This is a genomic window from Pseudomonas sp. H3_A02, assembly GCF_054671965.1.
The window spans coordinates 5,173,701-5,289,043 of sequence record NZ_CP162807.1; the positions used below are offsets into that span (position 1 = coordinate 5,173,701).

The 115,343-nt window shown below is 57.6% G+C and carries 87 protein-coding genes and 12 pseudogenes (2 of these 99 cut by a window edge); 42 read left to right on the top strand and 57 right to left on the bottom strand.

Going from position 1 to position 115,343, the window contains the following annotated elements; all coding sequences use genetic code 11:
• On the top strand, positions 1 to 209 hold the 3' portion of the coding sequence (locus AB4N80_RS22715; RefSeq protein ID WP_354336701.1) for an AraC family transcriptional regulator. It extends 619 nt beyond the left edge of the window; the window shows 209 of its 828 coding nt (coding positions 620-828); its start codon lies off the left edge, out of view; it ends in the stop codon at positions 207 to 209.
• A 246-nt stretch (positions 210 to 455) separates the two neighbouring features.
• Here AB4N80_RS22715 and AB4N80_RS22720 read toward each other — a convergent pair whose 3' ends face one another.
• The 6 genes from AB4N80_RS22720 to AB4N80_RS22745 form a co-directional block, all read right to left on the bottom strand.
• Positions 456 to 1,796, bottom strand: coding sequence for an MFS transporter (locus AB4N80_RS22720; RefSeq protein ID WP_122568260.1), 1,341 nt, complete (start codon positions 1,794 to 1,796; stop codon positions 456 to 458).
• 69 nt (positions 1,797 to 1,865) lie between these two features.
• Positions 1,866 to 3,188 carry an MFS transporter gene (locus tag AB4N80_RS22725; protein ID WP_122568259.1) on the bottom strand — a complete coding sequence of 441 codons (1,323 nt, stop codon included), beginning with the start codon at positions 3,186 to 3,188 and terminating at the stop codon, positions 1,866 to 1,868.
• Between the two features lie 82 nt (positions 3,189 to 3,270).
• Positions 3,271 to 4,149, bottom strand: coding sequence for an SMP-30/gluconolactonase/LRE family protein (locus tag AB4N80_RS22730; RefSeq protein WP_122568258.1), 879 nt, complete (start codon positions 4,147 to 4,149; stop codon positions 3,271 to 3,273).
• 56 nt (positions 4,150 to 4,205) lie between these two features.
• Positions 4,206 to 5,138 (bottom strand): beta-keto acid cleavage family enzyme, encoded by a 933-nt coding sequence (locus AB4N80_RS22735; protein ID WP_305492127.1) that lies wholly within the window; start codon positions 5,136 to 5,138, stop codon positions 4,206 to 4,208.
• A 94-nt stretch (positions 5,139 to 5,232) separates the two neighbouring features.
• Positions 5,233 to 6,021 carry an SDR family oxidoreductase gene (locus AB4N80_RS22740; protein ID WP_305470551.1) on the bottom strand — a complete coding sequence of 263 codons (789 nt, stop codon included), beginning with the start codon at positions 6,019 to 6,021 and terminating at the stop codon, positions 5,233 to 5,235.
• On the bottom strand, positions 6,018 to 6,743 hold the full coding sequence (locus AB4N80_RS22745; protein ID WP_122568255.1) for a GntR family transcriptional regulator: 726 nt from the start codon (positions 6,741 to 6,743) through the stop codon (positions 6,018 to 6,020). Before AB4N80_RS22745 ends, AB4N80_RS22740 begins: the two co-directional genes overlap by 4 nt.
• 256 nt (positions 6,744 to 6,999) lie before the next feature.
• Here AB4N80_RS22745 and AB4N80_RS22750 point away from each other — a divergent pair, with 256 nt between their 5' ends.
• Positions 7,000 to 7,518: a hypothetical protein gene (locus tag AB4N80_RS22750; protein WP_122568254.1), complete on the top strand. Its 519-nt coding sequence runs from the start codon at positions 7,000 to 7,002 to the stop codon at positions 7,516 to 7,518.
• Positions 7,519 to 7,699: 181 nt separating this feature from the next.
• On the opposite strand, the gene AB4N80_RS22755 is transcribed toward AB4N80_RS22750, so the two are convergent.
• Both AB4N80_RS22755 and AB4N80_RS22760 read right to left on the bottom strand, forming a co-directional pair.
• Positions 7,700 to 9,418, bottom strand: coding sequence for a RopAA-2 (locus AB4N80_RS22755; RefSeq protein WP_240998512.1), 1,719 nt, complete (start codon positions 9,416 to 9,418; stop codon positions 7,700 to 7,702).
• 298 nt (positions 9,419 to 9,716) lie between these two features.
• Complete coding sequence (locus AB4N80_RS22760) at positions 9,717 to 10,610, bottom strand: LysR family transcriptional regulator (protein ID WP_122568253.1); 894 nt, start codon at positions 10,608 to 10,610, stop codon at positions 9,717 to 9,719.
• A gap of 121 nt (positions 10,611 to 10,731) precedes the next feature.
• Between AB4N80_RS22760 and AB4N80_RS22765 the strand changes: the two genes are divergently transcribed.
• Positions 10,732 to 11,172 (top strand): GFA family protein, encoded by a 441-nt coding sequence (locus AB4N80_RS22765; RefSeq protein ID WP_122568418.1) that lies wholly within the window; start codon positions 10,732 to 10,734, stop codon positions 11,170 to 11,172.
• 185 nt (positions 11,173 to 11,357) lie between these two features.
• Here AB4N80_RS22765 and AB4N80_RS22770 read toward each other — a convergent pair whose 3' ends face one another.
• Entirely contained in the window at positions 11,358 to 12,119 is a 762-nt protein-coding gene (locus AB4N80_RS22770; protein ID WP_460078933.1) for an SDR family oxidoreductase, read from the bottom strand.
• 66 nt (positions 12,120 to 12,185) lie between these two features.
• Entirely contained in the window at positions 12,186 to 13,055 is an 870-nt protein-coding gene (locus tag AB4N80_RS22775) for an SDR family oxidoreductase (RefSeq protein ID WP_460078936.1), read from the bottom strand.
• A gap of 189 nt (positions 13,056 to 13,244) precedes the next feature.
• On the opposite strand from AB4N80_RS22775, the gene AB4N80_RS22780 reads away from it, so the two are divergent.
• Positions 13,245 to 14,138 (top strand): LysR family transcriptional regulator, encoded by an 894-nt coding sequence (locus tag AB4N80_RS22780; RefSeq protein ID WP_460078938.1) that lies wholly within the window; start codon positions 13,245 to 13,247, stop codon positions 14,136 to 14,138.
• A 46-nt stretch (positions 14,139 to 14,184) separates the two neighbouring features.
• Here AB4N80_RS22780 and AB4N80_RS22785 read toward each other — a convergent pair whose 3' ends face one another.
• Together AB4N80_RS22785 and AB4N80_RS22790 are read right to left on the bottom strand one after the other, a co-directional pair.
• Positions 14,185 to 14,268: a helix-turn-helix domain-containing protein gene (locus AB4N80_RS22785; protein ID WP_460083145.1), complete on the bottom strand. Its 84-nt coding sequence runs from the start codon at positions 14,266 to 14,268 to the stop codon at positions 14,185 to 14,187.
• A 151-nt stretch (positions 14,269 to 14,419) separates the two neighbouring features.
• Positions 14,420 to 14,872: a MarR family winged helix-turn-helix transcriptional regulator gene (locus tag AB4N80_RS22790; RefSeq protein ID WP_122568248.1), complete on the bottom strand. Its 453-nt coding sequence runs from the start codon at positions 14,870 to 14,872 to the stop codon at positions 14,420 to 14,422.
• A gap of 62 nt (positions 14,873 to 14,934) precedes the next feature.
• Between AB4N80_RS22790 and AB4N80_RS22795 the strand changes: the two genes are divergently transcribed.
• From AB4N80_RS22795 to AB4N80_RS22805, 3 genes are all read left to right on the top strand, one after another.
• Positions 14,935 to 15,495 (top strand): PaaI family thioesterase, encoded by a 561-nt coding sequence (locus AB4N80_RS22795; RefSeq protein WP_122568247.1) that lies wholly within the window; start codon positions 14,935 to 14,937, stop codon positions 15,493 to 15,495.
• 68 nt (positions 15,496 to 15,563) lie between these two features.
• Positions 15,564 to 16,568, top strand: a complete 1,005-nt coding sequence (locus tag AB4N80_RS22800) for an aldo/keto reductase (RefSeq protein WP_122568246.1) — start codon at positions 15,564 to 15,566, stop codon at positions 16,566 to 16,568.
• 208 nt (positions 16,569 to 16,776) lie between these two features.
• Entirely contained in the window at positions 16,777 to 17,106 is a 330-nt protein-coding gene (locus tag AB4N80_RS22805; RefSeq protein WP_163006826.1) for a hypothetical protein, read from the top strand.
• A gap of 84 nt (positions 17,107 to 17,190) precedes the next feature.
• Here AB4N80_RS22805 and AB4N80_RS22810 read toward each other — a convergent pair whose 3' ends face one another.
• A complete protein-coding gene (locus AB4N80_RS22810) occupies positions 17,191 to 19,197 on the bottom strand; it encodes a M10 family metallopeptidase C-terminal domain-containing protein (protein WP_305492117.1) in 2,007 nt (668 codons plus the stop codon).
• A 260-nt stretch (positions 19,198 to 19,457) separates the two neighbouring features.
• Here AB4N80_RS22810 and AB4N80_RS22815 point away from each other — a divergent pair.
• Positions 19,458 to 19,778: pseudogene (locus AB4N80_RS22815) on the top strand (aliphatic sulfonate ABC transporter substrate-binding protein); the annotation flags it as partial.
• Positions 19,779 to 19,799: 21 nt separating this feature from the next.
• Here AB4N80_RS22815 and AB4N80_RS22820 read toward each other — a convergent pair.
• The 5 genes and pseudogenes from AB4N80_RS22820 to AB4N80_RS22840 form a co-directional block, all read right to left on the bottom strand.
• A pseudogene (locus tag AB4N80_RS22820) lies at positions 19,800 to 19,918 on the bottom strand (AraC family transcriptional regulator N-terminal domain-containing protein); the annotation flags it as partial.
• A 99-nt stretch (positions 19,919 to 20,017) separates the two neighbouring features.
• Positions 20,018 to 21,237 (bottom strand): annotated as a pseudogene (locus AB4N80_RS22825) (ABC transporter permease subunit).
• Positions 21,238 to 21,286: 49 nt separating this feature from the next.
• Positions 21,287 to 22,084 carry a transporter substrate-binding domain-containing protein gene (locus tag AB4N80_RS22830; RefSeq protein ID WP_460078942.1) on the bottom strand — a complete coding sequence of 266 codons (798 nt, stop codon included), beginning with the start codon at positions 22,082 to 22,084 and terminating at the stop codon, positions 21,287 to 21,289.
• 23 nt (positions 22,085 to 22,107) lie between these two features.
• Complete coding sequence (locus AB4N80_RS22835) at positions 22,108 to 23,157, bottom strand: 2-oxoglutarate and iron-dependent oxygenase domain-containing protein (RefSeq protein ID WP_122568241.1); 1,050 nt, start codon at positions 23,155 to 23,157, stop codon at positions 22,108 to 22,110.
• The gene (locus AB4N80_RS22840; RefSeq protein WP_460078945.1) at positions 23,150 to 24,007 is read right to left on the bottom strand and encodes a sugar phosphate isomerase/epimerase family protein; all 858 of its coding nucleotides are present in this window, start codon (positions 24,005 to 24,007) and stop codon (positions 23,150 to 23,152) included. Before AB4N80_RS22840 ends, AB4N80_RS22835 begins: the two co-directional genes overlap by 8 nt.
• Positions 24,008 to 24,434: 427 nt before the next feature.
• Here AB4N80_RS22840 and AB4N80_RS22845 point away from each other — a divergent pair, with 427 nt between their 5' ends.
• Together AB4N80_RS22845 and AB4N80_RS22850 are read left to right on the top strand one after the other, a co-directional pair.
• On the top strand, positions 24,435 to 25,187 hold the full coding sequence (locus AB4N80_RS22845) for a hypothetical protein (RefSeq protein ID WP_460078948.1): 753 nt from the start codon (positions 24,435 to 24,437) through the stop codon (positions 25,185 to 25,187).
• A 29-nt stretch (positions 25,188 to 25,216) separates the two neighbouring features.
• Positions 25,217 to 26,908 (top strand): thiamine pyrophosphate-binding protein, encoded by a 1,692-nt coding sequence (locus AB4N80_RS22850; RefSeq protein ID WP_460078953.1) that lies wholly within the window; start codon positions 25,217 to 25,219, stop codon positions 26,906 to 26,908.
• Here AB4N80_RS22850 and AB4N80_RS22855 read toward each other — a convergent pair.
• The 4 genes from AB4N80_RS22855 to AB4N80_RS22870 are packed head-to-tail and all read right to left on the bottom strand — an operon-like array spanning position 26,891 to position 30,455.
• A complete protein-coding gene (locus AB4N80_RS22855; protein ID WP_460078956.1) occupies positions 26,891 to 27,757 on the bottom strand; it encodes a sugar phosphate isomerase/epimerase family protein in 867 nt (288 codons plus the stop codon). The two genes, AB4N80_RS22850 and AB4N80_RS22855, sit on opposite strands and share 18 nt — an antisense overlap.
• On the bottom strand, positions 27,750 to 29,000 hold the full coding sequence (locus tag AB4N80_RS22860; RefSeq protein ID WP_460078958.1) for an NAD(P)/FAD-dependent oxidoreductase: 1,251 nt from the start codon (positions 28,998 to 29,000) through the stop codon (positions 27,750 to 27,752). Before AB4N80_RS22860 ends, AB4N80_RS22855 begins: the two co-directional genes overlap by 8 nt.
• Before the next feature lie 9 nt (positions 29,001 to 29,009).
• Positions 29,010 to 29,330, bottom strand: coding sequence for a MocE family 2Fe-2S type ferredoxin (locus AB4N80_RS22865; protein ID WP_076384093.1), 321 nt, complete (start codon positions 29,328 to 29,330; stop codon positions 29,010 to 29,012).
• A gap of 36 nt (positions 29,331 to 29,366) precedes the next feature.
• Positions 29,367 to 30,455, bottom strand: a complete 1,089-nt coding sequence (locus AB4N80_RS22870; protein WP_460078961.1) for a fatty acid desaturase family protein — start codon at positions 30,453 to 30,455, stop codon at positions 29,367 to 29,369.
• Positions 30,456 to 30,617: 162 nt separating this feature from the next.
• Between AB4N80_RS22870 and AB4N80_RS22875 the strand changes: the two genes are divergently transcribed.
• Positions 30,618 to 31,667, top strand: a complete 1,050-nt coding sequence (locus AB4N80_RS22875; protein WP_460078963.1) for a LacI family DNA-binding transcriptional regulator — start codon at positions 30,618 to 30,620, stop codon at positions 31,665 to 31,667.
• Between the two features lie 998 nt (positions 31,668 to 32,665).
• Here AB4N80_RS22875 and norW read toward each other — a convergent pair.
• Positions 32,666 to 33,799: an NADH:flavorubredoxin reductase NorW gene (norW, locus tag AB4N80_RS22880; protein WP_025214355.1), complete on the bottom strand. Its 1,134-nt coding sequence runs from the start codon at positions 33,797 to 33,799 to the stop codon at positions 32,666 to 32,668.
• Complete coding sequence (norV, locus tag AB4N80_RS22885) at positions 33,796 to 35,238, bottom strand: anaerobic nitric oxide reductase flavorubredoxin (RefSeq protein ID WP_025214356.1); 1,443 nt, start codon at positions 35,236 to 35,238, stop codon at positions 33,796 to 33,798. Before norV ends, norW begins: the two co-directional genes overlap by 4 nt.
• A 158-nt stretch (positions 35,239 to 35,396) precedes the next feature.
• Here norV and norR point away from each other — a divergent pair, with 158 nt between their 5' ends.
• Positions 35,397 to 36,920, top strand: a complete 1,524-nt coding sequence (gene norR, locus AB4N80_RS22890; protein WP_014338859.1) for a nitric oxide reductase transcriptional regulator NorR — start codon at positions 35,397 to 35,399, stop codon at positions 36,918 to 36,920.
• A gap of 766 nt (positions 36,921 to 37,686) precedes the next feature.
• Complete coding sequence (locus AB4N80_RS22895; RefSeq protein WP_025214358.1) at positions 37,687 to 38,001, top strand: c-type cytochrome; 315 nt, start codon at positions 37,687 to 37,689, stop codon at positions 37,999 to 38,001.
• Positions 38,002 to 38,070: 69 nt separating this feature from the next.
• Here the strand turns inward: AB4N80_RS22895 and AB4N80_RS22900 are convergent, their stop codons facing one another.
• From AB4N80_RS22900 to nosR, 6 genes are all read right to left on the bottom strand, one after another.
• Positions 38,071 to 38,583, bottom strand: a complete 513-nt coding sequence (locus AB4N80_RS22900; protein ID WP_095962680.1) for a nitrous oxide reductase accessory protein NosL — start codon at positions 38,581 to 38,583, stop codon at positions 38,071 to 38,073.
• A gap of 23 nt (positions 38,584 to 38,606) precedes the next feature.
• Positions 38,607 to 39,437, bottom strand: a complete 831-nt coding sequence (locus AB4N80_RS22905; protein ID WP_095962681.1) for an ABC transporter permease — start codon at positions 39,435 to 39,437, stop codon at positions 38,607 to 38,609.
• Positions 39,434 to 40,357 carry an ABC transporter ATP-binding protein gene (locus AB4N80_RS22910; RefSeq protein ID WP_095962682.1) on the bottom strand — a complete coding sequence of 308 codons (924 nt, stop codon included), beginning with the start codon at positions 40,355 to 40,357 and terminating at the stop codon, positions 39,434 to 39,436. The genes AB4N80_RS22905 and AB4N80_RS22910 overlap by 4 nt, the downstream gene beginning before the upstream one ends.
• Positions 40,354 to 41,646, bottom strand: coding sequence for a nitrous oxide reductase family maturation protein NosD (locus AB4N80_RS22915; RefSeq protein WP_095962683.1), 1,293 nt, complete (start codon positions 41,644 to 41,646; stop codon positions 40,354 to 40,356). Before AB4N80_RS22915 ends, AB4N80_RS22910 begins: the two co-directional genes overlap by 4 nt.
• A gap of 29 nt (positions 41,647 to 41,675) precedes the next feature.
• On the bottom strand, positions 41,676 to 43,613 hold the full coding sequence (gene nosZ / locus AB4N80_RS22920; RefSeq protein ID WP_095962684.1) for a TAT-dependent nitrous-oxide reductase: 1,938 nt from the start codon (positions 43,611 to 43,613) through the stop codon (positions 41,676 to 41,678).
• Positions 43,614 to 43,690: 77 nt separating this feature from the next.
• Positions 43,691 to 45,880 carry a transcriptional regulator NosR gene (gene nosR / locus AB4N80_RS22925; RefSeq protein WP_354336450.1) on the bottom strand — a complete coding sequence of 730 codons (2,190 nt, stop codon included), beginning with the start codon at positions 45,878 to 45,880 and terminating at the stop codon, positions 43,691 to 43,693.
• 1,083 nt (positions 45,881 to 46,963) lie between these two features.
• On the opposite strand from nosR, the gene AB4N80_RS22930 reads away from it, so the two are divergent.
• The 5 genes from AB4N80_RS22930 to AB4N80_RS22950 all read left to right on the top strand — a co-directional run bounded on the left by AB4N80_RS22930 (position 46,964) and on the right by AB4N80_RS22950 (position 53,075).
• Positions 46,964 to 47,314: a hypothetical protein gene (locus tag AB4N80_RS22930; protein ID WP_034114485.1), complete on the top strand. Its 351-nt coding sequence runs from the start codon at positions 46,964 to 46,966 to the stop codon at positions 47,312 to 47,314.
• A 668-nt stretch (positions 47,315 to 47,982) separates the two neighbouring features.
• Complete coding sequence (locus AB4N80_RS22935) at positions 47,983 to 48,840, top strand: c-type cytochrome (protein WP_025214367.1); 858 nt, start codon at positions 47,983 to 47,985, stop codon at positions 48,838 to 48,840.
• Positions 48,841 to 48,855: 15 nt separating this feature from the next.
• Entirely contained in the window at positions 48,856 to 50,223 is a 1,368-nt protein-coding gene (locus AB4N80_RS22940) for a cbb3-type cytochrome c oxidase subunit I (protein ID WP_013692871.1), read from the top strand.
• 14 nt (positions 50,224 to 50,237) lie between these two features.
• Positions 50,238 to 51,053, top strand: coding sequence for a CbbQ/NirQ/NorQ/GpvN family protein (locus tag AB4N80_RS22945; protein ID WP_095962686.1), 816 nt, complete (start codon positions 50,238 to 50,240; stop codon positions 51,051 to 51,053).
• A complete protein-coding gene (locus tag AB4N80_RS22950; protein WP_460096073.1) occupies positions 51,054 to 53,075 on the top strand; it encodes a nitric oxide reductase activation protein NorD in 2,022 nt (673 codons plus the stop codon).
• Positions 53,076 to 53,541: 466 nt separating this feature from the next.
• Here AB4N80_RS22950 and AB4N80_RS22955 read toward each other — a convergent pair whose 3' ends face one another.
• The 3 genes and pseudogenes from AB4N80_RS22955 to AB4N80_RS22965 form a co-directional block, all read right to left on the bottom strand.
• Positions 53,542 to 53,898, bottom strand: coding sequence for a hypothetical protein (locus tag AB4N80_RS22955; RefSeq protein ID WP_025214371.1), 357 nt, complete (start codon positions 53,896 to 53,898; stop codon positions 53,542 to 53,544).
• A gap of 37 nt (positions 53,899 to 53,935) precedes the next feature.
• Positions 53,936 to 54,294 (bottom strand): annotated as a pseudogene (locus tag AB4N80_RS22960) (nitric oxide reductase activation protein NorD); the annotation flags it as partial.
• A gap of 2 nt (positions 54,295 to 54,296) precedes the next feature.
• A pseudogene (locus AB4N80_RS22965) lies at positions 54,297 to 54,585 on the bottom strand (DUF421 domain-containing protein); the annotation flags it as partial.
• Positions 54,586 to 54,599: 14 nt separating this feature from the next.
• Between AB4N80_RS22965 and AB4N80_RS22970 the strand changes: the two are divergent.
• The 8 genes and pseudogenes from AB4N80_RS22970 to AB4N80_RS23005 all read left to right on the top strand — a co-directional run.
• Positions 54,600 to 54,719, top strand: a pseudogene (locus AB4N80_RS22970) (type II toxin-antitoxin system RelE/ParE family toxin); the annotation flags it as partial.
• A 183-nt stretch (positions 54,720 to 54,902) separates the two neighbouring features.
• Positions 54,903 to 55,658, top strand: a pseudogene (locus tag AB4N80_RS22975) (nitrate- and nitrite sensing domain-containing protein); the annotation flags it as partial.
• 336 nt (positions 55,659 to 55,994) lie between these two features.
• A pseudogene (locus tag AB4N80_RS22980) lies at positions 55,995 to 56,567 on the top strand (methyl-accepting chemotaxis protein); the annotation flags it as partial.
• Positions 56,568 to 56,817: 250 nt separating this feature from the next.
• Positions 56,818 to 56,985: a periplasmic nitrate reductase, NapE protein gene (gene napE / locus AB4N80_RS22985; RefSeq protein WP_025214373.1), complete on the top strand. Its 168-nt coding sequence runs from the start codon at positions 56,818 to 56,820 to the stop codon at positions 56,983 to 56,985.
• 36 nt (positions 56,986 to 57,021) lie between these two features.
• Entirely contained in the window at positions 57,022 to 57,282 is a 261-nt protein-coding gene (locus AB4N80_RS22990; RefSeq protein ID WP_025214374.1) for a chaperone NapD, read from the top strand.
• Positions 57,279 to 59,783, top strand: coding sequence for a nitrate reductase catalytic subunit NapA (napA, locus tag AB4N80_RS22995; RefSeq protein WP_095962604.1), 2,505 nt, complete (start codon positions 57,279 to 57,281; stop codon positions 59,781 to 59,783). The genes AB4N80_RS22990 and napA overlap by 4 nt, the downstream gene beginning before the upstream one ends.
• An 11-nt stretch (positions 59,784 to 59,794) precedes the next feature.
• Positions 59,795 to 60,280, top strand: a complete 486-nt coding sequence (locus AB4N80_RS23000) for a nitrate reductase cytochrome c-type subunit (protein WP_013692862.1) — start codon at positions 59,795 to 59,797, stop codon at positions 60,278 to 60,280.
• 9 nt (positions 60,281 to 60,289) lie between these two features.
• Positions 60,290 to 60,886, top strand: a complete 597-nt coding sequence (locus AB4N80_RS23005) for a cytochrome c3 family protein (protein WP_013692861.1) — start codon at positions 60,290 to 60,292, stop codon at positions 60,884 to 60,886.
• A 58-nt stretch (positions 60,887 to 60,944) separates the two neighbouring features.
• Here AB4N80_RS23005 and AB4N80_RS23010 read toward each other — a convergent pair.
• Positions 60,945 to 61,115, bottom strand: a pseudogene (locus tag AB4N80_RS23010) (transposase); the annotation flags it as partial.
• Positions 61,116 to 61,961: 846 nt separating this feature from the next.
• On the opposite strand from AB4N80_RS23010, the gene AB4N80_RS23015 reads away from it, so the two are divergent.
• Entirely contained in the window at positions 61,962 to 62,174 is a 213-nt protein-coding gene (locus AB4N80_RS23015; protein ID WP_095962603.1) for a hypothetical protein, read from the top strand.
• Positions 62,175 to 62,305: 131 nt separating this feature from the next.
• Here AB4N80_RS23015 and AB4N80_RS23020 read toward each other — a convergent pair whose 3' ends face one another.
• From AB4N80_RS23020 to AB4N80_RS23070, 11 genes and pseudogenes are all read right to left on the bottom strand, one after another.
• Positions 62,306 to 62,554 carry a hypothetical protein gene (locus AB4N80_RS23020; RefSeq protein WP_095962602.1) on the bottom strand — a complete coding sequence of 83 codons (249 nt, stop codon included), beginning with the start codon at positions 62,552 to 62,554 and terminating at the stop codon, positions 62,306 to 62,308.
• 225 nt (positions 62,555 to 62,779) lie between these two features.
• On the bottom strand, positions 62,780 to 63,496 hold the full coding sequence (locus AB4N80_RS23025) for an RES family NAD+ phosphorylase (protein ID WP_460078973.1): 717 nt from the start codon (positions 63,494 to 63,496) through the stop codon (positions 62,780 to 62,782).
• Complete coding sequence (locus tag AB4N80_RS23030) at positions 63,489 to 64,160, bottom strand: hypothetical protein (RefSeq protein WP_095973912.1); 672 nt, start codon at positions 64,158 to 64,160, stop codon at positions 63,489 to 63,491. The genes AB4N80_RS23025 and AB4N80_RS23030 overlap by 8 nt, the downstream gene beginning before the upstream one ends.
• Positions 64,161 to 64,475: 315 nt before the next feature.
• Positions 64,476 to 64,763: pseudogene (locus AB4N80_RS23035) on the bottom strand (Arm DNA-binding domain-containing protein); the annotation flags it as partial.
• A 525-nt stretch (positions 64,764 to 65,288) separates the two neighbouring features.
• Positions 65,289 to 72,665 (bottom strand): S8 family serine peptidase, encoded by a 7,377-nt coding sequence (locus tag AB4N80_RS23040; protein WP_309475921.1) that lies wholly within the window; start codon positions 72,663 to 72,665, stop codon positions 65,289 to 65,291.
• Positions 72,666 to 72,678: 13 nt separating this feature from the next.
• Positions 72,679 to 73,359 carry a hypothetical protein gene (locus AB4N80_RS23045; protein WP_258637275.1) on the bottom strand — a complete coding sequence of 227 codons (681 nt, stop codon included), beginning with the start codon at positions 73,357 to 73,359 and terminating at the stop codon, positions 72,679 to 72,681.
• A gap of 46 nt (positions 73,360 to 73,405) precedes the next feature.
• Positions 73,406 to 73,792, bottom strand: a complete 387-nt coding sequence (locus AB4N80_RS23050; RefSeq protein ID WP_258637273.1) for a hypothetical protein — start codon at positions 73,790 to 73,792, stop codon at positions 73,406 to 73,408.
• A gap of 26 nt (positions 73,793 to 73,818) precedes the next feature.
• Entirely contained in the window at positions 73,819 to 75,243 is a 1,425-nt protein-coding gene (locus AB4N80_RS23055) for an HlyD family type I secretion periplasmic adaptor subunit (protein ID WP_258637271.1), read from the bottom strand.
• A 5-nt stretch (positions 75,244 to 75,248) separates the two neighbouring features.
• Positions 75,249 to 77,393: a type I secretion system permease/ATPase gene (locus AB4N80_RS23060; RefSeq protein WP_434563067.1), complete on the bottom strand. Its 2,145-nt coding sequence runs from the start codon at positions 77,391 to 77,393 to the stop codon at positions 75,249 to 75,251.
• A gap of 54 nt (positions 77,394 to 77,447) precedes the next feature.
• Complete coding sequence (locus AB4N80_RS23065) at positions 77,448 to 78,866, bottom strand: TolC family outer membrane protein (RefSeq protein WP_258637268.1); 1,419 nt, start codon at positions 78,864 to 78,866, stop codon at positions 77,448 to 77,450.
• Positions 78,867 to 79,533: 667 nt separating this feature from the next.
• Positions 79,534 to 79,794, bottom strand: coding sequence for a hypothetical protein (locus AB4N80_RS23070; protein WP_258637267.1), 261 nt, complete (start codon positions 79,792 to 79,794; stop codon positions 79,534 to 79,536).
• 50 nt (positions 79,795 to 79,844) lie between these two features.
• Here AB4N80_RS23070 and AB4N80_RS23075 point away from each other — a divergent pair, with 50 nt between their 5' ends.
• A complete protein-coding gene (locus tag AB4N80_RS23075) occupies positions 79,845 to 83,075 on the top strand; it encodes an AAA domain-containing protein (protein WP_258637264.1) in 3,231 nt (1,076 codons plus the stop codon).
• A gap of 145 nt (positions 83,076 to 83,220) precedes the next feature.
• On the opposite strand, the pseudogene AB4N80_RS23080 reads toward AB4N80_RS23075, so the two are convergent.
• Positions 83,221 to 83,487: pseudogene (locus tag AB4N80_RS23080) on the bottom strand (Arm DNA-binding domain-containing protein); the annotation flags it as partial.
• 756 nt (positions 83,488 to 84,243) lie between these two features.
• On the opposite strand from AB4N80_RS23080, the gene AB4N80_RS23085 reads away from it, so the two are divergent.
• Positions 84,244 to 85,521 carry a DUF5623 domain-containing protein gene (locus AB4N80_RS23085; protein WP_460078983.1) on the top strand — a complete coding sequence of 426 codons (1,278 nt, stop codon included), beginning with the start codon at positions 84,244 to 84,246 and terminating at the stop codon, positions 85,519 to 85,521.
• A 341-nt stretch (positions 85,522 to 85,862) separates the two neighbouring features.
• On the opposite strand, the gene AB4N80_RS23090 is transcribed toward AB4N80_RS23085, so the two are convergent.
• Both AB4N80_RS23090 and AB4N80_RS23095 read right to left on the bottom strand, forming a co-directional pair.
• The gene (locus tag AB4N80_RS23090; protein WP_460078985.1) at positions 85,863 to 86,570 is read right to left on the bottom strand and encodes an RES family NAD+ phosphorylase; all 708 of its coding nucleotides are present in this window, start codon (positions 86,568 to 86,570) and stop codon (positions 85,863 to 85,865) included.
• On the bottom strand, positions 86,563 to 87,234 hold the full coding sequence (locus AB4N80_RS23095) for a hypothetical protein (protein WP_460078988.1): 672 nt from the start codon (positions 87,232 to 87,234) through the stop codon (positions 86,563 to 86,565). The genes AB4N80_RS23090 and AB4N80_RS23095 overlap by 8 nt, the downstream gene beginning before the upstream one ends.
• Before the next feature lie 173 nt (positions 87,235 to 87,407).
• Between AB4N80_RS23095 and AB4N80_RS23100 the strand changes: the two genes are divergently transcribed.
• Genes AB4N80_RS23100 through AB4N80_RS23115 form a run of 4 tightly spaced genes read left to right on the top strand, consistent with a single transcriptional unit; the run spans position 87,408 to position 97,565 of the window.
• Entirely contained in the window at positions 87,408 to 89,240 is a 1,833-nt protein-coding gene (locus tag AB4N80_RS23100) for an AAA family ATPase (RefSeq protein WP_460078990.1), read from the top strand.
• 2 nt (positions 89,241 to 89,242) lie between these two features.
• Positions 89,243 to 89,887 carry a 4Fe-4S single cluster domain-containing protein gene (locus AB4N80_RS23105; protein WP_460078993.1) on the top strand — a complete coding sequence of 215 codons (645 nt, stop codon included), beginning with the start codon at positions 89,243 to 89,245 and terminating at the stop codon, positions 89,885 to 89,887.
• Between the two features lie 14 nt (positions 89,888 to 89,901).
• A complete protein-coding gene (locus tag AB4N80_RS23110; protein ID WP_460078995.1) occupies positions 89,902 to 96,210 on the top strand; it encodes an AAA domain-containing protein in 6,309 nt (2,102 codons plus the stop codon).
• A complete protein-coding gene (locus AB4N80_RS23115) occupies positions 96,207 to 97,565 on the top strand; it encodes a coiled-coil domain-containing protein (RefSeq protein WP_258632729.1) in 1,359 nt (452 codons plus the stop codon). The genes AB4N80_RS23110 and AB4N80_RS23115 overlap by 4 nt, the downstream gene beginning before the upstream one ends.
• A 138-nt stretch (positions 97,566 to 97,703) precedes the next feature.
• Here AB4N80_RS23115 and AB4N80_RS23120 read toward each other — a convergent pair whose 3' ends face one another.
• The 5 genes from AB4N80_RS23120 to AB4N80_RS23140 form a co-directional block, all read right to left on the bottom strand.
• Positions 97,704 to 98,777: a polyamine ABC transporter substrate-binding protein gene (locus tag AB4N80_RS23120; RefSeq protein ID WP_109755298.1), complete on the bottom strand. Its 1,074-nt coding sequence runs from the start codon at positions 98,775 to 98,777 to the stop codon at positions 97,704 to 97,706.
• A 44-nt stretch (positions 98,778 to 98,821) separates the two neighbouring features.
• Positions 98,822 to 99,163 carry a cupin domain-containing protein gene (locus tag AB4N80_RS23125; RefSeq protein ID WP_460078998.1) on the bottom strand — a complete coding sequence of 114 codons (342 nt, stop codon included), beginning with the start codon at positions 99,161 to 99,163 and terminating at the stop codon, positions 98,822 to 98,824.
• A complete protein-coding gene (locus AB4N80_RS23130) occupies positions 99,160 to 100,584 on the bottom strand; it encodes an NAD(P)/FAD-dependent oxidoreductase (protein ID WP_460079000.1) in 1,425 nt (474 codons plus the stop codon). The genes AB4N80_RS23125 and AB4N80_RS23130 overlap by 4 nt, the downstream gene beginning before the upstream one ends.
• A gap of 57 nt (positions 100,585 to 100,641) precedes the next feature.
• Positions 100,642 to 101,442, bottom strand: coding sequence for a helix-turn-helix domain-containing protein (locus tag AB4N80_RS23135; protein ID WP_043042109.1), 801 nt, complete (start codon positions 101,440 to 101,442; stop codon positions 100,642 to 100,644).
• A 104-nt stretch (positions 101,443 to 101,546) separates the two neighbouring features.
• Complete coding sequence (locus AB4N80_RS23140; protein WP_460079004.1) at positions 101,547 to 102,440, bottom strand: DMT family transporter; 894 nt, start codon at positions 102,438 to 102,440, stop codon at positions 101,547 to 101,549.
• 192 nt (positions 102,441 to 102,632) lie between these two features.
• Here AB4N80_RS23140 and AB4N80_RS23145 point away from each other — a divergent pair, with 192 nt between their 5' ends.
• From AB4N80_RS23145 to AB4N80_RS23165, 5 genes are all read left to right on the top strand, one after another.
• On the top strand, positions 102,633 to 103,250 hold the full coding sequence (locus AB4N80_RS23145; RefSeq protein WP_258632721.1) for a TetR/AcrR family transcriptional regulator: 618 nt from the start codon (positions 102,633 to 102,635) through the stop codon (positions 103,248 to 103,250).
• Positions 103,251 to 103,435: 185 nt separating this feature from the next.
• On the top strand, positions 103,436 to 104,743 hold the full coding sequence (soxC, locus tag AB4N80_RS23150) for a sulfite dehydrogenase (RefSeq protein WP_258632719.1): 1,308 nt from the start codon (positions 103,436 to 103,438) through the stop codon (positions 104,741 to 104,743).
• Positions 104,730 to 105,305, top strand: coding sequence for a c-type cytochrome (locus AB4N80_RS23155; protein ID WP_052239506.1), 576 nt, complete (start codon positions 104,730 to 104,732; stop codon positions 105,303 to 105,305). The genes soxC and AB4N80_RS23155 overlap by 14 nt, the downstream gene beginning before the upstream one ends.
• 61 nt (positions 105,306 to 105,366) lie before the next feature.
• Entirely contained in the window at positions 105,367 to 105,756 is a 390-nt protein-coding gene (locus AB4N80_RS23160; protein ID WP_258632716.1) for a DUF2946 family protein, read from the top strand.
• A 72-nt stretch (positions 105,757 to 105,828) separates the two neighbouring features.
• On the top strand, positions 105,829 to 107,979 hold the full coding sequence (locus AB4N80_RS23165; RefSeq protein ID WP_258632714.1) for a TonB-dependent receptor: 2,151 nt from the start codon (positions 105,829 to 105,831) through the stop codon (positions 107,977 to 107,979).
• A gap of 210 nt (positions 107,980 to 108,189) precedes the next feature.
• On the opposite strand, the gene AB4N80_RS23170 is transcribed toward AB4N80_RS23165, so the two are convergent.
• From AB4N80_RS23170 to AB4N80_RS23185, 4 genes and pseudogenes are all read right to left on the bottom strand, one after another.
• Positions 108,190 to 109,044: a methyl-accepting chemotaxis protein gene (locus AB4N80_RS23170; protein ID WP_394351186.1), complete on the bottom strand. Its 855-nt coding sequence runs from the start codon at positions 109,042 to 109,044 to the stop codon at positions 108,190 to 108,192.
• Positions 109,045 to 109,101: 57 nt separating this feature from the next.
• Positions 109,102 to 110,175 (bottom strand): annotated as a pseudogene (locus tag AB4N80_RS23175) (cache domain-containing protein); the annotation flags it as partial.
• A gap of 139 nt (positions 110,176 to 110,314) precedes the next feature.
• Positions 110,315 to 111,550, bottom strand: a complete 1,236-nt coding sequence (locus tag AB4N80_RS23180; protein ID WP_258632710.1) for an NAD(P)/FAD-dependent oxidoreductase — start codon at positions 111,548 to 111,550, stop codon at positions 110,315 to 110,317.
• 12 nt (positions 111,551 to 111,562) lie between these two features.
• Complete coding sequence (locus tag AB4N80_RS23185) at positions 111,563 to 111,910, bottom strand: RidA family protein (protein WP_025214425.1); 348 nt, start codon at positions 111,908 to 111,910, stop codon at positions 111,563 to 111,565.
• 458 nt (positions 111,911 to 112,368) lie between these two features.
• Between AB4N80_RS23185 and AB4N80_RS23190 the strand changes: the two genes are divergently transcribed.
• The 4 genes from AB4N80_RS23190 to AB4N80_RS23205 form a co-directional block, all read left to right on the top strand.
• Complete coding sequence (locus AB4N80_RS23190; protein ID WP_095962583.1) at positions 112,369 to 112,575, top strand: hypothetical protein; 207 nt, start codon at positions 112,369 to 112,371, stop codon at positions 112,573 to 112,575.
• Positions 112,572 to 113,708, top strand: coding sequence for an aminotransferase class I/II-fold pyridoxal phosphate-dependent enzyme (locus tag AB4N80_RS23195; protein WP_258632707.1), 1,137 nt, complete (start codon positions 112,572 to 112,574; stop codon positions 113,706 to 113,708). The genes AB4N80_RS23190 and AB4N80_RS23195 overlap by 4 nt, the downstream gene beginning before the upstream one ends.
• Positions 113,708 to 114,445, top strand: coding sequence for a histidine utilization repressor (hutC, locus tag AB4N80_RS23200; protein ID WP_039011359.1), 738 nt, complete (start codon positions 113,708 to 113,710; stop codon positions 114,443 to 114,445). Before AB4N80_RS23195 ends, hutC begins: the two co-directional genes overlap by 1 nt.
• A gap of 368 nt (positions 114,446 to 114,813) precedes the next feature.
• Positions 114,814 to 115,343: the 5' portion of a transporter substrate-binding domain-containing protein gene (locus tag AB4N80_RS23205; protein WP_043042098.1), read on the top strand. It continues 253 nt past the right edge of the window; 530 of the gene's 783 nt are visible here — the first part of the coding sequence; the start codon lies at positions 114,814 to 114,816; its stop codon lies beyond the right edge, outside the window.

The following is a 115,343-nucleotide window of genomic DNA, read 5'->3' on the forward strand; positions in this document are numbered from 1 at the left end:
CCTTCTGCAGGATCATCCGCTGCCAGACAGCCCTCGACACCCTGAATACCCAACACGAAGTGTCGTTCTCGGAACTGGCTCTGGACCTGGGCTTTTCCGATCAATCGCACTTCCTGCGCGACTTCAAGAAACTGATCAGTACAACCCCTTGCGAGTACCAGCGCAAAATGCTGCAGAACGCCTATAACGACCGCATCAGCATCGCCTGAGCCCTGGCCCTGCTCGCCGGCAAAATAAGCGGCCCCATAGCGTCTGCCCTATTGAAACTTGAGGGTTCGCGTTTCAACAAGGTGCCAAGGCAGCCGCCCAATCCTCATTTTTAGCGCTCGTAATGCTCGAGCCCACATTGAAGCCCTGCCGCCGCTCAGTGCGTCATCCACTCACGCCGGCATGCCTGCGGCGCCTGGGTGCCAGCACCACTCCGAGCGACTGACAATATGTCAGTCAGAGAACGCTCATACAGGCTGCCGCCGGCCTTGCAGCCTTTGCTTATCGGCCTTGCGCTCATGGCCCTGACGTAAGCGCAATGCCGCTATTGCCGCAACCACCAGGATGATTGCCACGATTTTCATTCCATCCATCGCGTTGCCGGTACTTTGCTCGATCAACCCCATCACGGAGGGCCCGAAAAAACCGCCCAGCAGACCGCAAGAGTTGACGAACCCAAGGCCGCCGGCGAGCGCCGCACCTTTTAGCCGCGAAGCCGGGTAAAGAAAAATGATCGACTGCACGACGAAGAACATCACCGCCGAAAGACAGAAACCCAGCAGGCTGATCACCGGTCCCGCCAGCGAGGCGATTCCCAGGCCAGCAGCCATGGTCAGCAATCCCATGACCAATATCTGTCGAGAGCGTTGCGGTGTAGTGGCGAATCGAGGCAGCGCTATTGCCCCCGCCGCTGCCGCCAACCAAGGCAAGGAAGTCAGCAATCCGATCTGCAAGGTGCTGAGGTCACCGTATTTGCCAATGATACCGGGCAGGAAAAAAATCACCGTATAGACCGTGATCTGATGGCAGAAGTAGACAAGGATCGCCAACAGGATTTGCGGAGTCAGACATTGTTTGAACGAGTGGCCACCGCGACCGGCGCCCTCCTCCGCTTCAGCTGCCAGCCCCCGCTCGATCTGCTCGGCTTCAGCGGCGCTCAGCCACGGGGCCTTGTTCGGGCGGTCTGGTAATTTTTTCCATACAACCATGGCGAAAAACACGGCTGGCAGCCCCTCCAGCATGAACATCCACTGCCAGCCGCGCCAGCCCAAGACGCCGTCCAACTGCATGAGCGCAGCCCCCAACGGGCCGCCAATGATGTTGGCAAAGCACACACCCAGCAGAAAATAACCGGTAGCACGGGCTCGCTGTTCCCGGCCAAACCAATACGTCAGGTACAGCATGACACCGGGGAACAGGCCCGCTTCGGCGATGCCTAGCAACAAACGCAGGACGTAGAACGACGTTTCACCTTGAACAAAGGCCATCGCTGCAGAGATCAAGCCCCAGGTCACCATGATTCGTGCAATCCAGAATCGAGCGCCGACCTTGTGCATGATCAAATTGCTAGGCACCTCCGAAAGTGCATAAGTGAGAAAGAACAATCCCGCTCCCAGTCCATACGCGGCAGCAGAAATACCCAGATCGACATCCAGTTGATGTTTGGCCAACGCAATATTGGTGCGGTCGAGGAAGCTCAATACGTAGGCGGCGATCAGCAGCGGCATCAATTTGACGAACATCAGTTTGTTTAATGTTGCTGAATCTCGGGGCAGAACAGATGTTTCGATGATTCTTGTGGTTGTCATCGCACAAAACCTCTTGGCCTTTACAGCCTCTGAAAATCCCGACGGTGCTGACCGCCGGGAGCAAAACGATCAGCGATCCAGCTGGGCGACCAGTACTTCTGGCCGATGAGAAAACAACTGCAGGAACGCCCCACCCAGTGCACAGCCCGCCATCACGAAAAAGCACACGGTGTAGCCGTTGAGGCTGGTCCAGCCACCGCCCATGCTGATCAGCGTCCCCATCAATACCGGTGCGATGCCGCCACCGATGAACATCGCCGTGGTGATGATGCCGTTTGCGGTCGATGTCGCAGAAGGCTGCGCGGAATCAGAGGCAACTGCGTAGTAGATCGGCCAGACCGCGTTGGCGACCAGACCGAACAGCAATTGCACGACGATGATGATCAGTGTCGTGTTGGCGAAGTAGAACGCACCGACACTGACGGCCATCCACAGTCCGCAGATGATCAATGTCACCCGGCGACCGATAATGTCCGACAGCGACGGCCAGACCAGTTGCCCAAGGATGCCGGTCAGCGTGAACACCACGCTCATTCCTGCCGACTCGGCCAGCGACAAGTGAAGTATGTTGTACAGGTACGCAGGCAGGACAATGTTGACGCCCATGTACACCACTTGCGTCAGCATGGTGTTGCCGGCGGTAAGGGCAATATTGCGGTTACTGAGCGTCGCCTTGAACGTTTTCCAGGCCTGGCCTTTGACGTTGGTCGAGGGCGTGCTGTCCGGCGGGGTCATGCCTTTGGCGGCGATGTCCACGTACAGCTGGGTGATACGTTCGGCGGTTGAGTAGCGCGACCAGAAAATCATCAATGGCAGCGCTACCACGAAGGCGAAGAAGAACACGTAGCGCCAGTTTTCTTCACCGAACGTGGTGATCACGAAGCTGGCGACAATACCACTGAGCATCGCGCCGATGGGGTAACCGGTATGGTGAGCGCCCAGAGCAAAACCGCGGCGTTCCACCGGCCACCATTCTGCGGTGTTACTGACGCCTACTGGTTCGCCCCAACCGGCTCCCAGGTTCACACCCACCCGCAAAGCGACGAAGCTGGCCAGGCTTCCACTGAGCGCCTTGAAGCCGGAAAAAAACGAAAGCGCGGTGTAGCCCAGGACCAGCGGCACCTGGAAGCGCGCCCGTTTCCAACCGCCGCCATAACGGTCACTCCAGATCGAACCTGGAATATCCAGGACCGCCAGGGCTAGCATGACGATAGTGGCCAGCGTGCCCCACTCGTCCGCCGATAAGTCGAAGTGCTTGGAGATTGTTGGCCCCAGGCGCAGCACAATCTCGCGGTCATAGGCGTTGAGAATCCAGATCAACCAGCACACCAGTAACGATACCCAGGAGAAACGATGGATCTTGCCCAGCGATGCTTTTTTATTATTTTGCATGGGAGAATCTCCAGGCGTGCCGCGCACGCCCTGTGAAGAGAGTTCAGTTGTCCTTAACGGTCAGGTCCGGTTTGGTGGCCGATCAGCTGGCAAAGCGTTTTTCGGCGATGCCCTTCACACCCAGCCCGGTGATGGCGAACAAAGCACCGCGTTGCTGGCCGTCTTCGGGAAAGCGCGGAAGCGGCGGCTTGGCCATTGAGGTGACAAACAGCGTGTCCAGATTCGGCCCACCGAAGGTCAGGCTGGTGACCTTCTTCACGGGCATATCGATGATGCGATCCACCTGCCCGTCTGGGGTATAGCGCACCAGTTTTCCGGCGTATACCAACGCCTGCCACAGGCAGCCTTCGGCATCCACAGTGCAGCCATCCGCCGCGCCGCCGGCGGATGTGTCGACCTTGGCGAAGGTCCGACGGTTGGCGACTTTCCCTGTCGCATTGTCGTAGTCATACGCCCAGAGTTCACCAGACCAGGTGTCGGCGAAATAGAACGTTTCGCCGTTCGGGCTCCAGCATGGACCGTTGGACACGATGATGCCTTCGTCCAATGTATGCAGGCTCAGGTCCGGGTCGAGGCGATAGAGTTTGGCACTGGCCTCGTCCTCCTGAGTATCCATCGAGCCGACAATGAATCGGCCCTGACGGTCGACTTTGCCGTCATTGAGTCGATTATTCGGTCGGCCTGGCTCCGGGTCGATGATCAATTCAAGATCGCCAGTCGGCAAGTCGAGGCTATAAAGCCCGTTTTGCAAGGCGACGATCGCCGCGTCGCCGTTCTTGCGCAGGGCCATGGAACCGATTTTCTGCCCGACATCCCAGGCCCGCAGCTCGCGCCCATCCTCGGTGCAACGCAGAACCCGACCGTCGAAACTGTCGATCCAATACAGACGCTGCTGTTCGACATCCCAGACTGGACCTTCGCCCAGCGTAGTCTTCACATCGACGACGATTTCGATACGCATGTTTCACCTCTATCTTGTTGTTATTGAGATGGACGTCCGGCAACTGAAAACAGGGGTTAAAAATCGACCTGGTTCTTGCCCTTTAGGTTGAGCATTTCCCGGGCCTCATCCGGGGTCGCCACTCGTCCCCCTAACGCCTCGATCACCGTGCGAATGCGCTTGACCTGATCGGCGTTGGACGCCGCCAGTTTGCCCGGCCCATCCCACAGCGAATCTTCAAGCCCGACGCGTACATGACTGCCCATCGACAGGCCCATCGTGCCCAGGGGAATCTGATTGCGACCGGCGCCCAGTATCGACCACTGGTACCCATCGCCGAACAAGCGGTCAGCCGTGCGGCGCATATGCGCCAGATCTTCAGGGTGACCACCAATGCCACCTCGTAGGCCAAACACCGACTGAATGAAAATCGGCGCTTTAAGCAACCCTCGCTCCAGGAAGTGCGCAGCGGTATACAGGTGGCCGATGTCGTAGCATTCAATTTCAAAGCGGGTGCGGTTTTCAGCACAGGTGTTGAGGATATGAGCAATGTCGCGGAAGGTATTACGGAAAATCCGATCGTCGCTCTCCGCAAGGTACGGCCGCTCCCAGTCATGCTTGAACTCGGTGAAGCGATCGAGCATTTCGTACAATCCGAAGTTCATCGAACCCATGTTCAGCGAAGCCAGCTCGGGCTTGAGTTGCGCCACAGGCTGCAAACGCTCCTCCACACCCATGGTTGGCGCACCGCCTGTGGTGATGTTGATCACCACATCACTCTTGGCCTTGATTTGCGGCAGAAACTGGCGGAACAAATCCACATCTTGACTGGGCCTGCCGTCATGAGGATCGCGAGCGTGCAAGTGAACAATCGATGCACCCGCTTCAGCGGCACCGATAGCTGCGTCGGCAATTTCCTGCGGCGTGATTGGCAAATGCGGCGACATCGAAGGTGTATGGATGGCGCCAGTGACGGCGCAGGTGATGATCACCGGACGTTTTTTAGACATGAGTCTTCTCCATTCTTGTTCTTGACGAGAAAGTGGTCAGGGTTGCCCGGCTCCGAATAATGTCCGGCCGTTGTTGCAGCTGAGGTCGAGACGCTTAGAGGTACTCGACGTTGCCATCAACACTGATGGCCTGGCCGGTCACATTGCGTGCGGCGGGTGAGCATAGGAACAACGCCATGGCCGCGACGTCTTCGGCGGTGACCATGCGTTTGAGCGAGATCTTTTTCAGGTATTCCTCGCGCATCTGGGCTTCAGGCACATTCATCTGTTCGGCGCGGGCACGAATCACACCGGCCATGCGCGGACCTTCGACGATACCGGGCAGCAAAGCGTTGACGCGGATATCGCTTTCGCCCAACTCGGATGCCAGGGACTTCATCAGACCGACAATGGCCCACTTGGTCGCCGCGTACGGCGTGCGCCAGGCGTAACCCAAGCGGCCAGCCACTGAAGCGATGTGGATCAAGTGCGCATTGGGTGACGCCTTGAGCAGCGGCACGGCGTGATGAGCAAAGCGGTATTGCCCGGTGAGGTTGATGTCGACGGTGCGCTGCCACTCTTCGTCGGTGATAGCGTCGATGCCCGCTGTAGGACCTGCGATCCCGGCATTGTTGATCAGTACATCAAGACCGCCGAACTGTTCGCGTTGAACCTTGAACACCGCTTCGATCTGCGCCGGGTCACCCACGTCCGCACGGGTGGCGACACTGCTCGGATACCGGTCGCGAAATGCTGCGAGGGCGGCTTCACTGACATCACACACGTGCACCTTGGCACCTGCTTCCATGTAAGCCGCCGCCAGCACTTCGCCAATCCCGGCTGCGCCACCAGAGATCAGCACCCGCAGGCCGGTATAGGGAATCAATCGATTGAGAACGCTCATGCCTTTTTTACTCCAGCAGAGACAGACGACCTTGAACGGCCGTTCTTGACGATCAGGCGCGCCAAGGAGTCAGCGGCCTGCATGATGTCGTCGGTGACCGCCGCTCGGGCCGCAGCCCCATCACGCGCGGCAAGAGCCTCGACGATGCGGTTGTGCGCTTCCATTGAGCGCTGAAGGTGCGCCTTATCGGGTGCAACAAGCGCAAAGCAGGGGCCCATGTGCAGCCAAAAATTTTCCACGGCTGCGATGGTCATTTCAGCTTTCGCAACCGCGTAGATGCGCCGGTGAAAGGCAAAGTTGGTCCACAGATAACGGGGCACATCGACGCTGTCGGCGGCTTGCTGCATTTGATCGCACAGATGACTGATCTCTTTAAGATCGGAGTCCTTGAGAAGAAGGACCGCTTTCTCGGCCAGCAGACCTTCGAGTGCAACTCGGGCATCGCGAATCTCTCGCAGCCGTTCGGGAGTCATCATGCGGACACGCAGACGTGAGGTTTCGGTGACTTCGAAGGCGTTCTCTGCGCTGAGACGATTGAGCGCTTCACGCACCGGCATCGGGCTGGAACCCAGCGCCTCGGCAAGACCGCGGATAGTCAGCTTCTGGCCCGGCTGGAAGCGACCGCTCATCAACGCTTCCCGAATCTGGCGGTAAATCTGATCCTGCAGGGTATCGCGAGAAACCTGACGCATGGTGGGCAGGAGGGTCGGACGATCTGTCATGAGTAGCGCTCACATTTGGCGTTCTTATAGGCCAAATATGTGATCACAAATAACATATGTCAAATTGTTTTTTGCCCTGAACTCGGTGTCAGGGACCCGCGATGACCGGGTCGCGAAAGCGTTTTTACACACTCGCATCAAGTCCAGACCCTGAATGCTGGTTGATACATCATCGAATACATTATTATCAGCCCGCTGTTCGACAGTCCCAAGCCCCGGAATGGTCAGGGCACCCAATGGCATCAGGGAGAGATGGATGTACCTCAATCAAAAGTCCAGCCGCTGTATCTTGCTGGCCGGCGTCTTGGTAATTAGCGGTTGCACTTCGTTTTTGCAGGGTAAGCAGTATGTCGTTCCCGGCCCCGATGAACCCTCCGCAACGGTTCGCCTCAAGGCTGGAAATGGTGCGAGACTGGATGCCATGACGTTCAGTGACAATGGATGCTATGCGGGTTACACCATCCTGCCCTCTAACGGCGACTACATCGAATCTCGGGTCGCCGTGAATAAGGAGCTGATCCTGACCTATGGGCAGGTCGCAGGAAGCAGCGTCTGTCAAATACCGTTCTCCTTCACGCCACAGAACGGCGCCACCTATACCTTGATCCAAGGCTCCTGGAGCAAGCCCAAGGCAGGCATTCTTCCAATCTTCAACCGCGACGAATATTTCTGTGGCGTAGGCGTCGTCAAGAAAGTCGGCGACCAGGAGAGCATCGAACCCATTCAACAGCTTCAAATCAAGACTGGGTTCGCATGCCTGAAGTTCGTTAAATAGGGACACCGCACGGCATCCGCTGCGAGGTGGTTGAACCATTTCGAGCGGATGCCGTTCTCCCCGTACAACGACAGTAGCCTTTTTTAAATGGACTTCTCCCATTCAAGACAGGCGCTCCGGGCTTCCAAATCTTGGATTTTCTACTGCTCGGGCGTCAGGGTTCTGCTCTGTGGAGTTGCTGCTACACGATATCGCCATCATCCTGGGCAGGCGGACGCGCGGGCGCTGAGGACGATGCTTGACCCTGCGTAACTGCGAGCGGCTGCATGGGCATGCTCTGACCAGGAGCGGCTTGGCCTTGAGAGGTGGCCGCGGGGCGTTGCCTCAAAGCTCCAATGCTTTTGTCCCAGGCCGATTGAGAGGTGCTGCCAATGGCACCAGCAACACTAATGATTCCATCCCCTGCCGCTTGAGCTGCACTTTTTGTGTGGTGGGTCGCTGAAACAGCTGTCTCTTTGGCAAATCTGGCGCCGGTGAGCGATGTCTTGAGTGCAAGCTCACCGCCCTTGACCGCCACCCTGCCAGCGGCATCTGCGCTCCCTTCTACTGCTTTTGGTACATGGGCATCGACAGCAGCGATGGCTTTTTTCGGCACTGACCCACCGAGTGAGGCGCCAGCTGCCCACAGCCCGAAAGCCAGGGTACCCAATACGTTCTTTACACCCTCCGAGGCGGCGGTAGCCGCCATTTTTCCCAGTTCCTTAGACTTGGCCAAGTTGGCTGTGGCGGTTGTAGCCGCGCCCATTGCAGAAAAACCGCCAATCAGGAGGCCATTTCCTACAACACTGACCGGGTCCAGTATCTCTTTCAAGGCGTCGCCGCTGATGACTGCATTCAGAGCCGTAGCCGCGCCTTCACCAAGCCGCGCGGAAACCATCTTAACCAGGGCAGTGGCATCGAGATCCTTCAAGGTCTCGAAGTCATCCAGCCATTCGGTATCTTGATCAATAGGCTTATGAGCCTGCCCTTGCGGTACAGCATCCCGACGACCATAGAGCATCGCAGGGTCAGCTAAATGGTTAGTGCGATCGCGGCTTACATTGTAATGCTCAATTGCTATACCCACGATGATAGCCGTGACTGGTCGTAGGGCGGGTTGCAGGATTGCATCCAGGTTCTCTTTGCCAGCAGCCGTCATGGCAAGCGTTGATGCGTACATTGCAGTATTACGCACGGCAAACCCGGTGAGCCACTTATTGGCTTCGTCGAAAGCATTACGCAATGGACCTTTGTCCAACGCCAGCAGCTTTTGCGCTACTGATGCTTGAAGCGCCGGGTGCAGTGTATCGCTCTCGGGTTTAAGGTAATAACCAGGCTTAAAGCCCGCGATCATCTTGTTACCGGCAGCATCCGCCATACCGGCATACAAGCATGACATGGCGTTCTCTATAGCCGCTTGGCGTACTGTATTGCCCTGCTTGCCCGCGACCTGGAGGATGGACGGTTTGAAATTACCGGCCTCGGTAAGTGCCGCAAAGGGCGTGCCCCCCAGCCCTGACTTTATTGACGCAAACAATCTGTCGGCTCTGGCTGCGTTTTTTTCCGCCTTCTCCATGTCATGGACGTTATAGCCCCCTGCCTCTAACCGTTGAGCACGATCATCGCGAATGGCCTTCAGCTCCGCATTGCGGGCGCTTGAAGCAGGGGCAGCGGGTTGATCGGAGCCAGCTTCTGTTTCAAGGTGAGCCTCGAAATGGTTTTGAAGCCGGGTGCTCATCGCTAACCCGATAGAGCCGAGGTTAGGCGAGTGAGAGGTCTGTTGCGTTACTTCCTGCTGTATCTCATCAGGTACACGAGTCAGCTCGCGGCTTGCACGTACATTAGGCGTATCCATGGCGTTATCACTCTTAGTGATCGGCAGATAGAAGAATGCAAATGACTCTGGCAGGAGCGGAGACATCCTTACACCTGAGTGGCCGTGGCGGGAGAAGCGTTCCAAAGGATGTAATAAAAATGAACACTACGCGGCTACTTGATAACACGCGCACTCGCCGTGCGTACCAAAATGACCTCGGTCCGGCACGCGCTGTTCGGCGCGGCGGATGACCTCATTCCTTGACGCCTCGGATCCGGCTTAGCCGCTGGCTTGCTAGGCACTTGCTAAGTACGCAAGTTCGCAAACCGCGTGGACTGTAAGTAAGCGGTATGTTCACTCAGCATTAGTTACAAGCGACGAAATGCGTGATGCAACTATCCAACTAGGCATCGGCCAAGAACTCTGAAAGCGATTGCGAAAGTGCGTCAAATACCAGCGAGACACGTCGCACCCGTTTAAGGTCGAGATGCATCGCGATCCAGACGTCCACCGGGAAGTCCACCTGCTCTGGCAGTACGCGCACCAGGTCATGACGGCGCGCCAGTTGGCGTGAGCACACGCCGATGCCCAGTCCTGCGCGCAACGCTGCGAACTGGGCCAGGTGATCGTCGCTGCGAAACACCGCGTGTTCCCCTGTACAGGCAAAACCCTGTTGTGCCAGGAACGCCTGCTCCGCCAGGTTGCGGTCCGGACCGATGACCGGGTATTCGCTCAATTCATGTGCGCATCGAGGCCAGCCACGGTGCTCGATCAACCCCGGCGTCGCATACAGGCCCACGCGCAAATCGCCCACATGCCGAGTGACAACGGAGGCCTCGGCCGGGCGACGAATGCGTACGGCCACATCTGCCTCCTGCAATGCCAGGTCTTCCAGGCGGTTCGACACGCTCAGTTCGAGCGCCAACTGGGGCTGGGCGGCGCGAATCTCGCGCAGCATTGCAGGGAGTACTTCCACGCCCAGCAACTGATTGCTGGTGACCCTCACTGTGCCGCCAGGCACATTGGCCTGCGCGGACGCGGCACGAGCGAACGCTTCGGCGGCCAATGCCATCGTTTGTGCATGGCCAATCAACTCTCGGGCGGTGTCCGTGGGCATCAATCCCGCTGGCGAACGCACGAACAGACTCGTTCCCACGCTGCCCTCCAGTGCGTCGATACGTCGCCTGGCGGTGGCTTGGGCAATGCCCAGCGCTCGTGCTGCAGCGGACAGGCTTCCGGTTCGAAGAACAGCCAGGAAAACCCGCTGGGTTTCCCATTGAAGTTGCGGGAGGCTCATACATTTCCTACGAGTGGGTAGAAAGGTTTGATCAATTTTAATCAGGCAGAATCTTGTGCATGCTTTACCCGTATTGATGCGCGGCATCAACATTCAGTCGCTTAAACACGAGACATTACTCATGAAACTTGCCGGTGGTTGCCGTTGCGGCGCCGTATCCTATCGTTCCATCAGCGACGTGCAGGTCGCCATCTATGCGTGTCATTGCCAGTTTTGCCAGATCTGGAGCGGCAGCAGCTTCGCGCTGCATGCGATGCTGCCCAAGGACGCTTTTATCTTGGAGGGGGCGACTGTCGAATATAGCTATCAGGACCAAAGGCAAGTCGCGCATCACCATCTCTGCGCGACCTGTCATACGCGCATCTACAACACCACTTCGGCAGCGCCTGGACTTTGGATTCTTCGCGCCGGCACGCTCGACGACCGCGCCTCCTTGAGCCCTATCGCGCACATTTGGGTCAAGCACAAACAGCCATGGCTGAGTTTGCCCGCCACTATCGCAACCTGGCAGGAAAGCCCCACGCCCGAGGCATTCGCGGCAGCGTTGAGCGCTGGCGATTGAGGAATGATCAGTGGCTGGATCAGTTCAAGATTCAACTGCGCGACTGAACCTCAACCCTGTCACGTGTGAAGCAATAAACCCTTCGTAGCTTTTTCCACGGCCGTTGCCAGGTTTTCAGGTCATTGCGCACGATGGTCGCGACTTTGGTGTCGAACATTAGCGGCTCCGTGGTGTTATTTTCTCAATCATGTGTAAGCGGCTGATGACTGCTCATTGATCAACTCAACGGCGTCTGCGCCGGCTGCGATGCGCATCGGTGAAGTCGGATCAACGGCTGCACGCCATACTGCCTCGGCCACGTCCTGGGCGTGTGTCACCACGGTGGACGTCGACCATTGGGCAAATACTTGCTGCGCCAGGTCCTCATAGGCGGGTGGAATGCTGTCCTGCATGCGAGGCTGCGCCTTCTTAGCGAAGTCGGTTTCAGGCGCACGGCCTGGCAGCACCAGCCTGGCGCGGATACCGAACGGCTCAAGCTCCAGCGCCAGGGATTCGGTGAACGCATTCACCGCCGCCTTGGTCGCGGTGTAAACGCTGAGCAGGGGTAACGACACCAGCGTAACAGTAGACGTTACGTTGACGATCACCCCGGCTTGACGCTCGCGAAACTGCGACAGCACGGCCTGGGTCATGGCGATGGTGCCCAACGTATTGGTCTCGAACAGCTCGCGGGCCACGTCCATAGGGCTGCCTTCAACCGCGCCCAACAGGCCGATTCCGGCGTTGTTGACCAGCACATCGATCGGCCCTGCGGCTTGTATTGTCTGCTGGATGCTGACCGGGTCGGTCACGTCCAGGGCCAGCACACGCAGGTGCTCGGACGCCGTCAAAATGCGCTCATCCGGGTTGCGCATGGTTGCGATAACTTTCCAGCCTTGTTCGAGGAAATAGTTGGCGGTGGTCAGGCCGAAGCCTGAAGAGCAGCCGGTAATCAATACAGTTTTCATCTAAGTGGTTCCATAGATAAGAGCGTGGAGTGCCGGGCGATACATGACCGCCCTGCCCGTTCGTATTCAAATCGCGTCTGCCAGCCGGGCAGCGAATTCACGATAGCTATGCAGGTCGCGTCCAAGAAGCCTGGTCAGGCGCTCGACATCGCCCGCTTCGGGGATCATCCCGTCGCTGACATAACGCTCGGCCATCAGGCGCATTTCATAGGCCATCCACTTGGGCATGAAATTGGCCACGGTCTGCTCAAAGCCGCTCGGGTCGTCACCGCCGTAATTGACCGGGCGTCCGAGCACCTCGGTCCAGATCGCGGCAATGTCGGAACCTGTCAGCGTATCGGGACCTACCAGGTTGATGGTTTCAATCGCCAGCTTGCCCGGTGCCTGGTCGCGGCGTACCAGCTCGATGGCTGCCACTTCGGCAATGTCCCGGGCGTCGACCATGGCGATGCCTTTGCCGCCAATGGGCATCGGGTAGACGCCGTAATCGAACATGGCATCCTTGACCATCACTTCGTTGTCGATGAAATAGGCCGGTCGCAGGATCGTGGCACTGAAGCCCATCTGCTTGATCATCCGCTCGGCGCCCGACTTGACCGCGAAGTGCGGCACATTCACGAAGCGGTCGGCATGCAGCACCGAGAGGTACACGACCCGCTCCACGCCCGACTCTCGAGCGATGTTCAGCGCCAACAGCGCCTGGGTAAATTCGTCCGCGGCCACTGCATTGAGCAGGAAGAAGCTGGAAACACCTTTGAACGCGCGGCGCAGCGAGTCGATGTCCAGCATTTCGCCCTGCACAACCTCCACTTGCTCAGGAAAGTCAGTTTTCGAGGGGTCGCGAACGAGAACGCGCACGTTTGCGTGGCGTTTGAGGAGTTGCTCAACAACTTGACTGCCGACTCGGCCGGTTGCGCCAGTAACGAGGATGGTCATGGTGGTTCTCCGTAGTGATTTAAACGACAGCCCCACTATCTCTGTTTACAAAATGCTCCGATAGCCGTCGGATGTGGACAGCTTGTTCCAATCATGGAACAGTTAGAAACAGCCTTCATCATTCTGGGCGACGGGGTAAACGGCTAGAACGTTTGTGTAGTGCCCGCACGCCACCTCATAGGTGAAACCATGGATCTACTCGCGCTTGCCGATTTCAATCTTGTTGCCCGTCATGGGGGGATTGGCCGTGCCGCACGTGCCAGCGGACGACCGAAGGCAACATTGTCGCGCCGCGTGACGGAGCTGGAGCGCAGCCTTGAACTACGCCTGTTCGAACGCGGCACGCGAACACTCAAGCTCACCGAGGAAGGGCGAGCATTGTTCGACAGAACGGCCGCGCTGTTGACTGAACTGGACGAGAGCGTGGCCGCCATTGCTTCAGGTGGGGAGCGCCCACGGGGCACGCTTCGTATCAGTGCGCCACTCTTTTTCGCCCAGGCGGCAATGGGCAAGCTCGCCGCAGGCTTTGCACTCAAATATCCAGAGGTGCGCCTTGAGGTCACCACGGAGGACCGAATCGTGGACATGATCGAGGAGGGTTATGACTTGATTATTCGGGTTAATCCGGCGCCCGATGAGCATTTGATTGGCCGTGTTTTGCTGCGTGACAGACTGGTAGTGGTGGCGAGCCCGGCGTTTGTTCGTCCAGAGGCCGATGCGGCTGTGCCGGCCGTGGTTCGAGGCAGCGGCGACCAGGGGCCGGTGTGGACCATCACGACACCGAGTGGCAAGTCTCAGATAAGCGTCGAACCGGTTCTGCGTCTATCGTCGCTGTTCATGGTCCGCGATGCGGTGCGAGCTGGGGTTGGGATCGCGCGCCTGCCTGTTTCGCTGGTATACCGCGATCTTCTCGACGCAACGTTGGTGCACTGGGGAGATATGGACGCACCGGAAGTTGAGCTGTGGACACTCTATCCATCAAGGCGATTATTGAGCGCCCGCGTTTCGGTATTTCTCGACTATCTGAGAGAAGCGTTCCCCATGGGTCGTCCCGAGGAACTGACTGGCCTCATCGCCACGTGATTTGTATTGATCTCCCCTTCCCGAGCGCTTTCACATCCGCCTTTTACTACATGAGCTTTTTATAGAGTGCCGGCCGCGTAATACCCAGCGCTATAGCGACACGCGTGACGTCGTTATCGAACGCCCGCATCACCCGTGGCGATCCAGCCTGCAAGAATCCCGTCCGAATAGATTGAACAGCTGTCGTATGGTTAGACAGAATGAAATCGCCACCCTAACTGCCGCTCCTCCGCTTCCTATTCGTCGCATATTTTTTTGGGAAACGACCAAACGTCTACCAGTCAGTCCGTACCCGTTTCAGGCTCATCATCAAGGCACTCGATACACGCATCCAGCAACTCATGGAGCGCCGCAACGCGATGCACGCCGAGTCGCTCATTAAGTGCCAATTGCGCCTCTTTCCAGGCGCGCCGCCCTTCGGCTTGCTTTTCCAGCCCTGCTTCGGTCACTTGGACAAGGCGGCTGCGCGCGTCGCCACCTGCCCCGACCGTCAACCAGCCTTGAGCGACCAGTGGTTGCATATTCCGTGTCAACGTCGAAGCCTCCATTTGCATTCGCCTAGCCAGGTCGCTCGGGCGAATGGGACCCAGTCTGACGACGTGTGACAACAATGAGTACTGCGTGTTTTTTAATCCGGACTCGGCGATATAGCGATCGTAGTGACGCGTCACCATGCGATTGAGCTGGCGAATCTTCAGATTGGTGCAACCCTGTGGCTTGGTCATATTTTTCATGTTATAGATTGTATCTACAAGTATTGCATATACAAGTATTAAGGATGAGGAAGGAGTTCGTGATGCAGGCTGACCAGGTCGTTGCGCGGTGGGACGAAGAAGAAAAAGCGATTCGTGCCCGTTGGAATACCTCCCACACCGCAACGCAGAAACAGATCACCAGCCTGACGGGCATGGAGTTGTTCGAGGCAATTTTCGCCGGGGAACTACCGCCCGCCCCAATCGGCGATACGCTCGATTTCCTGCCCATTCACATGGAACCAGGCACAGCGATCTTCCAAGGTCGGCCGCAACGAAGGCACTACAACCCGCTGGGAACCGTGCACGGCGGTTGGTTTTCCACGCTGCTCGATTCGGCGGTGGGTTGCGCCGTGCATTCGACCCTACCCGCAGGCAAGGGCTTCACCACGCTGGAGCTGAAAGTCAACATGGTCCGCGCCTTGACCGACGCGGTACCGCTGGTACGCGCCCAGGGAAAGTTGATCCATGCGGGAAGTCGGATTGCCACGGCCGAAGGCCGAATCGTTGGTCCCGACGGCAAGCTGTACGCCCACGCCACCACGACATGCTTGATCTTCGATTTCCCTGCACCTTCCCCAAGGCGTCCACATGAGCAAGCCTGACGTTGTTCTCTGCGCTCCGGTCCGAACTGAGTAACCTCGTGGTTCCGCCTCAATCAACGGAGAAAGTCATGAAATACACATCCTTTGGCAAGACCGGTCTGCGGGTTTCGCAGGTGGCGCTCGGCACGGGCAACTTTGGCACGGGTTGGGGCCATGGTGCCGATCCCGATACCAGCAAAGCGATCTTCAACGTCTATGCCGAGGCTGGGGGCAACTTCATCGATACAGCGGATGTCTACCAGTTCGGACAATCGGAGGAACAGATCGGCATCCTGCTGGAGGGGCGGCGCGAAGATTTCGTCATTGCGACGAAATACAGCAACGGCGCGCAGCCGAATGCCAATCGGCTGGTCACCGGCAACAGTCGCAGGGCCATGGTCGCCTCCGTGGAAGCGAGCCTGAAGCGACTCAAGACAGATCGGATTGACATTTACTGGGTGCATCATCCCGATGGCCTCACGCCAGCCGAGGAAATCGTCCGTGGCTTCGAGGACTTGGCACGCGCGGGCAAGATCCTCTATGCAGGCCTTTCGAACTTCGCCGCCTGGCGTCTCGCCCGCACAGTGACCCTGGCCGAACTGACTCGTACCGTTCCCATCGCGGCTGCGCAGTTCGAGCACAGCCTGGTTCATCGCGAGCCCGAAGCCGACCTGTTCCCGGCATCGCACGCGCTGGGCCTCGGTATCGTCACGTGGTCGCCGCTGGGCGGCGGCATGCTGACGGGCAAGTACCGCCAAGGGGAGAAAGGTCGCGCCGAAGGTTTGGGCGGCCGGGTGTTCCAGCCGGAGAATTCGGCGCAGCGTACGCACATTCTCGACACCGTCATTGCCATCGCGGGCGAGATCGGCGCCAGTGCGGGTCAGGTCGCCATTGCCTGGGCAGGCACCCACGGGGCAGTGCCGATCATCGGGCCACGCTCAATGACCCAGCTCACCGACAACCTCGGCGCGCTGTCGCTTGAGCTTTCTTCCGAGCATATCAGTCGTCTCGATACAGCAAGCATCCTGACACCCTCAGCGCCAGCGCGGACGGTAATCCCCTGGGCCGAGAGCGCGGATCGGATCGTGGCATAGTGCGGTACTCGGCTAGAAGTGCCTATTGAAAGCGCGGAAACCAGCACGTTGGCTGTCAGAAGACACGCTGCCCACGGAGCCGTCGCCTTGAGCATCAGCCCGTTCACGTCTCAGCGTATTTCGTTGACGTACATGAAGTGTTCGGTACTCGCGCGCTGGTGCGATTTCAGCAGCGCGCCTTCCTTGTTGTGCAGGCGGAGATGGGATCGTGAAGCACTCCTGCCGTAGCGCCTATGAATCCGATGGCCCGATACCCCGCAAGCTGCAAGCCCGCCTTTATCGCACACCGTCATCGTTTCGCTGGTATCGCCATTCAACGGTGGAGCGGTCGCTCGGAAGGATCACTTTCGGCCAGGTGAAGCACTTACGCCATGGCCGAATCGATGTGCTGGTCGCCAACGCTGGTATGGGCGAGATCGCTCCGCTTGGCAGCATCACCGAGGCGTACAGCCGCCACGACCGCAGGTATTTCCAAGGCAAAAAAACCACTCATCTGAGTGGCTTTTTTCTCAATTTTCCCGAGGAGCGACACGCGTAAGCGGCGCCTCGCTCAGTCGGCAAGCAGGTCTACCCAGACCTCTTCCATCCCAGTAGCAGGATGATGACTGTCTCGGTAGGAAGACTACCCAAACTGCTCAGGCGCCGGCACCCCCAGGAGCTGCAGCTCTGAAAAGGGTTCATCACCCGAAGCGAAGATGAAGTTATCGTCTCGAAGTTGCGAGGCCACATCTCCTTCCAGGGTGATTTCGAACCGGCGCCCCTGTTCGTCGGCGCTGTAGCTTTTCAGGTAGGTTCGCTGACCGTCCTCGCTCAGCACCGCCTTCAGCGTTGAGTTGTAGCCGCTCCACAACTCGGTGAAGCCTAACGCGGAGACGTCTATCTTGTCGGTATCAGGATCGAAGTCGATGATCCGATCCTGGAAATTGCCATCGGTCGTACGGAAGCTGTCTTCGATGGACCCATAGCGGAACACGTCCGAGCCCTCTCCCCCGTTCAGCACGTCTCGTCCCAAGCCCGCATCGAGAATATCGTGTCCGGAGCCACCCCAAACGACATCGTTACCACCACCGGCAACGAGTACATCGCCCACAGCGGAACCATTCAGTCGATCGGCCGACTCCGTTCCCTGGATCAGGCTGGGGGCGAACACCAGGTTGGTTTCGTTGAGCGCTTGAGCGAGATCGCCGTCGAGGACCAGTTCGAAACGATTGCCTTGTCCGTCCGGTTCAAAGCTTTTCAGATAAGTACGGGTGCCGGTGTCATTGACTTGAACCGCCAGGGTTCCGTCGAGCCCGTTGCCCAGCCCGCTGAAGCCTAGCGAAGACAGGTCGATAAGGTCCTGGCTGGCATCGAAGTCAACGATGCGATCGCTGAAGGCCTGAGTGTCGGTGCGATAGCTGTCGCCGATGGAGGTGATTCGGAACACATCGGCGCCGGCGCCACCCTCGAGGACATCTCGTTGCCCTCCTCCATCGAGCAGGTCGTTGCCGTCATGACCACTGAGGTGTTCCGGGACATAAGCGCCATGGAGCGCATCGTCGCCCACACCTCCGTCAATTCGGGGCAACACACCTGCAAGCGCTCCAAAGGTGGTATCCAATGTTCCGTCAGCGTTGAGCCTGATGATGCTGAAGTCATCGTTGCCAAAATAGTTGCTTTGCCCGGCCACCAGGATCTTACCGTCCGCGAGCACCGTGATGTCCCGGGCCGTATCCCTGCCTCCGGCCAGATCGAATACAGCGACGCCCTTGTTGCCAAAACTTGCGTCAAAGGTTCCGTCTTGATTCAGCCGGATGATCTTGAAGTCATAGCCGGTTGCGCCTTCCTGGTTATAACCCGCCACCAGGATTTTACCGTCGCCCTGCACTGTAATGGACTTCGCCAAACCGGCCACTTCAATGTCGGCCGTGCCGTCCGTGCCAAAGCCGGTGTCCAGGGACCCATCGGGATTCAATCGCGCGACCACGAATGCCTCGTTGTAACCTGGCACCAGGATCTTCCCGTCGGCTTGCAGCGTCAGGCCGAAGCCCTCCAGTGTGTTGATGTCGGGAACAGTGAACGCAACGGGATTGCCGCCGTTGAAACTCGAATCAACCGTACCGTCGGCATTGAAGCGATTGACGGAAAAATGATGCTCATAGGAGTCATAATTCGACACGAGGATTTTGCCGTCCGGCTGTACGGTCGCGCTGGCGGAATCCCCCCATGCAGCCGGCGCGGTGGCGGTTCCATTGACACCGAAGCTTTGATCCACCGAACCGTCGGTGTTCAGACGGACCATGACGATGCTCGGGTCAGAGAAATGCGGATAGACGATCAGGAACTTCCCGTCGGCCTGTACGGCTGCGCTATAGCCCTCGCCCGGGTAGATGTCGCGAGGAAGCAAGGCCTTGCCATCATCGCTGAACGTGGTGTCGATCGTGCCGTCGGCGTTAAGACGAACCAAAGAAGTCCTATAGCCTTCGTACTCCCATTGTCCGGTATCTACCCACGTTATCCCGGCAAGCCAGATCTTACCGTCCGGCCCCACCGCTATTTTGGCGGTGTCGTTATAGCCCTCCAGGTCCACGAACGTTTTTCCGGTGCCGGCACGTAGCGCCGCGCTGGCACCGATGTTTGAGCTGGTCATGCTTGAGCCTCGCAGTGTCGATGGGATACTCCGTGAATTTCGCCTTTTACAAAGTAGCCGTTTACTCCGGATTCGCCAGCCTGGATTCAACAGCCAGACAATAGGCGCGACGCACCAGCCCCTTCATTCCCGTAATGTTCTCTACTGTCTCCTATAACGCAGATCGCCGTTCGGCCGCTATACGCCAAGCTCGACGTAGCTAGACGTATCGGCCTGACAAGCAACTTTAACCCCTCCAATGTCGGGAGCGACTTCTACATTCCGGCCCGGTCTACACCGCCCGGCGTGACCATGCCCAAAACCACGGTGCTTTCCTGCATGCACTGCTCGATGAGCTTACCGCAGCCGAAGCCCTGACTCGCAGCCAGCGAGAAGCAAGCCTTCGGGTGCTGACCCAATCCATGGGACTGCCCGAAGCCGTGATCGCTCGTTACGTGGATAATCGGCCGCCGTCACCGGTGCTGCCCATTGATGAAAAAATCATCGAAGCGCAGCAGGCCACAGCAGATCTGTTTTATGCCAACAAGCTGTTGCCTAAACGGTTGGACGTGAAGGATGCAGTCTGGACGTCAGCAAACTGAGGACTTGAGCGCTGCGGCAACAGCTTGCTCGCCGAACGCGATCCCCTTCGCGCCCTGCAGAATGATGGCCACGCAAGACTCATAAATGCAGTACGTAGGCGTATCTCGCTCGGCTACTCGATAAAAAGTCAGCCTGGAATCGAGGTTGTGCAAACCTCGTTTCGGAATTGGAGACGGCTTACCGGTTAGCTGAATTGATATCAGCGATAACGCGGATCATGCGACCAAACGCGCTCCATTCAGCTCATCAACAGGCAACGCTCCTTCTCTGATTCTTCCAACCCGATAAACCGTCGCACCCGCTGGGCCCCATGCCCTTCGCGGATCGCCTGTGGCGAGGCATCCAGCTGCACGTTGCCGTTTTCCATGAAAATCACCCGATCAGAGATCGACAGGGCAAATTCCATTTCGTGAGTGACAATCAGCAGGGTCATGCCTTCGCGAGCCAGGTCGGCGATCGCCGTAAGTACCTCGCCGACCAGTTCCGGGTCCAGCGCCGAGGTCGGTTCGTCAAACAGCAGGATGTCCGGGTCCATGGCCATGGCCCGGGCGATCGCCACACGTTGTTGCTGGCCGCCAGACAGTTGATGCGGATATTTGTGAACGTGGGCCAGCAGGCCGACCTTGTCGAGCAGTTGGCAGGCCCGTTGCTCGCTCAGTGTGCGGCTGACGCCATGATAACGAGGGGCTAGGCTGATGTTGTCCAACAGTGTCCGGTGTGGAAACAGGTTGAAGTTCTGGAACACCATGCCGATGCGCTGTACACCCTGACGAACCCGACGCCCATCCGGTTTGTCCTCGGCATTAATGAAGCCCTCCCCAAACAACAGGATTTCACCCTGATCGATGCGTTCCAGGCCATTGATGGTGCGGATCAACGAGGTCTTGCCGGAGCCGGACGGGCCAATGATGGAAATCACCTGGCCGCTTTGCACCTTCAGGTCGATACCTTTGAGCACATGATGATCGCCGTAGCGTTTGTGCACGTCCTGCAGGTGCAGGGCCGGGGCCGCACCTTTGGCTGGGAGGCTGACCTTGCTCGGTACCCTAGGTGCCAGACTGTCGCGCAGCACTTGTGTCGAGGCACTCTCCAGGGTTTGCGGCGTACGCAGGTTCAGGTCCAGGTAACGTTCCAGACGCTGGCCTCAGTGACCACCAGCGCCAACAGACCGGAATAAAATGGCACCGACAGCACCGGCCCGGCACCGGGCAGCAACTGCGGCAGGTTGTAGACGAAGACCACCAGCACCAGCAGCGGAATGCTGCGAAAGAACCAGATGTAGAGTGATGCGGGTATGCGCAGCCAGCGCACGCTCGACAGTTTGGCCGATGCCAGGACGAAACCCAGCAGCATGCCCAGGAACCAGGCCAGGGTGCTCAGTTCGATGACGGTCAGGCTCGCCGCCCAGAAGTCAGCCAGGGTGAACAGCGAAAAAAAGTAATCCCAATCGAATTGCATAGACACCTCGCGCAAGCCGCGCCCCCGATCGAGGGCGCGGTTTCAGGCATTACTCAGAGACCGGTTCCAGGTCATACGCCTTGAGAATGGCGGCGTACTCGCCGTTGGCCCTGCTCTCAGCCAAAGCCTTGACCAGCGCCTGATAGGTCGCGTCGGCGTCTTTCTTGACGTAGATGCCCAACGTTTGCGGGTAAACCAACTTCTGCGAGCTGACGATCACTCGGCCGTTGGTACGCTGAGCGATCATGTGCGCGGCGCCGGCAATTTCCACTTGAGCCTGGATGTTCTTTGACAGCAGCGCCTGCGTCACCTCGGGTGCCGAGGGAAACTCACTGACGGTGATGGCGCCCTTGTTGTTGGGAACGCAGTAGTCGCTGGACAACTGACGGAACTTGCCGACCCAGGTGGTGCCCTGCTCCAGCCCGATTTTCAGGCCACACAGGTCTTCGGGAACCTGCGGGTTCAACTCACTGCCCTTGGGCACCATGATCGCCGCGCCGGTGTTGGCATAAGCAATGGTCCGGGCCTGGGCTTGGCGCTCCGGGGTAATGTACATGCCAGAGATGATTGCGTCGTAATGCCCGGCGTTGAGGCCATTGAGCAGATTGGGAAACTTGGTGTCGACGAAGTTGGCCTTGACGCCCATTGCCTTGGCCAGGGAATGGGCCAACTCCGGGTCGGAGCCGACCACGTTCTTGTTGGCGTCATAGGACTCGAACGGCGGGTAGGTGATTTCCATACCGACCTTCAATACACCCGGGGTCGCGGTGCTGGCGAAGGCGGCACTGGCACAGAACAGACTGGCGGCGAGCAGACTCAGTCGGGTCAGGGCGTAGGGGGTTTTCATGATGGGAAGCTCCGTTGGTTTTTTTAGGAATGAGTGGCAGTGTTTTTCAGGCGACCGAAGCTCGACGGCTTGCGGGCTCGGGATGGCAGCTCAAGCTCGCCGTTCTCGACGCGTTCGCGCAGGTACTGATAGGTCTGCAGGGCTTGACTCCACATATGTTCACCAATCGTCAGCGCCTCGTAGACCTGTGCGTCATTGATGAATGCTGGCAACGGCTTGATCAGCGTGTGGTAGTCGCAGGCGTAAAACAGCGGGAAGCTATAGCGCTCCTGAGCCACCTTGCGCACTCGGTGAGCGGTGGCCACAAAGGTCCCAGCGGTCATGACTTCCAGCATGTCGCCGATGTTCACCACAAACGCACCGGGCATTGGCGGTGCATCGATCCACTGATCCTGGTCGTTCAGCACCTCCAACCCCGGCTGATCGGCGTGCAGGATGGTGAAGCACTCGTAGTCGGTATGCGCGCCGATGCCTGGAGCATCCACGGCAGTGGCGTCGAAGGGGTAATGGATCAGCCGCAGCTTGGAAGGCGGACGGGTGACCAGTGCGTCGAAGTAGCCCTCTTCCAGGCCCAGAGCCAGGGCGAAGCCATCGAACAATCGGCGGCCCAGGGCAAACACGGCCTGATAGTAATTTTGTACTGCAGCCTGAAAACCTGGCACGTCGGGCCAGTGGTTCGGGCCCAGCAGCGGCGTTCGACTCAGCAATAGCGGATCGTCCACCGGCACTTCGAAACCAATGTCGAAGGCCTCTTTGTGGTCCGGCTTGCCCTTTGAGTACACCTCCTCCCCTTCGGGCACGAAGCCCTTGTGGCTTTGCGAGGCACCAATGTAATGGCGCATCTTGGTCTCCAGGGGCTGCGCAAAATAATCCTTGCTCGCCTGGCGCAGGCCCTCGATCAGTGCCGGATCAATGCCATGCCCGGTGATGTACAGAAACCCCACATCGCTGGCGGCACGACCCAGTTGCTCGGCCACGGCGAGGCGATGCTCCAGTTCGATACTGAAGAGGCCGGCGATGTTCACCACCGGAATGCGATTGAAGTTGGCCTGGGTCAGCGAAGTCTTATTCATGGCGGGCTCCTTCACAGGTAAAACGATTGAAGTGTTCGCGCTCGGTTCGCGCCATCCACTGGTTCAAGGTCCAGAGATCGGCCACCGGCATGTTGGTAAAGGGCAAATGATGCAGGTACCCGTCGGCACCGAACTCCGGGGTCAGGGTGCTGACTGCATAGCCGCGCTGAAATTGAGAAGCCCAGACCGCCTCCCAGTGGCGCTGGTGAAACACCAGTTCACGGGCATATTCCGGGGCGGCGGGATGGGGAACTTGCGGGCCCTGGTCATAACCGACCCGAGCTTGAATGTGATGAACGCGCTCGACGAAGGACGACAGATCGTCGGTCGGGTCGTCCAGTAACCGCTCACAGCACACCACCCAATGGCTGATGTCACTGGTGAAACGCAGTTCCGGCAGTTGGCGAATCAGTTCCAGAGTCACCCAAGGGCTGTACAGGGAGCGGGCGCGGTGAGTCTCGAAACTGCAGAACACCCCATGCCTGGCGGCCAGCTCCAGGGCCTGACCGAAGAACTCGACCTGCTGCGCCAGAGGCCAGCGATCATTGCCTGCAAGCAGATTGGCGAAACGGGGTGTCAGCGCCGTGGCCCAGCCGAGCTTACGATCGATGTCGAGCAAGTGCTGGGCAGGCGTGGCGCGCTGATCAGGCAAGACATCGTAAGCACTGAACAGGGTGCAGATGTAGGGGACGTGATTGCTGCGCAGGAAAGCGCCAAACTCGCCACGCTCACTGGCCTGCAGTGGCAGGCGTGCTTCGATCCCATCAAAACCGGCGGCGAGCAGTTCATCCAGGGCGGATGAATGGCTGGCGGTATAGCCCCATAAGGTACGGAAAATCTCTAGCTTCATGCATTCCTCTCGACTGCGTCGGGCCACTAGCGAATTGGTCTGGTGGCGTTGCTGGGCAGTCGAAAAGGGGCTGCTGCGGGCTGCTGCTCTGATGGCGACGGTCCCGTTTGGAGGATCCTAAGGCCATCGTGACAAATGATTGAATAGGCTGTGGCAAATAGTTAGTTCAGAAATCCATGAACTAACATCGACCTGGTGCGTGAACCTGGGACGCCGGTGCACGTCTATTGTGCGTTTCCTAACGACGCCTGGACCAAAGCCGACCAGCCCAACGCCTGACATGTTCCTGTCAGCCTCCGGTCACTCTGACGTCAGATCCTTGCCCCTAAAGTACCCCCAATGACTGCCCTACGGTGCCAGCGTTACAGGCACCAAGGACACATCGCTTTAGCTGAACCTATTGCCATCAGCCGGAAGGAGAAACGCAATGAGCCATCCTGATGCGCACGTCAGTGCTCTTGATCCATTTACTTGGCAATCGACGCTCGACAGCAATCTGGACAGAAAAGGCCTGTTGCTCCGCCTGTTCGCCGAACAGCGATTCATGGCCGCGCAGGTGCGAACCTGCAAGCTGGATCACAGGGACTATCTGCTTTCGCTGATTGATCCGGCATCGACGGTGAACGATGGCACTCGGCACTCATCAAGTGTCGACGGCCATCGAATGCGGAGCGTCATCACCGAAGCGGCAAAGAAAGCTCATTGGGGCAAGCCCCCAAGACATGGTCGGGCGCAAGGCATCGCTGCCCACTATGACGCGCAGACCTGCATGGCGGTCGTTCTCGATATCGAAGTGAGCGACGAAGGCCGCTTGATCATTCATGACGCGGTCGTTGTCGCGGACTTGGGTTTCTTGAAAAATCCTGGTCGCGTGCGCTCGCAGCTCGAAGGCGCTTGCCTGATAGGGATAGCGTTCGTGACATCCTGCGATTTTGAGCCGACCCTCGGAGATACCCGGCCTAAACCTGCCTATCGCACCCGTTGGCCACTCGTCTCATGGCTGCCAGGACAGATCGCGGTGCACCTGATCAATCCCACCGGGGCTCCCGAAGCCGGCCAGCCCAGCCAGACCAGTTACGCACCTGTCGCCCGGGCCTTGTGCAATGCGATTTTGAAGGCCACGGGTAACGGTTCGGTCCGGAGCCAGCTAACCGTCGCCACAGCAAACCAGCTAAATTAAAGCTTCCAGATCAGATGAGGTTCTGCGCCATGCCTTCAGGCTCCAATGTTTTTTTCAACAGCCGCGGGCAACGCGGCGCGGACCTGTTCGTAGAAGTGCTTCGCAGCGAGGGTGTACGTTACGTCTTCGGCAATCCGGGAACAACCGAACTGCCCTTGCTCGACGCCCTCTCAGGCGCCTCAGACATCCAATACATCCTCGGCCTCCAAGAGGCCTCAGTCGTAGCGATGGCCGACGGTTATGCGCAGGCATCCGGTCGCCCCGGCTTCGTCAACCTCCATACGGCCGGTGGACTCGGCAATGCAATGGGCGCAATTCTCAACGCGAAGATGGCGAATACGCCACTTGTCGTCACGGCGGGCCAACAAGACACGCGACATGGCGTGACCGACCCGCTGCTCCACGGAGACCTCGTCGCGCTCGCCCGACCGAGCGTCAAATGGGCGGAAGAAATTCATCATCCCGAACACATCCCGATGCTGCTGCGTCGTGCGTTTCAGGACTGTCGCACGGGGCCGGCCGGCCCGGTTTTCCTTTCCCTGCCGATTAACGTGATGGAGCAACACACGGATGTAACGGCCGGCCCGCCATCGCGAATCGAGCGCGGTGCCGTGACCGGGATGATTGAGGAATTGGCCGCTGCCTTAGCGGCAATTACCCCCGGTTGTCTGGCGATTATCATTGGAGAGGAAGTGTTCCAGTCGAGCGCGGAAGTTGAAGCCGTGAAGCTCGCCGAAGCACTCGGCGCGCCGGTCTACGGGCCATCCTGGCCCGGGCATATTCCGTTTCCGACGGCTCATCCGCAGTGGCGGGGAACGCTGCCTGCGAAGGCTTCCGATATCAGGGAGACGTTCTCTGACTTCGACGCAGTCTTCCTGCTCGGCGGCCATTCGTTGATCAGCTATCAATATTCCCAGGGCCCCGCTGTTCCATCTCACTGTCGCCTTATCCAATTGACCGGCGATGGACACCAATTAGGCAGAGTCCACGAGACAGCGCTAGGGCTGATCGGGGATTTAAGACTCTCCTTGCAAACGCTGTTGCCGATACTGGACAAGAAATTGGTCCCACACCGCGAGACAATCGCAACGCTGCGAAACGTCGCAGGCCAAGAACGCGATACACGTCGTGCCGACGTCGTCGCTCGCGTCAGTCGCGAATTCAACACGCCGCTGACAACGCCTTTCGTGGCTGCCCACGAGGCTATCCGGGCAATCGGGCCGGACGTCTGGATCGTCGACGAAGCACCCGCCACGATTCCTCATGTCCGTGCCTGCCTGGACTCCCATTCGGCCCGCCAGTATCTTTTTACCCGCAGCGCCATCCTGGGCTGGGGCATGCCGGCGGCTGTCGGTACGTCGCTTGGCCTGGACCGCAGCCCGGTAGTCTGTCTGGTCGGTGATGGCTCGGCAATGTACTCACCGCAAGCACTCTGGACGGCGGCGCATGAACGGCTGCCGATCACGTTCGTTGTCATGAACAACGGCGAATACAACATTTTGAAGAATTACGCTCGTAGCCAGGCGCACTATCTGAGTGCAAGCACTCACCGGTTCATCGGCATGGACCTCTGCGACCCGGCGATCGATTTCCTGGCCCTCGCCTCTTCCATGGGGATCCCTTCCCGCAGGATCGAGTGCGCCGGCGATATTGCAGGAGCTGTCGAAGAAGGTATTCGCTCAGGCTGCCCGAATCTCATTGAACTACCGATCATGCCCTGAAGGAATGGGCGCACCTTGTCCCTGCTGACACTCATCCCAAACACCACGCACCAGTTCCTTCAGCATCAGCGCCTCGCCCCAGCGATCCGTCACATCGCGCCCATCACTCCCCGTGATCGCATAGGGTGGCGGGCCAAGCTCGCAGGTGAAGGACAGGCTCGCGGGTGTGTTCGGTCGCGCCAGCCAATCCTTGATTCCGTAACGCCACCAGCCCAGAAACCGGTCCAACCAAGGGCGATGCTGGGCGAAGGTCAGGGGCACCTGGACCTGCTCACTATTAGCGACCCGCCCGTGAAAACCCCAACTGTGTCGCAAGATGGTGTGAATCTGTGCGTCGTCTTCGGCAGTGGCCGACTCAGGCAGTTCGCGGCTCACAACGTAATGGGACAAGTCAGCCAACAATTTGAGGTCGGGCATCTGCGCGAGCAAGTCGAGGGTGAACAACAGGTCACTGGTGAGACGATAGCGGTGGGTTTCCAGCAGGATCGGAAAGTCCACCTGCTCGGCCAGACGCTGCCAGCCTTCGATCAGTGTGATCGCCTGTGCCAGCGTGCGCGGCCGGACGTCGGCTTGCAGCGTGAGGTGGTGGCAGCCGTAGCGGGAGGCAACCTCAAGCGCTTGCGCCAAGTCACTCACGGTGCGGGGAAACAGTTGACCTTCGATTTGCAGGCCTTGCGCCTTGGCAGCGGCATGCAGACGTTCGGCCTGTGGCGCGATCCAGAAATGGTCGGTGATCCCATCAAAGCCAGCAGAGGCAATCTTCTCCACCTGCGCCTCAAGGGAAAGATCGCATTGACCACGGTGATCTTGCATGGCCCACAGGGACTGAAATACCAGGAATTCACGCATGTCTGGGCCTTAGCAGATGTTTGAGCGACACATCGGCGTCGGCCAATGCGTCCACAGAGAGTGGGGTCAAGTTGGCAATCAGCCGTTCACACAACTTGATGTCCTTGGCAACGCTGTTGCCCTGCCCCCAACCGCAGGTGCCTTGCAAACGTTGCTCGGTGTCCAGGGAGAACAGCAGCAGACCACCGTCTGCCAGGGTGCGCACGGCCGAAGGTGGCGTCGGTGAGATCACGCCCACCGTCTGCAAGCCCCAGTCGTACTGATCAGACCAGAAGCCGGGAACCCCCTCGAACGGCAACTCGCCGCCCAACAGATTCAACGCCGCGTGACGGCCCTGGGTCTCGGCATTGCGCCAGGTTTCCTGGCGCTGGAATAACGCGTCGGCGTGCAGGCGAAACTCACACACATCGCCGGCGGCAAAGATGTCTGGCGCGCTGGTGCGCAACTGGGCATCGACTCGAATTCCCTGACCCACCTCAAGCCCCGCCGCCGCGGCCAATTCGATGTTGGGTTGCATGCCGATACCGACCACCACCCAGTCACAGGGCAGCACTTGGCCGTCCACCAGTTGCACCGCCTCAGCGCGTTCGATGCCTTGTACAATTTCAAGCGCTACGTTCAGCCGCACGTCCACGCCCTGCTGCCGATGCAACTCCAACAAGGCCTGGGATACGGCTTCAGGCAAGACTCGCCCGGCCAGTCGTGGCCCGGCTTCCAGCAACGTCACCTGACAGCCCAGGGTTCGAGCCGTTGCCGCGACTTCGAGGCCGATAAAGCCACCGCCGACAATCACCAGGCGCGTGCCGGGCCTCAATGCGCTGCGCAGGGCCAGGGCTTCGTCATGGGTGCGCAGGTAGAGCACGTTGGCCAGAGATTCAGGCACCTGGGACAAGCGACGCGCTCTCCCTCCGGTCGCCAGCAGTAATCGGCTGTAGGACAGCCAACGTCCGTCGGTCAATTGCAAGCGATGGTGCTGCGGTTCCAGACTTTTTACCGGGTTGCCCGCCAAGTGGTCGATGTTCAATTCCGTGAGCCGGCTCTCCCCCCACAGGCTGCAATCGTCCAGGTCCATCGTGCCCTGCAGCAAGCCCTTGGACAGCGGAGGACGCTCGTACGGTCGATGGAGTTCATCGCCGATCAGGATCAGCCGACCGGTATAACCCTGCTCGCGCAAGGTCAGCGCCGCGCGGCCACCGGCATGGCCGGCGCCGACGATAATCAATGGAGCATTCATGGCGTGCACTCCTGGCGGTCAGGCCGAAATGGCGAGCAGAACCCGCCCTCCGTCGACCCGTACCGGATAGGTCTTGAGATTGACGCACACTGGCGCCCCCAGGGCTTTGCCGTTGCGATAGTCAAAGCGCCCGTTGTGCTTGGGGCACTCGATGACGTGATCCATCACCAGGCCGTCAGCCAGGTGGATCGACTCGTGAGTACACAGGCCAGCAGTGGCAAAAAACTCGTTGTCAGCAGATCGGTAGATGGCATAGGTATGCGGACCGTGGTCGAAGCGAATGACGTCTTCTTCATTGATTTCGCCCACGGCGCATACATCGATCCATTGATCGTTCATGGCGTTTTCTCTTGTTCGGGATACAGCCGGAAGGTGTCAGCCCAGCGTGGCTTCAGCCTGTGGATGAGCGTCGGTGGCAGGCCTTGAGCTACCGACGGGGCGTCGCACGAAATACGTCGGGTCCTTACGCTGCTTCAAGAGGGTCGGAATGATTTCCTTGAAGGCCTCGCCTATGTTGGCGTAAGGCGGCGGGCAATCGTGGCGGATCTCTTCATGGAGTTGCGCCAGGGCGTGGTACGGCACCATCGGGTACATGTGGTGCTCAAGGTGATAATTCATGTTCATGTACAGAAAGCGCAGTACCCGGTTCATATAGATGGTGCGGCAGTTGCTGCGGTGGTCCAGCACGTCTTCCGCCAGGCCCACATGTTGGGTGAGGCCAAACAGGTAGGACAACCAGCCGCCATACAGGATGGGCAGGCCGATATACATCAGCGGCAACCAGCTGTGCAGGTAAAGCGCCGCACCAAAGACAACGGCGTAAATCACGAGCCAGATACGGGCCGCCAGGAACACCTTGGACCATTCGGACTCAGGGATGAACGTCTGTTCCTGGGCATCCATTTTGCCAACCGCGTGCCGGCACACGCCTCCCATCGTCTTCAGCAGCAACGGGATCTGGAACAGGCTCAGCAGCATCATGAACAAGCTCGGTGGACGCGGTTCGACGATTTCCGGATCGCGGCCGACGACGATGGTGTCGGTATGGTGCCGGGCATGGCTCCAGCGCCACACATGGGGCTCGAACATGCACATGAAGCTCGCCACCTGGTAGAGCGCATCATTCATCCAGCGGGTCTTGAAGGCGGTGCCGTGACCGGTTTCATGCCAGCGCGGGTTGGAGGCGGTGGCGTACAAAACCCCATACGCAAGGAAAAACGGCACACAAGCCCAAGTGCCCCAGAACCAGTAGCCGCCGAAACCGGTAACCACCAGGGTCAGCAGCCAGATGGCGGTGTCGAGCAAGGCCGGGCCGTCGCGGCGTTGCATCAGTTGCTTCATGCGTTGACGGGAAATGGGCGACTGGTACCAACTGGCCGATACAAGACCTTTTTCGGCCGCGCGGACGGCTTCAGGGCCGGTCAGGCGATAGTCCCGGGGAGAGGCTGTGTTGTCTTGAGGCATTGTTATTGTTCTCCGCAAGCGTGAGATGTCAGGTGCTTTGCGTAAAAAAATATAGAGAGCGTGGAAGGTCCCCTCAAGGTCTTGAATACATTCCCTATCAAGCTATCATCCAGCTCCTACAGGGCTTGATAGTTTTCTATCAAAACGCGTTGAAGGCTCATCATGAATAACAATAAACGCCCCACCATCGCCACGGTCGCCGAACACGCAGGCTTAAGTGTCGCCACCGTCGACCGCGTGCTCAACGCTCGCGCCCCGGTTAATCCAGCCACTGCCGAACAGGTGCTTCAGGCCGCCGAAGCCGTGGGTTATTTTGCCGCGCGGCTGATCGGCCAGCGCATTCTCGAACGTCGCCCCACGTACCGCTTCGGCATCCTGCTGCTGGGCACCGCCCAGGCGTTCTACGCCAACCTGGCCCAAGCCATCGCCGAGGCCGCGCAGCGCCAGGCCGGGGCCAACCTGACCTGCCAATTCGAATACGTTTTTGATCGCACCCCCAGCGCCATCATTGCCCAGATCGAACAGTTGGCGGTGCAATGCGACGGCCTGGCGGTGGTCAGCTTCGCCCACCCGCAGATCAACGCCGCCCTTGCCCAGATTCGCGAGGCCGGCGTGCCCGTGGTGGCATTGTTATCGGGCATTCATGAGGCGGCAGCCGAGCCCTATGTCGGCCAGGACAATCATGTAGTCGGGCGCACGATGGGGTGGCTACTGGCCCGCACCTGTGGCGCGCGCAAAGGCAGCATCGGCGTTCTGCTCGGTGGCCATCGCTTTCTTGGTCACCAGGAGCGGGTTGAAGGTTTGCACAGCTACTTGGCCGAACACGCACCTGGGCTGCGCCCGCTGGAGCCGCTGATCAATCTGGACAACTGCGACATCACCGAAGAAGCAACCCTCGACCTCCTGGTTCGGCATGACGATTTGCGCGGGCTATGCGTGGTAGGTGGCGGTGGCGACGGGATTATCAACGCGTTGGCGCAACTGCCCAAGCGCCCGACGCTGTGCTGCATTTTGCAGGAGTCCACTGAGCTGTCACGCCAAGCCCTGGCCCAGGGTTTGGTCGACGTGGTGATCGACTCTCAGCCGCGCCAGACTGCAACGGCGCTAGTGAATCTACTGGTGGAATTGCAGACTGCGGAGCAGTTCGATCCTGTGCGTCACCGGGTGCATATTCCGCTGCAGATTGTGACATCGGAGAATTCCCTAAGCTGATGAGCTGGCGGCACAACCTGTTCGGCCCTTGATGGCGCGGTTAACCGCCACTTACTACGGCTTCAGCTGACTTCTGCACATTCAATCCCGCCCCCCTCGACGCTCGGCAACACAGTGGCAGACGGGCAGACCTCCCAGGGTAATTCGCGCGACCTTTCTGCTGATGCCTGTCGGATCTATGTCACAGCCTGGCCAGTGAAACAGGCACAAAAAAAAGCCACTCATCTGAGTGGCTTTTTTCTGAATCTTGGAGCGGGAAACGAGACTCGTATCTGGTGTCCGACCCATTGAAATCTAAAGGGTTTCTTTTCTTGCCAGGGCAGGAAAAGACTTAATTTTGGACTTGTTTTTAAAGTACTTCAACGGTCAAAAGGGGTTTATTCCAAGCTGCGCTACTGGATTACATCCGTAGCCAATTGGACGAACGCGCGCCGCCGTTACGAACGGTGAGCCTACCAGAACGGTAAATAACATGATGCAACGCCTGACCGCGCCCAACCTCAATGCATTCCCAAAACCAGTGGGTGCGGCTCGTGTTCGATGAGTACACAGAACTTTATGGCGCTGCGCTGGGCCCAACGATTGAGGAATTGAGCGGCTAGGGTGATGATGAAACTCGGAACCCACCGAACCAAACAAGAACTTGCTGCTCCATCCGCGCCTTCTGCCACTCCCGGCACGAAACGCAACCCGTTCGGCCTAGCCTAGGCTTAGAACTGTGCTCTCCTGTTTTCGAAGGCTGACGAGGCCCACATCAAGCGGTACAGCTGCATTTTGCTCGGGAACTCTTGATAGTAAACCATGCCAACGCAGGTCAAGGCCGACTTGCACGATATACAAGTCGCGATCACACAACTCCGGCTTTTGTTCGGCAAAACGGTCTAACGTCAATTACTCAAACCGATCTGGCGATTGCAGACTTGGCGTCGATAATAAGTCTAGGAAGAACAAAACACTCAGCGCCATTGGTCGATCCGGGTGACCCCTGCCACTTTGATTTACAACGAGAGTTGCCGTAGTAATGTAAAGGCCTGCTTCATTTGGTCTTCACTGACGACGAACGCCCGTAGCTGCCCTGCCATGTCCAGCCCTTTGGCTACCAGCCCCTGTGCCTCAAGGTTGATCTGCCATTGCAAGTCCTTCCGGTTGGTTTCTCCGGCCAGGTGCAGCGGCATTTCCGGGGTCTTGATCTTCACCAGCATCGCCGGGAACTTCACTTGCTCATCGCCACCCAGCACATTACTCGCCAGGGTCATGGCGCTTAACTGAATGGGTTGTAGAAACGGCAGCAGCTTGCCCTGGATTTGCGCGCAATCGCCAACGGCAAATATGTGTGGGTCAGAGGTGCACATGCGTTCATCAACTTCAATGCCACGATCAACCCGTAGGCCAGCCTGCGCCGCTAACGTCGTATCAGGTTTCAATCCGATTGAGGCAATGATCACATCGGTGGTGATTTGCCGGCCATTGGACAAAGTCGCCAACAGGCTATCGTCTCTCTTTTCAATGGATTCCAAAGCCTGGTTGAACACCATTTCCACCCCCATCTGGCATAACCGATGCTGCAAGCGGCTACTCACCTCAACAGGCAGCAACGATGCCAGCAGGCTGCAGGACTTATCCATCAGTACCACTTGCTTTCCGGCACGATTGACATCCATTGCCAGTTCACTGCCAATCAAGCCGGCTCCCAGAATCAGTACGCGCTCTGCCGCTCTCAGAGCGTGTTGTGCATGACGGTATTCTTGCTGACTATTCAAAGTCACCATCCACTCCCGTCCGGGAATTGGCGGAACGATGGCTTGCGCACCCGTGGCAAGAATCAGTTTGTCGTAGCTGAACGCCTCACTGCCGGCGCTGACACGCTTGTTTTCGCGATCAATTGCAGTCAGCTGGCAACCAGCATTCAGGGTTAACCGATACATCTCGGCAAACTCCGCCGCAGACTGACGAGTCATGTCGTCCGCTGTCTGATTGAGACTGATGACGTGACTCAGGTCGGGCTTGTTGTACTCATCGCAACTGTCTGCAGCAATCAGCCGAATGGGCACCGCTGCATCGAGCCTGCGCAAGTTCTTGACCACCTGACGAGCAGCGAAGCCGGAGCCCACAATGACGATTTCCTTGTTCATTTCGCCTCCGAAGCAAGCTCATCGAATACCGATTTACCCAGTGAACATTCCGGGCACAGGAAGTAATCAGGCACATCACACCAGGCCGTATCGGCCTGCACATCCTGCATTGGTTCCCCGATCGCCGGGTCGTAAATCCATTGGCAGACACTGCACTGCATGCGCGGGCCGTTGTCCGCGATTGGTTCTGCCTGGGCAGTTGCGGCGGCGGCAGATCGTGCGACTTGTGCTTGCGTCGATGGTTGCAGCGCCCATTGCCGAGCAATTTCGCGGCCATGAGCTCGGCAAACCTCAAGCGAGTCACCGTCTGGCCGCCACTTGGCTTTGAGCGTCAATGTGGTTTCAAAACCAGCGTCCATCAAGCGTGTCTGAATACGGTCTACCGCCCCACCATTCCAGCCGTAACTGCCAAACGCCGAAGCCTTTTTGTTACGAAAACGCAGCCCGGTTATTTCCTCCAGCAGGGCGGCGACTTTCGGCATCATGACGTTGTTCATGGTGGACGAGCCCACCAGAACACCTTTTGAGCGGAACACGTTGGTCAGAATCTCATTCTTGTCGTGGCGCGAGACGTTGAAAATCTTCACCGCCACACCCGGATCAACTTCGTGAATGCCTTGTGCGATGGCATCGGCCATCATGCGGGTGTTATTCGACATGGTGTCGTAGAACAATGTGATGCGGTCCTCCTGATAGTCCGCCGCCCATTCCAGATAGCGGTGCACAATCTGCGTCGGATTATCACGCCACACCACGCCATGAGCGGTGGCAATCATATCGACCGGCAGATTGAAACCGAGGATCTCGGTAATCTTAGGAATGACCAGACGACTGAATGGCGTGAGGATATTGGCGTAGTAGCGTTGGCACTGATCGAACAGTTCGTTTTGATCCACTTCATCATTAAACAGGTGTTCGTCGCAGTAATGTTGGCCAAAGGCGTCGTTACTGAACAGTACGGCATCGCCGGTTATGTACGTCATCATGCTGTCTGGCCAATGCAGCATCGGAGTTTCCACGAAAACCAGCTGTTTGCCATTGCCGACATCCAGGGTGTCGCCGGTATGTACGACGTGGAAATCCCACTCTGGATGATGGTGATGACCGTTGATCGAGTCCACGCCATTGGCGGTGCAATAGATCGGCGTATTCGGGATCAGCGACATCAGTTCTGTCAGCGCCCCTGCATGGTCCTCTTCGGCATGATTGATGACGATATAGTCCAGCGTGTTCAGGTCGATTTCCATCGCCAGGTTCTGTATGAACTCCCGGCTGAACCTGTGATCAACCGTATCAATCAGCACGGTCTTTTCTTCACGGATCAGGTAGCTGTTGTAACTGCTACCTTTGTGGCATTTGTATTCTGTGCCATGAAAGTCCCGCACTTCCCAATCGCGCTGACCGACCCAATGGATGTTGTTCTTGACGAGAATTGACATAACCTACCTCGGTAAAAAATGATGTTCTACACCGAAGATGGCAATGTTCGTGCCAGACAATAAGACATTGATTTTAAAGGACAAATAAAACAACTATTGTCAATATGACATTACCCGTTTACTGTCTTTATGACTAATCATTGTCAAAGTGACAAAACATGAGTCTGTCCGTTGAATCCTTGGCGCGCATCGCTATTCAGTTGCAAAGCGGCATTTCCCATCAGGATCGCTTTCAACGTCTAATCAATACCTTGCGCCAATTGCTGGGTTGCGACGCTTCTGCCTTGTTGCGTTATGAACAGCGACAGTTCCGTCCGCTGGCGATTGACGGCCTGGCACCGGATGTTCTGGGACGTCGCTTCAGCCTTGATGCGCATCCGCGACTGGAAGCCATCGCTCGCGCCGGTGACGTGGTGCGCTTTCCGGCAGAAAGTCATTTGCCTGACCCCTATGACGGACTGATACCGAGCCGGCAGGACCTCAAAGTGCATGCCTGCATCGGATTGCCGTTGTTCGCGGACCAGACACTGATTGGTGCGCTGACGATCGATGGCATGGACCCGGCACAGTTTGATCACTTCAGCGACGAAGAGCTGCGAGTGGTGGGAGCCCTCGCATCTGCTGCCTTGGCCAATGCATTGCTGGTGGAGCAACTGGAAAGTCAGACAATTACGCCTCTCTCCATCAGCAATATCCCGGCGGGCAAACCCGGCACCGAAATGGTCGGGCTCAGCGAAGTCATGCGACAGTTGAAGAGAGAGATCGAAATGGTGGCAGGTTCCGACCTGAACGTCTTGATCACTGGAGAAACCGGAGTCGGCAAGGAACTGGTCGCCAAGGCCATACATGAAGGTTCATCACGCGCAGGTCAGTCTGTGGTTTATCTGAACTGCGCTGCGCTACCGGAATCAGTGGCTGAGAGTGAGTTGTTCGGCCATGTCAAAGGGGCTTTTACCGGTGCAATCCATCATCGCACCGGCAAGTTCGAAATGGCTGATAACGGCACACTGTTTCTCGACGAAATCGGTGAACTGTCATTGAATCTGCAAGCAAAACTGTTGCGGGTACTGCAATACGGCGACCTGCAACGGGTTGGTGACGATAACGTCTTGCGGGTCAACGTACGGGTGCTTGCCGCGACCAATCGTGATCTGAAGCAGGAGGTGTTGAACAATCGGTTCCGTGCAGACCTGTTCCACCGTTTAAGCGTATTCCCTGTGCATGTACCACCACTGCGTGAGCGTGATCAGGACATCACGTTGCTAGCGGGTTTTTTCTGCGAGCAGAGCCGGGAACGCATGGGATTGAAACGGGTGGCTTTGGCTGCCAACTGTCTGTCGTTGCTCAAGCAGTACACGTGGCCAGGAAACGTTCGCGAACTGGAGCACGCTGTTTATCGGGCGACGATCATTGCTCGTGCGACCCAGCAAAGTGACGAGCTGCTGCTTGAAGCACAGCATTTCAATCAAGTACCCGAGCAGATGGTAGCGCCGCCTGTTGCTCTGGATGTTCCTTTCCTCGGCGTTGAACAGGGTCTGCGGGAAGCGACGGATGACTTCCAGCGTCAGCTGATTGATAACACGCTGAATAATTGCGCAAGGAAATGGTCTGCCTGTGCTCGAATGCTGGATATGGACGTAGCTAACCTGCACCGACTGGCGAAGCGGCTTGGTTTGAAATAACACTCACGGCCGATCAGGGCTCAATTCAACCAGAACCAAGCATTGATCGACTGGCCGATTGCAGGTCAGTCAAGGCCGCTACCGACACCGGCAATGCTCCAGCACCTCCTACCCGGACTCCGACGATATTTGGCGCGCCTTGCAGAACTCGATTTAATTTAGCGGTTGCACCCAGGAGCCTCCTACGGGAGGAATGGGGTGGCAAGGGGGGGATATGATTGACTCCGAGCTCCTCATAGTCACAGCAACAATCATTTCAGCAAAGCCATACCTCAATGATGTTTTCTTTCTTTTCGAGAACCTATTTTTAATTTAATCACCGCGGATTATATTGCCGAGCGTACACAGGGCTTTGCTGACGTCCAGCATATCCTCCACGCCCTATTTTAATTTCAATATATTTTAGCGACTTACACAACACAAACTTAAAGGAAGGGCCATGAAGATAAATAATCAGCATTCAACCCCGGGAGTTGCGAATACGACACACTTAGCATGCATCAGTTAATTATCCACTGGCGACAATTAACCACACGCCCTCCAATACATCCTGATAAAATTGAACGAATGCCCAAAATGGCAAATCTAAAAATCTAATAAAGGTGAAAAGAGCGTTTTTCCACAATTCGGCTCCCCACCGACAATCAACAGCACATGAAGAATGTGAGTACCGATAAATTCACCCTAATAATATTCAATGCGATGCCTGTTGAATAAACCGGAAGCGGGTCGTTTCGAATCTGCTTCGTAGTCTGAGGTAACACTGATGAAAAGGATTCTTGTTCCACTGCTGGCCCTGAGTGCCGCGCTGACGTTGCAGTCAGCTCAAGCCGTTGATGGCGAGGCGCTCTTCAAGAGCAAAACCTGTGTTGCCTGCCATATGGTCGACGCCAAAATGGTCGGTCCAGGTTACAAGGAAGTGGCGGCCAAATACGCTGGCCAAGCCGACGCATCGGCAACCCTGGTCAAGAGCATCAAAGAAGGCAGTACGGGCAAATGGGGGCCAATCGCAATGCCGGCCAACCAGGTGACCGACGAAGAAGCGAAGACCTTGGCCGACTGGATCCTGACGCTGAAGTAAGAGAGCCCAATAAAAAACACCCACACCGCAGAAGCGAGCCCGCTCTCTTCTGCGAACCGGGTCGCTCGGCTACATTGTCGGGGTTTGCTGTAAAAGCGCCAGATCGATATCTTCAAAACGCAACACCCTGCCGCCCTGCTCGCTGGCCAGATTGCGTGCGGTGGCCTCCTCGGAAAATGACGCCAGAACTACACCCATGGAACCTTTAAGCTGAGTGCCGACGACATAGTAGGCTTGGGTTGCATCAATCAGAAAATGGTCGTCGGGTTTCTCCCATGCACTTTTCCCCATGTCGTGCACATACAATTTTGCCTCAGTGTGGTGATTCTCCGGTTGAAGCCACCATCCGAGCATTTCCGCAGTGGAGCAAAATTTCTTGATCGTGCCCTTTTCCACGACCTGACCTTTGGGGCCCGGAAAGTCGGTGATGACCATCCCGCAGACATGACACTCGTCACTCTGATGGATGGCCACGGGTCCAAGGGTTTGCTTTTCCTCTGCGCGATCGTTGCACGCCGCCAATACCAAACTGGTAATGATGACGACCAGGACACGGGCCCCGGTTAGGTACAAAGTGTTCATTTGAATCTCCCGAGCTTGGAAAATCAGGTCAGCCGACGGCGAAACATCCAGGAAGCCAACAGCAACAGAACGCCGACCCAAAGCAGCAGGCAGCCCCACAACATTGAACCCGGCACCGGCAGATCGCTGCTCAACGCCATCAGGCCGACGGCATTGCCGCTGCCCTCGAAACCGGAAAGGTTGATCAAGCGATAGACGTCAGTCGGGTTGAGCAGCAATAACCAGGGCAACAGGTCCGGGTTGAACCGGCCTTTACTGAGGACCAGCAACGCCAGCAGCGCCAAGTCAAACACCAACACGAAGAGGAACCACACCCCCAGCGCCATCCCGGCTGCGCTGGATTTTTCGCTGGCCTTGCTGCTCAGCACGTAAGCCAGCGCCAGGAACACCCAGCCCAGCAGCGTGGAGGAGACCATGAAGCGACCGAACGCCCAGAACAGCATTCCCAACTCGACATCATCGACCAGCAAGGCAATGGCCACGGCGGCACAGCCAAATCCGATCAGCGTGGCCAGCGCCAGGATCAGACCGTGACCGACAAACTTGCCCAACAGGATTTGTCCACGCCCCAAGGGGTAGGTCAGCAACAGCATCAGCGTCCCGCCCTCGTCCTCGCCGACGATCGCGTCATAGGCCAATAGCAGGGCAATCAGCGGCACCAGGAACGTCGCCAGGCTGGCGAGGCTGGCGATGGTGGCCGGAATGGAAGTGAAGCCCACTTGCCCGGAAGCCGCCGCACCGAGCCAGGCGATACCCACCGCCAGAATGGCGAACAACAGGCTGATTGCCAGTAGCCAGCGATTGCGCAGCCCGTCGCTGAACTCTTTACCGGCGATACTCCAGATCTGCATCATGGCTGGGTGCCTTCTGTGCCGGTGGTCGCACGATTCATGTAGTAGCCATAGAGGTCTTCGAGGGACGGTTGCAGTATCTCGATGTCCTGCGGTTGATCCTCGTGGAACAACTGGCGCAGTAGATCAACTTTGTAGCCATTGACAGCCATCACCTCGATCCCGTTGCCGCCCACCGCTGTGGCGGTGTGCCCGGCGGCATTCCAGCGCTGCAACCATTGCTCGCGTCGGCAAAGACCACTAGCCCGGATCCGCGCCGGCAAGTCGGCGTCTTCACGCAGTCTGGACAGACTCCCGATCGCCTGTAAGCAGCCATTGGCCAGGATGGCCGCACGGTTGATATGCGCTTCGACACCTGCCAACACATGGGAGCAAAGGATGATGCTCGCGCCCTGTTGGCGCAGGCGGTCGATCAATAGGTAAAGATCCTGGGTAGCGATCGGGTCCAGCCCCACCGTGGGTTCGTCCAACAGCAACAAGCGCGGCTCGCCGAGCACCGCCTGAGCCAGGCCCAGACGCTGGCGCATGCCCTTGGAATAGGTTTTCACCCGACGGTCTGCGGCCCCCGCAAGCCCGACCTGCTCGAGCAAATCGTCCACTTGCGTCAGGGCGGCTCCTTTGAGGCGGGCGAAATACCGCAGAGTTTCGCGGCCACTGAGTTGCGGGTAGAACGTCACGTTTTCCGGCAGGTAACCGAGTTGGCGACGCACGTCGGCTTGTGCGGGTCGGCAGCCAAGTACGTGCACCTGGCCGGCGCTGGCCTTGAGCAGGCCAAGGATCAATTTCATCACCGTGGTCTTGCCCGCACCGTTGTGGCCAAACAAGCCCAGCACCTCGCCTTCACCCAGACTCAGGGTCAGATCGTGCAGCACGGTCATGCTGCCGTAACGCTGGCTGACCCCTTCGATTTCGACGGCGATCATAAGGTCGGCCGCGTTGTTTGGGGCATCGTCGGAAGGTTCATCAGGGGGAAACTGTCTTTGACCCCCGGTGATTTCGTCACGGGGAAACTGCTCTGAACCCAACGCAATAATTGAACGCTCGGGCTATTCATCAACAGACGGACCTGCGGATACAGCCACAGCAGACGGTCGACGTTGTCGTTGGGTTCGTAGATCACGTCGCCCACCGCATCGTTATTGCGATCCCAACCCAGGTAATCACTCCAGTAATTGCCCCGCCCCTCGGCCGACCATTCCTGCAAGCGGGTGGCGACGTATTTGACTTGCTGCTGATTGTCGACGAAGGCGTTGTCGGCGATCCGGTTGTCTTCGGAGCCTGCGGTGAGGTGAATGCCCACGGCACTGCGCTCGAAGTGGTTGTGTTCGATGACATTGAACAGCGAGTTGTAGATAAACAGCGCCTTGCCTTCGGCACCGCTGACCATACCGCCATCGGCGGAACCGCTGCGCACGTCGCTGACGAAGTTGTCGCGCAGCTCGGAATAGGTGATGTAGTTCATCAGGATGCCATAGCTCTCGTCCTGCTCGGAACGGTTGCCAATCACCGTCAGCTTGCGGCTCTGCATCAAGGCATAACCGGTGCGTGTCCGGCGGGTGGTGTTGCCGAGCAACTGGTTGTCGTTGGCGTACATGTAGTGCACGCCATAGCGCAGGTCTTCCAAAGTATTGCCCTGCAGCAGGTTGCCGTTCGAGGTATCGATGTAGATCCCGTCCCGGGTCTGTCGCACGTGATTACCGATAACCTTGGCGCCGTGCACGGCATACAGATGAATCCCATTGCCGCGATCCTGGGAGCGAATGCTCGGGTCGCCTTCGATATCGTTGTCAATCAGGCTGACGTCGTGGGTGCTATCCACCCAGATGCCGAAGCCTGGTCCTTTCATGCGGTTGTTGCGTATCACCGCACCCCGGGCTTTGGGACCGATGAAAATCGCTGAGTTCATGGCCGTCATGTCGCGCCCCCAGTCGCGCAATGTGCAGCCCTCGATCCGCACGTCGGGAGCGCTGATGAACACAGCGTTGCCCTGCCCCTCGCTCTGGATCACCGCGCCCGGCTCACAGATAATCTGCATCGATTGATCGACACTGAACGAGCCGCGGTATTCCCCCGCCGGCAGGTGCCAGCGTTGCTCGGCGTCCAGCTTCAACGGCAGCGTGGTGATGGGTTGTACTGCCGCCAGCGCGCTGCCACCTGTCAACAGCGACGCCAGCACAATGACCTTCATCGGGGTTGGCTTGAATGGGGTCATTGGCCTGCGCTCCTGACGATAGGCAACGATCAGACTTTCTCCACCAGCATGCGGCCGACCATTTCCATGTGCAACGCATGACAGAACCAGCTGCAGTAGTACCAATGCAGGCCGGCCTTGTCGGCGATGAAGGTGATCGAGGCCGTCTGTTGCGGACTGATCTCCATGCTCACGCCATGGTTGGTCATGACGAAACCGTGGGTCACGTCTTCAATCTTGTCGATGTTGGTGATGGTCACCGTGACCTCGTCACCCTGTTTGACGGTGAACTCCGGCAGACCATAGGCCGGGGCCATCGAGGTCATGTACACACGTACTTTCTTGCCGTCGCGTATGACCTTGTTATCGGTTTCCAGCTTGATCCCATCCTTGGCAGCAATCGCTACAGTTTCGGCGAAAAACGGGTCGTTGCGATCCCAGATTTTTTTGGTCCGGATCTGGTCGCGACGGGCCATGACGCAGTCGTGAGGTTCGGCGAAGGCCGGGCCGTCGTGCACCAGTTTCATCTCGTCGCCGGAGATATCGATCAACTGATCGTTTTCCGGGTGCAGCGGGCCAGTCGGCAGGAAGCGGTCCTTGGAGAATTTGCTCAGGACCATCAGCCATTTGCCGTCGGCCTCGCTGGTTTCGGTCAGCGAGGCATGGTTGTGGCCAGGCTGATACTGCACGTCGAGTTTTTGCTTGATGTAATTGACCTTCTCGCCGGTGTAGGCGCGAACGGCTTCGTCCATGTTCCACTTGACCACCTGGCTGTCGATAAACAGCGTGGTGTAGGCGTTACCGCGACCGTCGAAGGTGGTGTGCAGAGGACCCAGACCCAGTTCTGGCTCGCCGACCACCGCGTCACGCGGCTCCTTGAGTTTGTCGTCAAACAGATCGTCCAGCTTGGCGGTGGCGATGATGGTGCAGGTCGGCGAAAGCTTGCCGGCGGCGATGAAATACTTGCCGTCGGGCGACATATTGATGCCATGCGGGTTCTTCGGCACCGGGATATAACGGGTGAATGCGCTGTCCTTGCCCTCGGTTCTACGACCGTCGACCACCGGCACTTTCGAATCGCCCAGCGTGATGAACTTGCCGGCCTTGATCGCTGCCTCGATGCGCGGAATGTTGAATACCACCACCCAATCGCGCTCGTTGCGCATCATGCCGCCCAAGTCGTAGGCCTTCTCCGAGTTGTAGCAAGTCGAAGCCGCATACTTGCCGGTGTAGTCGGCATCGGTGTTGTCCAGGTTGCCCTCGACGATGACCTGGAACGCCATCTCCATTTTCTCGGCATCAATGGCATTGAACATGGTGTAGCTGTTCTTGTCCTGAAGGTCGAAGGTGCTGCCGTCATTGGGGTGAGGAATGACGAATTCGGCGTTGGCGAACACGTATTTGGTGTGCGGCATTTTCTGGAGACGCAAACCGTGTACGGCCTGCACATTCGGTACGGTGAGCATTCTGTCGCATTTCATGACATCCAAGCGGATGCGCGCGACCCGGCTGTTGGCCTTGTCGTTGATAAATAGGTACTTGCCGTCGTACTTGCCGTCGGTCATGGATAAATGCGGGTGGTGGCAGTCGCCGTTCTGGAATTTGGCGCTGTCACCCATGATCCGCTTGCTTTCGTTAGTCAGGCCCCAGCCGGTGGCGGAATCGATGTTGAACACCGGAATGCGCAACAGCTCGCGCATCGACGGGATGCCCATGATCCGCACTTCGCCCTGGTGGCCACCACTCCAGAAACCATAGTAATCATCCAGATCGCCCGGCCCCACGTGGACCTTCGATTGCGCGTCCTTGGCCGCTGCCGCCCAGGTTTCACGGGTGAATACCACGCTACCCAGGGCCGTGGCGCCGGCCAACGCGACGCTGGCTACGGCACTCGTGCCGAGGAAACCGCGACGGCTCAGGCCGGTCGATTCCGTCTCCTGCTTTGCTTTCACGGTTTCATGATCGCTTTTCGACTTGTTATCGCTCATGGGTGTTGCTCCATCGGGGGCAGATATGAAAAAGCTCGGTCAATCGAGTCTTGATACCTCGTTTGCAGCGAGGTGGCTCAGGGCTCGAACACTTGCACAACAGGAATCAACTCTTCGCGATCCAGCACTGGCGCAGGTTTGCTCCGCGTTTTGCGCTTGTTCTTGATGACCAGTGGCGGGCATTTGTTTTCGTTGTGATAGGTCATCTGGCAATCGAGGCAGTAGTGGCACTCGTTGGCGTTGATATGGCCGTCCGGGTGGATTGCCTGGATTTCGCATTCCTTGGCGCAGAGCTGGCAAGGGGTACCGCACTCTTTGCGGCGTTTTAGCCAGTCGAACAGCCGCAGCTTGGTCGGAATCGCCAGCGCCGCGCCCAAGGGGCAGACGTAGCGGCAGTAGACCTTGCGGGTAAAGATATTGATCACCAGCAACGCCACCGCGTAGGCCACGAACCACCATTGGCGATCGAATTTAAGGGTGATGGCGGTCTTGAACGGTTCCACCTCGGCAAATTGCTCGGCAGTGGTCATCGACTCCAAGGAGATGCCGAACAGCAGCAGCAGGATGATGTACTTGATCGCCCACAACCGCTCATGGACCGCGAACGGCAACTCGTATTGCGGAATCTTCAGCTTGCGCGCGGCTTCGTTGATCAACTCCTGCAAAGCGCCGAACGGGCACAGCCAGCCGCAGAACACACCACGGCCCCAGAGCAGGATGCTGGCGGCGGTGAAGGTCCAGAGGATGAAAATGATCGGGTCCGTGAGAAACAGTTCCCAGCGGAAGTTCTCGAACAGGGCATGGACGAACGTCAGCACATTGACCACAGAAATCTGCCCAAGGGCATACCAGCCGATGAACACCACGGTGAAGACCAGATAAACCCGACGCAGCCAGTGGAGGAAGCGTGGGTATTTGGTAAAGGTGTCCTGCAGGAACAAAATCACCATCAACACAGCAAGGGCCGTGCACAGTACCCCGATCTGAAACGCTTTCTGGTACCAGATATTCACCCAGGTCGGCCGGTTGGCAACCTCGATGGCGGCCAGTTCTTCGGCAGTGGGCGGTGGCCGCAGGAGGTATTGCTCGGGCATCTGGTAAGACAGCTCGAAGCTACTGAACACGCCGCTGACTGCGCCTGTCTGACGACGTACCAGCAATTCCAGCGACCAGGGCGATCCCGGATCGAACCGGGCCGGTTCACGCACAATGAAAATCGACATTTCATCGAACTCCGGCATTCCCTTGGCAAACACGTCGGAGAGTCGCTGGTGGTCCATGTCGCGGAAACTGATGACATTGCCGAACTGGCGCAATTGCACCCGATCGAAAATTCCGCCGCGCACATAACCCGAGCCCTTGTAGGAGAACAGGCCGCGGCCCAACACCGCGACGGCCTGCTCGCCCGGCTTGAGATCCTGCATGAGGAAACGGTATTGATTGTCGCCTAACAGGTTGCGACCGATGGCTGGCGGGTTCAAATCGGCGATGTACAGCTCAATAAAGGTGTCATCGACTTGATCGGCGGCGGCGTTGTCGATACCTTCGGCTTCGGTGCCCTTGAAGGCGGCATCAACCTGGCCACGGGTCAGGTTCAACCGGCGCACCGCGCCGTTACCGGTCAATTGCTCCCAGGTGGCGGGTTCGTAAAAGTCCTGGCGCACAGTGGCGGGCTTTTGTGCTGCGCCGGCCCTGTCCTCGATCAGCTTCAGCGATACGGCGACCTTTTGCGCGGCGCGCATGATGATCTCATTGACCACCATGACGGTCACCGTCGCGCCGGAGATCCCATCAACGGTCACCGCCTCTAGATCACTGGACCGGCCAACGACCACCCTTCGGTCGGCCTTGACCCCCTTGTATTTGGCATCGAAGGCATGAAGCTTTTCCACGGGAATGCCGATCAGCAAAATCGGCTCATGGTGCTCCAGCACGTAGGCATCCTGGATGACGCCGTGGGTATCGAGGATGACCTGCATGTTGATCGGTTTGCCCGAGTAAGCCGGAATATCCACCACGTCCTGACTCTGGAACACGTAACCGAGCACCTCTTTGCCGGTGCGGATGGTGCGAACCTTGAACTCGCCGTCAGGCTCGGAAAGTCCATCGCTACCGGGAAATATGGCTTCTACACGCTGCTGCTCGAGCCCGCCATAATCCTTCGCCTGTAATCCGAAAAACCCATCGAACACTAGGCACAACAAAATGATCAGCCCATAGTGAAATGGACGCCGGACACCGGGCATTGGGAGTTTGGAAGCACGCATGGATTCGCTGAGCGATCGACCTCTGAAAAAACACCCGTCGAGTAACGATTATGCTCAATCGCTCTTAACTGAAATTATATGATCAACACTCCTCCTTACTCACGAAAATAGCAATCATATTCGATAAACGGGTCAAACCAATTATCAGCACAGTGGTTCAGTATTTAATTTATTTAAGGGAAGAAGGCCATCCAGTAGACAAATAGTCATCCCCCAACAGGTCGATATATTTTTCGTCATTGCAAAAACCTCTCCTGACGGGCATTCATGCCTGATTTTATCGCCTTTCGTCTAAAATACAGATTTGAATAAATTATTTATTGACTATGACCGGAATCTCCGCCCCCCCTGCAAATACAATTTCTGGCGACGTACCATCAATCGATGGTGAAGCGTTTAACCCTACGCCTTAGCCTTCCAAGAGACAGTAAACGGAGTCGATGTTCATTTTCATAGTTAGCAATTTTGGTATTGTTGGACCGAGCCAATATTCAAGCTGCAGCAACTTACATATCCGAACCGCGCCCACACTAATGGACTCTGGATCAGCCAAAGTCTTCATAACTATGGCGACCATGCACCGTCCGAAGAATTTGAACAGGCTTTTTTGCGTTTGCAAGAACTCAGTCAGGACCAGCGATGCGATCCTATGTGGGAGGCCGTCTGGTGACGTTGTCATCGCAGAATCGTAGCGGACTACCCTCTCTTTGATTACTAGCTTTTCCAAGGCAAGAGCTCGGATTTGAAGGCAGACTAATTCGGCACCCGACAACTCTGGAATCCCGGTAGCCGCCATGATTGCAGATCTACTGCTGCTCCCTTGTTGCCCGCGCCGATGCGTCGCACATTCTCAGGAGGTGGATTGTCTATTAGCGGCGCTTCACCGTCTGTCCCGTAAGCTGGCGCCGAATAAGCCACCAGTCGAGAAGTCATATTGACTATCGTTTTGTCATTATGACCCTTTCCGGACTAGGTCGTAATGACCATTCAAATACTTAACTAATTGATATTGTTGAATAAAATTCTTGGCCCGTTTTGTGTATTGAGTATTGAACTTAACGCAAACCCCAAAGGGACAATGTCATGACTCGTTCAATCGCGCTCAGTTTTACCCTGTGTACTCTACTGTCTCCGCTATGCCTGGCAGACCAGATAATCCGTGAAGTCCCCGACACAACTGCCGGCAAGGGTTTCGGCGCCTTGACCGGAATGATGGTTGGCGCGGTAGGGGGGCCGATTGGTGCATTAGTCGGCGCAGCTGGCGGTTTTTTCGCAGGCAGTGCGGTGCAAACAGGGATTGGTAAATCTGAAACCGCTTATCAAGTAAAAAACACACAAGGTGAGACTAGTACAGTGCGCTCACCCAATGCCAGATTTGAAGTCGGGCAGCAGGTCACGCGTAAAGGTGCGCGACTGGTGGCAGTTGAGGAGTAAGAAGCCGGAACAGTTTCATGCGACTAATAGCCCCCCTTTTTAGGCCCGCTTGCGGGCCTTTTTAAGTCGTTTTTGATATCTATCATTAACGATTCGATGTTTGATCAGATTCCTAAATGGATTCCCACCGTTCGGACTTTTTCGAGCTGCGCCGCCCTTGATTACTCGATCGACTCTATCTAGATCGGAAATTTGAATCCCGGATCATGAAAAGAGACGAAATACCGATCTCAAAATATCATGAAGCCATCGAGCTTACGGTTGACCATGACTGAATGCCATGCGCCTCCGCCCTCAATAGAGATATGCTGATCATTTGCTTCACCTGATTATTTCAATTTCTTCTATGTATCCGTCACTACGACTTGTTAAAATTTCATAGAATTTCTTGACAGCCATGCAAAGCCTACTACCCTCAAGATCATTCATTCTCACAACTTGAACCACCACACTCAAATATGCAGCGCTTGGTATCGTTAATAATACCCAACCGGCAGAGCGCTTTTCCAAGAACTTTCCAACTGCACTTTCTACTCGGGATGCAGCCGTGCAAAAAGCTTTGAAGATAGTCAGCTATGCCGTGCTCGTGCTGATGGCCAGCGCGGTCGTTTATGCCAGCGTTATCGGCATCACCTATTGGACGGGTATCGGCGTCTAGGGAGTTCGCAATGAACAAACGCCAGACACGCTCGTTCGCGCTGATATCGACGGCCATCGCCGCCATTGTGTTTCTTGGCATGACGGTTGATAGTCACCGGCAGTTTCCAAAATTGACCAACGCTCAACAGATCACGCCAGAAGTCACTCGCGGCAAGGATGTATGGCATGAATACAATTGCATCAATTGCCATACGTTGTTTGGTGAAGGCGCGTATTACGCTCCGGACCTTACGAAAATCACCCAGCAGCGCGGCACCCCCTATCTCACCGCGTTCCTCAAAGACCCCTCAAAGTTTTATGACGAGCAACGTCATCGCCGGTTGATGCCGAACCTAAAACTCAACGACGAAGAAATCGCGGCGTTGATCGCCTTTATGGATTGGGTGAGCAAGGTCGACAATCAAGGCTGGCCGCCGCGGCCGATCCTGGTGACCGGCACGTCGATTCCCGGCATGGACCTCACCGTTGCGCAACAGAATGTCGCCGGTGGCAACCAGCCACCCGCCGCACGCCCGGTGTCCGACAAGGAAGACCCGATCGCCCTGGGCGAGGCGCTGTTTCGAACCACGGCCACACCGGTGTGCAGCGCTTGTCATTCGATTGCACCGGGAGTCAATCTCGCCGGACCGACACTGGCCGGGTTGGCTGCTCGGGCCAAACAGGTCATTGCCTCGCCTGACTACAAGGGCAAGGCCAAGGACGTCGAAGGCTTCATCCGCGAATCCATCGTCACGCCAAGCGCGTACCTGCATCCGGGCGACATGTATTCCGCCAATGGCATGTCTTTCATGCCGGACACCTTCGCCAAATCGCTAACGCCCGAACAGATCGATCAACTGGTCGCCTATCTGGCGTCGTTCCAGTAATCAAAGGGGATGACCATGCGTTACAGATCTCAATCCGTCGCTTACTGGTACTTCGCCGTTGCCATGGCGCTATTCGGTCTGCAACTGGTATTCGGCTTGCTCTCGGCGGCCAAATACCTCGGACCGGATCCCCTGCTGGACGTGTTGCCCTTTGATGTCACCAAGGCAATACACACCAATCTGTTGATCGTCTGGGTACTGACCGGGTTCATGGGGGCAACCTACTGGATGGTGCCGGACGAGTCCCGTGGCGAGTTGCACAGCACCAAACTGGCGTATATCCAGCTCGGGTTGTGGACGGCCATGGGGGTCACCGCCGTGCTGGGCTATCTGTTCGGTTATGGCACCGGGAACAAACTGCTCGAACAACCGCTGCCGCACAAGATCGTGATCGTGATCTGCATGCTGATGTTTCTCTACAACATCGGCATGACCATCAAGAAAGCCGGGCGTTTCACTGCCACCGAAGGCGTTCTTTTGTTGGGCCTGGCCAGTGCCGCCGTGCTTTATCTGCCTGCACTGCTGCATTATGAAAACTACGTGGTATCGATCTACTACCGCTGGTGGACGATTCACCTGTGGGTCGAAGGTGTCTGGGAAATGATCCAGGGCGGCTTTCTGGCCTATCTGCTGATCAGACTGTCCGGTGCTGATCGCGAGGTCATGGAGAAGTGGCTGTACGTGATTGTCGGCCTGGTGTTCATTGCCGGTATCCTTGGCACCGCCCACCATTATTACTGGATCGGCGTCCCCCATTACTGGCTTCCATTGGGCGGTTTCTTCAGTGCACTTGAGCCTATGGCGCTGGTCGGTATGGCGATCTACGCCTACAACGCCATGCGCCGCTCCGGCCTCTCTCATCCCAACAAACTGGCCTTGCACTGGACCATGGGCAGCGCCCTGTTCACCATGTTTGGCGCTGGCCTCCTCGGTCTGGCTCATACCTTCCCCGACGTCAACAAATGGACCCATGGCACCCTGATTACCGCAATGCACGGCCATGCGGCCTTCTATGGGGCCTATGCCATGATAGTCCTGGCGATGATCACCTACGCACTTCCAGGCATGACCCGTCGTCCCGTGGAAGAAAGCAGTATCGGTTATTGGGCATTTTGGCTGCAGTTGGGAGGGATGTTCGGCATGACCCTGTCATTTGCCACTGCGGGCATTGCTCAGGTGTACCTGGAACGCATTCTCGGCATGGGCTATCTGGATGTGCAGTTGAAGATTCAGGTGCATTTCCTGATGCTGGTGGCGACGGCGTCGATGTTCAGCCTGGGTGTCGGGCTGTTTATCTTCGATTTTTTCCGCCATGCGCCGCAATTCAATGTCGATGAAGCCGATCCGGTTCTGGTGCCTCGTGCGTCGGGCGCAGCGTTGTAATGGATCGTTCGCGAATGCAGCAGAACCTGTCGGCCGCAGAATCCGCGCCGCAGCAAGCTGAACCCTATTACCAGTCCAGCGGCGACGAGGTGGCGATCTTCGATCAATGCCATGCACAGCAGCTGGCTGTCATGCTCAAAGGACCCACCGGGTGTGGCAAGACCCGTTTTGTCGAACACATGGCCTGGCGTCTCAAGCGCCCGCTGATCACTATTTCCTGCCATGACGACTTGAGTGCCAGCGACCTGGTCGGGCGCTTCCTGATCGGTCACCAAGGTACCCACTGGACGGAAGGCCCGCTGACCCGGGCGGTGCGCGAAGGCGCTATATGTTACCTGGATGAGGTGGTCGAAGCGCGGCAAGACACCATTGTCGTCCTGCACCCGCTGACCGACCACCGACGCATTCTGCCCCTGGACAAAATCGGCGAAATCGTTGAAGCCTCGCCACACTTTCAATTGGTGGTGTCCTACAACCCCGGCTACCAACGAATACTCAAGGATTTGAAGCCGAGCACTCGACAGCGCTTTGTGGCGCTGGATTTCGATTTCCCGCCGGCCGAGCGCGAAATCGCCATTGTCATCCATGAAGGTGGAACCGACTACGCCATCGCCCACGCGCTGGTCACCCTCGCCCAGCGAATACGCGCCCTGCAGGACCGGGGCCTGGCGGAAGTCCCCAGTACCCGTCTGTTGATTGCCACTGCGCGACTGATTACCTGCGGCATTGCTGCGCCCATCGCCTGTCGGGTCGCGTTGATCTCGCCGCTGTCCGACGACGCGGTACTGGTCGCTGCCATGCGCGACCTTGTCGACCTGACATTTATCTAAATGGCCGAAGCCGAGGACCTCATTACCGATGTTGCACGCCACGCGACGGTGTATGCACAGGCGTTGTGGCGTCGTCACCGCCCCCCCTCGGAAACTGAAAAAATCGTCACCCTTGGGGATGTCGCACAACACCTCGACTTGCTGATCAAGGCAGTGTTCAACACCCACTATTCGCTGCGCGTCGCGCAACCGCCCTCGCCCCCTACGCTGCTGAAGAAGCTTTTTGTGCGTCACGAAAAGCCGTCTCAGCAAAGCGCCGTCCCAGCGACCGATGGCGTGACTATATGGCTACCGCAGGATTTGGAAAGCAGCGAGAATCCGCCCACCCTGAAGCGTTATAGAGCCCTGGCCTTGCAACAGGCGATGCGGGCCCAACGAGGCAGTGCAAACGCCCTGTCAGCCCTCGACAACCCGATGCAGCGCAGCGTCTATCTACTTCTCGAAGCTTGGGCGGCTGATGCGGATTTGATACGCCTGTTGCCGGGATTGGCGCCCTCGATCCATGACTTGCGCCAGCATGCCCTGGCGACCCGCCCGCCGCTTCACACCTTTCCCAGCCAGCGACAACCCCTGGAAAACTTCCTGCGTTTACTGCTGAACAGTGAATGCGGCGCGCCTCTGGAAGAGTTGGCGACCCCCACCCACACCGCCGATTCGCTGCAACTGTCAGAAGCACTCGCGCAACGTCTCCTCCTCTGCGAAGAATCTCACGGGCTCGGCGCAGACAGGCTTCTCCTTGATGCCTGGACCGGCGACCTGCGCGAACCGTCGGCCGGTGAGGAAGTGTCGCCCTCGCCCGGTGAAATCGACACCGACGATGCCCTGCCACGCAGTGCCCGCCTCACACGTCAGCCCACTGCGCGCGAGGCCTGTGCCGATGAGGACGACGATCAGGAACAAGGCCTATGGATGGTGCAACCCGCCGAACCGCTGGAAAAAGCCGAAGACCCCATGGGCATGCAGCGCCCGACCGACCGGGATACCGATACCCCTGCGGCTGATTTCGCTGAGTCATTGTCCGAACTCAACGAAGCCCGGCTGGTGGTGACGGCAGGTCGCCCGAAAGAAGTGCTGCTGTCCCTCGACCCGCCACGGACCCGATTTCAGCACCGTGCACAGGACCTCGCAACCCACACGATCAGCTATCCCGAGTGGGATTATCACCACCAGGTGTACCGTGATCCGGGGGCGACCCTGCAACTGAGTCCTGTTCGGGAAGGTCCGCAGCAATGGGTTGAGCGAACCCTTGATGCTCATCGTCCGGTGCTGGATGCCATCCGTCGGCAATTCGAAAGTCTGCGGGCCCAACGCGTCAGGCTACGCAAACAATGGGACGGCGACGAAATCGATCTGGAAGCGTATATCGACGCTTGCGCCGAGGCCCGCGCTGGCCTGAGCATGCCGCAAGCGGTGTATCTGACCCAGCGTCGTGGCCGTCGCAACATGGCGATCATGTTGCTGATCGACGTCAGCGGCTCCACCGACAGCTGGCTGTCCTGCCATCGTCGGGTCATTGATGTCGAGCGCGAAGCGTTGCTGCTGGTCTGCCTGGCGCTAGAGAGCCTGGGCGAGCCCTATAGTGTGATGGCGTTTTCCGGCGAAGGGCCGCAGCGGGTCACGATCCGAACTCTGAAAGCCTTCGATGAGCGTTACAGCCTTGAAGTCGGTCGGCGCATAGCGGCTCTCGAACCGGAACGCTACACCCGGGCCGGCGCCGCCCTGCGCCACGCCAGCACGTTGCTGATGCGCGAAGCTGCCACGCACCGTCTCTTATTGCTGATCTCCGATGGCAAGCCCAACGATGTTGACCAGTATGAAGGCCGCTACGGCGTCGAAGACATGCGTCAGGCCGTAACCGAAGCCAAGCTCCAAGGCATCTATCCCTTCTGTTTGACTATCGATCGCCAGGCGGCGAACTACCTGCCAGCGGTATTCGGCTCGCGGCAATATGCCTTACTGCACAGACCCGAGTTGCTACCCAGTGTGCTGCTGGACTGGATCAAACGACTGGTATCAGCGTGAACGAGAGACGCCCGCCAAGGTTTTTTCATGGCAGGCGGTTTTCGGCTCATGACTGAAGTTTCCCGTCAGTGGGGAGATGACTTCATGACTGCGCCTTTTCCTGAATCCATTGGTTCCTCCTGAAGATAGGTCAGAAGGTGTAAACCTTATTCAGGACGAGACACTGCGATGACGCGCACAGTAACTTCTAAACCTAAATCTTTGAATGCAGAGCAAGCTGTGTCGCGCAGGCCAGGCCGCGCAGTGCCTCGATGGCGCCTTTGGCATCAGCCAATACACCGAGGCCGGGTGCTCAATAACCGGGAGCAGGCCTCCACGACGCTGGATCCGACAGAAATCCAGAGCCAGATCAAAGGTTGCACGCATCAAGCCACAAGCCTTTACACCCACCAATGCCGTTGTCGAACTGAAGCAGGCCTCGATCATTGGCGAATAGTCTCTTGCATACCGAATGGAGGATGGTTGTTCATATTTCCGACAGCTTTCGAAATCTCACTGCACGGTCGACGCTGTTGACCATTTGGGATGCAGCATGAATCGTCAAAGGGTGCTGGGTAAAACCCGGTCTAGGCCGAATGTAGCCAGCCATTTCACGCGCGACCGTAAGCTGTTGATCCGTCCCTTGGGCGAGCAACGCGATAACCAGATTTTCCAGTGCAATCACACGAACACGAAGGTGAACCAACTCGGTATTTGATAATTCAGGAAACTCATTAATGCCTTGGGTGGGAAAAGCTTTTGATGTGTCTTCAGCGTCCCATCTCGAAAGCGTCATCTGAAGTTGTTGTGCAACAACCGACGATGGGGTCTTGTCTTTAGGCATAAGAGGACTCTCCAAAGAGAAGGCGAATTGTGGAGGTTCAAGCCATCACCAGCCTTTTGATCCCCTTCACGCCGGGCAACAACTCGGGTCTGGGCAACAAGGCGGATTGACGCGCGCCAAATACCGCAGGCAGATAGTTTGCTGCCTGCCGGTGGATGGTCAAACAGAAGGAATAGATGCCTTGTAAATCAGCTTCGGTGACTGCCTGGCGCATGTCTTCTACACCATAACGACCATTATGCTGATCGATATCATTAGGTTTGCCATCGGAAATCAACAATAGCAGACTATGACTGCTCACTTCGCGCATCGTAAGGTGCTGGCGTGGCTTATGGCGAACCCTGCCCCGGTGTAGCGTTCCGGTTCGAGTGCGGCAATGCGCAGTCCGACATCGTTGCCAGCCGCGAATGCTTGAGGCGCTCAGCGAGTACTCTGCCGTCTTCGACCACGATCGTCGGCCCGCCATCGAGCACACGGAAAAACCAGCGTGAGCGCTGTTTGACCAATGAGAAACCAATGTCAATGGCGTCAACGTGACAATGACCAAAACGGCGTTGGTCAACGAAAAATCATCGCCCAGCAACACCTGCTGAGCGGCCTCGCGGATCACCATCAATAACACTAGGTCGAAGGTAGTGAGTTGCGCCGGGGAGCGCCTGCCGACGATCTGAACAGAATCATCAACATCAGGTAAATGGTGTGGGACGGTCAAGAGCCCACGCCATATCGAGTTCTATCGTGTGGCAAACGACGACGTGATCGAAGTCGTCCGACTCCTGCATGACGCCCTAGAAGTGCAACTGCACCTGACCAACGACTGAACACCGACCTGGCTCAAGGGGTTAACTGGCCATGAACAGCGAAAGTCAGCCCCTCTACATCTGAACCTGAGCGCCTAGCTGTCAGTCGACGGAGCAGTCAATTGAAGCGGGAGGTTCTGGGTCCGACCGGATGTTTGAGGCCCGCAACCAGAAACAAAATGCTCAACTTGCATACCACTTTCAATGCTGAGCAACCGCTTTTTTTTAGGCATTTTTCATGACCAGGAGCCTAGCGATCAGCACCCTGGCCACATCATACAGAACGGGAGCATCCCAAGACCAATTTCAGGAAAGGTACTAAGCGAAATACGAGGCTGCTTGATCGCCTACACTCATGCACTTCAACGCAGTGTGGAAAAGCCAGAGTTGGCGCGAAGCCTTTCCTCACTCAATCAGTTCATCGAGATGAAAGAGCGAGCCGGCCGGGAGCGCGCGACATTGGGGGTGGTGTTCAACCAGAACCGTGTAGATTCAGAACTGCTCTCAACCTTCAGCCGAAACCTCGGCGAATTTTCAGCTTATGCTGAGGGCTTTCGCGGCAGTGCCGATGAGGCCTACGTCCGTCAACTGGACGATAAGATGGCGGCAGCCGACGCTATGGAAGTGGCTAGGCTTCAGCGACTGATTTTGGAAACGCCTATGGGCCACTCGCTCGACGTCCCAGCCGAGTCTTGGTTTAAGCTATCGACAGCCAGAATAGACCAGATGAGTGACGTCGAAAATGCGCTCAGCCTGCACATATGCAAGTTGGCCAATCAGGCGCACGACCACGCATATTTCGTGTTATGGGTTGTCCTAGGCTCGGTAGGCGGTGCAGTGGCGGCAGTGACCCTGCTGTCGTACTGCATCATCCGTAACATTAGGGCAGCAGTAGGCGAAGTCAATAACGTGCTGATCGCTCTTTCCGAAAGAGAACTCACCAGCCGCGCCACTTATGAGGGGCGGGATGAGTTCGGCACAATTGCCAACAACCTAAATCGCACGGCCACCGAGCTCAGTCAAATTATTCAAGAAATTGGAACCGCGACCGCGCAAGTGGCCACTGCAGCAGAAGAGTCTTCGGCTGTCACATTTCAGACCAGCCAGAGCCTTGAACGCCAACGCCAGGGAACGGAACTGGTGGTCACGGCCATCAATGAGATGAGCGCTACGGTTCGTGATGTTGCGCAGAGCACCGGCGATGCGGCAGCCCTGTCACAACAGGTGAGCCAAAGCACCGAAAAAGGCAGAAAAGAAATCGAGGCGACCGTCCGTGTCATCCAAGACCTGTCCGAGCAAGCGGATCAAACCGCCGCCATCGTTGTCGAGCTGAAAAATGAAAGTGATTCGATTTCCACTGTGCTAGACGTTATCCGTGGCATCGCCGAACAGACTAACCTGCTGACTCTGAACGCAGCCATCGAAGCTGCGCGGGCCGGCGACCATGGACGTGGTTTCGCGGTGGTCGCGACTGAAGTGCGTACGCTTGCTCAAAGAACCCAAGAGTCCACTGGAAACATCCAAGACATGATCACCAAACTGCAGGCTGGCTCGGATCGCGCCACCAGTTCGAAGCAGGAAACCTTGAGCAAGACGCGCACCGGTGCCTCCAATATCGAGCGCGCGGGGGAACTACTGGCGGAGATTGCCGTGGGCGTTTCGAGCATCAGCGACCGCAACATGCAGATCGCCACCGCTGCCGAGGAGCAAAGTGCCGTTGCGGAAGATATCAACCGAAATGTGATGGAAATCAACGATGTCGCTATTCAGGTCAGCGCCGGAGCTGATCAAACAGCAGCGACTAGCCCGGAGCTAGCCAGGTTGGCAGAACACCAACAAGTCATGGTGAGTCGTTTCAAAATGACTTGATATTCTTATGTACCCAGCTCGTTGGTGAATACTGATCTTTACTATTTTCTAACTCAAGCGCAGCGATAGGACGTCGCTGCGGAACCGGGAGCAAGCTCCCTCTCCCTAGAAAATAAATAGTAGATGAAGAACAGGACTTGCCGCTGTTGGACTCATATGGGACATAGCCGCTCGTCATAAAAACTGGACAAATAGGCCAGTTTGATTTTTCTGTCCTAGTATAAATTCAGGTTCGGCTGGAGAAGCCCCAATGTCGTTGGCTGAAGAACGCAAACCTGATCGCCGCAAGGAAACCCGGCTGTTCCTCTTCCTTGTCGTGTTCCTCTTTCCGCTGCTGTCGGTCGCCATCGTCGGCGGCTACGGTTTCCTCGTCTGGTTTTTCCAGATGCTGTATGGCCCTCCTGGCCCACCCCTCTGACCGGTGGCTTTTTCTTGAGGCTATTGGAGCCCGTTCATGGACGAAACCTTGCATATCGCCAGTCTTGTCGTACTTGCCCGACCGGAGATGTTCGACGCGGTCAAGGCCAACCTGCGCCTGCTCGATGGCCTGGAACTGCATCAGGAAAGTGCCGCCGGAAAACTGGTGGTAGTGCTTGAAGCCGTGCATGAAAGCCAGATCCTGCAACGCATCGACCAGATCAACAACCTGCCCGGCGTACTCAACGCGGCGTTGATCTATCACGAACTCCTCGAGCCCGAAGGAGACATCGAATGAGCATGACCCGCCGTGCATTCGTCAAGACCCAGGCCGCCGCCATTGCAGCCGCCGCTGCGGGCCTGCCGATCGTAACCTCTTCCAGCAACCTGGTAACCGAAGCGGATATGGTCACCCTGGACTGGAACAAGGCGCCCTGCCGGTTCTGTGGCACCGGGTGCAGCGTGATGGTCGCGACCCGGGATAACCGGGTGGTCGCCACCCATGGCGACGTGAAGGCCGAAGTCAATCGTGGGCTCAACTGCGTGAAAGGCTATTTTCTTTCAAAGATCATGTATGGCGTTGATCGCCTGACCCAGCCGCTGTTGCGCATGAAGAACGGTCAGTACGACAAGCAGGGAGAATTCCAGCCGGTCAGTTGGGAGCAAGCCTTCGACATCATGGAGCTGAAGTTCAAGCAAGTCCTGAAAAACAAGGGGCCGGAATCGGTCGGTATGTTCGGCTCCGGACAGTGGACGGTCTGGGAAGGCTACGCCGCCAATAAACTGATGAAGGCCGGCTTTCGCACCAACAACATCGACCCCAACGCCCGCCATTGCATGGCTTCGGCGGTGATGGGGTTCATGCGCACCTTTGGCGCCGATGAACCCATGGGTTGTTATGACGACATCGAAGCCACCGATGCCTTCGTGCTCTGGGGCTCGAACATGGCCGAGATGCACCCGGTGCTCTGGAGCCGGGTCACCGATCGCCGCCTGAGCCAGCCCCATGTGAAAGTGGCGGTGCTGTCCACCTTCGAACATCGCAGTTTCGAGTTGGCCGACATCCCCATGGTGTTCAAGCCGCAAACCGACCTGCTGATTCTTAACTACATCGCCAACCACATCATTGAAAGCGGCGCGGTGAACCAGGATTTCATCAGCAAGCACACTCGCTTTGCCCGGGGTGCCGACGACATCGGCTACGGCCTGCGTCCTGACGACCCACGGGAAACCAGCGCGAAGAATGCCGGCAAGGCCAACACCTGGACGGATATTGACTTCGAGGCGTACGCCGCCTTCGTCAAGCCTTACACGCTGGAGCGAACCGCCAGGGAGACGGGGGTTGCACCTGAGCGACTGAAAAGCCTGGCGCAGTTGTATGCCGACCCCAAGCGTAAGGTCGTGTCGTTCTGGACCATGGGGTTCAACCAGCACACGCGTGGCGTCTGGGCCAACAACCTGATCTACAACATCCACCTGCTTACCGGCAAGATCAGTGAGCCGGGCAATAGCCCGTTCTCGTTGACTGGTCAACCGTCGGCCTGTGGCACGGCACGTGAAGTGGGGACTTTTTCCCACCGACTACCGGCCGACCTGGTGGTCACCAATCCCAAGCATCGCGCCACCGCCGAGAAAATCTGGAAGCTGCCCGCCGGCACCATCCAGGAAAAGCCCGGCTTCCACGCGGTGGAACAGAGCCGCATGCTCAAGGACGGTGTGCTCAACGTGTGCTGGACCCAGGCCAGCAACAACATGCAGGCCGGACCGAACATCATGCAGGAAGTCCTGCCGGGTTGGCGCAACCCGGACAATTTCATGATTGTCTCCGACGTCTACCCCACCGTTTCCGCCCAGGCCGCCGACCTGATTCTGCCCAGCGCCATGTGGGTGGAGAAGGAAGGCGCCTTCGGTAACGCTGAACGACGCACGCAATTCTGGCATCAGTTGGTGACGGCACCGGGAGACGCCCGGTCGGACCTGTGGCAGTTGATGGAATTTTCCAAGCGCTTCACCACCGATGAAACCTGGCCCGCCGAATTGCTCGCCAAGGCACCTGAGCTCAAGGGCAAGACCCTCTTCGAGGTACTGTTCAAAAATGGCCAGGTGGACCAGTTCCCCGTCGAGCAGTTGGAAGCCGGCTACAAAAACGATGAAGCCAAGGCCTTTGGGTTTTACCCGCAGAAGGGGCTATTCGAGGAGTACGCCCAATTCGGTCGCGGCCATGGACATGACCTTGCCGCGTTTGACCGTTACCACAGTGAACGGGGCCTGCGCTGGCCGGTGGTGGATGGCAAGGAAACCCGCTGGCGTTATCGCGAGGGGCTGGACCCCTATGTGGAGAAAGGCAGCGAGGTGCAGTTCTATGGCTATCCGGACAAGAAGGCGATCATTTTCGCCCTCCCCTACGAACCGCCGGCCGAGGCACCGGATGCGGACTACCCGTTCTGGCTGAGCACCGGGCGCGTTCTTGAACACTGGCACACGGGCAGCATGACCCAGCGAGTCGAAGAACTCTACAAAGCCGTGCCGGATGCGCTGGTGTACATGCATCCCGAGGATGCCAAGGCCTTGAAAGCACGGCGCGGCAGTGAAGTGAAGCTGATCAGCCGACGCGGTGAGATCCGTGCGCGCATCGAAACCCGCGGGCGCAACAAGCCGCCTCAAGGATTGGTATTTGTGCCGTTTTTCGACGCCAACAAGCTGATCAACAAGGTCACGCTCGATGCCACCGACCCGATCTCCAAGCAAACCGACTACAAAAAGTGCGCGATACGCATCGAGTTGGTCAGCGTGGCCTGAGGAGAACCCTGATGCTTTTTCGAATGCTGCCCTTGTTTCTGCTTGCCGCGATTGGCGTGGTGATCGCGGCTGAAATCGACTACCCGCTCGACGCGCCAGCTCCGGATGGGCGTCGCCCCGGCGGCACTCTGTCCCAGAACATGCCCGCCCCGCCCATTACCGATGAAGAAAACAAAGACCTCAAACGCGAGCGTAATTACCCGGACCAGCCGCCGACCATTCCCCACACCATCCGTGGCTATCAGGTCGACGCGAACGGCAACAAGTGCCTGTCCTGTCACAGCCGTGCCAACAGCGCACGGACCCAGGCAACGATGATCAGCATCACCCACTACATGGACCGCGATGGCCAAGCGCTGGCGGCCGTCTCACCACGTCGGTACTTCTGCAACCAGTGCCATGTACCGCAGGCGGACGTGAAGCCTTTGGTGGGAAACAATTTCGAGACAATCGACAAACTGCTGCAAGACAACGCCAACGCCACGAAGAAACCTTGAGGAGGCAACATGAAAGCACTGTTCGCCTTGCTCAAGGACTACTGGGGCGTCCTGCGTCGTCCGAGCCTGTATTACAGCCTGGGTTTCCTGACGCTTGGGGGCTTTATCGCCGGTATCGTTTTCTGGGGCGGCTTCAACACTGCCCTGGAGGCGACCAATACCGAGACGTTCTGCGTGTCCTGCCATGAAATGCGTGACAACGTGTTTGTCGAGCTCAAGGACACGATCCACTACACCAACCGCTCCGGCGTACGCGCCAGTTGTCCGGACTGTCACGTGCCACACGAGTGGACCCATAAGATCGCGCGCAAGATGCAGGCCTCCAAGGAGGTCTGGGGCAAGATTTTCGGCACCATCGACACCCGCGACAAATTCCTCGCCCTGCGACGTGAACTGGCCGAGCACGAATGGGCCCGACTCAAGGCCAACGACTCGCGAGAATGCCGCAATTGTCACAACTTCGAATTCATGGACTTCACCCGGCAAAGCAAGCGCGCCTCGAGCATGCACTCGACCTCACTGGCCAATGGCGAGGCAACCTGCATCGATTGCCACAAGGGCATTGCTCATAAGCTGCCTGACATGAGTGGGGTGAAAGGTTGGTAATCAAAGTGGTCGGGAGCCAATAGTCTTTTGTGAGAATGAATCCCCTCCATCGATATCAGTGCAAGGTGCTATTGGCAGCACGGTCACCGCCTCGATTTAAGCGATGGCGACTGAACTGTCCTGAAGGTGTCTGGACGGGGCTGACGCCACAAAGGGAAGCAAAACTAGATCCCGAGCGAAAGCAATCGCTGTTGTCTCCAGCTGTCGGTAGAAGCTGGGCGGCTGTCTCCTTTTCGATATACATCGCCCCAACAGATCCAGCAGCTACGCTTCACTTCTCTACCCCCTTTGTCTAAATTGATTTTAGGAAAAACGGGTTAGGTTCCTCCGAATTCGAATGCACACCAAGCCTTTGTCGCCCAGCCCGACCGATGGGCAACATAGTCGATGGCGCACGCTCTCCGGAGCAACAAGCAAAAGGATTTCGAAACCTACTTCGTCTGATAGGGTCGACGGAAATAGAGGGCGATAACGCCTCAGCCAGCGAAGGGCAAACTTGCGTGTACGGAGTACGGAACGTCCAGCGAACCTTTCGATTAGCCAGTCGGGGCGTTATGTAGTGGCTGGCTAACCTGGACGGCAGAATTCCCCTCTCCGGCCCTCCACTCATCCCGATGCATAGATAGGCTTAAGGGAGCACGCCGTGCCGCCGGTCAGTGCAATGGCGTAGAGGCGTGAGTCTATGGGCACAAAGTTAGCATTCAGATGTGTTGCACGCGATCGCTCTCAAGCCCGGCGACGGTAGACCGACGGTGTTGGCATAACCCGATTCAGCATTGCTTGAACCCCATCGCACGACGGCAACATCTTCGGGTGGTGCCGCGCCCCTCTCCCAAAAGCCGAGGATCTGCAGCACATCAACGCTAAAACGACGCTCAGGAGGTGTTTTGCAGGTTCAAAAGCTTGGCATTGCGCTCAAGGCGCCGCTGATCGCGGGGATCGATACCCTTCGCGACCAGCGCCCTGGCGATATCACGCAGAGCGCGAGCATCGCGTAGCGCTCGCTTATTCAACCGCCCTTTGTTTCCACCCCTTCCGCTGCTACGCTCTTGAGTCCTTGATTGGAGCCAAAACGATGCCCAGCGAATATTCACTTTCTGATGTTCATGAGCGGCTATATCAAAATCAGCTCGCCTTGGAGGCTGCGGTGATGGAACTGACCTTGAAGGTAGAAAACCAAAGTGCAACAGATATTGGCGCCAACGTCCGAGGGGCACTTCACACGATCGGCGAGAACGCCGGACATATCAAACAGGGCTTGGCTAAGCTGAGAGCCCAGGGTCACTGATCAGCGGACCCAACGCGCCGGCGAGCTTGGCGGTTATCCTGCACAGCATAAAGGCTGGACTCGCCGAAGTCTCAGACTTCCCGCGCGTTGCGCGGCGACATCGTTAAGATACGGGGGCTCTCAACCTCTCGCTATGAAAGGTGGCGCACCTTGATAATCCTGCCCGAAGCTACCTTATGCTTGGGCTTGGCCATCCGAATAACCGTGTGCGGACCATCGGCCGTTGTTTCAACGAGCACGCCATTCATGACTTCCATCACACTGAGTCCGGCAGCCAGCGTATTGATATAGGCCACATTAATCGCGCCTTTCGCCATGGCTGGAATTTTCTCTTCCAGCCGGCTCACCAGTTCATCATTTAACATCTGGTTGACGTCCATAACGAGCTCCGCATTTCTAGGCCAGCACGGAACCAGCCATCGTTGTTGCTGCGCTCTGTGGCAGGCACCGCCCCTTCCTTGGGATGCACGCAAGACGTGTTTGGCCGTCGACGCTGCATAAACCTTCTACGGAACCACCGACATCCATAAAAGCCCGACCTCCTCAGCAAGATCTAATGATGGCAATTCCGGCTCTAGAGAGCGAATTTTAGGGGTACTGTTCGGTCATTTTGACTCAGCTTTTTCCCGCGATGATAACGACCCAATCCGCTCTGCCAGATTGAGCACCGTGTCGAACACAGTCGAGTCGCCGGTCAAGCTGCGTGACGCCCCCTGCGGATGGAGTGCGCCGTCAGGAATCCGGTCACCGAAGAGCACCACCGCACGTGCCGAATCATCTTGTCGCGACACCCAAGACAGCCCTTGGGTATCTGGACACTGACGGTGGATCGCCTCTGCCCATTTGCGCGTCGCAGGATATTGATCTTTCTCAGTGTCGATCAGTTGTTTGCGCGTGATGCCCAGTTTCCGCAGAGGCACGCTGGACAGATCAACCAGGTGCAGCGGTTGGCTAACCTGGACGGCAGAATGCACCTGTCCAGTTAGCTTGCTTTTGTCGAAGCTCTTGAAGCCAGCCGTATGGGGAACGTCGTGAAAGACGGTCTCCATCAAGGCGCACTCAACGGTCGTGCCGCCATACAAGGTGGGAATCGCCCGTCCCTGATCATCCTGAATCGGGCTGAAGCGTGCGTTGCCGTGCACACCGGGATTGAATTGATCTGGCTGATACTTATCCTGGTGCACACGGTGAAGCACATCGCCTTTGGCGATCACGGTGAAAGTGACGTGCAACGTAACCACAGGCACCGGGGTAACGGACGCCGCTAAGTCCGTGGGAGGCGTCGCCCTACCCTCACTGGACTCGGTACGCTGCTTAGCCATGGACAATGCCCTGGATTTCATCCTGTGCGGCAGCAATCACCCGATCAGGCGCTGATGCCAACAGGTCCTGGGGCCTTTGGCCGCCCAGAAAACTGTTATCTGAGCGGAACCAGTAAGCCATACCCCAGCCGTCCTTGTGGGCACCAAAAGCCTGAATGACTTTGGCGAGTGCCTTGAGCGGCCGATAGCCCACATCCGGATCCAAGCCGTAACCAGGGAAATAGTCGACCCCACCGTGACTTATGGCAAAGATTTGCCCCTGCTTTTTCCATTTGTTGGGCTGGGCACTCGGGTTGCGGTTACTCAACTGGGCCACCTGCGCGATATCTGCAGAGGTCAACCAGTCACCGCTCTCCAGCACTGCTTTGCGGGCTTGTACCAGCATCGCCGCTTCCTTGAGCAGGCGAGGCGAAGGCGGCTTACGTGTCACAAACACCTCGGCCAGTCGCTCGAGCGACTTAGGGTCCTGACGCTCCTGCAGCACCTCATACATCGAGGAGGCCACGTTGGCGAAGTTTTCCGCCAACGCCTCAAATACACTGAGGTTGACCTGATCGAAAGACACGACCAGCACTCGGTCCGCATGCGAGCGGCTTAAGCTAGCCCGAGCCTCCTTAGGCGTACCGACCAAGGTGGAGACACCCGACTGCTCTGTAACGCTCATGGAAATCTCCTCACTAGTTATCTACGTTATTTAATCGTATCATAGTCTTGATAACCCTAGCTCCAGCCTAAGCTCCATTCATCTGGATGCATAGGTAGGTTTGAGGGGTGCACGCCATGCCGTCGATCAGCACGGTGACTTCTGGGACTAAAAGTCTAAGGATCACGATCTTGGCTTTCAGGTGTGCGGGCGAGCTAAAGACCAGCAACAGACCGAAAGAGTTGGCAACCCAACTCAGCACCGCTTGAATTCCCGGGCGGTCCCGCTCCCCTAAGGACCGAAAACTTGTACCGCATCGACCTAAGAAGGTGTTCTCTCGGCCAACAGTTTGGCATTGCGCTCAAGGCGTCGCGGATCGCGGGGATCGAGACCCATCGCGACCAGCGCCCTGGCGATATCGCGCAGAGCGCGAGCATCGCGTAGACCTATTTCAGGATAAGTACCGAGCGAAATACGAGGCTGTTTGCCCGCCCAAGAAAAACGGAAGTGCCAGCTCTTGGTGCCTTTCGTATTCACGAAAAGCGCAAGGCCATCAAAGTCAGGAAGGGTGTAGTTTTTGGCGCGAGGCCTGGCGTGTCGGACCGCCGTATTGGTAAGGACCATTGTACTAACTCCACTCATATGGATGAAGGAGGGTTGTACCGTTTTCGGAGTGCCAAGCAGCTCTAAAAACTGATTTACCAAGCGTCGAATTGATGTACTAAAAAATGTACTAAAAATTCGTGGATATTGATGTACCAGAATAGACTTTACTGGAACTAAAAAAGAGGCCGAAGCCTCTTTCTTTGGTTTCTACATACTTCAATGGAAGTCTATAGAAAAATAATTGGAGCGGGAAACGAGATTCGCATCTGGCGTCCGACCCATTGAAATCTAAGGGGTTTCTTTTCTTGCCGAAGCAGGAAAAGACTTGATTCTGGACTTATCTTCGGGGGTGTATCAATAGCCACGAAATAGCAGAGCTATTCGAATAGTCAGTATCCGACGGTTTCAGGTCCCACAAATTTGACCTGACAGCCCACGACCGAAAATCCGGTGACTGTCAGATCAAGTCTGAGAGTACTCAGCTAATTGATGCCATCGAAATTGCTTAAGAGAGCCATACCTCCGAATATGGCCCCCCTCCCGTTACTGCCAGTTGCTGGCAATCACAGTATCCAACGCCTCTTTGTAATTGTTCGGCAGTGACGTTTGCCCCGCTGCCGGTGGTGCAAACGCGGCCATTGCTCCGACCAGTTGGTCGACCTGATTGTCCAGCAGGACTTTGCCATCGGCGGTTCGGAACTGTTCGACATGCTGAGCCTTTTGCGTACCAGCCTGATCCGAGGATGACCATTTGGAAATCGTCACCTTGTCTGCCGTGCCGATGATACTAACCTCTAGGTCCATGCCGTTTTTACGAAACCACAGCTGATCAGCGGAAATTCCGCTACCGAATTGCAGCACATCGGTATTCGCCGCAGAGTCAAAGTCATCAATGACGTCCTGGCCTCCGTTGCGATCAAATTGGTAAAGGTCGTTGCCCGCGCCGCCGCTCAGCCAGTCATTGCCCATCCCGCCATCCAGGCGGTTATTGCCCCCGTTGCCCGTTAGCTGATTATTCGCGGCGTTACCGGTGGCGTTGATGTTGGCAGTGCCCGTGAGAATCAGATTTTCCAGATCGGGAGACAAGGTAAAGGAGACAGAAGCCTTGACCGTGTCGATACCCTCACCTGACAGCTCCACAATGCGGTCCGCTCCCTCATCGACGATGTAGGTGTCGTTACCCTTTCCACCGACCATGACATCGGACCCAGCGCCACCGTCCAGGATATTGGCAAGTGCGTTGCCCACCAGTCGATTTGCCAATGCATTGCCCGTGCCGTTCGTGCCGGATTCCAGTACCAGCTCCTCGACTTCGTCAGGCAAGACGTAGCTGATGTAAGACTCTACGCGGTCGTAACCTCCGCCACTGACCTCTCGGACAATGTCACCTGCATCATCGACGATATAGGTATCGTCTCCGCTGCGTCCTTCCAGAATCCCTTTCCCATCCCATCCTGCAAGCGTATTGCCGCCAGCGTTGCCCACCAGCGTCCCGTCGCCATCGCGAAAGATGTAGGGGTCGCTATAGGCGCGTTCGGCGAAGATAAAACTGTCCGCGCTCAGCTGATCCGCTGTGACCCCTTTAAGAGTGATGTATGAATTATCTTCTCCCACGGGGCCCAGCCAGACCCGGAGGTATTGCTGTCCGTTTACCATCAGGTCGCTGAAATTCAGCTCCGCAAACGAGCGTAAAGAACTAAACTCTGACAAATCGATTTTTTCGCTGGGGTTCGTAACTTCGAAGTCTTCGATCAGGCCGCCCACCAGCCCGTCCGTGGAGGAATCGTCGACGATGAATCGATCGCTACCCGCGCCACCAGCTACAGCCGCTCCAGTCAGTACAACCCCCTCCACGGTGATTAGTGGCAGTTCGAAGTCCAGTTCACCGGTGTAGTTGTCTCCCCGATCACCTTCGATATACAGCGTGTCGTTTCCTGCACCACCGTTGAGATAATCCATCCCATTGTTGCCCCACAAGACGTCATCACCAGCGCCGCCGTAAACAACATCGTGGCCTGCTCCCCCAAACAGCCTGTCTGCACTGCCAACTGCCGTGTCACTCAAGTCGTTCTCGCCCCTGAGGACGTCATTTCCCTCTCCTCCGTAAAGTGTATCGGTGCCCAAAGTGCCCGCCACGCGTTCGCCGGTGGCGTTTGCCCAATAGATAATTCCGAGGTCAAACTCTGGAAGTACCGTATCACTGCCACCCAGCACCGGTTGTGGTACGGCGACCAGTTCGCCAGTGAGTTCGCGGTCAATCAGCGGCTTCAATGGGGTCGGGTTCGTGACAGTCATGTGCAGCTCCTTGCCTGCAATGATGCCGCCTGTAGCGGGAACCGAGGAAGTGCCACCGGAACCGCTGCCAAAAATAAAGTTACCAGGCGACAGTTGAGACGAAGTCACGCCCTTGAGGGTAATAAACGAAGCACCTGTTCCCCCCAGCATCACGCGCAAATAATGTTGGCCGTTTACGGTCAATTCGCTGAATGCAAGATCTGCCATCGAGCCCACGGAATTAATCTGCGAAAGGTCGATTTTTTCGTTGGGATTGGAAAACTCAAAATCCTCAATCAGATTACCTAACAGATCGATGGGAAGCCCTGAGGTCTTTTCGACGACAAAACGATCATTCCCAGCGCCGCCCGCGACGGCAGCCCCGGTCAGTCGGGCTCCGTCCCAAGTGATGATAGGCGAGGTCCAGCCGCCCAGCTCGAAACTGCCCTGATCGCCTTCCAGATAGATGACGTCATCCCCCGCGTCACCGCTGACATAGTCCTGGCCCAAGCCTCCGCGCAGTACATCGTTGCCCGCACCGCCGCGAACTACATCATTACCGGCACCGCCTTCGATGAAATCGTTGGAGCCTCGCGTACCGCCGGTTGTATTGTCGCCAACCAACACGTCGGCACCACTGCCGCCACGAATGATATCGGCGCCAGTGCCGCCAAACACCCGCTGCCCACCTGAGAGGGCGGAATAGTCTTCACCCTGGACAGAATCAGCCAGACGTATTTCACGACTATTGACGCCGAAGCCATAAGCGCCGTACTTGGTGAGTTCGGCCAAGCTCATTGCGGTATCCAGGATCAAGAAATCTTCGGCGTTCACTTGCGCTGCGTCGACATTCTTCAGCCGAATAGACTGCACACCAGACAAGCTGATCACCGCATCCGCGCCTTGTTGAGTGGTATTGATCAGCCCGTGACCGAAGTCAGAGAAGCCAGACAGCACCAGTTTATCGGTGCCAACCATGAAATCAGTGATGGTCTGGATGGAACCGTTGGCGCGCTCGATCACGAAATAATCGAGATCGGCCCCGCCTGCCAGGGTATTGTTCCCCTTCCCACCCAAAAGTAAATCGCGGCCGGCGCCGCCATACAGCACATCATCGCCACTGCCGCCGACCAACATGTTGCTGGCGTTATTGCCATGAAGTTCATCGGCAAACTCACCACCGATGGCGTTCTCGATCTGCTCGGGGTTCTGAATGGTCAGGTGCGTGCCGGCGAGAGTCGCTTCGCCTTTCGACAGGTTGATATAGCTTTTCTGACCTATCGCTGCTGCGTTGATCGTATCTTTACCGCCATTGGTGTCGTTGAGCGTTCCACGGGTGCCGGATACCCCCAACTGCGCATACTCGTCCGTATAGACATATTGATCATCGTGCGTGTCGATAGCCCCCCACACATTCATGCTCCAGCTGTTTAGGGTACCGGTCGCCCCGGTCACGCTGTCTATGACTTTCAGCGTCCATTCACCCTGTACGGCCTCACCACGCAACAACGCGGTAGAGAAAACATAGTCCAACGTTTTTTCACCGGAAAAATCAGCGTCCCCACGATCATTCGCAGCGCTACCCGGCGCCTTGCCCGGACGATTCATCAGGATCGATTCAGTACCCGATGGCGAGATGAGCTTGAGGATCAGGTCACCCGGATTGTCGTGGGTGAGGTTGACTTTGATTTCAACATGTTCCGCCGAGATGGCCACGTTCCCCAGCGTCAACGAATGGCTTATCCCGGCTTGCTGGCCATCGGTAATTGCCAGATTGAGTACGCCAGACTCCAAAGGCTTGTACAGGCTGAACTCATTGGTCAGTACCTGCTGGGTATGCCAGGTTTCCGCCAGGCGCACGGCAGCGCGGGCATCGACCTCGCCGTAACCGTAGTCATGGCTGACGTGCATACCACCGCCGTTCCATTTCTGGCTACCATTGTCCTGCCAGACGGTTCCCGCATCCGCCACCTTGCGTGCTGACAGCGCAAGGATCTGCTGTACGTCGCGGTAGCCCAGCTCCGGGTTGGCTTCGAGCATCAGTGCGACAATGCCCGACACGATAGGTGCGGCAAAGCTGGTGCCTTGGGACACTCCGTTATCACTACCAAACGTGGAGCCGTTATCGTTCTGCACCAAGCGCGAGGTAGACGTTACGTTGGAGCCTGGTGCGCTAACCAGGATACTGGCGCCAGGGTTGGAGAAGGGCTTGCCCCCCGCCTGCAACGCACCCAGATCGGAGGTGGCGTTGATAGCGCCCACCACGATGCTGCTGCGGGTGTTGCTGGGATTGGAATAATTGGTGTTGCCACCCTTGTCACGATCATTACCACCCGCGGTCACAATGACGGTGCCCAAGCCATCGCGCCCCAGCCCAATGGCCTCACGGTACGCTGCGGGCATCTCCCCTAATGTGGCCGGCGAGAACCTCAAATCAAAGTGTGACTCACTGCCCCAGCTGTGGTTCACCACATCATATTCACGCATGCGTGACATGTTGCTGAAGTCGTCTTTATTGATCCAATAACCGGCAACGGTGGCATCGTATGCTACCCCTACACTGCCCTCGCCGTTGCGCGCGGCGACCATCACACCCGCGACCAATGTGGCATGCTCGCTGAACTTGCCCTCGCTGCCTTCTCCCGCCAGTTGTCCCGGCGTTGCATTGGCCAACCAGTCTTCGTCGATATTGTCTTTCAAGTCGGCATGACGATAGTCGAGCACTTCCTTGGTGGTTCCAAACGGACTGTTGGTCTCGATCTGGGCGATCTTGACGCCTCTGCCCGTGTAGTCCTTCCAGACCGGCAGGATGTTCGCCTGGGAGAGATACCATTGATCGGTAACCAACGGATCACTGGGCAGGTCCGCCGTCCTGAGGTAGACAGCGGCGCGCATAGTCGCGCTTTCGCCCGTGGCCATGTCGACAATGTCGCTAGCCTCATTACCTTTGGCATCGGCCACGGTGTACTTGAAGCCCATGATCCCGGTAAACGTAGCATCAGGAGTAAAAAGCACATCGCCGGCCTGGGTGAGGCTCGCAGTCCCGCCCACCACATCGAACAGGCCGGTGATGTGCAAGGTGTCGTGTTGCCAGTCCAGGTCGTTGCGCAGCAATTGCTCTTGACCGATCAGGTGCGCCCGCGTGCGATCAAAACTGGCACCGGCCTTATTCTGGCTCAGCACATCCTTGACCAACAAAGGATTTTCCATGCCCGCGCTGGTGTCTGTCGGAATCTCCACCAGCTTGAGATTTTTGAAACTGGCCTTCTCGACGCTCTTCAGGAAGTCGGTCCCGTCGCGTCCTGTAACGGTATCGCTGATCCAAACGCCGTCTGCAGCACGGGTAATCCGATAGTCGGCGAAGTCGCCGGACAGCTCGAGGACATCGGTACCCTCGCCACCGTCGATTCGATCATCACCGGCACCGCCTAACAGAATGTCGTCACCGACTCCGCCGCTCAGATTGTCATCGTCCTGGCCGCCATCGATCAAGTCATTCCCAGACCCGCCGTCAATCCGATCAGCGCCGCGATGACCACGCAACACATCGTTGCCTGCACCACCAAACAAAGTGTCATCGCCGTTCTCGCCGGAGAGCGCATCGTTGGCAGAACCGCCAACCAGCACGTCGTCACCATCACCACCACGCATGTAGACGGTGCTGTTGCCGCCGCCAATGAATGCATCATCGCCACGACCGCCCTGAGCGATTTCTATGCTGGCGTCAGCCAAGTTGAGGCTGACACCCTTTTCGCCAATGACTTGGACAATATCAGTGCCGTCGCCACCATGGACGTTAGTCGACAGATCATCGCCGTCGACCAGCAGCACATCGTCGCCTGCACCGCCATAGAAGGTATCGCTGCCCTGACCGCCGGCCAGCCAGTTGGTCTGGGCATCGCCTTGGAGCACATCGTTGCCCAACCCGCCTGTCGCGTTGGCGACACCTTTTTGCGCCACGTCGATGGTTTCACCCGTGGTCGAAGACGACACATACCCTTTGACGGCCGCGACTTGGCCCGAACCCTGAGTCGATACGACCGTGCCGGCCGCGGTAGAGGTAAACGTATGTCCGTTGGGGTTGGCCAGGAAGTTGGCTGCAATGGCTTCCCTCGTCAGGCCATTCTGCACGAAAGTGCCGTGGGCCAGCACTTCGTTGCCATCCCTGACTTCGCCACTTTGAGCTTGGTTATCCAGGTTGATCCGGGTGATCCCCAGGTCGCTGAAGGACTTGAGTTCGCTTGCTTCGCCGGCGTCGAGTGAGCCGTTGCCATTTATGTCATTCCAGCTCTTACCGTCGTGATTGCCATCGACCCAGACCTTCACGCTTGACCAGGACGAGTCCCGTACATCGAATACACCATCGGCATTGCTATCGAGGCTGGCCAATGCGGCAAAACCGTTGGCGAAGCGCTTCTGTCCGGCTTCACCGTTGGTGCCCGCCTTGCCGCCGAAGTATTCGGACAGGGTCTCGCTGATGTTATCGATCTTACCGTTGGCATTGGCATCAAGGACCACAATGCCGTCCTCTGGGTTAACCCAGCCGGTTTCTTCGAGGCTGCCCCCGTCATTATCGGCGTCGAAAAACACCGGCGCGCTCAGGTAATCCGTCAAGCGCACACCGTCGCCGTTCAAGTCCAGCAGCAATGGATCGGTCGGAAGTGTCAAACGCGCACGCGCGTCACCGGAGTTCAACAGTGCCGCCAAGGTGCTGCCGTAGGTCAGGCTTTGGCTGGCGTTGCGCAAGCTGAAATCGAATACATCCTTAGCGGTATTGACGTTGCCTGGGCGGTAACCGTCCGCCAGTATCTGGGTAGCGGCGGCGGTAAAGGTATTGTTGACCCAGTTACCCTGATATTGATTCAGGTTGAGCTTGTTGGGGTCGTAGTTCAGGTTCCAGCCGCCTCCACTGGTGACTAGGCCGTTGGTGACTTGCGCGGCGGCAACGTCATGATCTGTCGCGCTCTTGCGTATAATTTCACCAGAACTATTGACATGCAGATCAAAGGCACTCGCGCTGGCGGGAATGCCAAAGAAAAATTCGTCCATACGACTGGCCATCGCGCTTTCTACAGCTGAACGCGCGGCTGGGCTGGAAAAATTCGATCCGGGAATCGTGGACGAGTCGAAATCAAATGATGCAACAGTGTCATCGATAAACTTCGTGACGTTACCCAGCGCGTCATACCATGCGTTCAGCGAGGGCGACTGGCCATATTCGCGATCACGTGACTCCTTGGTGCTTTTACTGAATAAGGCCAGTGCATATAGAAGCCCGCCCAACGCCACGTCATTGTCTTTACCCTCTCCGGTAAATTCCAGAACGTATTGAAGGCCGCTGATGCCTTTATCCACTGTCTTGTCCTGGACCCCCGTGATGCCTGGAATTTTCAGCAACTTGAAGGCTTCCAGAATATGAACATCCGTTTCGGTGCTGGAACCGTTGTATTTGTCATCGAATATGTAGGCGATCAACCCCATGGATGTGGTCAAGTCGACCAAGGTGTTGTAGCGTGAAACCTTATCCGCAACTCCCGTCGCTTCCAGCGCTTTGTTCAACTGGTCCTTAGTCTTGCTCAACTCATCCAGTGCTTCTGGAAGCGTTTGCGCCGCTCCACTTGCTGCCTGCTGTGCACCTTGTGCCATTTAAAGCTCCTTCTTACTTGATGATTGCGTAAACGCCCGGACGGGATAACAAATACAACCACGCCGCCGACCTTTTTCCTTGAGCCGCCCTGACCAGCAGCGCCATGTGCGCCAGATAACCTCTAGCCATCGATGGGTGCGCTGCAAAATAACGATGACACTCAGGGGTTCTTAACGAGAAAACCAGTCCGCCTGATGCTTCAATTTTTTCCAATTGCTGTTCGGCAAAACGCTTTGCATCCGCCATCGGCAACGTAGAGAGATACTCGTTATTCTTGATAACCACGGATGTTTCATATTTGGCTGGGCAAGGCTGCGCTTGCAGAACGTTGTAACGTGCATACTGCTCAACGGTATTTCTCGCGGCCTGCACATCAGCGGTATTGATCATCAGAAAATTGGCGACGGTCAAACTGGTGGTCACGCACGCGTCGTTCATGTCCTGGCAAAGGTTCAACGCTCGGATGCGGTTGTACATCTGTTCATCTGGCGACAGGTACAGCGACTTTATGTAAAGCGCATCGCTTTCCGACAAGGAAGCCTCTGACGCACGCAGGTTTTCTGCACCGCCGACGAGTTCGACAACCCAATGCACTTTTTGCGACTCGGAAATCAGCCAGAAGCGGCAACCCATCAGTACGGCCACTAGCGTGCAAAACGCCGTGAGCCAGTATATTTTTTTCGTCCCGTGCACATCACACTCCAGCAAATAGAACGTTCAACCACTGAATGCCTATCGTCTATGCCGATAGCGCGTTCCATACCAGCCCAACGATAAGAAAAAAGCCATGCGCTGCGACGGAAATCGCCGAGGTCCAGACTGCCACTTTTTTAAAGCCGTCGTTTTTGGCCAGATATCCGCCGACCATCAGGAGTGCCCCTAACCAACCCAACTGGGAAAACGCAAGAAAGTCGAGCGCCACCACCGACCAATGAACCCAAGGCCGGTCGCCATCCATGATGTAAACGATGTAGCAATAAAGCGTGACAGGGACGCTGCAACCCCAGACAAACAGAGGGCCGGCGAAGCGCTTGTTCATCTTTATCAAACATATGAACAATGCTATCCAACACGGAAAAATCACGACGTCGTACAGTCCGTATAAGAACGCTTTAATTTCGCTCATTGAGTTTCCCTTGTGGACGTTTGTTTTTACCGCTCTCGTAGACTTTCATCGGCGTACTGCTGCAGCGGACTTAGGAAGTAATCGATGACTTTGCGTCGATCGGTCTTGATTTCTACTGTGACAGCCATCCCAGGAGACAACGGCACTCGTTGGCCTCTGACTTGAATAGAATCAGTCAGCAGGCGGACCCGGCTGCTGTAGATCGGCCCCAACTTTTCGTCTTCAATCGCGTCGTTGGACACGCTGATGACTTCACCCTCGACCGTTCCATATTTAGTGAAGGTGAAGGTTTCCACCTTGACTGTCACACTTTGTCCGGCGCGCACGAAGCCAACGTCCTTGTTTTCCAGCATGGCCTCGACTTCGACAGGCTGATCACTCGGCACCACGACCATTAGGGGCTGTGCGGCCGTGACCACCCCGCCGACAGTATGAATAGCCAACTGCTGAACCGTACCGTCGACGGGGGCGGTGAGGCTCATCAAATGATCGCGCTGTTCAGCTTTGCGCAGCTCTTGGGTAAGCGATGCGGCTTTCTGTTCGGATTGCTGTTGCAGATCGAGCATCGCACGACGGGTTTGAGCCAGGATGCTCTGACGGCGCCGTTCGGCTTCCTTGCGGCTGGCATTGAGTTCGATCACACGTGCCTGCTGCACGGCCATATCGCGATTTTGGTCCAGCAGCGCCTGTTGCTTCTCCAGGTAGGCGTGGCGTGGGACGTATTGCTGATCGAGCAACATTTTGTAGTCTTCAGCCAGGCGCCGCGTGATCGGAATTGACTGTTGTAAAGAACTGACAATGGCATTGGCTGATTGAATCTCGGCAGTACGCTGTTCGACTTCGGCATCGACTTGATCCAGGGAGCTGCGCATCTCCAGGTATTGCCCATTCAGCCAGCGTTGCGCTGCCAGGACCTGTTGCGGCTCGGCCTCCAGCATGTAGCCCGCCAGGGATCCTGGCTCCTTGCCGCTACGAATGGACTCAAGCATGGCGCTGGCACGCGCGCTATCAACCTGCGCGGCCAGCACGTCGCTTCTAAAACGTTTTACGTCAGCACCGGACGCACTAGTATCCAACTCCACCAGAACATCACCGGCCTTGACCGACTGACCGTCATAAACATGTATTGCCTTGACTACCGCCACTTCGCTCGGCTGTATGGTCTTGCTCTTGCCGCTGGCGACAACTTTTCCCCGTGCCGTCGCCACGACTTCGATTTCCCCAAGGCAGGCCCATGCCAACGCCAGCACCGCGAAGAACATGATGACCCATTGAATGTAACGCGGCGCCGGATGGCTGGGCTGGTCCTGCAAGGCCAATGCGGCCGGCAAAAACTGCACCTCATGAGCCAGGCGCGAAGGTGCATCAAGCTGTTTACGCTGGCGCCAGGCCCGGCGCCAGGCGAGCCGATACCGCTGCACCAGCTCATGTGTTGCTGAAGGTTCGCTCATGGGCACTATCCCTGCTGCAAACGGTGAAGGCGAGAGTAGTGCCCCGCTTGGTGAGTCAGGAGTTCGCTGTGAGTGCCCTGTTCGACGACCTGCCCGCGATCCATCACCACGATACGATGGGCATCGCGAACAGCGGACAACCGATGTGCAATGATGATCACGGTTCGTCCCTTGCAGATGGCCTGCATGTTGTGTTGGATGACGCGCTCCGACTCATAGTCCAATGCGCTGGTGGCCTCGTCGAATATCAGAATTCTGGGGTTCCCGATCAGCGCCCTTGCGATCGCCACGCGCTGACGCTGTCCGCCCGACAACGAAGCGCCATGTTCCCCAACGACCGTGTCATACCCTTCGGGCAGCTCCAGGATAAAATCGTGTGCACCCGCCATTTTTGCGGCCTGCATAACGGCCTCAAGCGGCGCACCGGGATCAGTCAACGCGATATTTTCTCGGACACTACGGTTGAACAGCATGTTGTCCTGAAGGACCACACCGATCTGTCGACGTAACGAAGAGACATCGGCGAGGGCCAAATCCATGCCGTCCACCATTACACGCCCTCGCTCCGGAACATATAGACGCTGTAACAGGCGCGTAAGGGTGCTTTTGCCCGAGCCGGAGCGCCCCACGACGCCGATAACCTCTCCAGCCCCGATGACTAGACTGACGCTGCGCAGGACTTCTGAACCGTCCGGACGATAGCGGAAGTGCACTTGGTCAAACTCGACGCGGCCCTTGAGGGCCGGCAACGCGCTCCTAGTCGCCTGGGACAATTCAGTACGCGTGTTGAGAATGTCGCCAAGGCGTTGGACAGAAACACCGGTCTGCTGGAAATTGGTCCACAACTGAGCCAGGCGCATGATCGGTTGCGCCACACGCCCCGCCAGCATATTGAATGCGATCAACTGACCCACCGAAAGTTGACCGTCGATCACCAATCGCGCGCCCAGCCATAGCGTTGCGACGGTGACGAGTTTGCCAATCAGAGAAACACTTTCGTTGGCAATGGTCGACAGGGTTTGCGTCTTGAAACTCGCGCTGACATAGGCCGCCAACTGGTTATCCCATCTGCGCGTTATCTGCGGTTCAACGGCCATGGATTTGAGCGTGTCGATACCGTTGACCGTCTCGACCAGGAACGCCTGGTTTTCAGCGCCACGTACAAAACTTTCATTCAGCCGGGCGCGTAACATTGGGGTGATCAGCAGCGAAACCACGATATACAGAGGCAAGGACAGCAGCACCACCAGGGTCAGCCAGCCGCTGTAGAAAAACATCACCGCGATAAACACCACAGAAAACAAGACATCCAGCACCAGCGTAATAGTGTTGCCGGTCAGGAAGCTGCGGATATTTTCAAGCTCACGGACCCGCGCGACCGAATCCCCCACCCTGCGCGCCTGGAAATACGAAAGCGGCAGCGTCACCAAGTGCCGAAACAATTTCGAGCCCAGCTCGACATCAATGCGACTGGCGGTGTGGGCAAATACGTAGCTGCGCAATCCACTCAAAACCGTCTCGAACAGCATAATGCCCAACAGGCCGATGGCGATCACATCCAGCGTCGTAAGGCCGTGATGAACCAGCACCTTGTCCATCACCACCTGAAAGAACAAGGGCGTCAGCAACGAAAATATCTGCAGGACAAAAGACACTAGCAACACTTCGCCGAGCAGTTTTCGATACTTGACGATGGCCGGGATAAACCATGTGAAGTCGAACTTGGATAGCTCAGCGGCCACTGAGGATTGGGAGCGTAACAACACCAATTCGCCCCCCCAACGTGATCGAAGTTGCTGCGAGTTGATCAATTCCGGCCGTTGGGATTTTGGATCGTGAATCAGGATGTTGTTTTGATCAAGACGGGCAATGATAAAAAAGCTGCCATCGTTTGCACACGCGATGGCGGGCAATGGTGTTCTATCCAGCCGCTCGAAAGTAGTGCGAACCGCCTTGGCCTTCAGGTCCAATTGGCGGGCAGCCATAAGTATCTCAGCCTTTGCGAACAGCTGTTCGTCTTCGACATACTCGTGGGAAAGCTGTTCCGGAGAAACCGCAACGTTATGAAAGCGCGCCAGCATGGCGAGACACGCCAGCCCCGTATCAAGCACGGCTGTCTGGTTAGCCGGCTCTGTCCCTTGTTGTTGCATAAGCGCTTCCGTGCAATGGCATTAATGAGCTGAGTTGAATGACGTTATGGACGTCTAAGATCCACCTGACGCTGAGGCTTGTATCAGTTCGGGAGGAAGAAAATCACGTTGCGGCTCATAGTCCGCTTTCAGGTAACCGGCCAGTTCCAGGAGGTCCTCAGCACGCAAGGTGCCTGCGACCCCTTTCAATCGCAGATTATTGAGAATGTAGTCATACCGCGCGTTGTTGTAATCGCGTACCGCCTTGAACAACTGACGCTGAGCATTGAGGACATCGACCGTATTGCGCGTTCCGACATCGGCACCGACTTTAGACGCTTTGAGCGAACGCTGGCTGGAGATGATGGTTTGTTTGCGAGCTTTGATCTGCTCAATGTCGGAGTTGACCGCACGGAAAAAGTTACGTGCATCGAGCACGACCTCTCGACGCTGACTTTCCCTCAGTTCCTCGCTTTGTGTCAGCCGGTCATACGCCTCACGTGACTGCGAATGGGTGCGACCACCACTGAAAATGGGAAGCGTCATTTCCAGCGCTACACTGCTTTGAGCGACTTGGCTGCGATAACCATCCAGACCAAAATCACTGGGATTGCTGTAGCCAAAGCTATCGTTGTCTCCGCGGCGATACGAGGCGACAGCGTCCACGGTGGGCGCATGTCCTGCTTTGCGCTGGTTCAGGCTTTGCTCCGCTGCCCGCACGGCATAGTTGCTCGCCAATAGCGTCAAGTTTTGTCCAACCGCTGCGTCGACCCAAGATTGGGTGTCATTGGGCACCGGTGCAGACACTGGCAGTTGATGCCGCATCCCCTCGATGCTCGCGTAGTTCATATTGGTCAGGCGGATCAACTGCTCAAAAGCATCGTCTACTTTTCGCCGGGCCAATTTGCGATTGGCAAAAGCGTTGTCGTAAGCCGACTCGGCATCCAGGACATCCGTAATACTCGCCAGCCCACCCTTTAGTCGCGCTTGCGCTTGATCAAGCTGCTGCTTGAGCGCGACCTCTTCCGCGACAGAAGCCGCCTGTTCGTCGGTCGCGCGCAGTGTTTCAAAATAGGCTTCAGCCGTTTTGAGAATAAGCTCTTGCTCTTTGGCGGACAGCTCCAGCGCCGCCTGTGCGGTACTCGCCTCCGCTGCTTTGAGCTCAAACCAAAAAGCTGCATTGAATACTGGCTGTTTAAGGTTGGCCTGCACAGTAGTTCCACTGCGCTCACGCAGCAGCTCAGGCTGGGCACGATTTAAGCGAGTGGACTCCACCGTAGTGCCAGCAGTAATGACGGGTAACAGATTGGCTCGGGCTTGCGGCACCGACTCCTGCCGGGCGGCAAAGTCAGCGCGGGCGGCGGCAAGGTCTGAATCATGCAAGACAGCCTGGCGATAAACGCCCATCAAGTCAGCTCGCCCTTCCATGGGCGCAGCCTGCAAAAAGAAAGGTAGCAAGCAGGCGAGAAGAAACACGCCTCGGGTACGGTACATAAACAAATCCTTTTGACGACACCGACAGTAGTCCTACAAAAGATCACCGTCCCAATCCAGGGCGCACAAAATATATGGAGCTTACGTTTAGTGCAACAATATCAAAGGTTTCTTTGTTGACTTGACTTGACCTGCCTGCCCACATCTCCGCCCGCCTGGGCGAGAGCAGTGCAACGACCTGACCGAAAAAGGAACAGCCAAGCTTCATAAATCGAGCTTACAGGGAGACTCTGGCAATTGAAGCGGCTCTGGGGTTTTGATGGGGGTATACCGAGCACGATGGACACAAAGAGATGCCGAAAGCTGAGGTAGCTGATGGCACTAAGGCTCAGCCTTAACCCTTCCTCCAAATCGATAGTCCCCGCTCTTCTCTTTAGGTCGCTCCAAATCCCTTGCCTCCTCCCGGGACTTGGTCAGCATGATGAGAAGGTGACAGCGCTCCTCCAGATAACGTTGCCGGCCGATTTCGATCTGCAAGTCATAACCCAAAATTGGCGGTGAAAAGTAAAGGTGCTTAGCGAGGATTGATCGCCTTTGATCCACGAACGAAGCCTGTCCAACGTAGGCGCCTTAACCCCAATCGAACTCCAACCTTTAAGGGTGTAAAGCTTTATTTCAGCGCTGCCTTCAGGTGTAGGCTCGACAGTGATGATCGCCAAACTGAGCCTCACGCCTTGGGCGACCATACGCTGGGTGATCTGCCCGCTACCGAGTTCTGAATCGAACTCGCTTTCTGTGGTGACCGGAGTCCCAGCGGCGAGTGCTCCAAACAAATTCGACTTGCCTGACGGATGTTGCGGTAAGCAGATTGGGCAGTAACGTTTGTCTGGATCGAGCCATCGTAACTGTCCGAATCAGACATGAGATTGACGGTCTGGCCCACGGTCAGCAGCGCTTCCGCGCGCCGCACGAGGAAGCGATGCTCCATGCCTGATATCCTTCCCATCAGGAATCCAAACCAGCACTTCAAGGACGTCAATGAATCCGCAAAACATCGTGCGCTATTGGCACGCCGTCGAGCTACTGCAACCTCAGGCGGTTCCCAAGCTGAAGAAGCGCGACAGCAACTATCAGCCCTATTTCCAAGACATCCCCGCCTCAGCCCAGATTCTGCCATGGATGCCAGCCAACCCCCTGAGCAGGCGGCCCCTGCCCGACAAACGAGCATGGAGCCACACGCTCTACGCACACATCTACGACAATCTGGATGTATCCCGCCAGTTGGAGGCGCTCTATGGCGCAGACCAAGGCTACAAGGAGCCGCAGCGTCGACAGTCAGCCCTGTTCGCATTGAAATTCAACGGCCAGGGCATGATGGTGATCGACAGCCTGGTGCTGTCTAGCGAGGCGTGGTTTGTCGGCTGCGCCATCAACCATAAGGATTGGACTCGAGGCTTCGACGAAACCCAGGAGTTCCTTCGCGAACAGGCCAACAGCCTGCTTGGGGGCGTGGTCATGGCTGCCGACCTGGCAAGCATGACCGAGCTTATCCGCCAGACCCTTGGGCTCGATGCGTTGTTCGGCGACAAGCCGCGCATGCATCGCTTCCGCTCGGCGCCGATCAATCCGGACAAGCCCGAACAGGAAGACGATCCGCTCAACAGTTTCCTGCTCAGCGACTTGGCCGACGTGGCCGATGCCCTGGCCCACGGCAAGACCAGTGAACCGCTAGCCCGCTATCTGAGCCTGCACGACTCCAGCCAGCGGCTGCATCTCGACCAGCCCCGCGCGGACCTTGCGCTAATCGATCGCCTCGCCCCCTCGCGCTACGCCGTCGGTTGCTGGCCTGCCGAACGGCACCTGGGCCTGGTGCACTCCCAGCAACTGGCGGTCAACAGTCTGCTGCAGACTTTGGGCAACGACACCGGCGTGATGGGCGTCAACGGCCCGCCAGGCACCGGGAAGACAACCCTGCTGCGCGACCTGATCGCCGCCGTGGTGACGCAGCGAGCCGATGTGTTGGCTTCGCTGAGCAAGGCCTCGGAGGCCTTCGTCCAGAATGGCCGCGAATCTGCCAACGATGGCGGACGCGAGCGCTATGCTTATCAACTTGACCCGCGCCTGTTCGGCTTCGAGATGGTGGTAGCCTCCTCCAACAACGGTGCCGTCGAGAACGTAACTCTCGAGTTACCCCAGCGCGACAAAATCGACCCGTCCTGGTTGCCCAATGCCGAATATTTCAGCGAGCTCGCCGGGCTTACCAGCGGCAAGCCTGCCTGGGGCCTGATCTCTGCAGCGTTGGGCAGCAAATCCAAGCGCACCCAGTTTGTCGAACGCTTCTTCTATGGCAAACGTCCTTCTAAAGCGACGAAGTCAGAAAACGAGCCTGCGCCTCTAGACCTGGAACCTCTCGACAGCCAAACCCCGGACGAAGACCTCTACACCGGTGAGCCCATGCTCGACAACCCGGAAGCAGACAACGAGCCGGCGCCCAAAGGCATGCGTGAGTGGCTGAACGAGCAGGCGCAGCAGATGAAGCTGCTCGCGCCCGCCGAAAAAGCTACCCTCTGGCGCGCCGCCGTCAAACAGTACCAAGCCGCCAAGGACGCCGAACAGGCGCTGCGTGCTCAGGTCAGCGACATCCTGGAACGGATCCAGGCCGTGATCAGTGCCAAGGCGCGGATCAGGCAGAAGGAACAGGAGCGTCAGATCCGTCTGACGCAGCGCCACAGCCTCGACGAGGAACAAACCACGCTTGAAACCCGGCAGCTCACGCCCGCCCGTGAGCAACTGCAGCGTGAACTCCAAGCCCTCGAAGCGCACCTTGTTCAAAAGCCCGCCCTGCTCGTCAACCTGTTCAGCCTATGGGGTGCTCATCGCACTTGGTCCGCCCGGCAACGCCTGCTCGACGGCGCCCATGCCCTGGCCCGTGAGGCCTTCGACAGCGTCCAACGCCAACTGCAGCGACTCAGCGCCCAGCTCAGCCAACTCAATCGACAATTGGCCACGGACGAACAGGAGATTAACGAAGCCATACGCCACGCCACCCTGCAAATCGACAAGGCTCGCAGCGTTGCCCAGGCCGGCCAGGCCGAACACCTGCTGATTTGGCTCACGCAAGGCCGGCTCGGCAGAGGCAGCGACATCGAACTGCTCGAACCCTGGATCCTCGAAGGCTGGCGCCAGGCTCGGTCAAAAGTGTTCATCGAAGCGCTCAAGCTACACCGTGCCTTCTTCCAGATCGAAGCCTCGCGCCTGGGCAATAACTTGGCCTTCATCACCAGCCTGCTGACTGGAAGCCGTTATCGTGGCGTGTCCCAAGCCGTGATGCGCTCGGCCTGGGCATCGCTGTTCATGGTGGTGCCGGTGCTCAGTAGCACCTTTGCCTCGTTCGCCCGCTCCTTCGGTAGCCTCGGTTGCGGCGAGATCGGCTGGTTGCTGGTGGACGAAGCTGGCCAGGCCACCCCGCAGGCTGCGGTGGGCGCGCTATGGCGCGCGCGCCGTGCCGTACTGGTCGGTGATCCGCTGCAATTGGAGCCCATCGTCACCGTCTCCGACGCCGTGCTTGAGCACATGCGCACCCGCTATCAGGTAGACGCCCACTGGCTGCCCAACCGTCAGTCCGCCCAAACCCTTGCCGACCATGCCACCCCTTGGGGTCGCATGGCCGGCCCACAAGGCCAAAAATGCTGGGTCGGCCTGCCGCTGGTGGTGCACCGGCGCTGCGACAAGCCAATGTTCGACCTGGCCAACCGCATCGCCTACGATGGCGCAATGGTCTACGGCACCATTGCCCCGTCCCCAGCTAAGGAGACGCCAGCCCGCCTACCCACCGGCTGGGTGCACGCGAGCGGTCGCTCCTCCGGCAATTGGATCGACAACGAAGGGCACGCCCTCGAACATCTGCTCGCGTTGCTAGATGCCGACGGCGTACCACCCGAAAGTATCGCCGTCATCACACCTTTTCAGGACGTGCGCAACCAGCTCAAGGACCGCCTCCCCGAGAAGATCGTACGAGGCACCATCCACACCATGCAGGGCAAGGAAGCCGCAGTCATCATCCTCGTCTTGGGCGGTAACAGCGAAAACGCCGGTGCTCGCAATTGGGTAGTTTCTCAACCCAACCTCCTCAACGTCGCCGCCACCCGAGCCAAGCGTCGGCTGTATGTGATCGGTGATCGCAATGACTGGAGGCAGCGTAATCTCTTCTGCAACGTCATGGACCTGCTGCCCGCCCATCCCCAGATGACTGCCGATACATCCGCATGACAAAAGGCCGCCTTCAGTATTCGAGGCGGCCTGACGATTCAAGAAGCCACTGGTTCTACGTCCAAACAACACTGCTCCCTAGGACTGAAGATCTGCATCACATCGACCTAATAAGGTGCTTTTCCCGGGCCAACAGCTTGGCATTGCGCTCAAGGCGTCGCTGATCGCGGGGATCGATACCCTTCGCGACCAGCGCCCTGGCGATATCACGCAGAACGCGAGCATCGCGTAGACCTATTTCAGGATAAGTACCGAGCGAAATACGAGGCTGTTTGCCCGCCCAAGAAAAACGGAAGTGCCAGCTCTTGGTGCCCCTCGTATTCACGAAAAGCGCAAGACCATCAAAATCAGGAAGGGTGTAGTTTTTGGTGCGAGGCTTGGCGTGTCGGACCGCCGTAATGGTAAGGACCATCGTACTAACTCCACTCATAAGAATGAAGGAGTGTTGTACGGTTTTCAGAGGGCCAAGCAGCTCTAAAAACTGATTTACCAAGCGTCGAATTGATGTACTAAAAAGTGTACTAAAAAATCGCGGATGCCAATGTAACAGAATAGACTTTACTGGAACCAAAAAAGAGACCTAAGCCTCTTTTTTTGATCTCTACATACTTCAATGGAAGTCTATAGCAAAATAATTGGAGCGGGAAACGAGACTCGTATCTGGTGTCCGACCCATTGAAATCTAAGGGGTTTCCGTTATTCCTGAAGCAGGAAAGGACTTGATTCTGGACTTGTTTTCGGTGGGTATCAAGAGGAAGGAAGGCGGGATTCCGGGCTGTGCCATTACCTACTACCACTAGCCAATCCGGCGGGAAGCGTCCGGTCTGGAAAGTTAGGCGATGGTTACAAAGTGACGTGCGTTGCCCGTGTGGACTGCAGGATCATTCTCTACGAGCGAACACACACCAATCGAGCCAATGCTGCCTTTGCAGATTCACTCGGCAGAAAAAGCAGCATAACGAGTAAAAAGAGAGGTAAAACTTTTCGAGAGCTTGCTGCTTGAACTCATCACAAAACCGCTGCTACCATGCGATGGCGCCCCGGCAGGCGTATGACTCCCGTCTTTAAAGCTGGTAACGGCACTGCTTTGCTAAACGACTGACTATGAATTCAATCGGTCTGTTGTAGCGGAGACGGGTGACGCTGCGTGATAGGCCGGGAGATATTCATGGTTACCATCGCTACCCCTCCGTCCACTGTCGACGGCATCAAGCGCTTGGCAAAGGCTCTCAAGCGCGAATTTAATATCACTCACCACCAAGCCCTGGATGAGGCTGCTCGCAAAGCAGGCTTCCAGAACTTCTTGCACGCCAAACGTGCGATTACCACGATTGCGGCTCAAAACTACATCGCCTATGTGACGGCGTACTGGGATGACGTCAGCTCCGAGGTTCGATCCTCCGGTCGTTACACAGTAGAGGTTCGCCTCACGCGCCCCCTTTCCGAGTTGCTTATCGACGGCCTTCAGGTTGGCGGCGCCTATTTGAGTAGATTCAAGCTTGAGGCGCCAGATCATCTCGAAATGCGTACCGATGCTAGCAGCCAGGTCAGTGCGATGCAGTATCTGGATCAAGCTAGTTTTACTCTGCTCTTCATGAACTCGACCGGGCTGGTGAGAGTTTTCCGGAATGGGAACGTTAAGGTCATGAATGACCTGGATAGGGTGCCCAAAGCCGATCACATGACCGGCTGGGAGGATCCACAATCGGGCGATTGGTTACTGCTGGATGAGCCCTACATTTCGCCTATGCCGGGATTCAGGAAGGAGTGGCTGCAGGAGCACGGGCTGTATCAAGTGGCGCCAAGATGGCCGGGACTCTACTACCCGGGCCAAGCCGTCCCATACCTGATTTCACCTAGTCAGGAGCTACTCGCGAAGGTACAGGCCCAGGTCGAGGGACTTCCGGACAGTGCTTACCCCAAGGGGATGCCTCAAGAAATGGCGTACGACTCCAAGTTTATTAGCCCAGCCCGCATCGCCTCCGGAAAACAAAGTAGATCGCGCACAATGCCGTTCACCGGTGTCAGAAACGGAGCGATCGCGTACGGCGGAGCGCCTGGGGTTCGTTCTAGGTGGCGCCCCGCGCGGGGCATGTCACTTGAGAAGCACACAACTATTGGGCCCATCCTACATAAGCTCTGCAATAGTTCTATGCGTACTGCCGGCGTAACTGCCAAGGTTCACGAAAAATTAAACCAGGTGCGATCGCGCCTAGAGGACTGGGCTTTCATGGAGCATCCCGGCGGCATTACGGCAGAGGTCGACGCCAAGCTCTACTACGGACGAGCGATTGATGGATATACCACTCCGCAAGACACTCTCAAGGCCATCGAGACTGTCCGAGACTTGCTCCTTAAAGGTTATGAGGAGTGCAAGCCAAGAGCTCAGATGCTTGCAAAGATTGAGGCCGCTGCCGCGGACCTTCAGAAAAAGGTAAATCGTTAGGCGTTGGCTGCTCCCGCATGGCCTGCCTTGCTTTGGGGCAGGCCATGGTTTGTCGTAAGAACTGCAAAACAAACCCAGCATTCGTCTCACGGCTACCGACTGCACCAGATTTGACATGCATGCCTTGTAGACATGATCGACAGAAAACAATCATGTCCCAAAGCGTGGTGTAGCTCATCGTGCCTCTCAAAACCTTACGTTGAGAATACGGCATCGCGGACGTCGCCCGGCCTGCTGTTTGGGTCAGATCGTCACGTCCTGCTCATAGCAGAGAATGAGCGTCGCCTGATTGCTGCCATCTAGGAAAACCATAAATCCAGAGGATCTATTCGGTCATTGCCTCAGTTTTTCCCCGCGATGACGACGACCCCAATCCGGTCTGCCAGATCTAGCACCGTGTCGAATGCATTCGAATCCTCGGTCAAGCTGCGTGACGCCCCCTGCGAATGGAGCGCACCGTCAGGAATCCGGTCCCCAAAGAGCACCACCGCACGTGCAGAATCATCTTGTCGCGACACCCATGACAGCCCTTGCACATCCGGGTATTGACGGTGGATCGCCTCTGCCCATTTGCGCGTTGCGGGGTATTGATCCTTCTCAGTATCGATCAATTGCTTGCGAGTGACGCCCAATTTACGCAGTGGGACACTGGACAGATCAACCAGTTGTAGCGGCTGGCTAACATGGACGACAGAGTGCACCTGCCCAGCTAGCTTACTTTTGTCAAAGCTCTTGAAGCCAGCCGTGTGGGGAACGTCGTGGAAAATGGTTTCCATCAAGGCGCACTCAACTGTTGTGCCGCCATACAAAGTAGGAATCGCCTGGCCCTGATCGTCCTGAATTGGGCTGAAGCGTGCATTGCCGTGCACACCGGGATTGAATTGATCCGGCTGATATTTATCCTGATGCACACGATGGAGCACGTCGCCTTTAGCAAGAACCGTGAACGTCACGTGCAGCGTAGCCGCGGGAACCGGGGTGATGGACGCCGCCAAATCGGTGGCCGGTGTCGCCATGTTATCGCTGGACTCGGTACGCTGCTTAGCCATGGACGATGCCCTGGATCTCATCCAGTGCGGCAGCAATCACCCGATCAGGCGCCGATGCCAACAGGTCCTGAGGTCTTTTGCCGCCCAGAAAACTATTATCGGAGCGAAACCAGTAAGCCATACCCCAGCCGTCCTTGTGGCCAGCGAAAGCCTCGATGACTTTGGCTAATGCCTTGAACGGCCGATAGCCCGCGTCCGGATCCAAGCCGTAACCCGGGAAATAGTCGACCCCACCATGATTGATAGCGAAGATCTGACCTTGCTTTTTCCACTTGTTGGGCTGGGCACTCGGGTTTCGGGTACTCAACTGGGCCACCTGCGCGATATCTGCGGAGGTCAACCAGTCACCGCTCTCCAGCACTGCTTTGCGGGCTTGTACCAGCATCGCCGCTTCCTTGAGCAGACGAGGCGAAGGCGGCTTACGCGTCACAAACGCCTCGGCCAGGCGCTCCAGTGCCTTCGGGTCCTGACGCTCCTGCAGCACCTCATACATCGAGGAGGCCACATGGGCAAAGTTTTCCGCCAACGCTTCAAATACGCCGAGCTTGATACGATCGAAAGACACGACCAGCACTCGATCCGCATGTGAGCGGCTCAAGCTAGCCCGCGCCTCCTTGGGCGTACCCACTAAGGTGGAGACGCCCGACTGCTCTGTAACGCTCATGGAAAATTTCCTCACCAGTTATCTACGCTATCCAATCCTAGCATATCTTGGATAACCCTAGCTCTGACCTACAAGAAGCGCTCTCTCAACACAACTTTTCGTAGCAGCGCACTGGCAAATGGGCGCATTGAGCAATACCCTGCCCGTACCGCCCCAACGTTACGAGCTGAAACATGTCAGGGATTGCCATATTTGAAAGCCCACGTTGGCTACGAGATCTTCTCCGCTTCTTGCCTCTGAAGAGCCAATTCGTCCTGTCAGGCAACATCCGCGACCTGCAGGCCAGTGAAGTGGCGCCCGGCACGGTGACTGCGCAGAGCTTCAACCAAACTCTTTGTAATGCCTTGCTCGATGCCGGCTACACCCAGGTCATCGCCTGGGATCCCGTGTCGGGTTTCCGGGCAGTCGACAAACCCGGCTCCGCCCCTGAAGCCGGCCAGACGTTGCTTCAGGAACTTGGCCTGACTCCGATAAATGGCGCAGCACCCGCAGGTATCGATCTGCTGGGCGCAACCCTGCCACGGCTGGTGGGGCGTGCTGGCGAACCTATCGCGCTGATCATCGATTTCGCCTCACGCCTGGTAGTTCGCAACGACTCCCTCAGCGCGGCTGAACACCAGCTCTTCACCCAAGCCCTGGTGCAATCCCATCAGGCTCGCAGCCGTCCGGCCACGGAGCTGCGCAAACCGTTCTTCAATACCCTGCTCTGGCTGGTGGAAAAAGAAGGCGACTTGCCCGACTGGTTGCTGGTCGACAACCCGCGCCTGCGCCACATTCCCGTGTCCAAACCCGATCAATTGTCCCGCCGTGCATTGGCACCGGCGTTGCTCAAAGGGCTCAGTGGCAGCCAGGGCGCAAGCGAAGTGGTCATGCATCAGGCTGTGGAAGCCTTCGTTCAGAACACCGAGGGATTGCTGCTGCTCGATCTCAGCGCCATTGCGCAACTGGCGCGGGTCGAGGGTGTAGCCATGGAGCAGATTGCCGATGCGGTGCGCCGCTACAAGATCGGTGTCACCGAGGACCCGTGGCTGAAGATCGACCGTCAGCGTATCCGGCATGCGGACGCGCTCGTCCACCAGCGGGTCAAAGGCCAGGAGCATGCGGTGACGCACATGCTCGACATCGTCAAGCGTGCGATGACAGGCGTCGGTGCCAGTCGCAAGGGCAACCGGCCTCGGGGCGTAGCCTTTCTTGCGGGGCCGACCGGCGTGGGCAAGACCGAACTTGCCAAAACGATTACCAGCCTGCTGTTCGGCGACGAAAGTGCATACATTCGCTTCGACATGTCGGAATTCAGCGCCGAACATGCCGATCAACGCCTTATCGGCGCACCGCCCGGCTACGTCGGTTATGACGTCGGCGGTGAGCTGACCAATGCTATCCGCGAGAAGCCGTTCAGCGTGGTGTTATTCGATGAAATCGAAAAAGCCCACCCACGGATTCTCGACAAGTTCCTGCAAATCCTCGACGACGGAGTGCTGACTTCAGGCCGCGGTGATCGGGTGTATTTTTCGGAGGCCCTGATCGTGTTCACTTCCAACCTGGGGATCTATCGCCAGGGCGACAATGGCGAACGCGTTGCCAACGTCCTGCCGGGCGAAGCCTTCGAGCAAGTCCAGGACAAGGTGCACAGCGAGATCGACCGGTATTTCAAGCTCGTGCTCAACCGGCCGGAAATCCTCAATCGAATCGGCGAAAACATCATCGTCTTCGACTTCATTCGCGAAGGCGTTGCAGTGCAGATCTTCGAACAGATGGTCAACGCCACCTTCGACGACCTGCAGGGACAGAACCTGTTTATCGAATTGGCCCCCCAGGCACGCCAGACACTGCACAGCCTCTGTCTGCAGGACCTGTCCAACGGTGGCCGGGGCATCCGCAACCAGTTAGAGGCACGCCTGCTCAACCCCCTGTCGCGGGCACTGTTCGATCAGGACGCGCAACCGGGCGAGCACTTCACGATCACCGAGTTGGACATCACCGGACTTAAGATGGAACGTCGCTGAACATGGACCTTAGCCTGTCGCGCATGCATTTTCCGGTCACTACCCTCGGCCCGGGGCGACGTATTGGCATCTGGCTCCAGGGCTGCAGCATCCGCTGTCCAGGCTGCATCTCTGCCGATACCTGGGGACCCGGGCACCGACGCTTGTCGCTGGAGCAACTGCTTGAACAGATAACCCCCTGGCTGCATGAGGCCGAAGGAATCACCATTTCCGGAGGGGAACCGTTCGACCAGTTCGACGCCCTGCGATCACTGCTCGAAGGCCTGCGTCGGCTCAGCGAGCTCGACATTCTGGTCTACAGTGGCTACTCCCTGGAGCAACTCGACGAGCCGTTGCTCCAGACCAAGGGTTTGATAGATGCCTTGATCAGCGATCCCTATATCGAAGCACTCAGCCAGACCATGGCGTTGCGCGGCAGTGACAATCAACGTCTGAGCCTGCTCACGCCACTGGGCCGCGCACGCCTGGGTCATTACGAACGCCCGCTCGAACCCACCGACAAGGCGCTCGACCTGATGTTTGACGAAAGTGGCAGCGTCTGGATGGCCGGCATCCCACGACGTGACGATCTATTGCGCTTACGCGATCTGCTGCATGAACAAGGCCATCATTTACAGATCAGCGCACACGCGTCGCGACGCCGCTGAGTGGAGCACACCCCATGATACGTTTCTGCCCTAACTGCAAAACCGAGCGCGCCCTCCAGGAAATGTTCTGCGAAGGGCTCATTCAGGAACAACCCTGCGGCTGGGACCTCGCTGGCGAACCCATTCGTGCCGCCGGCTGGCGGCCGCAAGCCGTCTTCACTGAGGAAACCCTCCCGCCAGTCAGTCCGGCTCAGGGGAATGTTCCTGACCTGCTCTGCGAAAATGGTCACCCGATGGTCGATGGGGACTTGATGTGCCTTGAATGTGGTAGCTCACTTGCGCAAGCAACGTCCTACGACGCCCAGCCAGACAGCAGCGAACCAGAGGACATCGCCCAGACCCTGATCGATGGTTGGCGGCTGATTCGTCAGATCAGCAGTACCGACGGCGTGCGAGAACGATACCTCGCCAAGCACGAGGAAACCGCGCAACAAGCGGTCCTGACCCTGTATCGACCCGGCGCCGAACCGGACCCGGCGATCTATGATGTGATCCGCCGACTGCCACGCGAGCACGTCCCCGAAATCATTGCCACCGGCCGTTGGGATGACCGTGCCTATGAGGTCATTGAAGAACTCACCGGCGGCACCCTGGCAGAACTTGGCAGCGTGATCCGCGACAGCGACAGCGTGCACCATGTGGTCAACGAACTGGGCCTGGCGCTGCATGCTTTCAACGAGGCAGGCCTGCGCCATCGTGACCTGCGCCCAGCCAGCCTGCTGGTACGTTCCCGCGAACCGCTGGACCTGGTCATCAGCGGCTTCGGCTCGGCACGCCTGTCCGAGTTCGACTTGGACATCGTGTCGCCACTGGAAACCAGCCGTTACATGGCGCCCGAAGCCATCGCAGGCGGCGTTGCGGCTGCCTCGGACTGGTGGAGTCTGGGCATGATCCTGCTCGAGCAACTGACCCAGGGCGCCTGCTTCGACGGCATCAATGCCAATGCATTTCTTATCCACGTGCTGGCCAACGGAGTACCGATCCCCGACGACCTCGACCCGCGCCTGCACCTGCTGCTGCGAGGTCTGCTGGCACGCGACCGTCATCAGCGCTGGCAATGGCCGCAGGTCGAAGACTGGCTCAACGGTATTACGGTCGAGGCTCCGGCCTCTTCCGTCCAGCAAACGGACGAAGGTGAAGGCGCGACCCTACTGCTGGGCGAGCGCCGCTTCCACAAGCCCGGCGTATTCGCCCTGGCGGCTGCCCAGGCGGATAACTGGCAACAGGCCCTGGACCATTTGCTGCGCGGTGTGATCGTGACGTGGGCCGAGCAGGTCGGTCTCGCCCCTTCTCTAGTCGCCGGCTTGCGTCAGGTCGTTCAGCACGAGGGGATTGAGGACGACTTCCGTCTGATGTTGGCGCTGAGAATCCTCAATCCGGAAATCCCGTTGATTCATCGTGGCGACATCGTCACACCAGGATGGCTACTGGAGCACCCACTGGAAGGCTATCGCCTGATCAGCGGGTCGGTCCCGGACCTACTTGAGCAATTGCAGACCGACAACTGGCTGTCGCGTCTCAAATCCCGCGCCAAAAACGTACGTCAGCGTGCCCTGCACCAACACATCGAGTTGGTGGAAGAGGAACTGCGGGTATTCCTGCTATCGACCTCGCGAGCCAAGCTGTCCACGCAATGGCAAGAGCGCCAACGCCTGTTTCCAGACACCGACCATCCAGGACTGACCTCACTGTCGGAGCGTCGGGTGATCGCCGAAGAAGATCTGATTGTGCTGCTCAGCGCGGCGATCAGTCAGTTCCGTTCGGGGGCCTCAATAGTAGAGGCCGCCGCCGAGCTGGCCAGGGCTGCCGATGTCGGTTGGTTCGACGCCGAAGCGGCGACCCAACTGCTGTTGCATTCGCGGCTTGAGCTGTACCGCAGTGTCGATGAACGCATCCAAGGCTTTGCCCGGTGTGGCGTGCCGGCAGTGGACGAATGGGCCGAGCAGTTCCGCCTGGAGCGACGTATGCCGTTGGCCCAGGCACTGGTGTTGCTCGCCATCCCGTCCAGTCATTGGCTGGAACCACAGAAACAGCAGTACGTCTCACAGATCCTCGACTTCTTCGAGAAAAAGGTGGTGACCGCAGTGATGCGCGGACCACTGGTGCGTATGAGCATCGGCAAGACCACCGCACGGGTCGACATCAATGAACTGAACAGCGAGCGCAGTCCGGCCGCAGCTTTGCTCGATCACCTGCTGCAACGTAATGCCCGGGCAGTGAACCTCGACCCAGAGAGCTTTCAGCTCAACGGCCAGCTGGAATCGCGCCTGCATGCCCTGTACCGGCAAAGCGCGCTGTACAAACGCGACACCGGCATCGACGGACTGTACCTGGGCTTCCCGTTCCTGCTCAATCGCGACCCTCGCGGCACCACGCGTACGCGGATCATCCCGCTCCTACTGTGGCCCGTGAAACTGTTGCTGGAGCTGGGTTCTCGTGGTCACGCCGCCTTGGCGTTCGACAGTGAGCGTGAGGAAGTGCGGCTCAACCCCGCGTTGGAAAGCGTGCTCGGCGCCGAAACCTGCAAACGTTGGCGCAAGACCGTCGATGAACTGCTGGGCCGCTCGTCAATTCGTGCGACGGATGTGATGGACGCCTTCGGCATGCTCGCCACCATTCGCTCACGCGCCCTTGGCAACCTGCCCGCCAGCAGCGTGGAGATTGCGCCCTACCAAGACGAACTGGACTGCGCGGCGGTGCTGTTTCACGTGACCTTCATGGGACAAGCCATCGGTGAAGACCTGCGCCAACTGAAAACCCTGTCGCCCGCCGGTACCGGCCTGGAAACGGCGTTGCGCCTCAAAACTGCCGACGAAACCGCGCACGAGGCACCGCCAGGCGAGCTGCAACGCTACTTCACCGTGGCCAGCGATCCCTCCCAAGAAGCGGCCGTGATCCAGGCCCGACAAAGCCCGGGACTGCTGGTCGAGGGGCCACCCGGAACCGGCAAGAGCCAGACCATCGTCAACATGGTCGCCGACGCCATCGGCCGCCAGCGCAGCTTGCTTATCGTCTGCCAGAAGCATGCGGCGCTGGAGGTCGTGTACAAACGCCTGGTCGCCGAAGGCCTCGGCCAACGCATCGTCATGCTCAATGACGTGAACCGAGACCGCGAGCCCGTCATTCGCGGTATTCGCGAACAACTGGAAAGCCTGTTCACGAACGGCAGCCAGGCGCAGGGCTGGCAGCGCCAGCGCGAGCAGGTCGCAGCCCGCATCGAGACCCTGGAGGGCGAACTCGACCGCTTCCACCAGAGCCTGCACCGCCTGGATGAAAATACCGGCCTCAGTTATCGCAGGCTGCTCGGCGAGCTGATTGAATTGGAATCCGGCCCGGCGCCGCTCGAGTATCCGGCCCTGCGCCAACGCCTGGCCTCCCTGGACCTCGCTAGCCTGACTCGTTTGGAGGAAAGCTGCGCCCCTCTGATTCGCCTGTGGTTGCCCGCACGCTACGAAGGCAGTCCATTGGCCCAGTTACAGTCGTTCGCCTCCGACCGGGCGACTTTGCAGGCTTTCACCGACAATCTGCACAGTTTCACCCAAGCCGAACACAACCGTCAGGCCACGCTGCAAGCACACCCTGCCAGCTTCGAAATCGACGACCCGGTGCCGTACCGTAACTGGATAGCGGCCCATGTCGCAGCCCTGCTCGACCTGAAGCAAGAGCAACGTCTGCGCCTTGCGCGGTGGCTACCGCTTTTCCGCAGCCGCGAAGCGGGCCAACCTCCACGGGGAGAGTCGATTCTCGGTGAACTACAGCAACTGGATCAGCAACTTGGCCAATTGGATCAGGACCACTACGCCCCCGCCTTGTCACCGGCCCTCTGCCTGCTCGAAAACAAGGCCCTCAGGCATCTGGATCAAGACTGCACCAAGGTCATGGCAGCCCGGTCCTGGTTGGCGAACATCAACCCGATGCATCTGTTGCGGCGCAACCGACTGCGCAACTTCCTTCAGGGCCAGGGGGAAAGCCGTGTTATTGAAGCACTACCAACCCTGCAGGCAGCCATCCGCCTTGAAAGCCAGTGGCGACCATTGCGCGCCGAGCTGAGCACCCTGCACCAGACGTTGGAACTGGAAGCTGTAAGTAGGCAAGCCTGCCTGGAATTGATCAGCTTCGTGAAGAGCGACATCCGCCACCTGCTGGAAATCCAGGCGCTGGCCGTGGCATTGGCGCAATCACCTCGCGCCCGGCAGGCCGATGAGGCCGCCCTCGCCGGCGACAAGCAGCATCTCGAGGCTCTGCTCAGCGATCTCGATGCTTCGCTGATGCGCCATGGCGTTCGCCAATCCAGCCTCGATCAACTCAAGGTACTCGGCGACTGGCTGGGTGAAGAACTGGTGCAGCAGCTGCAGCACGCCATCGAGCACAATCTGAGCAATCAACTGTCTCTTGATCAGTTGCATGAAGCTCTGCCCTCCCTGGCCGCCTACCAGGCATTCCGCGGGCGCGCTGCTCAGTTGACAGCAGCCGACCTGGAGCTGCTCGCATTGCTGCGCCAACGCCAGGAACAGTTGGACAACATCGCGCCCGAGCAGCTTGAAGCCGCGGTGCGGCGCCTGCTCAACCGCGAAGCTCGACTGGGTTGGAAACACCGCGTCGAGCAAACCAATCCCGAACTGCTGTTCAGCCAGGACGAAGCCCGTGCCAAAGTCGCCAGCCTCGCGCAAGCCGATGCGCAGATGCGGCTGCTCAATCGCGAGCTGCTGGCCAAAGCCATCAACCTTGATCACCTGGGTAATCGCAAACAATGGGAGGATGTCACTCGTCTGACTGGCAAACGCTCACGACGCCTGCGCGAATTCATTGAACTGGGCAGTCACTTAGGCCTGATGAGCCTACGCCCGGTGTGGTTGATGAACCCGGACGTCGCCAGCCGTGTGCTGCCGCTCAAGGCAGGCCTGTTCGATACCGTTATCTACGACGAAGCCTCACAGATGCCGGTTGAGTTCGCCCTGCCGACCCTGTTCCGCGGGCAGGTCACTGTGGTCAGCGGCGATGAGAAGCAAATGCCGCCGACGGCATTCTTTTCCAGTCGCATCGAAAGCGACGAAGCCGAAGTGTTTGATGGCGACGAACCTGATGAAGACGCGGATGAGGAACAGCGCGAAGCGTTCGAAGACACTTGGAATCGTCGCGAGATCAAGGATTGCCCCGACCTGCTGCAGCTGGCGCGCAACGCCCTGCCCAGCACCACATTGCAGATCCACTACCGTTCGGCCTACCGTGAACTGATCGGCTTTTCCAACGCTTCGTTCTATGGCAATCGCCTGAACGTTCCGGTCCGTCACCCGCAAGCGAGCATCCAGCGCATCAAGCCGCTGGAGCTGATCCAGGTCGGTGGGTTGTATCAAAACCAGAGCAACGTCCAGGAAGCCGAACGGGTCGTCGAATACCTGAACGAATTGTGGCAGGAGCCTTACGACCAGCGCCCCTCGGTGGGTGTCGTCACCTTCAACCGCAAGCAGGCCGACCTCATCGAGGAGCACTTGGAGCAGCGGGCAGAGCAGGATGAACTGTTCCGCGCCGCCTACACCCAGGAGCGCGAGCGCAGCGAAGACGGCGAGGACATGTCGGTGTTCGTCAAGAACGTGGAGAACGTGCAGGGGGATGAACGCGACATCATCGTCTTCTCCTCCACCTTCGGTCGCAACAGCCAAGGCACATTTCGCCGCAGCTTCGGTGTACTGGGGCAGACGGGTGGCGAACGACGCCTGAACGTGGCGGTGACCCGCGCCCGGCGCAAGGTGGTGATGATCACGTCGATGCCGATCGCCGACATCTCCGACATGCTCAACACTCACCGTGCCCCCAACAGCCCGCGAGACTATCTGCAAGGCTATCTGGAATATGCTCGCGCGCTCTCCTCGGGCGAGTTCAGCAGCAGTACCAAGTTGCTGGAGCGCCTGCAGACCGACCGCAGCAGCCAGCATCGTGAGCAAGGTCAGCAACGCGACGGCTTTGTCAGGCTGGTCGGTGAATTCATTCATTCCCTGGGATGGCAGGCCGCTCCCGCCAGTGAAGGCGACGCTTTCGGTCTCGACTTCGCCATCGAGAATCCAGGCACGGGCCTTTACGCAATCGGCATCGAGTGCGATGCGCCTTGCCATAATCTGCTGGAACGTGCCCGCGCCCGGGAAATTTGGCGCCCATCCGTGCTGCACCGCGCCATCCCGCACATCCATCGTGTGTCGTCGCAAGCTTGGTATCACAGCGGCGACAGCGAACGCTCACGGCTGCGTGAAGCAATCGAACACGCCATGCAAGCCGAGCAGCCGCTGCAACCCAGCCCTACTTCAGTTGATAAGGAAATCTGCCAATGAGTGGTCCCAAGGTCGTTCGCATTGTTACCCGCGAAGAAATCATCGCCATTTGTGAAGGCCACCTGCAACGCCTGGAACGCGCCGTGGACCGCTGGCAGACACAGGCCACAAGGCTTGGCGAACTCAGTGAACAGGAGCGCTCCGCCTTCTTGGAGCGACACACTCGCCTTCGCGCTCTGCTGGCAGAAGACCGATTGGCAGAACTGCAGAAGGCCGTTCCAGTGGAGATCGAGCACCTACACCGTGACTTGGAGGACCGCGAAGAGCGCGCGATCATTCGCGCTGCCGAACGACGCCAACGCGACCGACGCGTCCAGGAAAACGCAGAAACCCTGCTTGACGCTTTGCAAGCCAACCCCGAAAGCGTCGATCAGGCCTTGCTGGAATCCCTCTCCCGATTGGCCAGCGGTGCCAGTCGTGAAGATGCCGAACGTCTGCTGGCCGAGGGGTTCGGCCACTTGAGCAAGGCAAACGAGGAGCCAACCCTAAGCGATACCCAACGCGCCCTCGCGCAGCAACTCAAGCTCGACGAACCCGAGCTTTCCCTGCGCGAATGGATTGCGGCCCGGGAGCCGGATGCAACGCGCGACGTACGGTTGCTACGCATTGACCGCCACATCGTGGAGCTGCAACTGCTGCAAGGCGCTGAGTGTGCCGCGCCGTTCCTCCTGGCACTGGAACGCGCTGAAACGGAAGCCGATGCCAAGCGGCGCAACCTGCTGCTCGACAGCCTAGTACTCGACCTCGCCGCTGCCACCCGAAACTTCCAGAGACAGCGCGAGTGTCTCGAACAAATGCAGGATCTGGCCAGCGAAGTCAAAACCTACACAGGCATCGAACACGCGACCTTGCTCGGTCATATTGGCGCTTGTACAACCGACACCGAGCTCTCGGTAATGACCGGACTGATCGAGCAGTGTAAAACGCTTATCGCTTCCCACTTACAGGACCAGGCCGCCCTCGCCCGCCGCGAAGCCGTGCTCGGCGGGTTGGCCAGCCTCGGCTACGAAGTGCGCGAAGGCATGGCGACTGCCTGGGCAGAAACCGGCAAGGTCGTGCTGCGCAAGGCCGCTACCCCCGGCTACGGAGTGGAAGTGGGTGGAAAAGCCGACAATGGCCGCATGCAGGTTCGCGCCATAGCCCTCAGCAGCGATCGCGACAAGGCGCGGGATCGCGATATTGAAACCATCTGGTGCGGCGAATTCCAGCGGCTGCAAGCCTTATTGAAAGACAAGGGCAGCGAGTTACTCATCGAGCGTGCGCTTTCGGTAGGTGAGGTTCCACTTAAAGAAACGAATATTTCCGAGTCGGGCGTAGAAACAATTGCTGGTCAACAGAATGCATTTCTTAAATGAACCGCTGAGGCTCACCCCACCGCAAGCCATTGCCAACATACTCCGCCGCCAGAAATCATGGTGCCCGTGTGAGGCATGCTTTCGCACCGCGGACCTGCCGCCGATGATCCGGGCTGCCCGCATCATCGACGATTGACTTTATTGTCCGTTTTTAACCCGACTCCAAACACGCGTGCGCAGCCGGTCGGTCTCCAGCGGCATCGCTTCCAGCACAAAGAGTTTCTTCATCACGCTTTCAGGCGGGTACACCATCGGGTCGTTGAGAATGGCCTTGTCGACCATGCCTTCAGCGGCAGCATTGCCGTTGGCATAGTGCACGTGGTTGCTGATGTCAGCCATGACGTTGGGGTCCAGCAGGTAATTCAGAAACGCGTAACCGGCAGCTTCATTCGGAGCATCGGCAGGCATGGCGACCATGTCGAACCACATGGGTGAGCCTTCCTTGGGGATGGCGTAGGCAATCTGTTGGCCATTGCCGGCCTCATTGGCTCTGGCGGCCGCCTGCATCACGTCGCCAGAGAACCCGACGACCAGACACACGTCTCCCGTTGCAAGATCGCTGGTGTACTTGGAGTTGTGGAAGTAATTCACATAGGGCCGCACTTTGAGTAGCAGCGCCTGGGCCTTCTCGTAGTCGGCCTTGTCCTTGCTGTGATGCCCAAGCCCCAGGTAGTTCAAGGCGATGGGAAGGATCTCGGGGCCGTTGTCGAGCATGGCTACGCCGCATCGGGCGAGTTTTTTCATGTTCTCCGGCTTGAAGATGATGTCCCATGAGTCTATCGGTACATCGCCCAGGACTGCCTTGACCTTGGCGACGTTGTAGCCGATGCCGGTGCTGCCCCACAGGTACGGGAAACCGTATCGGTTGCCCGGATCGTTGGCCTCCAGAACTTTCATCAGCGTCGGGTTGAGGTTCTGCCAGTTCGGCAGTTTGCTACGGTCCAGCGGTTTCAGCGCACCGGCCTTGATCTGCCGGGCCATGAAGTGGTTGGAGGGAAACACCACGTCATACCCGGAACGGCCGGCCATCAGTTTGGCGTCGAGGACCTCGTTGCTGTCGTACACGTCATACTGAGTCGGGTGCCCGGTATGGCTGGTAAAGTTTTGCAGGGTATCTGGGGCAATGTAACTGCTCCAGTTGTAGATCCTGACGGTGTCTGCCGCCTGAGCGGTGGACGCGATCAACAGTAGCGGAACGATCGATTTCAACATACGAGACCTCAACCTTTGTTCTAAGCGTTATGGATGAAGGCAGTTCAGAAAATCAGCACATAGCTTTTGCGAACGGTTTCTTGTATGTCCCAGACTCCCGTGGTGTTCGCAGGCAACATCAATGCGTCGCCGGCCTGGATATAAAGAGCCTCACCGCCATCCGGGGTGAAGGTGCAGCGTCCCTGGATGAAATGGCAGAACTCCTGTTGCACGATCTGGCGCCGCCAGCGGCCGGGGGTGCATTCCCACACGCCGGCTTCGACGCCGTCATCGCGTTCAACGCTTGTCGTGGCAACCTTTGAAACCGGCTCACCCAGCGGTACGCCGACAGCGCTCGATTCCCCGAGAGGCAAGTGTGGGGTGTCGCGAAAATGATCGATCTTCATGCGAACGGCTCCTTGGACTTCATCAATCGTTCCATGCAACCCGCCAGACCCTCGGCCATCCGGCGACGCCAGCGCGGTACATGGAGGTTGGCCAATATCCGATCCTCGTGAACAAAGCTCTGGATAATGGCGTTGTAACCCAGCCAGCGCAGGGGCTCTGGCTCCCAGCGTGGCAACGAGGCCAGCGGACGGTCGGCCCACACCCAAGGCTGGCGTGTCAGTTCGTTGTCCTGACCAAGAATCAGCGCGGCCACGGTACGGCCACCCAGGTTGCTGGCGCCTACGCCTTCACCGCCATAGCCACCGGCGAGTGCGATCTTCTGGCGACGGTCGGCCAGCATGTGCGGGTGAAAATGCCGGGCGACACCCAGGTTGCCGCCCCAGGCGTGAGTCAGGCGAACATTGCGCAAAACCGGGAATAGTTCGCTAAACAGGTACTGGCGCAACTCACGTTCGGCCTGACTGAGGTTGAAGTCACTGCGCAGGCGACCTCCAAAGCGATAGCCACCGCGGGCACCAAATACCAGGCGGTCATCGCGGCTGCGCTGACCGTAGGTGACTTGTCGACTGTTTTCGCTGAAAGCCTGGCCACGGCTGAGTCCGATTTCGGCCCATACGTCCGCCGGGAGCGGCTCAGTCGCAACGATCAGGCTCTGCGCGGCCAGTTGATATTTGTTCAACGGGGGCAAGGCACTGGCATACCCCTCGACGGCCGGCACCACCCAATCGGCGCTCACCCGACCGTGCTCGGTTCGAACTTGGCCTGCCGTCCAGTCGAGCACAGCGCTTTGCTCGAAAATCCGCACACCCATGCGTTCCACGACATCGGCTAGCCCCCGTACCAACCGGGCAGGTTGAAGGGTCGCGCAGTGAGGTGAATACAGGGCGCCGTACGCCTGGGCCACATTCAATTGTTCGCACAAGGCCTGAGCGCTCAACCAGCGATAATCGTCCTCACCCAGGCCTTGGGCACGGGCGGCAGCGAGTTGTTCGCGCAGGCGCCGTTCTTGCTCGGGATACCGCGCCGCGCAGTACAGCACTCCGCCTTTACGCAGTTCGCAATCGATGCTTTCGACGTGGCACACCCGCGCCACTTCATCGGGAATTCCGTGCAGCAGTTGATATCCTGCATGACGCTGCGCGGCAGGCAAGGGCCCCAGGAGTCGGTCTTCGCCGAGCAGATTACCCATCAACCAGCCGCCATTGCGACCGGAGGCGCCGAAACCGGCAATCTGTGCTTCAACTATGACGATATCCAGGTGCGGTGCTTGCTGCTTGAGGTAATAGGCCGTCCAAAGGCCGCTGTAGCCGGCACCGATGATCACCACATCGGCTCGCAGATCCTGATGCAACGCCGGACGCGGCGTCAGCGCCTCGTCGACTTGCTCCATCCACAAACTCACACCACCCCAACCAGCCATTACCTGCTCCATCGTTTGATTGCCGACAGAGCTTAATGCGCAGCGAAGGGGCCTGTGTTATCTGCGGGTACGCGCGCAATTGGCCTTCAACCAGGCTTTTGGTGTGCAGCCGGTATGGCAGCGGAAAGCCTTGTAGAACGCAGAGGTGGAATTGAATCCGGCAGCCACTGCGAGGGCATCGATGGGTGCGTTTTCGTCGTAACTGGCGAGGCGTTCAAGGAGGTAGGCCAAGCGAGCCTGAGTCACGTAGCGATAGAAGCTTTGCCCGAGCACTTGATTCAATAAGTAAGACAACTGATTACGGCTGTACCCGGTGGCGCTGGCGATCCGTGCAAGATCCAGGTCAGGGTCCAGGAATGGCTGCTGGCGGGTAAAGTAATCGGCCAAGTCTCTCGCCATGAAACTCAACTGGCGCGCCGAGAGCCCCAGCTTACTGATGGCAGGGGCGCGACGCCCGGCGTGCGGCTCGCCGTCACGCACGAGTGACGCGTATTCATTGACACGCAGGATCTGACCCTCACATACGGTGATCGCTTCGCTGGTGCGAAAAACCACCCGCTCGCCACTGCCCTTCAGGGCGGTCTGGTACTGGATGAATGCCGTGCAGCCGTCAGCGCGAATGCGGTCATTGTGCTCAAGATATTCATCGGGATGGCGCGGCAACGTGCCGGTGATGTAGGCGCGCAGCTCGGTCAGGCCCATGCTGCGGTTCTGGAAAAAATCGTTGTATTGCACTTGCGGGTGATAGAGCGCGAGTATCGCCTCCAGGTCGCGGTGCTTCCAGGCCATGTGATAGCGCAGCACCACCTCAAGGGTGAGTTTTGTCTGTTCGGCGGTATCTGACGGGACGAGAAGCATGGGTTGACGGGCCTTATGACTGGGCGGCACCAGTCTAGTCCTTGAGTGGTTGAGCGAACAAATTCAGGCACGCGCAGGCGCACATGATTGAGCGAGCGGAGCCTCTAGCTGCCTGTGGCTCTGCCATGCTTGCCACCCAGCACCAACGCAACGCCGCCCAGTACAGCAATGGATGCCAACACCATCCTTACGCTCAGGCTTTCCCCCAGAAAAACGATGCCCGCCAGCGAAGCCAGGATGGGCACGCTTAGCTGCACCGTCGCGGCTTGAAACGCTGCAAGATAACGCACCGCGACGTACCAGACCGCGTAGCCAACGCCCGACGCCAGCGCGCCGGAAAGAACCGCATAAAATATCCCCAGCAGATCCCAACGCAGCTCTGAGAGAAACGGCAAACTTGCAACCAAGACCAGGGGAATCGAGCGCAGAAAATTGCCGGCTGTGGTTGTCAGCGGATCGGCGACAGTTTTGCCAAGCAGTGAATAGATCCCCCATGCCACCCCCGATAACAGCATCGTGAGTGCGCTAACGGGGTCAGGTGCTGCGGCACCTGGAAGCAGCAGACTGGCCAAGCCAGCAATCGCCAGCACAAACCCAACGACTGCCAACGTGTGCATCCGCTCGCCTTTGAACATGCCGTACAGAACCATGCTCAGCTGAACCGCGCCAAACAGCAGCAATGCCCCCGTCCCGGTCTCCAAATGACGGTACGCGAAGGAAAAAGCGAAGACGTAAACGAACAAGGCAGCGGCCCCCTGCCAACTGCCTTTGCCTATGGTTGAGGTCCGCCTCAAGGCACACAACAGCCATAACACCAAGGCCCCGCTGGCCAGCCGGACAACGCTGAAACTCGCAGCATCAATGTCGGTGTGCTTAAGCGCCAGGCGGCACAGCAAGGAGTTCGCGGCAAAGGCGAGCATGGCGAAACAGATCATCGCGATCAATCTTGCCGAGGCTGACGAGCTGGACGCCTTCGTTACGGGGTTGCTTATTGTCATGGTCGATCCCAATGCCTAGGCAGGCTCTCAGAACTCTTGACGCCACCGCGCCCTTAAAAACACGTTAAACGCCTCTGTACCGATCGGTCAATACAACTATCTTCCTGCAACCATGGGATGAGCTTCGCCCGTCTGTATCCTTCACCGCGCACGCATGGGTATGATTGGCGCTCAACCGGTTGGAATTGACCCATGGGAAAAAAGAACGCCGTCGTCGCTGCCGAATCTGCTGAAACAAGCACTAAGGAGCGGATACTGAAGATCGCTGCGCAGCTGTTCTCGACGCGCGGGTTTCACGCAACCGGCATGGCTGAGTTGGAAAAAGCCACTGGCCTGGCTCGAGGCGCGCTGTATTACCACATCGGCAGCAAGGAAGAATTGCTGTTCGAAATCACCAGCCGGTATTTGCGAGTGCTCATCGCAGAAGGTACGCCCCTGTACGAGAGCGACCAGCCTGCAGAAGATAAATTTCGCCAATTCTCGGCCATCGTGATGCGCACTATTGTCACCCACCTGGCTGAAATGACGGTGTGTTTTCGAGAAGTGTATTCGGTCATTGGCGAGCGCCAGACTGAATTGCTCGACCTGCACCGGCAGTATGAAAAGCTCTGGTCGAATATCCTCAAGGCTGGCGTGAGCGAGGGGACCTTCCGCACATCGGACTCGTTAGCCGTGAAGGCTATTCTTGGTATCCACCACTACAGCTACTTGTGGATCAAGCCCGGAGGCCCGCGCTCTCCGGAATCCATCGCGACGTTCTTTTGCGACACCCTCCTGCCCGGACTGAAGGTTGAGCCGCGCCCGGCTTGACTGTCATCAGCGGCGCTTCAAGTGCGCCGCTTTCCTCGCTCCCCTCATTCACGTGCCATCACCGATGGTCGTCCTTGCGACTGGACCACGCGCGTTTTTCGTTCTAGGCTTACCTACAGACCGACCGATCGGTCTATAGACTCGCCGTTGGGTCCAGCCCGACAAAGGAATCAGAGGGAACAACAATGACAAAAAAATCCATGGTCCCCGCCAAGCAAGACATGCCTCAAACATCTTTGGCTCGCAGGGATTTCTTGATTCAAAGCGGGGCCGTTATCGGTACTGCTGCCTTTGCTCTGGGCGATAGCGACCTGGTCAACGCAGAGACGACCAACGTCGCCCCTCTTGATCCGAACCTGCCCCTTGAAGTCCCGCAATGGACCAGTAGCCTTGGCACCCCCACGGCAAGCCCTTATGGCAAACCTTCAACGTTCGAAACCAAAGCGGTCAGAAATCTATATCCCGGCCTGAAGGACACGATGTCCGCCTACAGCACCTCGCCACTTCAGGAACTGGACGGCATCATTACCCCGAACGGTCTGTTCTATGAGCGCCATCATGCGGGTGTCCCGCAAATCGATCCGGCGGAACACCGGTTGGTAATTCACGGCCTCACCGAAAACGCCTTGATCTTTACCGTGGACGAGATACGCCAGTTCCCCGCCGTGTCACGAGTGCACTTCATGGAGTGTTCGGGCAATCCATCGTTTCTACCTCCGTGGGGCAAAACCGCCGCCGAGGTCAGTGGCCTGGTGAGTTGCGCTGAATGGACGGGCGTTCCCCTGAAGACCCTGCTGGATGAAGCCGGGCTCAAGCCCCAAGCCAAGTGGATCATTGCCGAAGGGGCGGACGGCGCCGCAATGACGCGCAGCATTCCCATCGAGAAATGCCTGGACGATGTGATGGTGGTCTACAGCCAGAACGGCGAGCGTCTAAGGCCGGAACAGGGCTATCCGCTGCGCCTGTTTGTCCCCGGCTACGAGGGCAATACCCACATCAAATGGCTGCGCCGACTGCATGTCACCGATGCGCCCGCCTACAGCCGGGAAGAAACCGCCAAATACACCGACTTGATGGCCAACGGCAAAGCTCGGAAATTTTCCTTTGTCATGGAATGCAAATCGCTGGTGACCTACCCTTCCGGCACCCAGAAACTGACGCGCAAAGGCCTGCATGAGATGCGTGGCATTGCCTGGAGCGGCCACGGAAAAATCACCCGTGTCGATGTCTCCGTCGACGGCGGCAATACCTGGACGCAAGCCAGGCTACAGGAGCCCATTCTGACCAAGGCGCTGACTGTCTTCAGGGCGCCTTTCGAATGGAACGGCCAGGAATTGATGATCATGAGCCGCGCCATCGACGAGACCGGCTATGTTCAGCCGATGCTGGAACAGTTGATTGATGAACGTGGCAAGGTCTCTTTCTACCACAACAATTCGGTGCAACCGTGGCGTGTTTCCAGCAATGGGGAGGTGACCAATGGACGGGCTTAAAGGTGGATCGTTTCTCATCGGTTTGCTGTGCGCCTGTGCGCTGACCCATGCCTCGGCACAATCCCAGTACGGTTTGGGCACCAAGGCTACCGAAGCGCAGATCGCCAGTTGGAACATCGACGTGGCACCCGACGGCAAGGCGTTGCCTCCAGGGCGCGCAACGGTGGCTGATGGGGAAAAGGTCTACATGAGCAGCTGCGTCAGCTGTCATGGCGTGAAGCTCGAAGGTGGCATCGGCCCCGCGTTGGCGGGGGGCGCAGGAACGCTGACGACTGACAAACCGCTCAAGACAGTCGGCAGCTATTGGCCCTATGCAACGACGCTTTTCGACTACATCCGAAGAGCCATGCCCTTCCAGGCGCCACAGTCATTGTCCAACGAACAAGTCTATGCGGTGACCGGCTACATCCTGCACATGAACAAACTGCTGGACGCCAACGCGACCGTGGATGCATCGACCTTGGCGGATGTAAAGATGCCGAATCGAGACGGTTTTTATACCGACGACAGACCGGACAGCAAGGCGGTTGCCTGTATGTCGAACTGTTTAAAAGCTCACTGACGGATCAAAAAATGTAAAATCCGCTCGCCGATAAACCGTTCCTTCTCAACGAGCTTTGCTGATGAAGCTGGCCAGCCGCGAAAAATCGATGATTGCCTGGGTGCTGTACTTCAGCATCCTGTTCGGTTCGTTGCTGTGTGCGATGGGCCATGGACAAATGGCCGGCTTGCGATTGAGCGGTTTGGACGGCGGACTGTTTTGCTCTACTGACGGCGGGGCAATATTCGAGGGCCTGCAGGATGTGCCCGCCCCTTCGCTGCCCGTCGTCGCTGATTGCGTCATTGCGAGCCTGTTCGGTGCGATCCTGCTGGCGGCGTTTTTCGGGCTGCTCGCCCTGCTTGCCGGCGAGCCAGCCAAGCCCTTGCCCGCACAACCGACCCGTTGCCAACCCAGGCAGCGATGGCCCTTGATCAATCCTCGCGCCTCCCCCGCCCTGCTTCCCGCGCTCTGACATCTTCACCACCCGCCGCTGCATCAAGCGCGGCGGGGTGTGTGCTCATCGAATTAAGCCAGGAAGCTCTTCATGTTTCGCTTGACCACTTTAGCGCTGCTCGCGGGCAGCACCTGCGCGTGGGCGCAAGACACTGCCCTGAACTTACCCACCAGTTACATCAATGCCTCGGCCGACCAGCCGAAACCGGCCACCCGCCTGGACCTGGATACCCCCATCGAAAGCGGCTCGCGCCTGAATCTCAGTGCCCGGGAAAATCCCGCCTCTGTAAGCGTGGCCGATCGCAAGACGATAGAACGTATCGGCGCACGCAACTTTCAAGACGCGGCGAACGCTCTGCCTGGGGTTAACGCTTCTGCGCCACCCGGCTGGGGCGGCTATGTATCGTACCGCGGCTTCAACGGCGCCCAGATCAGCCAGTTGTTCAACGGCATCAATCTGCAATACGGCGGCGCAGCACGTCCGGTCGGCGCCTGGATTTATGACCGGGTGGAATTGCTCGGCGGCCCGTCCTCGTTCCTCAACGGCAGCGGTGCCGTGGGTGGCAGCCTGAACGTGATCACCAAACTTGCCAACCGCGAGGAAGATACCTTCGAAGGCCGGATGAGCTACGGTCGCTACGACACCTGGGAAACCGCGGTCGGCTTCAATAAAGCGCTCAACAGCGGCGATGGCCCGCGCCACTATGCGCGCCTCGACTATAGCCGCACCAGCAGCAACGGCTACATAGATCGCCAGGAGAACGGTGCGGGCAACCTGGCCTTCTCGCTGCTCAGCGACATCAACGACCGACTCTCCCATACGCTGGCGATCGAATACCTGGAAGAGAAGGAAGACAGTCCCTACTGGGGCACGCCGGTACTGCAACCGCTGACCGGCAAGCTGCAGATCGACAAGCACAACCGCTTCAACAACTACAACGTCGAGGACGGTCGCTACGAGCAGCGCACCCGCTGGATACGCTCGATCACGGACTACCAGTTGGACGACAATACCCAGTTGCGCAATACCTTCTACCACTACGATGGCCAGCGCGATTACCGCAACCTTGAGGTCTACCGCTACAACAGCGACAACAGCGCCATCGCCCGCTCCGGCGGTTACCGCCAGCGGCACGACCAGGAGGTCAACGGTGACCGCTTCGAGCTGACTCACCAGGCTCAACTGTTCGGCCTGGCCAGCGATTGGGCGCTGGGCGTGGATTACAACACCAACCAGCAAACCAATTACCCGTTGTCCAAAGGCGCCTTCGACACCATCGATCCAGATGGCTTCGAGCCGGGCCACTTCCTGGACATTCCGGGGATGGATGCACCGCGCACTAAAGGTCGCAGCACGTGGACCGATACCTCGTCGGCGTTCGTCGAGAACCGCACGCGCCTGACCGAGCAACTGGCGCTGATCACTGCGCTGCGCTATGACCATATCGACTTCGAGATCGTCGATCATGCGGCGCAGGCCAGGCTCGACAAGCGTTGGGATGCAATCACGGGACGCCTGGGCCTGGTGTACGACCTAACGTCGAATGTCAGCCTTTATACCCAATACAGTACCTCGGCCGAGCCGCCGGGAGGGACGCTTACCAGCGCCTCCATTGCCCAGGTGAGCAACTTCGACTTGAGCACCGGTCGCCAATTCGAGGTGGGCAGCAAGTTCGATTTTCTTGACGGTCGCGGCTCGGCCACCGCCGCGGCCTACCGCATCGTGCGCAAAAACATCTCCGTCCCCTCCTCGACGGTGCCCAACACCACCGAACAAGCGGGTCAACAAACCTCCACCGGCATAGAGCTGGCCGCTTCATTCAAGATCACGCCCAAGCTATTGGCGGCCGGTAACTTCAGTTGGGTAAGGGCTGAGTACGACGAGTTCAATGAAACCATCGCCGGTGTTGTGTTCTCGCGCAAAGGCAAGAATCCGGTGAACATTCCCGACCGCGTAGCCAATCTCTGGCTGACCTATGACGTGGCTCCTGACTGGCAGCTCGGGGCCGACGTGCGCTATGTGTCGTCGGTCTACGCTAACACCGCCAATACGACCTGGGTGCCCTCGTACACTGTCTATGGTTTGTCCATGACCCACGATCTGGACAAACACGTACAGGTCAGCGCGCGCCTGCGCAACCTGACCGACGAGGTCTATGCCCGTTTCATCCACCAGAGCAACACCCAGTATTACGTGGGCGAGCCGCGCAGTCTGGAAGTCGCTGTGCAGTGGAAGTACTGACGACCCCGAACGGAATGCAGCACACGGTCTGGCGACCTGACAGGTCTAATCATGATTCGGAGCGCAGGCCTTCCCGCGTTGATCAGCCTGTTTGAATGGCCCGCTGGACGGGACCGCCAGGGACGGCGGCTTTCACTGTTTTTTCTCTGGGCTCAACGCTCATGGGGCTTACCCTCTAATCGGCAATTGAGCGTCCATTGTTCGTACGGACTAAAACTTGAAGCGCCCGACCAATCCTTGAAGCTGGCCAGAAATGGCCGTCATTCGCCCCGATCCGGCATGGGCTGAATGCGCGAACTCCTCTACCATCTGCGCATCGGCGTGGATCTGTGCGATGTGCCGATTGATCTCCTCCGCCACTTGATGCTGCTCCTCTGCCGCCGTGGCGATCTGGGTGTTCTGGTCGCGAATCGAGTCCACTGAAGCGCGGATCTTGTCGAAGCTGTCGCGGGCCCGCTGGATCCGCTGCACGCTAGCCTGGGACGCTTGCAGGCTGCCTTGCATCTGCTGGGTGACTTCCTGGGTGCGGCGAGCGAGGTTACCCAGTAGGCTGTCTATTTCGCCGGTAGAGTCGGAGGTGCGACGAGCCAAGGCGCGAACTTCATCCGCGACCACTGCAAAGCCACGCCCTTGATCACCCGCACGGGCGGCTTCGATGGCGGCGTTGAGCGCCAGCAAGTTGGTCTGCTCGGCAATCGAGCGAATGGTGTCGAGAATCGCATTGATGTTATTGCTGTCTTGCTCGAGCAGATGCATGGTCTGGGTCGATACCTGCAGCTCCTCACTGAGCTTGAGCACGCTGCCGGTGGCTTCGCTGATTTGCTTCTGGCCATCGTGCACGTCGCGGTAGCCTTCATCAGCACTCGACGCCGCGGCACTGCAGGAACGTGCGACCTCATTGGCAGTGGCGAGCATTTCATTGAAAGCGGTGCTTACCAATTCCACCGCCTCACGTTGGCGGCCGGCAGCCAGGTTCATGTTATTGGCGACTTCGTTGGTGTCAGCGGCAGCGACTTGCAGATCGGACGACGCATTGCCAATACGCTTCACCAACTGAGCGATCATGCTTAGAAACTGATTGAACCAACCGGCCAGGTTGGCAGTTTCGTCCTTGCCCCGTACTTGGAGTTGACGTGTAAGGTCACCTTCACCTTCGGCAATCTCTTGCAACCCATCAGCCACGCCACGAATCGGGCGCACGATCACGCTGGCAAAACCAGCACCAACGATGGCGAACACCACGGCCAATGCAACAGCGATGGCTGCAATCAACCAGGTCAGGCTCATGGCGTCGGCCATCACTTCATCACGCTTGATCAGGCCAATAAAACGCCAACCCAGGCCATCGGAACTCAGGACGTTGACCATGTATGGCACACCATCGATCTCGACTTGAGTCACCCCATCAGCGCTTTTGGCCAATTCGGCATAGCCGGGTCCTAGCTCACCTAACGGCTTGAAATTGTTTTTGGCATTTGCGGGATCGACCAAGACATTGCCATTGGCCTCGACCAACATCAGGTAACCACTCTTGCCCAACTTGATGGCTTTGACCAATTCAGTCAGTTGCTTGAGCGATACGTCCACGCCAACGACGCCCACCGGGGCACCGCTCGCGTCATTGATCGTGCGGACCGTACTGACCAGCACCATGTCATCGGGTGCCCAGTAATACGCGCCCGTCCTTACGGTTGAGCCTCGTGCGGCTTCCATGGCAGCCTTGTACCAAGGTCGCACCCGTGGGTCGTAGCTGGCCATTGTCTGGTCATCGGGCCAACCTGCAAAACCTCCGTCATTGAGTCCAAGGGAAATGGAAGCCGTGGTTGGGTGGGTTTCTGCGAAACTGTCGAATACCACCTGGATCTGTCGATCGACCTTCGTCAGAGGCGTTTTCGGGGCGTCAGCGGCCGTATAGTTCTTCAATCCCTGAACGTTGGCGATCCGAGGGTCTTTGGCAAGGTATTCGACGTTTTGGCGGATGCTGTCGAAAAACTGCCGCATCCCGCGGTCAATCTGCCTGATTTCGCGGCCACTGCTATCCAGGAAACTGGCTTGCGCTGCGCTACGCAAGTTCAGTACGACAACCATTGCGACCAATATGACTGGCGCGCAGGCGATAGCGGCAAACGCCCACGTGAGTTTCTGTTTGATGTTCATGAGTATTCCTGGGCAGGCAGATGGAACGTGGGCGCCCATGGGTAAAAGCGCCCGCGGCGAGTGCTGTAAACGTTGCTCACACGACGTGGAAACGAGACAATTCGGTCGTCATTTTTCTTTCAGATAATGCCTGCCCTCCTCTCAAGAGGAGGGACGAGAAGGCCGACGCATCGTCAATTCAGAAACGCCCAGGAGCGAAGGGTGCCGGCTCGACCACTGGTGTTTCTCCCATCATTAATTCCGCAAGCAGCCGGCCACTGACCGGACCTAGCGTAAAACCTTGATGAGCATGGCCGAAGTTGAACCAGAGCCCCTTATGCGACGGCGCGGCACCAATGACCGGTTTCATATCAACGGTACAAGGTCGCGCACCGCTCCATGGCGTCCGCTCAACCTGAGATCCCAATGCCAAGAGTTGTCGGGCCGCGCTTTCGGCCTTCCCTAGCTGCACTGGGGTCAGAGGCGCATCGAGACGGGCGAATTCGGCCCCCGTAGATAGACGCACACCACGCTTCATCGGCGCCAACATGTAGCCTTGCTCGGTATCAAGCACCGGGCGACTCAAGTTTGCCCCGTCGGCGAAATGGGCGTGATAACCACGCTTGATAAACAACGGGATGCGGTAACCCATGGGCCTCAGCAACTCTTGGGCCCAAGGACCAAGCGCCACGACGACCTGTGATGCTTCGACCGGCCCGGACTCGGTGGAGACTCGCCAGCCAGCTCCCGCTTGGCGCAATGAACGGGCATCGCCGCGTTCAAACTGTCCGCCCTCACGCAAGAAGAGCTCGGCATAGCGTTGCACCAGCTCTCCCGGATCAACACAGGTCCAAGGTTGAAGCCAGTGAATCCCCCCAACGAGAGCTTCACCCAAAGCGGGTTCTGCGAGCCTGAGCCCGGCGCCGTCCAACGCTTGCGACAATACACCGTGCGCACTCACACGCTGGGCGCTCTCCATCGCCTTTTCATATTTTTCCGGGGTTCGAAAAGCTTGAATCCAACCTTTGTGCACGATCAGGTGTTGGGCCTCGCTTTGCTCGATCAACTCGGAGTGCTCGCTGATTGAATGCTCGACCAAGGTCCGAAAGGCGTCCGCAATAGCTCGGTAATGCCTTGGCGCTGAGTTGGCCCAATACCTGGTCAGCGTAGGCATGTACTCCGGCATCGCACGCAGATGATAGTTGACGCCGATATCGCGCTTGGTCACCACTCTCATCAGGCTCGCCAGGTCCCTTGGGAACCCGTACGGTTCAACGGCCTCGCGCTGGATGATCCCGGCATTACCGTATGACGTCTCGCGCCCGGGCGGCCCCTTGTCTACCAAGGTCACCGCACAGCCCCGGCGTTGCAGATGCAGGGCCGTGCTTATACCGACGATGCCGGCGCCCAGTACTACTACTTGTTTGTCGTTCACGCTGCCTCCAACTCAAGCACGCTGCTGCGCGATGACACTGATTTCAACCAACGCATCCACCACGAGGCCGGCACAGACGGTAGCGCGAACAGGCAAATTGGCCGTGAAAAACGAAGCATAAATCCGGTTGAACTCGGCGAAGTTACTCCGCTCGGTCAAGTACACCGTGACGCTCACCACGTCATCCAACGACAGTGACTCAGCTTCCAGTGTTTGAGCAATGCGCATCAAGGTCAGGCGCGTTTGTGCCTCGATACCCTCCGGGAAGCTGCCATCCTCATTGAACGGCAGTTCACCGGATAAAAACACTAGGCCTTGGCTGTGGCGGACTTTTGAAAAGGGCAAATTGCTAACCGTCATGGGGGACTCTCTCTAAGCGGATTATGAAAGCGCCTATAGCAGACGCCACTTTTAGCCATCGACTCGACCGAGCGTGTCACAGCAGATCGGAAATCGATCTACAAGCCTGATCGACGGCTCTGTATATACAGGATTAAGCACTTACCGTGCCTGTTAGACAAGGATCCGTTCAGACCCCTGATCCGAAGTGGATCGAGCACTGCTTCTGTCCAAAATACTGTCCGCAGAAAGCCTTACCATGCGCTTCCTTTCGACTCATCAATGAGACCCCGGAAACACTCCGATGCAACCTTCAGTTACACCTGAACAAATATTCATGTGAGCACCCCCTGGCCTGGAAGGTGTTTACGAGCAGCGATCAACAGAAAAGATAAGGCTTGGCCTGAACATTGCGTTACCTATATATACAGGATCATACAGCAACACTTCCTTGTGGCCCTGCACCTAAGAGGTAATCAATGAAAAAACTGCACCCGATGACTGCCGCGACTACCGAAGGGATGAGCCCCGCAGGCCGGATCGCCGAATTGGCGACACTCTTCCACTACAGCCTCCCGCACGAAATCCGTCAAAGCGCTGAACAGCCGAGCCCGCAGCGTCCCCTGCGGAACCATCCAGATCGCAATACCTTCCAGCAAAATTCCCGAGAGGTTAGCCTTGTATGAACGCCAACGACCTGACCCTGCTTGCTCGCGCTGAAGTACGCGAATTGGCCAGTTACAACGCCGGCCTCGCCTCTGATGCAGTGCGCAAACGCTTCGGTCTGACACGCGTCGCTAAATTGGGCAGCAATGAAAACCCAATGGGCACCGCCCCCGCTGTCAACGCCGCGACCACCCAAGCCTGTCATGAGATTGCGCTGTACCCCGACTCTGGCTGCCAGGCACTGCGCTCCGCACTCTCGGAAAAACTTGATGTTCCGGAAGATCGCTTCGTGTTCGGCAACGGTTCTGAGGATTTGCTGAGTGTCATCAGTCGAGTGTTTCTGGACCATGATGATGAAGTGGTTACCGTGGTGCCCTCATTCGGTTTGCATTTCATTTTTCCAGTGGCAGCCGGCGCTCGGGTAATCGGTGTTCCCATGACCGACCAAGGCACTTTTGACGTGGCGGCGATGATTTCCGCCCTTACACCGCATACCCATGTGCTGATGTTTTCCTGCCCCTCCAATCCGGTTGGCTGCACCTTGAGCGCAATCGAATTGAAGCAATTGCTCGATGCATTACCTCCCAAATGCTTGCTGGTGTTTGACGAAGCCTATTACGAATACGCTCAATGGGAGCCTGAGTACCCAGACTGCCTCGGCTTGATCCAGGCCAGCGGCAAGCCGTTTATCCTGCTTCGAACCTTCTCCAAGGCCTATTCATTGGCAGGTTTACGCATCGGCTATGGCATCGTCAGCGACCCGCTACTGGCCGATTTGATCAATCGCCTGCGCACCCCCTTCAATGTCAACCGAGTGGCCCAAGCCGCTGCGGTCGCCGCGCTGGCCGATGAAAATCATCTGAATGCCGGCCTCTCCCACGTCGCCAGCGAACGCCGACGACTGGAGATCGCACTGCAAGAGCAAGGCATCACAACTGCCCCCTCCATGGCTAACTTCCTCTTTTTCAGCACCCCTTATCCTGCCGAAGTCATCAACCAGGCATTGCTGCGCGAAGGGGTCATCATCAAGCCTTGGCGCGAAGCGGGATATACTCAGTACTTGCGGGTATCTATAGGAAGCTGTGAGGATAACGATCTTTTCCTCCATTCCTTGGCAAGAGTCCTTGCCGCACAAGAGACACGGACCGACTGATGATCAAAAATGCACCACAAGCGCTCTACCGACGCGCGAAGGATTTTGTGCTGGACCAACTTCGAGCGGGCGTTTGGAAACCTGGCGACCTGATCTATTCAGAGAACCAGTTGGTGCAAGAGCTGGGCATCTCGCGCATGACCGTCAATCGAGCCCTGCGCGAGCTGACCGAAGAAGGTCTATTGGTGCGGATTTCAGGTGTTGGAACATTCGTAGCCGAAAGCAAGCCGCAATCGAACCTGTTGCGCATCACCAACATCGCTGACGAGATTCTCGCTCGGGGTCATAGTTACGGCTGTCGCGTCCTGCACCTGGGACGCGAATCCGCATCGATGTCAGTCGCTTCCGCCCTGGGCCTGCCCACGGGCTCTTCGGTTTTTCATCTGGTTTGTGCGCACAGCGAAGAAGACGTGCCAGTGCAGCTTGAGGATCGTTACGTCAATCCCGAGCTGGTGCCAGAGTTCCTGAAACAAAAATTCGGCGAACACCTGCAACCGGCCAAATACCTTTTGCAAGTCATCAAGCCCGACGAAATGGAACATATCGTAGAGGCCTGCCACCCCAGCGCAGAGGAGAGCAAACATCTGCAAATCGATGCAACCGAACCTTGCCTGGCCCTCATACGCCGGACTTGGAGCCAAAACAAAATTGTCACCTTTGTGCGGCTCGTCCACCCCTCCTCCCGCTATCGACTGGGTAGTCGCTTACCCATGAATGCAGCGCACAGAGACGTCTGACTCTTCGACACATCTGCCGTAAAACTTGACCAGCGCCGCTTCCAAAGGGCGTCGGTCGCTTTCTGATTCATACATCACAATAGACCCAGGCCCTACGCCCGTAGTGACCGGAAAAAACGAAACTGATCACCCCCTCCCCTCAGCGTTTCCAGCCCTTTTTCCACCCATACACATCCGAGCAGATAAATGGCTGCTTGATTGGCTATGCCTGTATGTACAAGTATGTATTTACGCGGTAAAGTCGATCCGTCACCTCGACACGCTTAAACGAAAAAATGGGCTCTGTGTACCACTCCCATAGCGACACACACGAGCTCCGTACCGCATCCGTGCGCTCAAGCGCTCTTTGGTCCTTAGGAATAAAAACAATGAAAAAATCTATTTTGACCCTCTCTGTACTGGCGTTGTGTGTGGCTGGCAGCTTTGCCTCGGCCAAGGAGTACAAGGAGTTGCGGTTCGGCGTTGACCCCTCTTATGCCCCCTTCGAGTCCAAAGCTGCCGACGGTAGCCTGGTGGGCTTCGATATCGACTTAGGCAATGCGATTTGTGCTGAATTGAAAGTGAAGTGCAAATGGGTCGAGAGTGATTTTGACGGCATGATTCCCGGCCTGAAAGCCAACAAATTCGACGGCGTGATCTCCGCCATGACCGTGACATCCTCGCGCGAAAAGGTCATCGATTTCTCCGATGAGCTGTTCTCCGTTCCCACCTCCTTCGTTTTCAAGAAAGGCTCTGGGCTGACCGAAGATATCAAGACGCTCGTCGGCAAGACGGTTGGTTATGAGCAAGGCACCACCGAGGAAGCTTATGCCAAGGCCGTACTGAACAAAGCCGGGGTCAAAACCCAAGCCTATGCCAACCAGGATCAGGTCTATTCGGACTTGGTGACTGGCCGTCT

Bases quoted from the DNA above. Each gene is read 5' to 3' on its own strand.
- AB4N80_RS22720 (WP_122568260.1), bottom strand. From the start codon at position 1,796: ATGACAACCACAAGAATCATCGAAACATCTGTTCTGCCCCGAGATTCA.
- AB4N80_RS22725 (WP_122568259.1), bottom strand. From the start codon at position 3,188: ATGCAAAATAATAAAAAAGCATCGCTGGGCAAGATCCATCGTTTCTCC.
- AB4N80_RS22730 (WP_122568258.1), bottom strand. From the start codon at position 4,149: ATGCGTATCGAAATCGTCGTCGATGTGAAGACTACGCTGGGCGAAGGT.
- AB4N80_RS22735 (WP_305492127.1), bottom strand. From the start codon at position 5,138: ATGTCTAAAAAACGTCCGGTGATCATCACCTGCGCCGTCACTGGCGCC.
- AB4N80_RS22740 (WP_305470551.1), bottom strand. From the start codon at position 6,021: ATGAGCGTTCTCAATCGATTGATTCCCTATACCGGCCTGCGGGTGCTG.
- AB4N80_RS22745 (WP_122568255.1), bottom strand. From the start codon at position 6,743: ATGACAGATCGTCCGACCCTCCTGCCCACCATGCGTCAGGTTTCTCGC.
- AB4N80_RS22750 (WP_122568254.1), top strand. From the start codon at position 7,000: ATGTACCTCAATCAAAAGTCCAGCCGCTGTATCTTGCTGGCCGGCGTC.
- AB4N80_RS22755 (WP_240998512.1), bottom strand. From the start codon at position 9,418: ATGTCTCCGCTCCTGCCAGAGTCATTTGCATTCTTCTATCTGCCGATC.
- AB4N80_RS22760 (WP_122568253.1), bottom strand. From the start codon at position 10,610: ATGAGCCTCCCGCAACTTCAATGGGAAACCCAGCGGGTTTTCCTGGCT.
- AB4N80_RS22765 (WP_122568418.1), top strand. From the start codon at position 10,732: ATGAAACTTGCCGGTGGTTGCCGTTGCGGCGCCGTATCCTATCGTTCC.
- AB4N80_RS22770 (WP_460078933.1), bottom strand. From the start codon at position 12,119: ATGAAAACTGTATTGATTACCGGCTGCTCTTCAGGCTTCGGCCTGACC.
- AB4N80_RS22775 (WP_460078936.1), bottom strand. From the start codon at position 13,055: ATGACCATCCTCGTTACTGGCGCAACCGGCCGAGTCGGCAGTCAAGTT.
- AB4N80_RS22780 (WP_460078938.1), top strand. From the start codon at position 13,245: ATGGATCTACTCGCGCTTGCCGATTTCAATCTTGTTGCCCGTCATGGG.
- AB4N80_RS22785 (WP_460083145.1), bottom strand. From the start codon at position 14,268: ATGCGGGCGTTCGATAACGACGTCACGCGTGTCGCTATAGCGCTGGGT.
- AB4N80_RS22790 (WP_122568248.1), bottom strand. From the start codon at position 14,872: ATGAAAAATATGACCAAGCCACAGGGTTGCACCAATCTGAAGATTCGC.
- AB4N80_RS22795 (WP_122568247.1), top strand. From the start codon at position 14,935: ATGCAGGCTGACCAGGTCGTTGCGCGGTGGGACGAAGAAGAAAAAGCG.
- AB4N80_RS22800 (WP_122568246.1), top strand. From the start codon at position 15,564: ATGAAATACACATCCTTTGGCAAGACCGGTCTGCGGGTTTCGCAGGTG.
- AB4N80_RS22810 (WP_305492117.1), bottom strand. From the start codon at position 19,197: ATGACCAGCTCAAACATCGGTGCCAGCGCGGCGCTACGTGCCGGCACC.
- AB4N80_RS22830 (WP_460078942.1), bottom strand. From the start codon at position 22,084: ATGAAAACCCCCTACGCCCTGACCCGACTGAGTCTGCTCGCCGCCAGT.
- AB4N80_RS22835 (WP_122568241.1), bottom strand. From the start codon at position 23,157: ATGAATAAGACTTCGCTGACCCAGGCCAACTTCAATCGCATTCCGGTG.
- AB4N80_RS22840 (WP_460078945.1), bottom strand. From the start codon at position 24,007: ATGAAGCTAGAGATTTTCCGTACCTTATGGGGCTATACCGCCAGCCAT.
- AB4N80_RS22845 (WP_460078948.1), top strand. From the start codon at position 24,435: ATGAGCCATCCTGATGCGCACGTCAGTGCTCTTGATCCATTTACTTGG.
- AB4N80_RS22850 (WP_460078953.1), top strand. From the start codon at position 25,217: ATGCCTTCAGGCTCCAATGTTTTTTTCAACAGCCGCGGGCAACGCGGC.
- AB4N80_RS22855 (WP_460078956.1), bottom strand. From the start codon at position 27,757: ATGCGTGAATTCCTGGTATTTCAGTCCCTGTGGGCCATGCAAGATCAC.
- AB4N80_RS22865 (WP_076384093.1), bottom strand. From the start codon at position 29,330: ATGAACGATCAATGGATCGATGTATGCGCCGTGGGCGAAATCAATGAA.
- AB4N80_RS22870 (WP_460078961.1), bottom strand. From the start codon at position 30,455: ATGCCTCAAGACAACACAGCCTCTCCCCGGGACTATCGCCTGACCGGC.
- AB4N80_RS22875 (WP_460078963.1), top strand. From the start codon at position 30,618: ATGAATAACAATAAACGCCCCACCATCGCCACGGTCGCCGAACACGCA.
- norW (WP_025214355.1), bottom strand. From the start codon at position 33,799: ATGAACAAGGAAATCGTCATTGTGGGCTCCGGCTTCGCTGCTCGTCAG.
- norV (WP_025214356.1), bottom strand. From the start codon at position 35,238: ATGTCAATTCTCGTCAAGAACAACATCCATTGGGTCGGTCAGCGCGAT.
- norR (WP_014338859.1), top strand. From the start codon at position 35,397: ATGAGTCTGTCCGTTGAATCCTTGGCGCGCATCGCTATTCAGTTGCAA.
- AB4N80_RS22895 (WP_025214358.1), top strand. From the start codon at position 37,687: ATGAAAAGGATTCTTGTTCCACTGCTGGCCCTGAGTGCCGCGCTGACG.
- AB4N80_RS22900 (WP_095962680.1), bottom strand. From the start codon at position 38,583: ATGAACACTTTGTACCTAACCGGGGCCCGTGTCCTGGTCGTCATCATT.
- AB4N80_RS22905 (WP_095962681.1), bottom strand. From the start codon at position 39,437: ATGATGCAGATCTGGAGTATCGCCGGTAAAGAGTTCAGCGACGGGCTG.
- AB4N80_RS22910 (WP_095962682.1), bottom strand. From the start codon at position 40,357: ATGATCGCCGTCGAAATCGAAGGGGTCAGCCAGCGTTACGGCAGCATG.
- AB4N80_RS22915 (WP_095962683.1), bottom strand. From the start codon at position 41,646: ATGACCCCATTCAAGCCAACCCCGATGAAGGTCATTGTGCTGGCGTCG.
- nosZ (WP_095962684.1), bottom strand. From the start codon at position 43,613: ATGAGCGATAACAAGTCGAAAAGCGATCATGAAACCGTGAAAGCAAAG.
- nosR (WP_354336450.1), bottom strand. From the start codon at position 45,880: ATGCGTGCTTCCAAACTCCCAATGCCCGGTGTCCGGCGTCCATTTCAC.
- AB4N80_RS22930 (WP_034114485.1), top strand. From the start codon at position 46,964: ATGACTCGTTCAATCGCGCTCAGTTTTACCCTGTGTACTCTACTGTCT.
- AB4N80_RS22935 (WP_025214367.1), top strand. From the start codon at position 47,983: ATGAACAAACGCCAGACACGCTCGTTCGCGCTGATATCGACGGCCATC.
- AB4N80_RS22940 (WP_013692871.1), top strand. From the start codon at position 48,856: ATGCGTTACAGATCTCAATCCGTCGCTTACTGGTACTTCGCCGTTGCC.
- AB4N80_RS22945 (WP_095962686.1), top strand. From the start codon at position 50,238: ATGCAGCAGAACCTGTCGGCCGCAGAATCCGCGCCGCAGCAAGCTGAA.
- AB4N80_RS22950 (WP_460096073.1), top strand. From the start codon at position 51,054: ATGGCCGAAGCCGAGGACCTCATTACCGATGTTGCACGCCACGCGACG.
- AB4N80_RS22955 (WP_025214371.1), bottom strand. From the start codon at position 53,898: ATGCCTAAAGACAAGACCCCATCGTCGGTTGTTGCACAACAACTTCAG.
- napE (WP_025214373.1), top strand. From the start codon at position 56,818: ATGTCGTTGGCTGAAGAACGCAAACCTGATCGCCGCAAGGAAACCCGG.
- AB4N80_RS22990 (WP_025214374.1), top strand. From the start codon at position 57,022: ATGGACGAAACCTTGCATATCGCCAGTCTTGTCGTACTTGCCCGACCG.
- napA (WP_095962604.1), top strand. From the start codon at position 57,279: ATGAGCATGACCCGCCGTGCATTCGTCAAGACCCAGGCCGCCGCCATT.
- AB4N80_RS23000 (WP_013692862.1), top strand. From the start codon at position 59,795: ATGCTTTTTCGAATGCTGCCCTTGTTTCTGCTTGCCGCGATTGGCGTG.
- AB4N80_RS23005 (WP_013692861.1), top strand. From the start codon at position 60,290: ATGAAAGCACTGTTCGCCTTGCTCAAGGACTACTGGGGCGTCCTGCGT.
- AB4N80_RS23015 (WP_095962603.1), top strand. From the start codon at position 61,962: ATGCCCAGCGAATATTCACTTTCTGATGTTCATGAGCGGCTATATCAA.
- AB4N80_RS23020 (WP_095962602.1), bottom strand. From the start codon at position 62,554: ATGGACGTCAACCAGATGTTAAATGATGAACTGGTGAGCCGGCTGGAA.
- AB4N80_RS23025 (WP_460078973.1), bottom strand. From the start codon at position 63,496: ATGGCTAAGCAGCGTACCGAGTCCAGTGAGGGTAGGGCGACGCCTCCC.
- AB4N80_RS23030 (WP_095973912.1), bottom strand. From the start codon at position 64,160: ATGAGCGTTACAGAGCAGTCGGGTGTCTCCACCTTGGTCGGTACGCCT.
- AB4N80_RS23040 (WP_309475921.1), bottom strand. From the start codon at position 72,665: ATGGCACAAGGTGCACAGCAGGCAGCAAGTGGAGCGGCGCAAACGCTT.
- AB4N80_RS23050 (WP_258637273.1), bottom strand. From the start codon at position 73,792: ATGAGCGAAATTAAAGCGTTCTTATACGGACTGTACGACGTCGTGATT.
- AB4N80_RS23055 (WP_258637271.1), bottom strand. From the start codon at position 75,243: ATGAGCGAACCTTCAGCAACACATGAGCTGGTGCAGCGGTATCGGCTC.
- AB4N80_RS23060 (WP_434563067.1), bottom strand. From the start codon at position 77,393: ATGCAACAACAAGGGACAGAGCCGGCTAACCAGACAGCCGTGCTTGAT.
- AB4N80_RS23065 (WP_258637268.1), bottom strand. From the start codon at position 78,866: ATGTACCGTACCCGAGGCGTGTTTCTTCTCGCCTGCTTGCTACCTTTC.
- AB4N80_RS23070 (WP_258637267.1), bottom strand. From the start codon at position 79,794: ATGGAGCATCGCTTCCTCGTGCGGCGCGCGGAAGCGCTGCTGACCGTG.
- AB4N80_RS23075 (WP_258637264.1), top strand. From the start codon at position 79,845: ATGAATCCGCAAAACATCGTGCGCTATTGGCACGCCGTCGAGCTACTG.
- AB4N80_RS23085 (WP_460078983.1), top strand. From the start codon at position 84,244: ATGGTTACCATCGCTACCCCTCCGTCCACTGTCGACGGCATCAAGCGC.
- AB4N80_RS23090 (WP_460078985.1), bottom strand. From the start codon at position 86,570: ATGGCTAAGCAGCGTACCGAGTCCAGCGATAACATGGCGACACCGGCC.
- AB4N80_RS23095 (WP_460078988.1), bottom strand. From the start codon at position 87,234: ATGAGCGTTACAGAGCAGTCGGGCGTCTCCACCTTAGTGGGTACGCCC.
- AB4N80_RS23100 (WP_460078990.1), top strand. From the start codon at position 87,408: ATGTCAGGGATTGCCATATTTGAAAGCCCACGTTGGCTACGAGATCTT.
- AB4N80_RS23105 (WP_460078993.1), top strand. From the start codon at position 89,243: ATGGACCTTAGCCTGTCGCGCATGCATTTTCCGGTCACTACCCTCGGC.
- AB4N80_RS23110 (WP_460078995.1), top strand. From the start codon at position 89,902: ATGATACGTTTCTGCCCTAACTGCAAAACCGAGCGCGCCCTCCAGGAA.
- AB4N80_RS23115 (WP_258632729.1), top strand. From the start codon at position 96,207: ATGAGTGGTCCCAAGGTCGTTCGCATTGTTACCCGCGAAGAAATCATC.
- AB4N80_RS23120 (WP_109755298.1), bottom strand. From the start codon at position 98,777: ATGTTGAAATCGATCGTTCCGCTACTGTTGATCGCGTCCACCGCTCAG.
- AB4N80_RS23125 (WP_460078998.1), bottom strand. From the start codon at position 99,163: ATGAAGATCGATCATTTTCGCGACACCCCACACTTGCCTCTCGGGGAA.
- AB4N80_RS23130 (WP_460079000.1), bottom strand. From the start codon at position 100,584: ATGGCTGGTTGGGGTGGTGTGAGTTTGTGGATGGAGCAAGTCGACGAG.
- AB4N80_RS23135 (WP_043042109.1), bottom strand. From the start codon at position 101,442: ATGCTTCTCGTCCCGTCAGATACCGCCGAACAGACAAAACTCACCCTT.
- AB4N80_RS23140 (WP_460079004.1), bottom strand. From the start codon at position 102,440: ATGACAATAAGCAACCCCGTAACGAAGGCGTCCAGCTCGTCAGCCTCG.
- AB4N80_RS23145 (WP_258632721.1), top strand. From the start codon at position 102,633: ATGGGAAAAAAGAACGCCGTCGTCGCTGCCGAATCTGCTGAAACAAGC.
- soxC (WP_258632719.1), top strand. From the start codon at position 103,436: ATGACAAAAAAATCCATGGTCCCCGCCAAGCAAGACATGCCTCAAACA.
- AB4N80_RS23155 (WP_052239506.1), top strand. From the start codon at position 104,730: ATGGACGGGCTTAAAGGTGGATCGTTTCTCATCGGTTTGCTGTGCGCC.
- AB4N80_RS23160 (WP_258632716.1), top strand. From the start codon at position 105,367: ATGAAGCTGGCCAGCCGCGAAAAATCGATGATTGCCTGGGTGCTGTAC.
- AB4N80_RS23165 (WP_258632714.1), top strand. From the start codon at position 105,829: ATGTTTCGCTTGACCACTTTAGCGCTGCTCGCGGGCAGCACCTGCGCG.
- AB4N80_RS23170 (WP_394351186.1), bottom strand. From the start codon at position 109,044: ATGATCGCTCAGTTGGTGAAGCGTATTGGCAATGCGTCGTCCGATCTG.
- AB4N80_RS23185 (WP_025214425.1), bottom strand. From the start codon at position 111,910: ATGACGGTTAGCAATTTGCCCTTTTCAAAAGTCCGCCACAGCCAAGGC.
- AB4N80_RS23190 (WP_095962583.1), top strand. From the start codon at position 112,369: ATGAAAAAACTGCACCCGATGACTGCCGCGACTACCGAAGGGATGAGC.
- AB4N80_RS23195 (WP_258632707.1), top strand. From the start codon at position 112,572: ATGAACGCCAACGACCTGACCCTGCTTGCTCGCGCTGAAGTACGCGAA.
- hutC (WP_039011359.1), top strand. From the start codon at position 113,708: ATGATCAAAAATGCACCACAAGCGCTCTACCGACGCGCGAAGGATTTT.